This is a genomic window from Vibrio sp. 10N.286.55.E10 (assembly GCF_002872555.1).
Lineage (GTDB): Bacteria > Pseudomonadota > Gammaproteobacteria > Enterobacterales > Vibrionaceae > Vibrio > Vibrio crassostreae.
This window is the reverse complement of record NZ_MCSD01000004.1, coordinates 1-115,343: the sequence shown is the minus strand read 5'-3', so window position 1 is coordinate 115,343 and position 115,343 is coordinate 1. Positions and strand designations below refer to the sequence as shown.

The 115,343-nt window shown below is 43.7% G+C and carries 106 protein-coding genes, 1 tRNA gene and 1 rRNA gene (1 of these 108 running past the window's edge); 60 read left to right on the top strand and 48 right to left on the bottom strand.

What is annotated here, in order from left to right:
• Together BCV39_RS04120 and BCV39_RS04115 are read right to left on the bottom strand one after the other, a co-directional pair.
• A protein-coding gene (locus tag BCV39_RS04120) for a hypothetical protein (RefSeq protein ID WP_102431458.1) crosses the window boundary here: on the bottom strand, positions 1 to 139 show its 5' end (the start). Its footprint begins 470 nt before the window's first position; the window shows 139 of its 609 coding nt (coding positions 1–139); the start codon lies at positions 137 to 139; its stop codon lies beyond the left edge, outside the window.
• A gap of 55 nt (positions 140 to 194) precedes the next feature.
• Positions 195 to 1,112 (bottom strand): SURF1 family protein, encoded by a 918-nt coding sequence (locus tag BCV39_RS04115; RefSeq protein ID WP_102431457.1) that lies wholly within the window; start codon positions 1,110 to 1,112, stop codon positions 195 to 197.
• Between BCV39_RS04115 and BCV39_RS04110 the strand changes: the two genes are divergently transcribed.
• Positions 1,006 to 1,236 carry a DUF2909 family protein gene (locus BCV39_RS04110; protein ID WP_048659084.1) on the top strand — a complete coding sequence of 77 codons (231 nt, stop codon included), beginning with the start codon at positions 1,006 to 1,008 and terminating at the stop codon, positions 1,234 to 1,236. The two genes, BCV39_RS04115 and BCV39_RS04110, sit on opposite strands and share 107 nt — an antisense overlap.
• A 73-nt stretch (positions 1,237 to 1,309) precedes the next feature.
• Here the strand turns inward: BCV39_RS04110 and BCV39_RS04105 are convergent, their stop codons facing one another.
• Genes BCV39_RS04105 through coxB form a run of 4 tightly spaced genes read right to left on the bottom strand, consistent with a single transcriptional unit; the run spans position 1,310 to position 5,719 of the window.
• On the bottom strand, positions 1,310 to 2,194 hold the full coding sequence (locus BCV39_RS04105; RefSeq protein ID WP_102321408.1) for a cytochrome c oxidase subunit 3: 885 nt from the start codon (positions 2,192 to 2,194) through the stop codon (positions 1,310 to 1,312).
• A gap of 29 nt (positions 2,195 to 2,223) precedes the next feature.
• On the bottom strand, positions 2,224 to 2,832 hold the full coding sequence (locus BCV39_RS04100) for a cytochrome c oxidase assembly protein (protein WP_102321409.1): 609 nt from the start codon (positions 2,830 to 2,832) through the stop codon (positions 2,224 to 2,226).
• A gap of 11 nt (positions 2,833 to 2,843) precedes the next feature.
• Positions 2,844 to 4,505 (bottom strand): cytochrome c oxidase subunit I, encoded by a 1,662-nt coding sequence (gene ctaD, locus BCV39_RS04095; RefSeq protein ID WP_102431456.1) that lies wholly within the window; start codon positions 4,503 to 4,505, stop codon positions 2,844 to 2,846.
• Complete coding sequence (gene coxB, locus BCV39_RS04090) at positions 4,502 to 5,719, bottom strand: cytochrome c oxidase subunit II (protein ID WP_048659079.1); 1,218 nt, start codon at positions 5,717 to 5,719, stop codon at positions 4,502 to 4,504. The genes ctaD and coxB overlap by 4 nt, the downstream gene beginning before the upstream one ends.
• Positions 5,720 to 6,204: 485 nt before the next feature.
• Here coxB and BCV39_RS04085 point away from each other — a divergent pair, with 485 nt between their 5' ends.
• Entirely contained in the window at positions 6,205 to 7,911 is a 1,707-nt protein-coding gene (locus BCV39_RS04085; RefSeq protein ID WP_102431455.1) for a phospho-sugar mutase, read from the top strand.
• A 103-nt stretch (positions 7,912 to 8,014) separates the two neighbouring features.
• Here BCV39_RS04085 and BCV39_RS04080 read toward each other — a convergent pair whose 3' ends face one another.
• The 4 genes from BCV39_RS04080 to yegD form a co-directional block, all read right to left on the bottom strand.
• Positions 8,015 to 8,647 carry a LysE family translocator gene (locus tag BCV39_RS04080; RefSeq protein WP_102431454.1) on the bottom strand — a complete coding sequence of 211 codons (633 nt, stop codon included), beginning with the start codon at positions 8,645 to 8,647 and terminating at the stop codon, positions 8,015 to 8,017.
• Between the two features lie 150 nt (positions 8,648 to 8,797).
• A complete protein-coding gene (locus BCV39_RS04075) occupies positions 8,798 to 9,430 on the bottom strand; it encodes a fumarylacetoacetate hydrolase family protein (protein ID WP_102431453.1) in 633 nt (210 codons plus the stop codon).
• 345 nt (positions 9,431 to 9,775) lie between these two features.
• Entirely contained in the window at positions 9,776 to 10,834 is a 1,059-nt protein-coding gene (locus tag BCV39_RS04070) for a porin (RefSeq protein WP_102431452.1), read from the bottom strand.
• A 491-nt stretch (positions 10,835 to 11,325) separates the two neighbouring features.
• Positions 11,326 to 12,678 (bottom strand): molecular chaperone, encoded by a 1,353-nt coding sequence (gene yegD / locus BCV39_RS04065; protein ID WP_102432688.1) that lies wholly within the window; start codon positions 12,676 to 12,678, stop codon positions 11,326 to 11,328.
• Positions 12,679 to 12,836: 158 nt separating this feature from the next.
• Here yegD and BCV39_RS04060 point away from each other — a divergent pair, with 158 nt between their 5' ends.
• Positions 12,837 to 13,145 (top strand): DUF1289 domain-containing protein, encoded by a 309-nt coding sequence (locus BCV39_RS04060; RefSeq protein ID WP_080967369.1) that lies wholly within the window; start codon positions 12,837 to 12,839, stop codon positions 13,143 to 13,145.
• Between the two features lie 118 nt (positions 13,146 to 13,263).
• Here the strand turns inward: BCV39_RS04060 and BCV39_RS04055 are convergent, their stop codons facing one another.
• Entirely contained in the window at positions 13,264 to 13,614 is a 351-nt protein-coding gene (locus tag BCV39_RS04055) for a HopJ type III effector protein (RefSeq protein ID WP_048663329.1), read from the bottom strand.
• Positions 13,615 to 13,808: 194 nt separating this feature from the next.
• On the opposite strand from BCV39_RS04055, the gene BCV39_RS04050 reads away from it, so the two are divergent.
• Complete coding sequence (locus BCV39_RS04050; RefSeq protein WP_055319388.1) at positions 13,809 to 14,468, top strand: PilZ domain-containing protein; 660 nt, start codon at positions 13,809 to 13,811, stop codon at positions 14,466 to 14,468.
• Positions 14,469 to 14,564: 96 nt separating this feature from the next.
• Here the strand turns inward: BCV39_RS04050 and luxQ are convergent, their stop codons facing one another.
• The 5 genes from luxQ to BCV39_RS04025 all read right to left on the bottom strand — a co-directional run bounded on the left by luxQ (position 14,565) and on the right by BCV39_RS04025 (position 19,770).
• Entirely contained in the window at positions 14,565 to 17,132 is a 2,568-nt protein-coding gene (gene luxQ, locus BCV39_RS04045) for a quorum-sensing autoinducer 2 sensor kinase/phosphatase LuxQ (RefSeq protein WP_102432687.1), read from the bottom strand.
• Complete coding sequence (locus tag BCV39_RS04040) at positions 17,132 to 18,226, bottom strand: autoinducer 2-binding periplasmic protein LuxP (RefSeq protein ID WP_102432686.1); 1,095 nt, start codon at positions 18,224 to 18,226, stop codon at positions 17,132 to 17,134. The genes luxQ and BCV39_RS04040 overlap by 1 nt, the downstream gene beginning before the upstream one ends.
• Before the next feature lie 308 nt (positions 18,227 to 18,534).
• Positions 18,535 to 18,849: a GIY-YIG nuclease family protein gene (locus tag BCV39_RS04035; RefSeq protein ID WP_048659068.1), complete on the bottom strand. Its 315-nt coding sequence runs from the start codon at positions 18,847 to 18,849 to the stop codon at positions 18,535 to 18,537.
• A complete protein-coding gene (locus BCV39_RS04030; protein ID WP_019823422.1) occupies positions 18,850 to 19,506 on the bottom strand; it encodes a YceH family protein in 657 nt (218 codons plus the stop codon).
• Positions 19,507 to 19,569: 63 nt separating this feature from the next.
• Entirely contained in the window at positions 19,570 to 19,770 is a 201-nt protein-coding gene (locus BCV39_RS04025; RefSeq protein ID WP_048659067.1) for a hypothetical protein, read from the bottom strand.
• A gap of 195 nt (positions 19,771 to 19,965) precedes the next feature.
• On the opposite strand from BCV39_RS04025, the gene BCV39_RS04020 reads away from it, so the two are divergent.
• The 3 genes from BCV39_RS04020 to BCV39_RS04010 all read left to right on the top strand — a co-directional run bounded on the left by BCV39_RS04020 (position 19,966) and on the right by BCV39_RS04010 (position 21,499).
• Positions 19,966 to 20,280 carry a DUF496 family protein gene (locus tag BCV39_RS04020; RefSeq protein WP_004730049.1) on the top strand — a complete coding sequence of 105 codons (315 nt, stop codon included), beginning with the start codon at positions 19,966 to 19,968 and terminating at the stop codon, positions 20,278 to 20,280.
• A gap of 189 nt (positions 20,281 to 20,469) precedes the next feature.
• Entirely contained in the window at positions 20,470 to 21,096 is a 627-nt protein-coding gene (locus BCV39_RS04015) for a D-Ala-D-Ala carboxypeptidase family metallohydrolase (protein ID WP_102432685.1), read from the top strand.
• Positions 21,097 to 21,262: 166 nt separating this feature from the next.
• Positions 21,263 to 21,499, top strand: a complete 237-nt coding sequence (locus BCV39_RS04010) for a hypothetical protein (RefSeq protein ID WP_048659065.1) — start codon at positions 21,263 to 21,265, stop codon at positions 21,497 to 21,499.
• Here BCV39_RS04010 and BCV39_RS04005 read toward each other — a convergent pair.
• Positions 21,496 to 24,087 carry an ATP-binding protein gene (locus BCV39_RS04005; protein ID WP_102432684.1) on the bottom strand — a complete coding sequence of 864 codons (2,592 nt, stop codon included), beginning with the start codon at positions 24,085 to 24,087 and terminating at the stop codon, positions 21,496 to 21,498. The genes BCV39_RS04010 and BCV39_RS04005 overlap by 4 nt on opposite strands.
• Before the next feature lie 924 nt (positions 24,088 to 25,011).
• On the opposite strand from BCV39_RS04005, the gene BCV39_RS04000 reads away from it, so the two are divergent.
• Entirely contained in the window at positions 25,012 to 26,448 is a 1,437-nt protein-coding gene (locus tag BCV39_RS04000; RefSeq protein WP_048608907.1) for a glyceraldehyde-3-phosphate dehydrogenase, read from the top strand.
• Positions 26,449 to 26,687: 239 nt separating this feature from the next.
• On the opposite strand, the gene BCV39_RS03995 is transcribed toward BCV39_RS04000, so the two are convergent.
• Both BCV39_RS03995 and hcp read right to left on the bottom strand, forming a co-directional pair.
• Complete coding sequence (locus BCV39_RS03995) at positions 26,688 to 27,743, bottom strand: hybrid-cluster NAD(P)-dependent oxidoreductase (protein WP_102432683.1); 1,056 nt, start codon at positions 27,741 to 27,743, stop codon at positions 26,688 to 26,690.
• A 120-nt stretch (positions 27,744 to 27,863) separates the two neighbouring features.
• Positions 27,864 to 29,525, bottom strand: a complete 1,662-nt coding sequence (hcp, locus tag BCV39_RS03990; protein WP_102432682.1) for a hydroxylamine reductase — start codon at positions 29,523 to 29,525, stop codon at positions 27,864 to 27,866.
• A 273-nt stretch (positions 29,526 to 29,798) separates the two neighbouring features.
• Here hcp and BCV39_RS03985 point away from each other — a divergent pair, with 273 nt between their 5' ends.
• Together BCV39_RS03985 and BCV39_RS03980 are read left to right on the top strand one after the other, a co-directional pair.
• Positions 29,799 to 30,029, top strand: coding sequence for a hypothetical protein (locus tag BCV39_RS03985; RefSeq protein WP_048659061.1), 231 nt, complete (start codon positions 29,799 to 29,801; stop codon positions 30,027 to 30,029).
• Between the two features lie 53 nt (positions 30,030 to 30,082).
• Positions 30,083 to 31,246 carry an alpha/beta fold hydrolase gene (locus BCV39_RS03980; RefSeq protein WP_102432681.1) on the top strand — a complete coding sequence of 388 codons (1,164 nt, stop codon included), beginning with the start codon at positions 30,083 to 30,085 and terminating at the stop codon, positions 31,244 to 31,246.
• Positions 31,247 to 31,361: 115 nt separating this feature from the next.
• Here the strand turns inward: BCV39_RS03980 and BCV39_RS03975 are convergent, their stop codons facing one another.
• From BCV39_RS03975 to BCV39_RS03965, 3 genes are all read right to left on the bottom strand, one after another.
• Positions 31,362 to 31,976, bottom strand: coding sequence for a LysE family translocator (locus BCV39_RS03975; protein WP_102432680.1), 615 nt, complete (start codon positions 31,974 to 31,976; stop codon positions 31,362 to 31,364).
• A 127-nt stretch (positions 31,977 to 32,103) separates the two neighbouring features.
• Positions 32,104 to 33,024, bottom strand: coding sequence for a LysR family transcriptional regulator (locus BCV39_RS03970; protein WP_102432679.1), 921 nt, complete (start codon positions 33,022 to 33,024; stop codon positions 32,104 to 32,106).
• Positions 33,018 to 33,479, bottom strand: coding sequence for an Lrp/AsnC family transcriptional regulator (locus tag BCV39_RS03965; RefSeq protein WP_065675842.1), 462 nt, complete (start codon positions 33,477 to 33,479; stop codon positions 33,018 to 33,020). The genes BCV39_RS03970 and BCV39_RS03965 overlap by 7 nt, the downstream gene beginning before the upstream one ends.
• Positions 33,480 to 33,735: 256 nt before the next feature.
• Between BCV39_RS03965 and yjeH the strand changes: the two genes are divergently transcribed.
• Positions 33,736 to 35,001, top strand: coding sequence for an L-methionine/branched-chain amino acid transporter (gene yjeH, locus BCV39_RS03960; protein ID WP_102432678.1), 1,266 nt, complete (start codon positions 33,736 to 33,738; stop codon positions 34,999 to 35,001).
• Positions 35,002 to 35,047: 46 nt separating this feature from the next.
• Here the strand turns inward: yjeH and BCV39_RS03955 are convergent, their stop codons facing one another.
• Positions 35,048 to 36,505 (bottom strand): PLP-dependent aminotransferase family protein, encoded by a 1,458-nt coding sequence (locus BCV39_RS03955; RefSeq protein ID WP_102432677.1) that lies wholly within the window; start codon positions 36,503 to 36,505, stop codon positions 35,048 to 35,050.
• Positions 36,506 to 36,595: 90 nt separating this feature from the next.
• On the opposite strand from BCV39_RS03955, the gene BCV39_RS03950 reads away from it, so the two are divergent.
• Entirely contained in the window at positions 36,596 to 37,255 is a 660-nt protein-coding gene (locus BCV39_RS03950) for a pyridoxamine 5'-phosphate oxidase family protein (RefSeq protein WP_048659053.1), read from the top strand.
• A gap of 80 nt (positions 37,256 to 37,335) precedes the next feature.
• Positions 37,336 to 38,262, top strand: coding sequence for an urea transporter (locus tag BCV39_RS03945; protein WP_102432676.1), 927 nt, complete (start codon positions 37,336 to 37,338; stop codon positions 38,260 to 38,262).
• 9 nt (positions 38,263 to 38,271) lie between these two features.
• On the opposite strand, the gene BCV39_RS03940 is transcribed toward BCV39_RS03945, so the two are convergent.
• On the bottom strand, positions 38,272 to 39,279 hold the full coding sequence (locus tag BCV39_RS03940; RefSeq protein WP_048659051.1) for an AraC family transcriptional regulator: 1,008 nt from the start codon (positions 39,277 to 39,279) through the stop codon (positions 38,272 to 38,274).
• 132 nt (positions 39,280 to 39,411) lie between these two features.
• Between BCV39_RS03940 and BCV39_RS03935 the strand changes: the two genes are divergently transcribed.
• From BCV39_RS03935 to BCV39_RS03905, 6 genes are all read left to right on the top strand, one after another.
• Positions 39,412 to 39,762 (top strand): hypothetical protein, encoded by a 351-nt coding sequence (locus tag BCV39_RS03935; RefSeq protein WP_048659050.1) that lies wholly within the window; start codon positions 39,412 to 39,414, stop codon positions 39,760 to 39,762.
• A complete protein-coding gene (locus BCV39_RS03930) occupies positions 39,756 to 40,979 on the top strand; it encodes a biotin/lipoyl-binding protein (protein WP_102432675.1) in 1,224 nt (407 codons plus the stop codon). The genes BCV39_RS03935 and BCV39_RS03930 overlap by 7 nt, the downstream gene beginning before the upstream one ends.
• Before the next feature lie 793 nt (positions 40,980 to 41,772).
• A complete protein-coding gene (gene codB, locus BCV39_RS03920) occupies positions 41,773 to 43,011 on the top strand; it encodes a cytosine permease (protein WP_102432673.1) in 1,239 nt (412 codons plus the stop codon).
• 9 nt (positions 43,012 to 43,020) lie between these two features.
• Positions 43,021 to 44,298 carry a cytosine deaminase gene (locus tag BCV39_RS03915; RefSeq protein WP_102432672.1) on the top strand — a complete coding sequence of 426 codons (1,278 nt, stop codon included), beginning with the start codon at positions 43,021 to 43,023 and terminating at the stop codon, positions 44,296 to 44,298.
• 361 nt (positions 44,299 to 44,659) lie between these two features.
• Complete coding sequence (locus tag BCV39_RS03910; protein WP_004730009.1) at positions 44,660 to 44,872, top strand: cold-shock protein; 213 nt, start codon at positions 44,660 to 44,662, stop codon at positions 44,870 to 44,872.
• Positions 44,873 to 45,327: 455 nt separating this feature from the next.
• Complete coding sequence (locus BCV39_RS03905) at positions 45,328 to 46,344, top strand: GGDEF domain-containing protein (protein WP_102432671.1); 1,017 nt, start codon at positions 45,328 to 45,330, stop codon at positions 46,342 to 46,344.
• 127 nt (positions 46,345 to 46,471) lie between these two features.
• Here the strand turns inward: BCV39_RS03905 and BCV39_RS03900 are convergent, their stop codons facing one another.
• The gene (locus BCV39_RS03900) at positions 46,472 to 47,068 is read right to left on the bottom strand and encodes a malate synthase (RefSeq protein ID WP_048608941.1); all 597 of its coding nucleotides are present in this window, start codon (positions 47,066 to 47,068) and stop codon (positions 46,472 to 46,474) included.
• A gap of 169 nt (positions 47,069 to 47,237) precedes the next feature.
• On the opposite strand from BCV39_RS03900, the gene BCV39_RS03895 reads away from it, so the two are divergent.
• Positions 47,238 to 48,767: a DUF3612 domain-containing protein gene (locus BCV39_RS03895; RefSeq protein ID WP_080967367.1), complete on the top strand. Its 1,530-nt coding sequence runs from the start codon at positions 47,238 to 47,240 to the stop codon at positions 48,765 to 48,767.
• 544 nt (positions 48,768 to 49,311) lie between these two features.
• Here the strand turns inward: BCV39_RS03895 and BCV39_RS03890 are convergent.
• Both BCV39_RS03890 and BCV39_RS03885 read right to left on the bottom strand, forming a co-directional pair.
• Positions 49,312 to 50,952: a DEAD/DEAH box helicase gene (locus tag BCV39_RS03890; protein ID WP_048659043.1), complete on the bottom strand. Its 1,641-nt coding sequence runs from the start codon at positions 50,950 to 50,952 to the stop codon at positions 49,312 to 49,314.
• Between the two features lie 163 nt (positions 50,953 to 51,115).
• Positions 51,116 to 52,471, bottom strand: a complete 1,356-nt coding sequence (locus BCV39_RS03885) for a diguanylate cyclase (protein ID WP_102432670.1) — start codon at positions 52,469 to 52,471, stop codon at positions 51,116 to 51,118.
• Between the two features lie 283 nt (positions 52,472 to 52,754).
• Here BCV39_RS03885 and BCV39_RS03880 point away from each other — a divergent pair, with 283 nt between their 5' ends.
• Entirely contained in the window at positions 52,755 to 53,921 is a 1,167-nt protein-coding gene (locus BCV39_RS03880; RefSeq protein WP_102432669.1) for a DUF3541 domain-containing protein, read from the top strand.
• 113 nt (positions 53,922 to 54,034) lie between these two features.
• Here BCV39_RS03880 and BCV39_RS03875 read toward each other — a convergent pair whose 3' ends face one another.
• The 4 genes from BCV39_RS03875 to BCV39_RS03860 form a co-directional block, all read right to left on the bottom strand.
• Positions 54,035 to 54,646 carry a class I SAM-dependent methyltransferase gene (locus BCV39_RS03875; protein WP_102432668.1) on the bottom strand — a complete coding sequence of 204 codons (612 nt, stop codon included), beginning with the start codon at positions 54,644 to 54,646 and terminating at the stop codon, positions 54,035 to 54,037.
• A gap of 45 nt (positions 54,647 to 54,691) precedes the next feature.
• A complete protein-coding gene (locus BCV39_RS03870; protein WP_102432667.1) occupies positions 54,692 to 54,961 on the bottom strand; it encodes a hypothetical protein in 270 nt (89 codons plus the stop codon).
• A gap of 296 nt (positions 54,962 to 55,257) precedes the next feature.
• Positions 55,258 to 56,466, bottom strand: coding sequence for a NupC/NupG family nucleoside CNT transporter (locus BCV39_RS03865; RefSeq protein WP_102432666.1), 1,209 nt, complete (start codon positions 56,464 to 56,466; stop codon positions 55,258 to 55,260).
• Between the two features lie 445 nt (positions 56,467 to 56,911).
• Positions 56,912 to 57,532, bottom strand: a complete 621-nt coding sequence (locus tag BCV39_RS03860; protein WP_102432665.1) for a hypothetical protein — start codon at positions 57,530 to 57,532, stop codon at positions 56,912 to 56,914.
• Between the two features lie 423 nt (positions 57,533 to 57,955).
• Here BCV39_RS03860 and BCV39_RS03855 point away from each other — a divergent pair, with 423 nt between their 5' ends.
• The 4 genes from BCV39_RS03855 to BCV39_RS03840 all read left to right on the top strand — a co-directional run bounded on the left by BCV39_RS03855 (position 57,956) and on the right by BCV39_RS03840 (position 60,699).
• Positions 57,956 to 58,432, top strand: coding sequence for a hypothetical protein (locus BCV39_RS03855; protein WP_102432689.1), 477 nt, complete (start codon positions 57,956 to 57,958; stop codon positions 58,430 to 58,432).
• A 284-nt stretch (positions 58,433 to 58,716) separates the two neighbouring features.
• Positions 58,717 to 58,986, top strand: a complete 270-nt coding sequence (locus BCV39_RS03850; RefSeq protein WP_081229957.1) for a PTS sugar transporter subunit IIB — start codon at positions 58,717 to 58,719, stop codon at positions 58,984 to 58,986.
• A gap of 10 nt (positions 58,987 to 58,996) precedes the next feature.
• The gene (locus BCV39_RS03845) at positions 58,997 to 60,253 is read left to right on the top strand and encodes a PTS ascorbate transporter subunit IIC (RefSeq protein WP_048663301.1); all 1,257 of its coding nucleotides are present in this window, start codon (positions 58,997 to 58,999) and stop codon (positions 60,251 to 60,253) included.
• Positions 60,250 to 60,699, top strand: a complete 450-nt coding sequence (locus tag BCV39_RS03840) for a PTS sugar transporter subunit IIA (protein WP_029405610.1) — start codon at positions 60,250 to 60,252, stop codon at positions 60,697 to 60,699. The genes BCV39_RS03845 and BCV39_RS03840 overlap by 4 nt, the downstream gene beginning before the upstream one ends.
• Before the next feature lie 146 nt (positions 60,700 to 60,845).
• Here BCV39_RS03840 and BCV39_RS03835 read toward each other — a convergent pair whose 3' ends face one another.
• Positions 60,846 to 62,111, bottom strand: a complete 1,266-nt coding sequence (locus BCV39_RS03835; protein ID WP_102432664.1) for an HD domain-containing phosphohydrolase — start codon at positions 62,109 to 62,111, stop codon at positions 60,846 to 60,848.
• Between the two features lie 225 nt (positions 62,112 to 62,336).
• Here BCV39_RS03835 and BCV39_RS03830 point away from each other — a divergent pair, with 225 nt between their 5' ends.
• Positions 62,337 to 62,867, top strand: coding sequence for a GNAT family protein (locus tag BCV39_RS03830; protein ID WP_102432663.1), 531 nt, complete (start codon positions 62,337 to 62,339; stop codon positions 62,865 to 62,867).
• A 134-nt stretch (positions 62,868 to 63,001) separates the two neighbouring features.
• Here BCV39_RS03830 and BCV39_RS03825 read toward each other — a convergent pair whose 3' ends face one another.
• On the bottom strand, positions 63,002 to 64,351 hold the full coding sequence (locus BCV39_RS03825; RefSeq protein WP_102432662.1) for a HAMP domain-containing sensor histidine kinase: 1,350 nt from the start codon (positions 64,349 to 64,351) through the stop codon (positions 63,002 to 63,004).
• A complete protein-coding gene (locus BCV39_RS03820; RefSeq protein WP_102432661.1) occupies positions 64,344 to 65,033 on the bottom strand; it encodes a response regulator transcription factor in 690 nt (229 codons plus the stop codon). The genes BCV39_RS03825 and BCV39_RS03820 overlap by 8 nt, the downstream gene beginning before the upstream one ends.
• Before the next feature lie 547 nt (positions 65,034 to 65,580).
• On the opposite strand from BCV39_RS03820, the gene BCV39_RS03815 reads away from it, so the two are divergent.
• The 10 genes from BCV39_RS03815 (at position 65,581) to BCV39_RS03770 (ending at position 76,155) form a co-directional block, all read left to right on the top strand.
• Entirely contained in the window at positions 65,581 to 66,138 is a 558-nt protein-coding gene (locus tag BCV39_RS03815) for a hypothetical protein (protein ID WP_102432660.1), read from the top strand.
• A gap of 41 nt (positions 66,139 to 66,179) precedes the next feature.
• Complete coding sequence (locus BCV39_RS03810) at positions 66,180 to 68,174, top strand: EAL domain-containing protein (RefSeq protein ID WP_102432659.1); 1,995 nt, start codon at positions 66,180 to 66,182, stop codon at positions 68,172 to 68,174.
• A gap of 261 nt (positions 68,175 to 68,435) precedes the next feature.
• The gene (locus BCV39_RS03805) at positions 68,436 to 68,915 is read left to right on the top strand and encodes a type II secretion system protein (protein ID WP_102432658.1); all 480 of its coding nucleotides are present in this window, start codon (positions 68,436 to 68,438) and stop codon (positions 68,913 to 68,915) included.
• Positions 68,916 to 69,750: 835 nt separating this feature from the next.
• Positions 69,751 to 71,496 carry an EAL domain-containing protein gene (locus BCV39_RS03800; protein WP_102460917.1) on the top strand — a complete coding sequence of 582 codons (1,746 nt, stop codon included), beginning with the start codon at positions 69,751 to 69,753 and terminating at the stop codon, positions 71,494 to 71,496.
• A gap of 227 nt (positions 71,497 to 71,723) precedes the next feature.
• The gene (locus BCV39_RS03795; RefSeq protein WP_048661561.1) at positions 71,724 to 72,095 is read left to right on the top strand and encodes a GntR family transcriptional regulator; all 372 of its coding nucleotides are present in this window, start codon (positions 71,724 to 71,726) and stop codon (positions 72,093 to 72,095) included.
• A complete protein-coding gene (locus BCV39_RS03790; protein ID WP_048661560.1) occupies positions 72,092 to 72,946 on the top strand; it encodes an ABC transporter ATP-binding protein in 855 nt (284 codons plus the stop codon). The genes BCV39_RS03795 and BCV39_RS03790 overlap by 4 nt, the downstream gene beginning before the upstream one ends.
• A complete protein-coding gene (locus tag BCV39_RS03785; RefSeq protein WP_102431349.1) occupies positions 72,946 to 73,803 on the top strand; it encodes a hypothetical protein in 858 nt (285 codons plus the stop codon). Before BCV39_RS03790 ends, BCV39_RS03785 begins: the two co-directional genes overlap by 1 nt.
• 913 nt (positions 73,804 to 74,716) lie before the next feature.
• On the top strand, positions 74,717 to 75,004 hold the full coding sequence (locus BCV39_RS03780) for an antibiotic biosynthesis monooxygenase (protein ID WP_102431348.1): 288 nt from the start codon (positions 74,717 to 74,719) through the stop codon (positions 75,002 to 75,004).
• Positions 75,004 to 75,558 (top strand): nucleotidyltransferase family protein, encoded by a 555-nt coding sequence (locus BCV39_RS03775; RefSeq protein WP_102431347.1) that lies wholly within the window; start codon positions 75,004 to 75,006, stop codon positions 75,556 to 75,558. Before BCV39_RS03780 ends, BCV39_RS03775 begins: the two co-directional genes overlap by 1 nt.
• A gap of 171 nt (positions 75,559 to 75,729) precedes the next feature.
• Positions 75,730 to 76,155 (top strand): bifunctional diaminohydroxyphosphoribosylaminopyrimidine deaminase/5-amino-6-(5-phosphoribosylamino)uracil reductase RibD, encoded by a 426-nt coding sequence (locus BCV39_RS03770; protein ID WP_102431346.1) that lies wholly within the window; start codon positions 75,730 to 75,732, stop codon positions 76,153 to 76,155.
• A gap of 17 nt (positions 76,156 to 76,172) precedes the next feature.
• Here BCV39_RS03770 and BCV39_RS03765 read toward each other — a convergent pair whose 3' ends face one another.
• Entirely contained in the window at positions 76,173 to 76,625 is a 453-nt protein-coding gene (locus tag BCV39_RS03765) for an NUDIX domain-containing protein (RefSeq protein WP_102431345.1), read from the bottom strand.
• Between the two features lie 291 nt (positions 76,626 to 76,916).
• On the opposite strand from BCV39_RS03765, the gene BCV39_RS03760 reads away from it, so the two are divergent.
• From BCV39_RS03760 to BCV39_RS03750, 3 genes are all read left to right on the top strand, one after another.
• Positions 76,917 to 78,629, top strand: coding sequence for an RluA family pseudouridine synthase (locus BCV39_RS03760; protein WP_102431344.1), 1,713 nt, complete (start codon positions 76,917 to 76,919; stop codon positions 78,627 to 78,629).
• A gap of 156 nt (positions 78,630 to 78,785) precedes the next feature.
• A complete protein-coding gene (locus tag BCV39_RS03755) occupies positions 78,786 to 79,166 on the top strand; it encodes a hypothetical protein (protein ID WP_102431343.1) in 381 nt (126 codons plus the stop codon).
• A gap of 123 nt (positions 79,167 to 79,289) precedes the next feature.
• Positions 79,290 to 80,303, top strand: a complete 1,014-nt coding sequence (locus tag BCV39_RS03750) for an alpha/beta hydrolase (RefSeq protein ID WP_102431342.1) — start codon at positions 79,290 to 79,292, stop codon at positions 80,301 to 80,303.
• 19 nt (positions 80,304 to 80,322) lie between these two features.
• On the opposite strand, the gene BCV39_RS03745 is transcribed toward BCV39_RS03750, so the two are convergent.
• Both BCV39_RS03745 and BCV39_RS03740 read right to left on the bottom strand, forming a co-directional pair.
• The gene (locus BCV39_RS03745; RefSeq protein ID WP_102431341.1) at positions 80,323 to 81,393 is read right to left on the bottom strand and encodes an AraC family transcriptional regulator; all 1,071 of its coding nucleotides are present in this window, start codon (positions 81,391 to 81,393) and stop codon (positions 80,323 to 80,325) included.
• Positions 81,394 to 81,499: 106 nt separating this feature from the next.
• On the bottom strand, positions 81,500 to 82,432 hold the full coding sequence (locus BCV39_RS03740; RefSeq protein WP_102431351.1) for a helix-turn-helix domain-containing protein: 933 nt from the start codon (positions 82,430 to 82,432) through the stop codon (positions 81,500 to 81,502).
• A 90-nt stretch (positions 82,433 to 82,522) separates the two neighbouring features.
• Between BCV39_RS03740 and BCV39_RS03735 the strand changes: the two genes are divergently transcribed.
• Complete coding sequence (locus tag BCV39_RS03735) at positions 82,523 to 83,083, top strand: cysteine hydrolase family protein (protein ID WP_048663280.1); 561 nt, start codon at positions 82,523 to 82,525, stop codon at positions 83,081 to 83,083.
• A gap of 130 nt (positions 83,084 to 83,213) precedes the next feature.
• Here BCV39_RS03735 and BCV39_RS03730 read toward each other — a convergent pair whose 3' ends face one another.
• From BCV39_RS03730 to BCV39_RS03720, 3 genes are all read right to left on the bottom strand, one after another.
• A complete protein-coding gene (locus BCV39_RS03730) occupies positions 83,214 to 84,572 on the bottom strand; it encodes a Na+/H+ antiporter NhaC family protein (protein WP_102431340.1) in 1,359 nt (452 codons plus the stop codon).
• A 236-nt stretch (positions 84,573 to 84,808) separates the two neighbouring features.
• On the bottom strand, positions 84,809 to 85,591 hold the full coding sequence (locus tag BCV39_RS03725; RefSeq protein WP_102431339.1) for a hydratase: 783 nt from the start codon (positions 85,589 to 85,591) through the stop codon (positions 84,809 to 84,811).
• A 205-nt stretch (positions 85,592 to 85,796) separates the two neighbouring features.
• Positions 85,797 to 86,102: a DUF3861 domain-containing protein gene (locus BCV39_RS03720; RefSeq protein WP_048661639.1), complete on the bottom strand. Its 306-nt coding sequence runs from the start codon at positions 86,100 to 86,102 to the stop codon at positions 85,797 to 85,799.
• Positions 86,103 to 86,205: 103 nt separating this feature from the next.
• Here BCV39_RS03720 and BCV39_RS03715 point away from each other — a divergent pair, with 103 nt between their 5' ends.
• Positions 86,206 to 86,631, top strand: a complete 426-nt coding sequence (locus BCV39_RS03715; protein ID WP_048661636.1) for a MarR family winged helix-turn-helix transcriptional regulator — start codon at positions 86,206 to 86,208, stop codon at positions 86,629 to 86,631.
• Between the two features lie 130 nt (positions 86,632 to 86,761).
• Here the strand turns inward: BCV39_RS03715 and BCV39_RS03710 are convergent, their stop codons facing one another.
• Positions 86,762 to 88,546, bottom strand: coding sequence for an SgrR family transcriptional regulator (locus tag BCV39_RS03710; RefSeq protein ID WP_102431338.1), 1,785 nt, complete (start codon positions 88,544 to 88,546; stop codon positions 86,762 to 86,764).
• 603 nt (positions 88,547 to 89,149) lie between these two features.
• Here BCV39_RS03710 and rimK point away from each other — a divergent pair.
• Together rimK and BCV39_RS03700 are read left to right on the top strand one after the other, a co-directional pair.
• Positions 89,150 to 90,055: a 30S ribosomal protein S6--L-glutamate ligase gene (gene rimK / locus BCV39_RS03705; protein ID WP_019824669.1), complete on the top strand. Its 906-nt coding sequence runs from the start codon at positions 89,150 to 89,152 to the stop codon at positions 90,053 to 90,055.
• A gap of 32 nt (positions 90,056 to 90,087) precedes the next feature.
• Positions 90,088 to 90,516, top strand: coding sequence for a RimK/LysX family protein (locus BCV39_RS03700; RefSeq protein WP_048661634.1), 429 nt, complete (start codon positions 90,088 to 90,090; stop codon positions 90,514 to 90,516).
• Between the two features lie 129 nt (positions 90,517 to 90,645).
• Here BCV39_RS03700 and BCV39_RS03695 read toward each other — a convergent pair whose 3' ends face one another.
• Positions 90,646 to 91,434, bottom strand: coding sequence for an MBL fold metallo-hydrolase (locus BCV39_RS03695; protein ID WP_102431337.1), 789 nt, complete (start codon positions 91,432 to 91,434; stop codon positions 90,646 to 90,648).
• Between the two features lie 386 nt (positions 91,435 to 91,820).
• Between BCV39_RS03695 and BCV39_RS03690 the strand changes: the two genes are divergently transcribed.
• The 7 genes from BCV39_RS03690 to BCV39_RS03660 all read left to right on the top strand — a co-directional run bounded on the left by BCV39_RS03690 (position 91,821) and on the right by BCV39_RS03660 (position 99,004).
• The gene (locus BCV39_RS03690; protein WP_048669551.1) at positions 91,821 to 92,423 is read left to right on the top strand and encodes a 2OG-Fe(II) oxygenase; all 603 of its coding nucleotides are present in this window, start codon (positions 91,821 to 91,823) and stop codon (positions 92,421 to 92,423) included.
• A 305-nt stretch (positions 92,424 to 92,728) separates the two neighbouring features.
• On the top strand, positions 92,729 to 94,021 hold the full coding sequence (locus BCV39_RS03685; RefSeq protein ID WP_048669552.1) for an extracellular solute-binding protein: 1,293 nt from the start codon (positions 92,729 to 92,731) through the stop codon (positions 94,019 to 94,021).
• 258 nt (positions 94,022 to 94,279) lie between these two features.
• A complete protein-coding gene (locus BCV39_RS03680) occupies positions 94,280 to 95,161 on the top strand; it encodes an ABC transporter permease subunit (RefSeq protein ID WP_102431336.1) in 882 nt (293 codons plus the stop codon).
• A 38-nt stretch (positions 95,162 to 95,199) separates the two neighbouring features.
• Positions 95,200 to 96,042, top strand: coding sequence for a sn-glycerol-3-phosphate ABC transporter permease UgpE (ugpE, locus tag BCV39_RS03675; protein ID WP_102431335.1), 843 nt, complete (start codon positions 95,200 to 95,202; stop codon positions 96,040 to 96,042).
• Positions 96,032 to 97,330 carry a sn-glycerol-3-phosphate ABC transporter ATP-binding protein UgpC gene (gene ugpC / locus BCV39_RS03670; protein WP_102431334.1) on the top strand — a complete coding sequence of 433 codons (1,299 nt, stop codon included), beginning with the start codon at positions 96,032 to 96,034 and terminating at the stop codon, positions 97,328 to 97,330. Before ugpE ends, ugpC begins: the two co-directional genes overlap by 11 nt.
• Positions 97,331 to 97,386: 56 nt before the next feature.
• Positions 97,387 to 98,106 carry a glycerophosphodiester phosphodiesterase family protein gene (locus tag BCV39_RS03665; RefSeq protein WP_102431333.1) on the top strand — a complete coding sequence of 240 codons (720 nt, stop codon included), beginning with the start codon at positions 97,387 to 97,389 and terminating at the stop codon, positions 98,104 to 98,106.
• Positions 98,107 to 98,266: 160 nt separating this feature from the next.
• Positions 98,267 to 99,004, top strand: a complete 738-nt coding sequence (locus BCV39_RS03660; RefSeq protein ID WP_102431332.1) for a sulfite exporter TauE/SafE family protein — start codon at positions 98,267 to 98,269, stop codon at positions 99,002 to 99,004.
• Positions 99,005 to 99,096: 92 nt separating this feature from the next.
• Here the strand turns inward: BCV39_RS03660 and BCV39_RS03655 are convergent, their stop codons facing one another.
• On the bottom strand, positions 99,097 to 99,852 hold the full coding sequence (locus BCV39_RS03655) for a L,D-transpeptidase family protein (RefSeq protein ID WP_057623890.1): 756 nt from the start codon (positions 99,850 to 99,852) through the stop codon (positions 99,097 to 99,099).
• Positions 99,853 to 99,854: 2 nt separating this feature from the next.
• On the bottom strand, positions 99,855 to 100,337 hold the full coding sequence (locus tag BCV39_RS03650) for a GNAT family N-acetyltransferase (RefSeq protein WP_048661625.1): 483 nt from the start codon (positions 100,335 to 100,337) through the stop codon (positions 99,855 to 99,857).
• A 219-nt stretch (positions 100,338 to 100,556) separates the two neighbouring features.
• On the opposite strand from BCV39_RS03650, the gene BCV39_RS03645 reads away from it, so the two are divergent.
• From BCV39_RS03645 to grxB, 3 genes are all read left to right on the top strand, one after another.
• Positions 100,557 to 101,537, top strand: a complete 981-nt coding sequence (locus BCV39_RS03645; protein WP_102431331.1) for a Gfo/Idh/MocA family oxidoreductase — start codon at positions 100,557 to 100,559, stop codon at positions 101,535 to 101,537.
• A 164-nt stretch (positions 101,538 to 101,701) separates the two neighbouring features.
• Positions 101,702 to 101,860, top strand: a complete 159-nt coding sequence (locus BCV39_RS03640; protein ID WP_004733064.1) for a hypothetical protein — start codon at positions 101,702 to 101,704, stop codon at positions 101,858 to 101,860.
• A gap of 313 nt (positions 101,861 to 102,173) precedes the next feature.
• Positions 102,174 to 102,806 (top strand): glutaredoxin 2, encoded by a 633-nt coding sequence (gene grxB / locus BCV39_RS03630; protein ID WP_102431330.1) that lies wholly within the window; start codon positions 102,174 to 102,176, stop codon positions 102,804 to 102,806.
• 142 nt (positions 102,807 to 102,948) lie between these two features.
• On the opposite strand, the gene BCV39_RS03625 is transcribed toward grxB, so the two are convergent.
• Complete coding sequence (locus BCV39_RS03625; protein ID WP_102431329.1) at positions 102,949 to 103,782, bottom strand: pyruvate, water dikinase regulatory protein; 834 nt, start codon at positions 103,780 to 103,782, stop codon at positions 102,949 to 102,951.
• Between the two features lie 178 nt (positions 103,783 to 103,960).
• On the opposite strand from BCV39_RS03625, the gene ppsA reads away from it, so the two are divergent.
• From ppsA to BCV39_RS03595, 6 genes are all read left to right on the top strand, one after another.
• On the top strand, positions 103,961 to 106,333 hold the full coding sequence (gene ppsA, locus BCV39_RS03620; RefSeq protein WP_102431328.1) for a phosphoenolpyruvate synthase: 2,373 nt from the start codon (positions 103,961 to 103,963) through the stop codon (positions 106,331 to 106,333).
• 197 nt (positions 106,334 to 106,530) lie between these two features.
• On the top strand, positions 106,531 to 107,865 hold the full coding sequence (locus BCV39_RS03615) for an MATE family efflux transporter (RefSeq protein ID WP_102431327.1): 1,335 nt from the start codon (positions 106,531 to 106,533) through the stop codon (positions 107,863 to 107,865).
• Positions 107,866 to 108,268: 403 nt separating this feature from the next.
• The gene (locus BCV39_RS03610; RefSeq protein WP_170960781.1) at positions 108,269 to 108,934 is read left to right on the top strand and encodes a PAS domain-containing protein; all 666 of its coding nucleotides are present in this window, start codon (positions 108,269 to 108,271) and stop codon (positions 108,932 to 108,934) included.
• A 24-nt stretch (positions 108,935 to 108,958) separates the two neighbouring features.
• On the top strand, positions 108,959 to 109,342 hold the full coding sequence (locus BCV39_RS03605) for a RidA family protein (RefSeq protein WP_017111552.1): 384 nt from the start codon (positions 108,959 to 108,961) through the stop codon (positions 109,340 to 109,342).
• A gap of 37 nt (positions 109,343 to 109,379) precedes the next feature.
• Complete coding sequence (locus tag BCV39_RS03600; protein WP_017102501.1) at positions 109,380 to 110,786, top strand: cation:dicarboxylase symporter family transporter; 1,407 nt, start codon at positions 109,380 to 109,382, stop codon at positions 110,784 to 110,786.
• A gap of 77 nt (positions 110,787 to 110,863) precedes the next feature.
• Complete coding sequence (locus tag BCV39_RS03595) at positions 110,864 to 112,186, top strand: CoA-disulfide reductase (protein WP_102431326.1); 1,323 nt, start codon at positions 110,864 to 110,866, stop codon at positions 112,184 to 112,186.
• 72 nt (positions 112,187 to 112,258) lie between these two features.
• On the opposite strand, the gene BCV39_RS03590 is transcribed toward BCV39_RS03595, so the two are convergent.
• Entirely contained in the window at positions 112,259 to 113,113 is an 855-nt protein-coding gene (locus BCV39_RS03590; RefSeq protein ID WP_102460916.1) for a glycerophosphodiester phosphodiesterase family protein, read from the bottom strand.
• Between BCV39_RS03590 and BCV39_RS03585 the strand changes: the two genes are divergently transcribed.
• Positions 113,013 to 114,596: a sulfatase-like hydrolase/transferase gene (locus tag BCV39_RS03585; protein ID WP_241910222.1), complete on the top strand. Its 1,584-nt coding sequence runs from the start codon at positions 113,013 to 113,015 to the stop codon at positions 114,594 to 114,596. The two genes, BCV39_RS03590 and BCV39_RS03585, sit on opposite strands and share 101 nt — an antisense overlap.
• Before the next feature lie 294 nt (positions 114,597 to 114,890).
• Here BCV39_RS03585 and BCV39_RS03580 read toward each other — a convergent pair.
• Together BCV39_RS03580 and rrf are read right to left on the bottom strand one after the other, a co-directional pair.
• Positions 114,891 to 114,981 (bottom strand) — tRNA-Ser (locus tag BCV39_RS03580).
• A gap of 104 nt (positions 114,982 to 115,085) precedes the next feature.
• Positions 115,086 to 115,201, bottom strand: a 5S ribosomal RNA gene (rrf, locus tag BCV39_RS03575).
• Between the last annotated feature and the right edge of the window lie 142 nt (positions 115,202 to 115,343).

The window sequence follows — 115,343 nt, the reverse complement described above, 5'->3', positions numbered from 1 at the left end:
TTTTAGCGATAATGGCAGGTAAGGCGAAGATCAGAATCAGTCCGATTAATACAAGACGACCACGAGATCGACGCTGTTTAAACGCAGCGAGATTGGCCTCGGTACTTTCCTTGTTCATTTGTACTTGAGATTTATTCATCTTTCTTCCTTGTGGCAGACACTGCCTTTAAAGTCACTATTTCAATTTCAAGTGCCTACTTCTGATTCATATGGCTATTTTTCTTCAAATATCGGAACCCAATCAACAACATCAAAAACAAAAGTACCGCAGCCATTACAAACCATTGAAACGAGTAACCAAAGTGCTTCTCAGACTTCATCGCCGTAGGTCGCCACAACATCTCATAAGGCCATGAATCTAAGCTCTGAGGTTGAAAGATAAACGGCAGCACGTCTTGCCCGGTGTACTCTGATAACGCTGCTATGTTTAAGTTTTGGATTCTATTCGGTGTCGTATTTTCCAAACCCAACTCATGACTTAAAGGATTAACTGAACGTGTATACAAGCGCCCTGACATGTTGGTTGGTAAAGTGACATGTCCAACTTGTGGAAGCTCTCTTCTGTCATTACTTGCTGCAACGAACCCAAGATCGATCAACAGTTGTTTGCTTCCATCTTGTGTTGGAACCTCGCCCAACATGTAAATTACATACCCTACCGTTCCTTGGTTTATCTGGTTGTCTAACAAAACGACCAAACCACTTGGCGTTTCCAGTTCGACATCAACCTTTAAACCATTTAAAAACGGCTGTTCAGATGAATCTTGCGCTTGTGTGCGCGAGTCCTTCCATTCAGAGATAACAATGTCTAAAGATTGCGGCGATTGCTTCGCTCTCTCTATTAATTGTTGCTCATAACGTAATTTCTCGTTACCTCGCTCTAGTTGCCATAAACCCAACTTGATTAAAGCGCCGACTGAAACCACAGTTAAAACAACCGCTATCCAAAAACCTTTACTGCGGAACTTGTGTTCATCATCAATCAATCGGTTTGGAGTTATCACTATGGCGTCATCTACCTTTGTGTTGTTATTTAAAATTGTATTGGTCGCTTTGCTGTTTTTTATCGCTTTCAATTTGATGAAAGGTCTAATCCAAATCGCCTCAGGCAAACAAAATGGCAAAAGACTGAGTCACTTCTTAGGTCGTCGTGTGGTGCTGTCTGCCATCGTTGTGCTATTGCTGTTACTTGCCCTAGCCTCAGGCACCATTACTCCAAATCCAAGGCCTTACTAAGGCTTTCAAGTTGATTAACGTTTTCAAACATATTTATTCTTCCAAGCATGGCTTAAAGCAGCTCAATATGTCGTTAAAGAACATAGACGAACACAAACAACCCTAACCAAACCACATCAACAAAGTGCCAATACCAACTGCCGGCTTGGAAAGCAAAGTGGTCTTTTGGCGTAAAGTGGTCTTTCGCAACCCTTGCCAGTAATACAATCAAAAAGATCGTCCCTAAGCAGACATGCAAACCATGGAAACCAGTCAATAAGAAGAAAGTGTTGCCGTAGATGCCTGATTGAAGGGTCAGCCCCATCTCTTGATAGGCATGGACGTACTCTTCGACTTGGAAAAACAGGAAGAAACCGGCCAGAACAATGGTTATCTCCAACCAGACGATCAAAGCCATACGCTTATTTTGTTCAAGACTGATATGTGCCATATGCAGCGTCACAGAGGAAAGCAGCAGAATTATGGTGTTTTTTAGAGGGATACCTTGCCAAGGCATAGCTTGTGTCGTTACGCCATCAGGTGTCGTGGTCAGTGGCCACATAGATTGGAACATCGGCCACAAGACTTCATGGGTCATTTCATTGTTGCCCGAACCACCAATCCAAGGAACAGAAATCATACGAGCATAGAAAAGCGCACCAAAGAAAGCGCCGAAGAACATGATTTCAGAAAAGATGAACCAGCTCATGCCTTGCCTAAAGGAGCGAGATATCTGCTCGGAATAAACACCACTCAATGATTCCGTAATTACGTTGCTAAACCAACCCGCAAGCATATACAGAAGAACAGCAAATCCGACTAACAACACCGCTTTGCCGAACACGCCACCAGCAGCATCAGTCCCCATGTTTTGCACGGTTAACCCTGCTCCAACAGCAACAAGAAACAGCGCAACGGCACCGACTAATGGCCAGTGGCTTTGATGTGGAACGAAATAAACTTCCTTTTTAGAACTCATCGCTCAACTCCTTTTGTTGATTCTGGTTCCTAGTTACTCGCGATTACATTAGGCTCGGGACTGCTTGATTCCCCGACCACCTCACTCGTGATATTAAACAGCGTATAAGAGAGCGTCAGCGTGTGTATCGAGTCTGGAATGTCTGGCTCTATGTAAAATATCAAACCCATTTCAGCGCTCTTGAACCCGTCAAGTGGCTGCTGATTAAAGCAAAAGCATTCCATCTTGTTGAAGTAGGTCGCTCCCATTCCTGGAGAAACCGATGGTACGGCTTGGCCAACCAATGAGGCTCCAGATAGGTTTTTGGCAATGTAGTTAGTTTGAACCACCTCACCAGGGTGAACCTCTAGCACACGCTCTTCAGGAACAAACTGCCAGGGCATATCAGGTTTGATGTGCGACATAAACTCCACACGAACAGTACGAGAGTAGTCCGGTTGCATCCCCTGAGGTTGAACAGCAGAAACAGTATTAGTTTTACCGTTGATTCCCAACGCCTCACACATCACATCGTAAAGCGGAACCAAAGCGAAACCGAAGCCAAACATCGCCACGACACTCAATACCAAGTAGCCCGTCAGCTTCTTGGTAGATCGCTTAGGTTGTTTTTTATCTATCTCGCTTTGCTTATCATTCATTGTGCATCCCTCTAATCGATTTTAGGTGGATGAGTAAAGGTGTGATGAGGTGCTGGGCTTGGTACTGTCCACTCAAGTCCTTCAGCTCTATCCCAAGGCTTGCTTGATGCAGGCTCACCGCCTTTTACGCACTTGATGACTAACCATAAGAAAATCAATTGAGACAAACCAAAAGCAAAGCCACCAATCGACACTACTTGGTTAACGTCAGCGAACTGAATAGCGTAGTCTGGAATACGACGTGGCATCCCCGCCAAGCCTAAGAAATGCATCGGGAAGAAAAGGACATTCACTGAGACTACTGACGTCCAGAAATGCCACAGGCTGAGTTTGTGATCGTACATATGCCCGGTCCACTTAGGTAACCAATAATAGGCTGCGGCCATTATCGAGAACACCGCACCGGTAACCAGAACATAGTGGAAGTGAGCCACTACAAAATAGGTGTCATGGTATTGGAAATCAGCAGGAACAATAGCGAGCATCAATCCTGACAAGCCGCCTATCGTGAATAGAACAATAAAGGCGATGGTGAACAGCATTGGTGTTTCGAAGGTCAACGCGCCTCGCCACATGGTTGCTACCCAGTTAAAGACTTTCACTCCCGTCGGAACCGCAATCAACATGGTGCAATACATGAAGAACAGTTCAGCAAAAACCGGCATCCCCGTAGTGAACATATGATGTGCCCACACTAAGAAAGACAAGATCGCGATACTACAGGTCGCATACACCATTGAATGATAACCAAACAAACGCTTACCACTAAAGGCTGGGATGATGGCAGAGACAATACCAAACGACGGTAAGATCATGATGTACACTTCGGGATGCCCAAAGAACCAAAATATGTGTTGGAACATAACGGGGTCACCACCACCAGCCGCATCAAAGAAGCTTGTCCCAAAGTACTTATCAGTTAGCACCATGGTCACGGCTCCGGCGAGAACAGGCATCACAGCTATCAGTAAGAAAGCAGTAATTAACCAAGTCCATACGAACATTGGCAATTTAAACCAAGTTATACCCGGTGCTCGCATGTTCACGATGGTCACAATGACGTTGATCGCCCCCATGATCGAACTGATCCCCATAATATGAACAGAGAAGACAAACAGCGCCGTGCTATCAGGGCCGTAAGTCGTTGACAGCGGCGCGTAGAATGTCCAACCAAAACTCGGGCCACCTCCCTCTGTAAACAGAGAGCCAATTAAGATTAAGAAGGCAAAAGGCAGAATCCAGAAACTGAGGTTGTTCATTCTAGGCAACGCCATATCTGGCGCCCCGATCATCATAGGGATCATCCAGTTAGCGAGTCCCGTGAATGCAGGCATTACCGCACCAAACACCATGATCAAGCCGTGCACTGTGGTCATTTGGTTGAAGAAGTCTGGTTCAACAAGCTGCAAGCCAGGTTGAAATAGCTCAGCGCGGATCACCATTGCCATCGCGCCGCCAGTTAAGAACATCGCAAAGCTGAACCACAGGTATAATGTGCCTATGTCTTTATGATTGGTTGAATACAGCCAACGTGCCCACCCTTTTGGAGCGGCGTGAGAATCGTGATCATCCAGAGACAAGTCATTGCTGTCCAATGTGCCTTCCACAGAATGGCTCAAGGCCTGATCTTCTGCAGGCGCCGATTTCACCGGCTTATTGATTGGTGAACTCATAGCTGCTCCTTAGCATCACTTTGTGCTTCATCCGTTGAGCCTTGTTCGTCAGGTGCTTGGGCTCCGCCTTCTTGTTTAACCTTGTAAGCGTTAATATCTGAAGCCTGAACAATATCGCCCGTGTCATTACCCCATGCATTTCTTTGATAAGTGACTACCGCTGCGATCTCTTTCTCGGTTAACTGGTTATCGAAGGCTTGCATTGCCGAGCCTCCACGACCATAAACAATGGTGTCGATATGCACATCGACATCTCCTAGAGCAACTGGGCTACCTTTAATAGCTGGGAATGCACCAGGAATACCCTCACCGTTCGCTTGGTGGCAGACCGCGCATCGAGTTTTGTAAACCTCTTCACCGATGGTGTTCAGCTCTTCCAAAGAAAGTGACGCGTCTAATGCATCTTGAGCCGCCTGTTGTGCGGCTATCGCCAATTCTTTCTGTTCCGCCAGCCATGCATCAAACTCGTCTTCTTCCATGGCATGCACCACTATCGGCATAAAGCCATGTGCTCGGCCACACAGTTCAGCACACTGGCCACGATATACACCGGGTTCATCTATTTTTGTCCACGCTTCGTTAATGAACCCCGGGATAGTGTCTTTCTTAACGGCAAAGGCAGGAACCCACCACGAGTGAATCACATCGTCAGAGGTCATCAAGAAGCGAACTTTTCTATCAATAGGAAGAACTAATGGCTTATCAACCTCTAGCAGGTAATGAGCCCCTTTCACTTCAATGCCTTCGATTTCTTTGTCACTGGTCGCTAGAAGGCTGAAAAATTCGACGTCTTCACCAAAATAGCTGTAATGCCATTTCCATTGTGATCCAGTGATTTTAACGGTCAGATCTGATTGAGAGGTGTCTTCCATAGCAATCAAGGTTTTGGTCGCGGGTATCGCCATAGCAATAAGAATAATAATTGGAATGATGGTCCAGAGGATTTCAACTTTGGTGCTTTCGTGAAAGTGAGCCGCCACCGCTCCCTTCGACTTTCGGTGTCTCAAAATCGAATAGAACATCACCCCAAAAACAACGAAGGCAATTGCGCAGCAGATGTAGAAGATAAGCATATGAAGTTCATAAACCTCACTGCTGATCTCAGTCACGCCTCTTGTCATGTTGTATTCACTACTTGCATGCACTAAAGGCGACACTAAAACCACAACAAAACTCTTCAAAAGCCACGCTAGCCTAACCAGTAATCTTTTCAAAAGATCTCTCCTTATCCTTCCTAATTGGATACTTGCGACCTAAATGTCGTTACGAGCTATGTTTCATTACGAACTACATGTCATTACGAGCCAGGCAACATTCATTGTTATCCCGACTACACATGAAAAGGCTGAATCTCAATCTACAACTCACATGGAGACAGCTTTAAGGCACTATCAACCTCATATATCCCCATGAGCCAATACGGCTCAGAAACGTGAGAGGTTTTCATGAAAGATTCAAAAACGGCGAATTTGTTAAATTTTGTTATATTTATGTAAAAGGCTAGTTAGTGATATCCAATAGTTCAAGGTAAGTTTACTTACTAAACAGTCAATTATTTGAAGTAACTAAGCTACATGCCCTCTTGACGTTGGAATTTATTTTATATCGAGTTTTACGATTGCTTTCATAGAAATGATAATCAATATCACTTAAGTTAAATCAACAGTAAGTCATACAGACATTAAAAGGTTTAGTGATTATGCAAGATGCAATGAATTGGTTAGCGAGAGACCCAGACCCAAGAACTCGTGAAGAGCTTCAACACCTCATCGATGAAGGAATGCATGACGAACTTGAAGACCGCTTTACTCAACGATTAGAGTTCGGAACAGCAGGTCTTCGAGGCAAAGTTGGATGTGGTCCAAATAGAATGAATCGCTTAGTGATACAAGAAACCGCGACAGGGCTTGGTCACTATTTAATAGAGCACGTTGCAAATGCCAAGATTCGTGGTGTGGTTGTGGGCTATGACGGCCGTTTAGATTCAAAGCAGTTCGCTGTTGATACTGCTTCCGTACTCACGGCTTTAGGCATTAAGGTTTACTTAACCTCGAATGTCGCTGCAACCCCTATCGTTGCTTTTGGTATTGAGCATTTCAACGCCGCAGCGGCTGTTGTGGTGACGGCCAGCCATAACCCGCCAGAATACAATGGCTTCAAAGTATACTGGGAGAATGGCGCGCAAATCATTCCTCCGCATGATGCTGGCATTGCCGCTGAAATCGATATCGCATCAACCAAGCCTATCCCTTTGATGAGCCTTAATGATGCTGAAACACAAGGTAAGTTGGTATGGTTAACTGAAGGTTATTATCAGACCTACCGAGCTGCGATCAATCAGAGCCCATACGTGAGTAAAGATATTGAATCGGCGAACACCACCATCACCTACACTGCAATGCATGGTGTGGGCGCGCAAATGGCTGAGGATCTTCTTCATGATTCTGGTTTCCATAAGGTGTTCAGCGTCGCCGAGCAAAGAGAGCCCGATGGTAACTTCCCGACCGTGAACTTCCCGAATCCGGAAGAAAAAGGCGCGATGGATCTGGTGGTTAACTTAGCAAAAAGTGTCGATGCCGACATTGCTTGTGCCAATGACCCAGATGCAGACCGATTCGCCGTTGCAGTCAGAACTGAAGATACTTCCTATAAAATGCTCACGGGTGACCAAGTGGGGGTGTTGTTCGCGCACTACTTGTTGTCAAAGCCGCACACCAAAAACCAATTAGTTGGTAATAGCATCGTCTCATCCACCCTGCTAGAGAAAGTGGCTAAATCCCATGGTGCGACTTATTTCCAAACGCTGACAGGCTTTAAATGGTTGGCGAATATTGGCATGCAATTAGAAGATGATCAGAACGAGTTCTTGTTCGCCTATGAAGAAGCGTTAGGCTACACAATTGGCACTCAGGTACGAGACAAAGATGGGCTGTCTGCTATCGTCGTGTTTGCTCAATTGGTTGAAGAGTTGAAATCTCAAGGTCGAACGGTTTGGGATCTTCTCGCTAAAATTTCATTTGAACATGGTGTTCATACCAACGCGCAGCGAAGCCTTGCTCTTGACCCAGATTCACCATCGATTGGTTCTAAACTCAGAGCAGCACAACCTAAAGCAATAAACGATGTTGCTATCTCTGTGATTGAAGATCTTCAGTCTTCTTTACGCTTCGTCATTGGTGGCAATACTGAAGCGATTAACCTGCCTTCAAGTGATGTTCTCATCTATCACCTAGAAGATGGCACACGCATTATCGTCCGACCTTCAGGCACAGAACCAAAAGTTAAGGTTTATTATGAGACGGTAACAAAGTTCGAAGGGACAGAAACATACGAAGACACTCGCCTACGTGGTGAAGAGTACATGGACAAACTCATCGAGCAACACCAGCAAGAACTGAATTCTTAACGATTGGTATGTTCAACATATAACGATTAAAAACAAAATGGACGCTCGAAGCGTCCATTTTGTCTCAGCGGCTAACCGCAAAAAGATGTCTGGTTTGATTCGTCTACGAAGTAAAGAAAGAAGACAACATCCAGATAGCCAATACGATGAAGACTCCGCCCATCACTTTCTGTTGATAGGTGCGGAACTTAGCATTTTCTACCAGTGACTTACCGATAGTACCTACCAATGCCACCAGCAAGAAATTGAACGTTAAACCTAAGACATTCAGTAGCAGACCAAGCACTAACATTTGCTCGCCCGAAGTCGCTTCAATATTCGTCGATACAAACTGAGGCAAGAACATCACAAAGAATACCAAGGCTTTAGGGTTAAGCAGATTACTGATTAGCGCTCTTTGATAATAAGCTTTCGCAGCAAAATTATCCGTTAACTCAGGCGCATTACCCTGTTCTGTTCGCAGGCAGTCCCATCCCATCTTCAACAGGTACGCGCCACCTAACAAATGTAGAGCTTTCAACGCAATAGGACTCATCGCAATCAATGCTGAAACACCCATTGCTGCCAATACTGTCAGGATAATTCCGGAAGTCGCGTTACCCAAACTTGCAAACACACCAACCTTGCGGCCATAGCTCATACTTGAGCTCGCGATGAGTAACATATCAGGACCAGGCAAAAGGAGAAGTGCGACAACGGCAGTCAGGTAAACAGGTAGAATGGCTAAGTCGATCATGGGTTTCAGTATTGATAAAAACGGAGGCGGATTTTATATCAATTACTAACACCCTTCCAGATGCAATTAGTTGTAAGATGGTAAATCGTACGAATTAAAAACCAACTTAAACCATTCAAACCAACTTATTAACTAAACATAGAGTATTAATTAACTCGCTACCCACTCGATCTCAATCAATGTCGTATCGCCACACTTTAGGCGACCAAGGAAGATATCGCCTTTGTGTACAGCACCAACACCTTTTGGAGTACCCGTCATCACAACATCACCGTCTAGCAAGGTGGTATAAGAAGACAGCTCTTCTAGGATAGTTTGTGGGGAGTAAAGCATCTGCTCAACATGTCCTTTCTGAACGCGAACACAGTTGATGAACAGCTCTAGATTCAAGTCCGTGAGCTCCAAGCCAGTAGTAGGAACAAAGCGACTGAGAACAGCAGAACCATCAAACGCTTTAGCACGCTCCCAAGGCAAGCCTTTCGCCTTTAAGCTACTTTGTAGCTCGCGCTTGGTAAGATCTAGTCCTAAGCCCACAGCTGAATATTGGCCATTTTCGACGATGAAACAGATTTCGGCTTCGTAGTGCAGTGCTTCTTGATGAAAAGAAGACAGAGATGACGTAACACTGGTACTCGGTTTATTGAAAACCACCATAGCATCAGGGATTGCATTGTTAAGTTCTTCAATGTGATCGACATAGTTACGCCCAACACACAGCACCTTGGTTGGTGTTGCGGTTCGTTTCGAATTCATCAATTGTTCCTGATCTACAACGCTGCTCATAGTTTGTCCCTGAACTATTTTTGGAACGCAGAGTTTACCGCATCATAAAGAGAGAATCTTCGACAAGATGGTTACCAATATCTAAATTCTGATCTTTAGCTCAATTAAATGATTTAAATACTTTTATCCGAAGATCGCGACATATAAGAACTGATAACAAGAGCCATAGCTACGTAGATAAAATGAATGGCTCGGTAACATGAAGGAAAAGCTCAAACAGGTGCGTATAGAACGAAAGAAGCCCTCTCAAACCCAAAAGGCTTGAGAGGGCTTAGCATGGTGTCTAGGACAGTATCCTAAAAGGTAAACTTAAGGAGTAAACACTATGCTAAATAAGTCTGCGACTTATAGGTAGTAACGAGCACCAAGTAGCCACTGGTCGTCAGCATCTTTCTTGTAAAGGCCTGAACCTTGAAGATCAAACTGGTAACCTGCAAAACCTACGAACTGAGATGTGAAGTTGTATTCAGCTTGTAGAGCAGTCGTGCTGTATACAGTTTCGCTGTTCTTGTCGTCTTCTACCGCTTCGTAGTTAACGCTTAGGTTAAGGCTGTTAGATAGAGCGTAAGAAGCTAGTAATTCAATTGCTACAGACTCTTCTAGTACACCAGTGAAGCTACCTACAGTCGCAGAGTTCATGTAGTTGTTCATTGCGTATACACCTGCAAGGTATAGACCTTCCGCGCCGTATGAACCGTAAGTTGCACTTAATACGTGAGAATCAGCAGTTTTTGAGCCAACAAAACCTGCGTAATCAACGTCACCTGTGTTGTAAGCGTAGTTTGCAGTGAAGTCAGCAATAGCGTAGTTCAAAGCGATCTGACCACGGTTTCCGTAATCGTTGCCATTGTCTTTATCTGCCTTACGGCCTTGCCATGCAACAGCTGCACTTAGAGAGCCTGCGTTTCCGAAGTCTAGTGCATTAGCGTAGCTCACCATCTCTTCACCACGGCCAGTACCTAGATTACCGTGATCATCGTAAATAAAGTCGTTTGCGAAAGCGATTGGCATATCAGCAACGCCAGCAACGTTGTAGTAAGGTGCCCATTGAGTACCTACTGCTGCACGACCTAGGTCATCATGAGTTAGACCAACGTAACCTAAACGAGTTGTAAATGCTTCATCACCGCCGTCAAGCATGTTTAGCGCCCATTCACCTTTAGCATCAGCAGTAAAGCCGTTACCTAGTTCATGAGTAGCGTTGAAGTTAATACGTGGAGAAACAGACTCTACACCGATATCATCTTCGTTGATACGGTCACCACTGTTTACGTCACCAACTGCAACTGAAACGTGGCCGCCAACTGAGAATGTTGTGGCGTCTTCGTTGTAAAGTTCTACTGCAACTGCCTGTGTACCAAATACTGCACCAGAAATTGCTAGCGCTAAAAGTTTCTTATTCATTGTCATATCCATTTGTAACTGGGTGAGTTTTTCACTAACAACCTCGTGCTTACGGAGAAGTTGTTACCTGCATTTAACAAGTAGGAAAACACTAATATACGAATGACAAAAAAGTTGCATTAAAATATATAAAATAAAACAAATCACACTATAAAAAACAAAAAATCAATATTAAACAATAAGATAGAACACAAACCTGTCGTGACCTTTTTTATATTTTGAGACTGATAGCTCATCAATTTTTGATTTTTCAATCGCAAAAGTAGCATTAAAATTCAAAGCAACATATTACTCATTAGACCATTGAGTGACATATCTTTAACCTTGAAACATTTTGTAACACATAGAACTCAGCTGAAATATTTTGCTTTGTGAAACAATTCCCAATTTGAGCTAGGAAAAATCACTCAATTGAAAGTTCACTAGAAAAAATACAAAAAAAGGGCAACCAATCAGCGACCGGTTGCCCTTAATAACACATCATTAAACTCTTATTTGAAGCAAACTTCAGCCCAGCGAGCTAAACCTGCAGTTACCGAACCGAAATAGTTGCCACTCACAATAGGTACGTTAGGCACAGCTTGTTGTACAGCTTCACGAAGTATCGGTGAACGAGCTGAACCACCCGTCATGTAGATTACGTCTGGCTTTTTCTGGCCTTGTTGAATCGCTTCTTTAACCAACTCAATCATCTTAGACTTTGGTGCTTCAATCGCTTCAACCATCTGTTCGATTGAGATGTCCACCTCGACCAATTCAGAGGCGACATTAATCGCAGCTCGATACTGAGCGCACTCTGCCAACGCAATCTTAGCTTCTTCCGCTCGGCGCACAATACTGTAGCCTAACGTGTCGTGATAAACCTTCATCAAGCGATCCAACTTTTGTGGCTCTGCCGCTTCTTTACGAAGTAGCTTCAAAGCCGCAAGGTTTTCTCGAGAATAGAAATTCTTCTGAGCTTCGACGTTATTGATTGCGATCGGGTTCCAGAACTGAGTCAACGGCATATCGATACCTGAAGTCCCTTTACTGCCAATACCAAAAGGTGACATCAATTGTTTGAAAGCAAGATAGATATCGAGGTCATTGCCCCCTACCCTTTGTCCACTGTGTGCGAGCAAACTCTGGGTACGATCCGCTTTACCAGACCAAGTTGGTCCCATTTCTAACAATGAACAGTCGGTCGTACCACCACCAATATCGACCACCAATACCGTTTGGTTTTCAGTTAATGTGCTTTCGTAATCAAGACCTGCGGCTACTGGCTCAAATTGAAAGGCGATATCAAGGAAGCCAGCACGCTTAGCAGCGCGAGACAGTATATCTTCAGCTTGTCTGTTCGCCTCTTCTCCACCTCGACCATGAAAGTTAATTGGTCGGCCGATGACGGCTTGTTTGATCTGCTCTTGAGTCGTAAGCTCAGCTTGGTGTTTAATATTTGCCATCATGGCGCACACTAAATCTTCGAAAAAGCTCACCTGAACATCATGCAGTCCACTCGCACCAAGGAAAGACTTAGGGGACTTAACATAATAAACGTCACGAGGGTCTTCTAAATAGAGATCCAACGCAGCCTGACCAAATGCCATATCTTCCGGTACTAGGTCGATACTCTCTTCTCGGTTCAATGCAATCGCACGTCGTAACACTTGCTCACCAACCGCATCACTTGGCTTAATGTTTAAATGGCGAAATAGATGCTCAGAAACACTCTCGCGAGTAGGAGCAAACACAGTTGAGGGAATATAGTGGTTGTCACCTTCTAGTGGTAACAGGCTAGGTTCTCCATTAACCATCGCCGCGACAGAACAGTTCGCTGTTCCATAATCAAATCCAATAAACATAATATCCCCCACGCAACAAAAGGGGCGAGATGCTACATGAAAAGCCTTGAAATTACGAGGTCATTTACTTCTTTCGCTTGGTCATTTTTATTTTTCTGACTCTTAATAGCCAAACAAATATGCTACATTTCAGCCCAAATGAATCACAGGTTAGATAAATGAAAACACCTTGCCGAGCGGCTTGTAAAAATAATGGCGGAATGTGTAGCGGCTGCTTTCGCACAATGGATGAAATTATAGGTTGGAAAGGCTTATCTGAAAGCGAAAGGGATTCTGTTATGGATAACGTCAGTGGCGCGAGTTCAACTCACCAATGTCCCCAATGTAATGAACCCGCTCAATGCGATATCAGCGCTGGTAAAGACACGTGTTGGTGTTTTGAATTAGAGAGGCGCGATACAAGCGGTATTCCAAAGGCTGGAGTTTGTATGTGCCGTAAGTGCTTGTCTGCCCTGCCTGTTCAGTAGTTTATAACCTATTCAGCAAGTTACGAGCAGGTTCAACATATACAAAAAAGCGAGAGATTGCTTTCTCGCTTCAAAATACTGAGATTAAATTTCGACCTAATCGTTACCTGGTTAGTGTCTACTTCGCTTTTTCAAGAAGCGCAGGCTGAGAAAACTGGATACCATTCCAGCCATAAACCATGAAGTTGCGAATATTTTGATGGTCGGTATTCTCTGGAAAACCTAACACGTCGTTACGATAAAATTGACCAAAACAAGCCAATGTTTGCTCTGCTGATAGGCCTTGCTCTAAACCAAAAGCAAAAATCTTACACGAACCGTTATTCTGACCGGCTGCATTCACAACATCACCGTTGCGAAATTCACACTCTGAAAAGTCATAGCGTGCTTCTATCACTTGCATCGTATCTTCAAATTGCACGCTTTCCGGGGTTTCCGCTAACGTGCTTAATAAGGTTTCCAGTTCCATTTACTATTTCTCCATCAAGTAAGTAATGTACAGCAGTGTATCTTTTTTTTCGACAAGAGTAAGCCGTTGTTTACTTAGGATAGCTAGTCATTTTTTTGTTGTACACGGCTAATTACCTTAATGAAACTAATGACATAGTTTTATCAGGACGTTATATTATTTTATCAGATGGTTAACATTGTTCAGTAACGAATATGCATAAAGATAAAAACTTAGAACTGTTCAGATACCTAAAACCAGGTACAAAAACAGCAGGTGTATTGGAATTTGGCCCAGACGATTCAATCCAGATCAGTACGCTCTATATCGGACACAAACAAGATCAGTACCTTATCCTTGAACTGTCACAAAAAGCGACCGAAGCACTAACACTCAGAAAGCTCATCAATGTCGATATTATAGTTCGCGCCATTACCGATACTGAGCTTGGTCACATCGTCGCATTTAAGACCAATGTATTGGCTCATATCACCTCACCCGCGCATCTTATCTTCCTGCGCCCACCTTCAAGCTTTGCCACTAAACCAATCAGAGAACACGAAAGATACAAGGTACGCCTCAACTGTGAAGTGACCTTTGACACCTTGTCATTGGATGCAACTCTGGTTGATTTTTCAGTGTCAGGTTGCGGGATCTATCTTACTCAGCAATCAGATATCGACGTAGGCTGGAAAATAAAGGTCAACTCTCTCTTGAATGAACACTTAGATAGCGACTTGGTTTACAAAGTAGTGAGTAAGAAAAGACAGGGACAGGGTTGGCTATTCGGCATCCAATTCCCCGAGCACTTAGATATGAGTGACGAGCTAAAAACGCTGCTTTTAGAGCAAGCTTTTGTAGCAGGCTCTATTTAGGCTTTAAATTTCCGCTTCGAAACACTACCTCTTTAAAGCGCGACTTCAGTAAACCGCAGCTTGAGCAAACCAGTGTTTCAGCATGCAACTGTTTAGCTAAGCCTCATTCCAATATGAGTTTTTGAAGTGCACAAAGGCCTGATGTAGTGATTGTTCTTTAATGGGTTTTACAATCACGTAATTCGCCCCAGCGGCCATAAAACTGTCTCTTGTTGACTCTTGAGCATCTGCGGTACATGCATAAATTGGGGCTGACACACCCATCTCATCTCTTAGTTGCTGAGTGGTTTCAACACCACCGAGATTAGGAAGTTGGTTATCCATCAAGATCAGGTCATAACTTATCATCTTAGCCATCTCTATTGCTTCTAAGCCATCTTTTGCCCAAGTCACGACCATGCCATATTTTTTACAAAAAGCCTGCGCAATAAACGCGTTGGTGTGATTGTCTTCCACCAACAACACATCCAAAGGTCGACTAAACAATGCCTGCGGTTCAACTTCTGCTTGTTGTTTGGCCTCAGCCAATAGCGGTTTGGCGAGCACGATCACAGGGATTTCTATAATGAACTCCGAGCCTTGATCTATCTCGCTGCGAACTTGAATGTCCCCTTCCAACATATCGACCAAACTTTTTACAATCGTTAAGCCTAACCCTGTCCCACCATACTCACGTGTCGTAGTCTCTTCTGCTTGAACAAAGGGTTCAAACACAGCATCAATCTTACTTTCATCAATACCAATACCGGTATCTTTCACTCGAACGATTAAACTGGCGTGCTCTGAGTTAAAGATACTTTCAAGTTCAAAGCTAACAGAAATACCGCCTTGATGAGTAAATTTTAGAGCGTTACTCACGAGATTAAACATAATCTGATTAAGGCGCACTTGGTCGGTGTTGATTTCAATATCATCAGCCAAGTGGTTCACAATAGTGAACGCGACCGATTTATCCTCGCAAAGCGGGTGATAGATACTTTCTAAGGTATTAACTAACTCCCCTAAGCGGAAATCTTTCTTTTGAATATTGAACTGCCCTTGCTCAATCTTTGAAAAATCCAAGATATCGTTAAGTACCGCTAGTAAATGTTCCGCACTATTACACAGTACATCCACCTGATCGCAGTTGTCTTCACTGTGCATAGAGCGTTTCAGCAACTGCGACACACCAAGAATACCATTAAGTGGGGTGCGAATTTCATGACTCATCTTAGCTAAGAAGTCTGCACGTACATTGGCAAGATGCTCTGCTTCTTCTCTTGCTCGATCAGCTTGTCGTTCAGCTTCGATGAGCTTAGTAATATCTTGCCCTTGCACCACCACCCCCGTGATGCCGTGTTCCACGCGAATAGCAGACATGTTCCAACGAAACACCTTTTCACCAATGGGTACATTAATACCCGTCAGTTTAGAACCCTGAACCACCATTTGAATATTAGGCAGCATACGATGCTCAAACTCTTGAGCTATTGGACCATAGTTGTCATCGGCGTCAAACAGAGCCATTCGAGCGGCGGGGTTCATCTGAATCAAATCGCCTTTTTCAGACCAAACTAAGATAGGCGAATGAGCAAAGTTAAAGAGATCTTGGAATTTTTGATTCTGTTCAGATAAGCGCTCAAAGGTGTCTTCAAGAGTACAACCAATATGATGAAATTCGAAAATGTTAGAGCCATCGAACTTGTTGTACTCTTCGCTAGCACTTGCCGAACGAGTAAAGTCCATTAGCTTATCAAGCTCGGCTGAGACTCTCTTTTGAATCCAAGTTCGAGCAAAAAAAGACATCAATATGATCACCACAATCACCACGATGATCGCACGCTGATAATTCTCTTCTAACGCAATGAAATTATTATTTTTTTGAACAGCTCGAATGATTAAAGGAGTTTCAACAGCATTGATCTTAATGGTTGCGATGGTGACAAAATGACGAGGCAACTGCTCGTATATGTGATAATTGAGTATGTCTGTAATGGTATAGCTTTCATCACCACTGAATGTCGATGTAACAGGTGTTCCGTGCGCTTCAATCACGATATTTTCGCTATTACTGCCCTGTTGGATTGACTCAGCCAAAGAGAAGTTGTTATCAAGCACAATGGCGATATAGAGCTGACCAAGGACTTCCCCAGTAGCGTTATCAACAATAGGGGTACGGCGAGCCAACAAGTGACGCTTACCTATATTTGTCCTCAGTTTAATAAAATGCCAATTACTGCTGAACGAAACCTCATCAGAAATATGCTTTAAGCTGGACTCATCTAAACCATAAAATTGACTGTTACCATCTTCCCAAGCCAAACCATCATGGGTAGCCACAAAGCGTAAATCTGGCGCATGATCAGGTTCACGTTGGTCAACACCAAAGAAAAAGTAGCTCAGCATCTCTTCATCGCTCGTATCAAAATACTCTCTGAGAGTGTCACTGTGTGAACTACTGTCTTGGTGGATTTGCAGCACCGACAAACGATAATCAAACATGTTTTGGATCAGGCTTGAGGTTTGCTGAACCGTTCGATTCGTCTCTTGCTTTACGATGTTACTGCTGGTTTCATAATTATGAATAAGCACGCCAAGTGCCATCACGCCTATCACTAAAATAACGATACGCGTAATGAGTTTAGCTAAAGTGTTCCTTGGTGTACTGGCGTAGCTTTTCTTCATTATTGACCTGAGTACCTAAATGCTCGCTGTTTAAGTTCTGAAATACGTTCTGGGGAATCTTCCTTGGTCACAATTTCAAATTCACCAGAATAAACGGTAGGCACTTCCAAACCGGCTAGATCCCATTTGATCGCCTCTGCCATCGCAATGCCCGTATCGTCGTTCATACGCATGACAGTTACATCTAGGTCGCCCCTTGCAATGGCTTCAAGTTCAGCAGAACCACCTCCCCAACCATTCACTAAAATGTCTCGGCCAGATTCGCGAATAGCTTCCGCTGCACCTAGGGCAACGTCCGTTGAGCATGCATAGATAAAGTCTAGATCCTTATCGTTCTCTATGCTGATTTTAGCCGCTTGGTAGCCACTGTCTTTGTTTGATTTGGTGTAAAACGAAGACTTAAGGGTAAAGTTAGTATCAGTATTCACTTCATGGATAAAAGTATCTCCACGCGCATCACTGATATAGCCTTGTGAGTAATACAAAACAGAATACTTACTGTCTGGTGGGCTTACTTGTTTAAAATAGTCCGCCAGTTTTAAGCTGCCTGTCGCATGGTCAAAGCCCACATACATAAATGGCTGTCTATCCGCCCAAGCTCGCACTGGCGTCGTAATATTTTGCAGAATCAACTTAGTATCTGTGGAGGTCAACACGTGCTCAATAAACTTGCGGTGGCGCGTGGTATCTAGCGTGAAAATCAAATAGTCCGTTTTGTTTTCAATCGCTTCTTGCAATGAAATGCTCTGCTGTGCGAGATCAGCATTAATACGGGTAAATACTTGATTTATTTGGTAGCGAATCTTCAGCCTATCGAGACGCTTCTCAAAAGCTTGAATATTACGAACCCAGTAATCCGAGATCTGTTGACCCGGATACACCACAGAAATCGTAATTGGCTCGTCTTGAATTCTTCTCAGTGGCACAGGGTGATTTTGTACAGCCTCGACCATTTTATCGGTCAATGCTTTTTGTTCTGGAAAATTGGAAAGATAATCTTGGTATTCCCAATATCCATTGAGGACATGAGTACCATGGGAGAGAGCGGACGCAGAAAATACGGCAAGTCCAAACAACATAAGTAAACGTTTCATATTTTTCTCGTTTTATATGAGCTACTTTGGCTCATTTTTTAACCTAGCATGACACCATCTCTTTGTATGGCTAATGGATATTATGTAGGACAACGATGATAAATGATAGCGTCTAACACTAATTAGAACGACATTCTAAATGAGCAATATGTTAATTTTGAATAGAGATTAAGAGCAACGAGTTGAATCATGATTTTAGACCATTAACAGCAAGAACAATTAACCTTTAAATTCATGCATTTAAATATAATTATTGTAGGCTTTTACATTATTAACATTTTATCAGTAATAAATATTTTGGCTATGAATTATGAGACTTCGATATATTGAATTTTGTCTTGTTGCCACTCAATAATCAGTTTGAGTGATACCAGTTTTTCTTTGCGGGATTTGGGCAATTGCTTGATCGCGTATTCGGTTTTCAACGCCTCACTTTTTGAGCCAACATCAAAACTCCAAACCAGCTTAAGTGGGCCTTTACCTTTTAAAGCTTTGGCGCCTTTACCGGTTTGATGTTGTTCAAATCGACGTTCAAGATTGTTCGTCACGCCACAATAAAGGGCATTGTGACGATTGCGGATCAAGTACACGACCCAATCCGCATTTTTATCAGCGCCTGACATTTAAAGCAGCGATTCAACCAGAGCCTTAAGCTCTGCCACTTCTGCTCGTAGGCTTGCTACTTCAGACTCAAGCTCTTCAAACTTTTCACTCGTCGCAGAGGGTGCAGCCGCGCTTACTGATGCCGTCGCAAACGCTTCAACATCCACTTCACCGCTCAATAAGTGCTGGTAGCGTGATTCACGTTTACCCGCTTCGCGTGGTAGCTTGACCACTAGCGCACCAGCTTCTCTTGCAGCAAGCTTATCTAATGTTGCTTCGACTTCTTTCACATCACTAAAGTTTGCAAGGCGCCCTGTTCGAGTACGGAGTTCACCGGGCGTTTGTGCGCCGCGAAGCAGCATGCAACAGATGATTGCACGCTCTTGCTCTGTAAATTGCAGATCACCGAACTCAGTGTTACAGAAACGGTGCTGATACTTATTAACACGGCTGTTGAAGCTACTTTCATCGCTCACCATACGACGTCCGATCAAACCATCAACCGCATCTAAAACGTCTGACTCAGAAAGAGAGAGAACAGGTTCACGGTTACTCTTTTGATTACATGCCGTGGTTAAGCTGTTCAGTGTCAGTGGGTAATGATCGGGAGTAGTGACTTCTTTCTCGATCAAGCAACCGATAATTCTCGCTTCAATTGGGGAAAGTACTGTGTTCATCGTTTTTCCTTTTTATTATTTTGATAATTCCATCTCAACACTTAACAATGCAGCCAATACTGGCTAGTGCTCAGACAAAATCGGTACTCGTTTCTTTCTGCCTTGTTCATCAATCATTATGATCTTAGAACGGTTTAGCTCTATTTCCACGACTTCCAAATAAGTACGCTCTTGCACATACGCATCACGAAGCTTGTTCTGCTCTGCCGAAGATTCAGTAACATCGTCACCCAAATCTTCTGTTTCCAATTGTTGTTGATTCATTTCACATATCGTATCAATGCAGTATCTACATAGGATACTAACTTGATCGGTAAGATAAAAACAATCGCACATCGGCGAGAGTGACGAATAATTAAACAACCTTACTTTTGCTTTGATCTAAAGACTGTTACATCATCAATTGATGTGCTTTAATCAGAACCAGACAACGTATTTGACGAATAGGAAAAGGAATCTATGAGCAGCGTATTTGAAATTGTTAACCAAGCACGACGTAAGAACAAACTTAAGCGTGAACTTCTAGACAACGAAAAGAAAGTTCGTGACAACCGCAAGCGTGTTGACCTTCTTGATAACCTACTTGATTACATCAAGCCAGAGATGACTCACGACGAGATCCTAGGCATTATCAAGAATATGAAAGCTGACTACGAAGACCGTGTTGATGACCACATCATCAAGAGCGCAGAGATTTCTAAAGCTCGCCGTGACATCAGCCGCCGCATTCGTGAACTAACAGAAGAAGACAAGCAAACGCAAGGTAAGAAGTAATCTAACCTCGCTGATTAACTTGTAATAATGTTAGTAACCCACTCTTTATAGTGGGTTTTTTTGTACATAAATTCCAGTGTCTATACTTAAGCGTACCTAAGTAACCGTATGAAACTGAATAACTATAGAAAACAGAGCAACCGTAGGAAGACAAAATAACTAGGTAAAACTCAGCAATGGAGAGACCTTATGTACGCAAGTATTCTGATTACCTTAGCCTTATCAACCGCACAACCCTACCCAGAAGAGTTTGAAGGACTGTATACCGAAGAGACAGAAATCACCTATGACGACCTCGTCGTAGACGTCCATGGCTACAAAGTCCCGACTCGTTCAGCGTTTAGAGGTTGGATGCTCTTAAACCACGCCCAAGATCAAGTCAAAGCGATCGGTCAACAGCTCAAAGACAACGGCATCACTCAGAGTATGCCTCTGCATTTGATCTTGCTGCAAGGGACCGACTGGGCAATGAGCAATACAACCCTATTTACCCTTCCCAGTAAGAAGCATGTACCAAACATGATCAATACCCTTAAGTACATACAACAATACATTGAGCCTGAAATTGGCGTTGTTATCCCAGTGTCCGGAGAACGAACCAATATCTACAATCAACAAGCTGGCGGTGCATTAAGAAGCAAACACCTAGAATTCTGTGCCTTGGATTTGGTCCCAGCTAATGACATTACTCGCGAACAACTACACGTAAAACTCAAAAAGATTCATGCTGAGTTTGGGCAGAAAAATAACGTTGGTCTAGGTTTATATTCCGGTGTTCGATTCCACATCGATACTTGTGGATTTAGACAATGGTAAAGAAACACGATCAAGTCATTAAGACCTATAAAAAACACATGTCATTTAGACTTAAAAAATAAGAGAGATTGCATAAGATTTTGATTTTAAATGCAAATAAAAAATGGAACGCTAATTGCTATTAATAACAAGTATCACGATTATTAATAGCAATTAGGAATTCAATATGAAGACGATGACTCAACGCTTTCAAACTCTGCTTTCTGTTTCAAACTTCAGTCTAGCGATCACAACCTTGCTTATGCTTCTCAGTATTATCGTTGCTTATCCAATGGCCAATCACTTCTCACTGCCGATTCAAATCGTCGCCCACATCAGCACTATCTTAGTCGCAGCCTTGTTGAAAATCAGTTACGTCGGTCGCTGTCTTGCACAATACAACCTTGGCTTAGAAGTCCGCTAGACGATATCAAGACTACTGAAAAGATCGTACAACTGGTGAGACTTATAAGGTTTCGGCAAATAGGCGTTCATGCCCGCTTCAAAACAATCTTTGATGTCTTCTTCCAGGACACTAGCGGTTAAAGCAATAATGGGTAATGGCGCAGCTTGTTGAGTGGTTTCCCACTGTCGAATCGCACGAGTCGCCGTTATACCATCCATAACAGGCATCATGCAGTCCATTAAGACGGCATCAAACTGAGCACCTTGAGTGATGACGTCCACCGCTTCTTGGCCATTACTGGCAATCAAATACTCATAACCCGCTTGCTCAAGGAAGAAACTCGCTATTTTTTGATTCATCAGATTATCTTCAACTATCAGAATACGTCGATTCAGAGAACGAACCTCTTCATCTTTTGGTTCAACCGCTGATGCTTGATCTTCACCGACATCAAGCGATTGTAAGCTGTTTAAGAATCGTCGACCCAAAAATGGCAATGTATGAGTTGAATGAACCGTTTCTGTGATTAGATTGTTTTTAAATAGATGATGCTGACACACGATAACGCGGGCTAAAGGGTATACCTCCTTTAGCGCAGCAAGGTCTTTCTCCATCGAGTGATGCAACGTATGACAATAAAGTATGAAGTCGCTTTCTTTTAGGCTCTCATCAAGATCCAAAATGGATGACACGACATTAGGTCGAACGTTTAAGCGTTCGCATTCTTTGACCAGTTGATCGAGGTAATTGAAGGAATTCGAGATGATCGTCGCACGGCTTAGGTTATTGAAGGTTTGAACGTGAACTTCGACAGTGTCTACATACAAACAAAATGTGAATGTAGATCCCTCCCCTTTCACTGAACGTGCGGTAATGTAGCCCCCCATCAAATCAACAAGCTGTCGACAAATCGCAAGCCCTAGCCCCGTACCACCAAATTGGCGGGTAATGCTGCCATCTTCTTGAGTGAAAGGTTCAAATATGGATTCTAACTTCTCTGGTTCAATCCCAATCCCGGTATCAGACACGCTGCATTCCAGCTTACCCCTGCCCATAGACATAGGGGTATAAGCAATGTCCGTGGTAATTGTGCCCTTGGACGTAAACTTAATGGCATTCGAAAGCAGATTGGTCAGCACCTGTCTCACGCGGTACTCATCGAAAAACAGTTGTTGCGGCGTTTGATAGTCGATATTGATGTCGAGCTCGATATCCTTACTTATCGCTTTCGACAGAATCACACTTACAGAGTCATAGACCGCCTCTCGTAAATCAGCATTGTGTGGTGACAACATCAAGTTACCCGACTCGATTTTAGATAGGTCGAGGATGTCATTAAGTAGGACTAGCAAAGAGTGAGAAGACGATTCAATATCCCCTAATACTTCTTGCTGATTTGCGCTAAGTTGGCTTTGAGATAAGATCTCAGCCATGCCAATAATACCGTTAAGTGGCGTGCGTATTTCATGTGACATATTGGCTAAAAATGCGCTTTTGGCTTTATTGGCCGAAATCGCGTCTTCTTTTGCTGTTATCAACTCTTTATTGTGAAAGTAGTTACGCTCCATCACTCGATTTAGAGTTTCAGTGAACTCGGTGAGTTCATCGTTCCCTTGAATCTGAATCACCTTGGGTTCACCGTAGCTATCTGCGCATTCAGATACCCCTCTTAGGATAATCGATAAGTTTCGATTTAAGCGAAGAGACGTTGCTACACCGAGCCACAACAACACACCTGAAATGGCAAGAATAAGCAAGGTCATGATCAGGGTTTGCTTTTTTTGTAGCGCTATATTGTTGGTCAGATCAAACTGTAATTGCTTGGTATAAGCACCCACTGCCTTTGAAATCGCCAACTTCTTTCGTTCTAAACCTTCCACATGTTCATATATTTCAGGTGAAGAGAAGTCACCTTTGAGGATTCGATCGGTAAATCGGTTTTGAAATTCATCTTTAGAAAACGTACTTAGTAGCTTTCTAATTTCAGACGAGCGACTACCTGATCGGAAAAACATATCTAATAATTGCTGCTGCCTTTCTAAAGCACCAACATAACTCAATAAATATTGATCAATCAGCTCCGGAGAGCGATACAAACGGTAACTCAGCCACGCTTCTCGCTGAGTCCAGAACACGTAATGAGTAAGATTGATAAACATCGCGTTAGCTTGACTGACTTTTTCATCCACAATGTTAATACGATATTCAGATAGCTCCATTAACACGCCTTTTAACAAGTCGAAGGCACGCTCTGTCAATTGCGTGTTGTTATCAGTAACCTGTGATGCGTCCCTGTTAATACTGGAGGTTACACGGGCGAGTTTCTCTAATACACTCTTAAGCTCAACCAGCTGTGGTTCAACAGTCCAATTACTGTCGAACTGTTGAAGCTGTTTCTCGTATTGAGCTAGCCTAGTCAAATCAGTTTTCAGTTTTAAAAGCAGCAGACCTTTCTCTGAAGAGTCATTAGACAGAACCAACCATCGATAAGCATCACTTGAAATCGTATTAAAAGATTGAAGCGCTTCAACCTTAATACGGGTTGTTTCAAGGTGATTCATCTTCTTTTCGTTCTTAAGCACTTCATTCACTGTAAACCCAAACATAATGAGTACAGAAACCGTAGAAAGAAAAATAAGACGCCATCTAATTGATATATTTATCATTTTTATAACTACTCCCTTCCCGAAAGTAATTTACCTAGCCCAGATTAAGGATAGGACATTAACAGGGGGTTATTGATCAAATTGGATATGAACAAACGTTACTCTGAGCCCAGAACGAAAAATTAGAACCAACTGATATCCAGAACGGAGCTTTAAAGCGAAGGAGCATACTTGGAATAAGTGAGCTTTACGCGCGGGAGATTTCTACAAATGAGCTCTAAACGAGAAAGGTTTAAGCAAGCACGATGTAAACAAAAGACACTTTCTCCAGTTGTTATCACCCACATAACAAGTGAACATCCACTTACTACGACTCAACTAAACTGTGAATGATGACTTGCCATAACAAATAATTAGATGATTCAGGTAAAATTGTGACATCCAATCGTTTGCGTGATGGACTTTTTGCACTCGAACTCCGCTTATTCAAAAGTCGAACAAGAAAGGACGTTGATTACCTTATTTGTCGTTTACTCTTTACGTGTAACCTGAGTCAATGATCACATATTTAATGATCACCATGACCTTTATTACATACTACATTTTGATTTGAGTATTTTTTGACGAAAAATAAGTGCTACAGATTGTTAAAGTCAATAGTCTTTATCGACGTTGAAATCTTGATTTTTGGCTAATATAAAGTCAATTTACAGACATTTTGTCTACATTTATTTTTCCTAGCAGAATAACCCGTCGTACCTTACAATCCTGCCACATAAAAATTACAAGTTACACACAAGACATATCAAGCACATTTAAGTGGCAATATAGACCACAGCCTGATGCCTCAAATCCCCTATGCTGATTGGCTTCCCTACAACCGCCATGACTGCAGAAACTTAACGTGAAAGGTCCCGAGTAAAGATGAGTCCCGAAAAGCACCTCCTAGATTGGCAAACTAGTCAAACCATTGCTGAATCCATCGCTCCAACTTTAGGTCAGTTATACCGCCAAAAAGGCGTAGAAGTTATCCTCTTCGGTAAGACCCTAGTTAACGCGACAACTATCGACATCATCAAAGCTCACCGCATCGCAAAACGTTACACTGGCTCACCGCTAACCGCAGAACAAACTCAACCAATTATCCAGCATCTACTATCAATGCGCTTGTCTCCATGCCGCGTTGATGTTGGTCGTCTAGCAGCTCAGTACTGGGAAAACCACGAAGACCTTAGCGCGATGGATGATTTCCTTCAAACAGCTCTAATGGGTTCGCTTGAAGGCGACGCGATGACGAAACCTCGTGACGTCGTGTTGTACGGCTTCGGTCGTATCGGTCGTTTGTTAACTCGTATTCTTGTAGAGAAAAGCGGCCCAGGTTACCCACTTCGTTTACGCGCAATCGTTGTACGTGGCGGCAAAGATGGCGACCTAGAAAAACGTGCTAGCTTACTCCGTCGTGACTCTGTTCACGGCCAGTTCAACGGCAGCATTGTTGTAGACCAAGAACGTAAAGCAATCATCGTAAACGGCAACTTCATCCAAGTTATCTACGCAAACAAACCAGAAGAAGTGGATTACACGGCTTACGGTATTGAAAACGCACTTGTGGTTGATAACACAGGTGTATGGCGTGACGCGGAAGGCCTAAGCCAACACGTAGCATGTAACGGTGCGAAGAAGGTTCTACTAACTGCGCCAGGTAAAGGCGACATCAAGAATGTTGTATTTGGTGTGAATGAAAATGTTATTCAACCAGAAGACACCATCATCTCTGCAGCAAGTTGTACCACCAACGCAATCACGCCAGTATTGAAAGCAGTTCACGACAAGTTTGGCGTACTGTCTGGTCACATCGAAACGGTTCACTCATTTACCAATGACCAAAACCTAATCGATAACTTCCATTCAGGTGATCGTCGTGGCCGTGCTGCGTCATTGAACATGGTACTGACATCGACTGGTGCTGCTAAAGCGGTATCAAAAGCAATGCCAGAAATGGAAGGCAAGCTAACAGGTAATGCGATTCGCGTACCTACGCCAAACGTATCAATGGCAGTAGCAAACCTAAACCTTGAGAAAGGCACAAACAAAGAAGAGTTGAACGAGTACCTACGTGAAATGGCGCTGTCTTCTGCTTTGTCTGCACAAATCGATTACACAGACTCAACTGAGATTGTATCTACAGACTTGGTTGGCTCTCGTCACCCAGGTGTGGTTGACGGTGTGGCGACTATCGCACAAGACAACCGTGCCGTGCTGTACATTTGGTACGATAACGAGTTTGGCTACAGCTGCCAAGTTGTTCACTGTATGGAACAGATGATGGGTGTTCGCTACAAGACATACCCTGAAGTTTAATCAACTTCGCTCTTGTAGATACGTCCATCGCAACAAGCTCCACAACATAATAACTATATCTGCGAAGTCTGTATGGGCTTCGCAACCCCTTTTGTTTTACTCCCCCGTATAAACAAGAGGGTTGCCACTTAGATCTGCTCTCTCTAACTGATCTAGGTGGCCTTTTTACATCTAGCGCCCTAACTTTTATCGCTATGACAAGACCTTGTCTTCATCACTCTTACACTGCTTCACGTCTGTTATAGCTCAACCTCAACATCTGACTGAATGGAGCTTGAACATGCAAGCACGTACCCCTGCTCAATCTGTTCTGGCGTCAATGTCTCTTGGCTGCTTGATTCCACTGACCCTTTGGTCACTTTGCATTTACACGAGCCACAAATCCCGCTGCGACAAGCGATGATAATTGGAACGCCTGCTTTTTCTAATGAATCCGCCAATGGTGTACCAGTTTCCGCTTCAACTTCAGCTCCGAACGCTGGCACAAATACCTTAACAGCACTATTCGTATCGTCAGCAACTTCGGCTTTTGACGCTTCTGATTGAGCATTCTGAGTAGCAGGAGTGAAGCTTTCTTGATAGAAGTTATCCATGTTGAACTCAAGTTCTTTCAGATAACTTTCAATGTCTTGCATGAAGCCTACAGGCCCACACAGGTAAACCGTTCTATCTAAGATATCTGGGCTCAGTTTCACTAACCAGTTTTTATCTAAACGACCTTGAGGAGCCGTTGTTCCTTCGTTGTCTTTTAGCAGCAGTTTTAAGTTGAAATTCGCATGTAATTCATCGAGCTGATGAAGTTCTTGAAAGTAGATAGTCTCAAGCTTGTTGCGTGCCATGTGGACAAAATCAATCTCGATGTCACTGTCTTGAGATAGCCAATACTTGACCATCGCCATTACTGGTGTGATACCACAGCCTGCACTCACTAGCGTTACTTTCTTTGTCGCCGTTGGCATACAATCAATACAGTTAAACGCGCCTGCCGGCTTCAACACAGAAACCTCATCACCTTCATCAAGCTCATCAACAATAAAGTTCGAAACCAAACCACCTTCCACACGCTTGACCGTCAACTTCAGACAGTTATCTTCCGGGCAAGAAGCCACTGAATAAGCACGGTAATCCGTTTTCGTCGGCATATCTAAACCCAGAGTAATAAATTGCCCTGGCTTAAAATTAAAATGTAAGTCTTGTGGAATGCTGCCAAGCTCAAAGCTGACCGTATCTGGCGTCTCATGCCATTTCTTTAAACACACTAAATTGATTGAATCGCTATCCGACCATGCATACATAGTTCGCGTACCTTGCTAATGACTAGATGATTAAATGACTAAGGATTTAAATCGAAAAAGCCCCGCCGTTGTCTGTTTTTGAAAAACGTCACAACAACGGGGCTTAGGAGTTGGCTTAGATTAAGCCGCTAAGATTGTTTTAAGATCTTGCTCTGGCGTTGAGATAGAACGCATATCGAACTCGTCTTGAATAATCTTTAGTAGGTTTTCTGTTAGGAACGCTGGCGCTGTTGGGCCTGTGTAGATGCCTTTCACACCAAGAGCAAACAGAGTAAGCAGGATAACGATCGCTTTTTGCTCGAACCAAGACAGAACAAGTGTTAGAGGCAGTTCGTTGATGCCGCAGTCAAACTCTTTAGACAGTGCTAAAGCAAGCTGAATAGCAGAGTAAGCATCGTTACATTGACCAACATCTAACAGACGTGGGATGCCGTTAATATCGCCAAATTGGTTCTTATTAAAACGGAATTTACCACATGCCAAGGTCAGGATTACTGAATCTTCTGGTGCTTGAGCTGTGAAATCTGTGTAGTAACTACGCTCAGATTTGTCGCCGTCACAACCACCGACTAAGAAGAAGTGCTTAATGTTGCCTTCTTTCACTTGCTCAACAACCGCAGGCGCTGCTTCCATCAATGCGTTACGACCAAAGCCAACAGTGATCATTTGCTCGATCTCGTCATGCTTGAAGCCTTCTTGTGCAAGAGCACAATCGATCACAGCGCTGAAATCGTCACCTTCAAGGTGAGCAACACCCGGCCAGCCAACGATGCTACGCGTAAATAGACGGTCAGCGTATGAGCCTACATCAGGGTTAAGCAAACAGTTAGATGTCATTACGATCGCACCAGGGAAGTTCGCAAATTCTTTTTGCTGGTTCTGCCAAGCGCTGCCGTAGTTACCCGCAAGGTGTGGGTACTTGTTCAGTTCAGGGTAACCGTGTGCAGGTAGCATCTCACCGTTGGTGTAAACGTTAATGCCCCTACCTTCTGTTTGTTGAAGGATCTTTTCTAGATCATGCAGGTCGTGACCGGAAACAAGGATACAGTGACCTTTCTTCGTCTTCACATTCACGGTTGTTGGTTGAGGGTGACCAAATGTATCTGTCTCGCCCTTATCCAGCATTTCCATTACTTTGTAGTTCATCAAGCCAATCTGCATAGACGTATCTAACAGTTGTTTTAGATCTGACGGGTCTGTACCTAGGAACGCCATGATTTCGTGGTATTCAGCAAAAATAGCATTGTCAGTTTGACCAAGAACACGTGCGTGCTCCATGTACGCTGCCGCACCTTTTAAGCCGTATAGGCAAAGAAGGCGAAGACCAATCACATCTTCGTGTTGAGAGTCGTGACCGCGGTTTACCGCCGCTTGAGGGGCAAGCGCCAATAACTCTGAAGAATCTGTTGGAAGATCGAATTGAGCAGCAGCAGAAAGCGCAGGGATCTCAAAACCGGTCAACGTAGCTGCCGCTCGAACTTGTTGTTCTAAACGCTGCTTAAACTCGTGAGATTGCTGAGCAAATTCGATGATGCGAGCAGGATCGAAGTTAACGTTCGTTAATGTTGCGAAAAATGCTTTTGGTGCCCATTCATCAATTTCAGTATCAATAACATCACAAGCACGGCCTAAATTAGCCCAGAAAGAAACACCTTGAAGAGAATGCACCAACACGTCTTGAAGGTCGGATACTTCCGAAGTTTTACCACACATACCTTGTGCGAAAGAACAGCCTTTTACGGTTGGGGTTTGAATTGTTTGTTCACATTGAATACAGAACATATAGGGGCTCCAGTAATTTTTATTAGCTGTAAGTGCTTTGCTTACAGTGACTTATTCCAACCCCTATAGAGCATCAACCGTGCCAACTTTTAACTCATTGATTTTATTAAACTTAGCTGTATTCCATGTTTTTAGTGCGTGATTATGACTACATATAAACTCCCCAAGAGCACACATCCGTGTCATAGTGACTCTCCGAGATTAATTAACGGCGTTCATGTTTCGTTCAGAATAGAAGCGATAAAGTAACAACATAGAAAAAGAGGAATGAATATGAAAAATATATTAGTTACGATTGTTGCATTATTTACTGGCCTTTTGGCACTATTCACAAGCTTGATCCTTGCTATTCCTTTGGCTATTGCAGCTTTAATCACTGGCAAGCGCATTCAGAATCAAATGAAGAAACAAGGTTTCGCAGCTCATATGAACACTCGTCAGTCATCAACCCATGATGCCGGAGTTATTGAAGGTGAGTACGAAGACCTTTCAAGCAGAAAATAATCTAAACTTCAGTTTCAGACATAGTGAAAGCACAACAGAGACAAGATTACATAATGCAAAGAAAGCCCCTCCTAGCACTGCTGGCCTTAACGACTTTAAGTCTCGTTGGTTGCTCCAACGAGACATCAATACCCGCTTACGAAACTTCTCCAGATTTGCCTAGCTATCAGCAAGACAGCTTTGATGCCTACGTCAATGACACCCAAGATTGGTTATTGAAAAACCGTGTGTTCATGACGGAAGACAAACAACTCGAGATCCAACTCAATTCGCCAACCGAGTATCAACCAACCTCGCCAAACGGCAAGGCAGTGTTACTGGTTCATGGATTAGGTGACTCACCCTACTCATTTAAAGACATCGCTACCCATTTGGTTGAGCAAGGTTACTTAGTGAGAACCGTGTTACTGCCGGGTCACGGTAGTCGCGTGGGTGACTTAATGCAGCCGAGCCTAGAAGATTGGCAAGGTGTGGTAGCTCATCATACGAAGTTACTTGAGCAAGAGTATGATTCTGTTTGGCTAGGCGGCTATTCAACCGGCGCGAATCTCGTGACTTCACAGGCGATGCATGATCCAAAGATCTCTGGGTTACTGCTGTTCTCTCCTGCGTTTCAACCGAGCTCGTCAGCCGTTCAATATGCAGAGCTAGCGAGCTACTTTGTTACTTGGGCCGATCAAGATCCTGAAGATAATGTGCTGCGTTACAACTCACTGCCAATGAACGGTGCTTCAGTTTACTACGAGACATCAGAAGTCGTTCGCAATGACTTGGAAGATAAGCACTTTGATAAGCCGGTGTTTATTATGATGAGTGAAGGCGACAGCGTGATTGACACCAACTACGTTCAGCAAGCATTTACTGAATCGATGCCGAATCCAAACAATGTGTTGGTTTGGCAAGGAGAAACGACACTCGAGGATCCTCGCGCTGTTCAGTACAGCATGAAAATTCCAGATCAGCGTATCTCGAACGGCTCTCACATGGGCTTACTGTTCTCACCAAGCAACCCTTACTACGGAATCAATGGTAGCGAGAAGATCTGCTCTAATGGTCAGGCTGAAGGCTTTGAAGAACAATGTAATGCAACCAGTGAAGTTTGGTACTCAGCATGGGGCTATCGCGAAGAAGGGAAGAACCATGCGCGTTTGACCTACAACCCCTACTTCTCAGATTCTATGGCGAAGTTAGATGCCGTGCTGAATTCTGAAGGCTAACAAGCTCAAACCTGTCGAAGCCAATCCATAGAAATCAAAAAGGCTCACTAGATAACGTCTAGTGAGCCTTTTTTAATGAGTATCGTTTCTCGTAACTTACTCTTATCGCTTACTGCTATATCGTCCACACCACACGAACAGCAAGCAGGATCAACACCAAACCTGATAGTCGGTCAATCAGCTGCGCCTTTGAGCGAATACGTTCAACAATCAACGGGCTAGACAGCACCAAGGTGATAAAAGTGTACCAAAGGCCGTCGACAATCAACGGCGTTGAGACAATGATCACTTGATTGCTCAGTTCATTACCTAATGCAACAAATTGGCTGAACAGAGCGATGAAGAACAGCGCAATCTTTGGGCTTAAGATAGAGATCAAGAAAGCCTCGCGAGCAGACTGCATGTAACTCATCTTTTCCCCCGCTTCCAATTTCGCGGCAACACCACCTTTCGAACGCAACGCATTCACGCCGAGATAAAGCAGATACGCAGCACCCGCTAAACTAATACCTTTGAACAACATGGGTGATTGCTCAAGCACAACGGCTAAACCAACAATGGTTGCGAACGCATAAATACCGATACCAGCAGCATGCGACCAAGCTGCGATAAGTCCGTTCATGCGGCCACCAGCCAAGCTGTGCTTAGCGATCATCGCCAAACTCGGGCCCGGAGACATTGCACCCAACAAGCAAATCGCTAATAAAGAAAACCAAATTGTTACTGTCATCATTCCATTCCTAGTAAAATAAAGCGTTCCAGCTGAACACTCTACGCTTAATACTCAATACTTGGCACTTACCATAATCCGCAGAACGTATCATTTGAAATCAAAGGTTATCATTACACTTATGATTTCAAATCATACTGATATTGTAACTCGACTTTTTCATGGCTTGGAATGCCTTTTCTCTCGCCCATTTGTGGGCAGAGTCGTTGTCATATTTAGGGTGCCACATTAACCAATAGGTATGCATTTCCGTATCAAACGGCAAAGAAAAGTAGGTAGTATCGAGGTGTCGACCTAGGTTATAGGCGATATGTTCCGGCACAATCATCAGGTAATCGTCTTGCATCAATACAGTGCCAGCCGATGAAAAGAACGGAACCTGCAAAGCCACTCTTCGCTTCAGGCCTTGCTTCTTCAATGCTATGTCCGCGTAGCTGTCTTTATCTCCGCCCCCCGTCACCTTGATGTGAGAGTAGTTAACAATGTCTTCTGCACTCAAAACCACTTGTTGAGCTAATGGGTGAGACTTGCGCATCAAACACACCGACTTGTCTTCACCAAGTTTGATGCTTGAAACATGCTCTGGCTTTGTGGGAAACATACTAGAAGCTAAGTGGATCCCCGACTCGTTCAGTGCTTCAAGGTAGTTTGGCTGCCACAGGCGATAAGCCAAATTGATATTCGGCGCTTCAGCGGACACCTCTGCAACAATCACAGGAAGAATATACTGAGCCACATAATCACTCGAAGACAACACCAACTCACCTTGCCAGTCTCGTGGCTCAAAGGGTTTATCGTCTAACAGGTGATCAAACTCTCCAAGCAAGTCATCGAGCTTATCTTTAAGCTGAAGAGCACGATTAGTAGGAACCAGTTTGTTACCATCACGAACCAACAAAGGATCGCCACACAAATCTCTTAGCTGGCTAAGTTGGCGGCTAACCGCTGACTGTGTAATATGCAAGCGTTGAGCTGCGCGGCTTACATGACACTCTTCTAGAAGTACATGCAGCGAACGCAGTAGGTTTAAGTTGATATTGCCTAACATGGATGTACCGTCGGATTCAGTTTGTTAAAAAACTCGGTAAGCACAGTATGAGTCATTAGGTGACGCAGATCTGGATAGCTTTGCAGTTGGTCGCGAACTTGATTTAAACGCTCCATGCTTTCCACTTCAACGTACAGCATCATGTCCGTCTCACCGCTGATCGAGTGACACCACTGCACACCATCAATACTCTGGATTCGTTGCGCGTAGGACTCACAACTATGGTCGCTGCTCGACATGTCGAACTTCAACAAAATATAAGCACACACATTCTTCGTTTGATTGGGTTCTGTCACTTGAGCGCAGTAGCCCGTAATCACTTTATCGCTTTCCAGTTTCTTGATTCTGGCGTTCACAGCTGAGCGCGAGAGACTGACATCTCGTGCGATATCACTCACTGAGCATCGAGCGTTGGTTTTGAGAATATCCAAAATCTGGCGATCAAATTTATCCATGCTTCTGATTCTTTCCACTTATTGTTCTATTTATAACGCCTAATTTGACACAACTTTCCTACTTATAACAGCCATTATGACAGCCGACACTTTCACGCTTAATCGGATTAATACCGTTAAAATGACGGTGTCTTACGACGTTTCGCTAGCTGTATTATTGATGGCGACAATGTATGCTCTCATTCATAGCATCACCCAAACATCAGAAGACAGGCAAAAGAAGGCCGATATAATAAGCCAATAGCTAGGAGAGCGAATGACACAACTCAAACAAGAGATCACGCTGATCTCAGGAATAGGACAACTCTCTACGACCTTGCTAGGCACTGGATTATTTATGATTCCCGCTATCGCTGCAGGTATCGCAGGTCAGTTGTCGCTACTGGCATGGTTAATCTTGTTTATCGCCATTTGCCCGATCGCCCTCACCTTTGCTGCCTTAGGAAAACACTACCCGAATGCAGGTGGTACAGCTTACTTTGTACGTCAGGCGTTTAGCGAGCGATTAGAAACAAGCGTGGCGTGGTTGTTTGTGAGTGTTATTCCTGTCGGTATTCCAGCGGCCATTGCACTGGCAGGAGGTTTTGCTCAACAGTTATTACCCTCACCTCTCGACACACCACTTGGGGCTCAATCCTTTACCGTCGCTCTGCTGATTGCCGTCAATTTGATGGGCAGTAAGTCTTCAGGCCGCTTGCAAACGGTGATTGCCTTATCGATTTTTGCCTTGGTTAGCGCTTTTGTTTGGAAAGCCGACATCACGGTAACCGATGTGGCTCTCCCTACCATCTCGTCCGATTCTATGTGGTCCATCGGCGCTGCTTTAGCCGTCATGTTTTGGTGCTTTGTCGGAATAGAAGCTTTTGCTCACATGGGAGAGGAGTTCAAAAATCCACAACGTGACTTCCCAATCGCCATCATTGCAGGCTGTTTTGTTGCGGGGTTAGTGTACTGGGCTTGTTCAGTGGTGATTCTTAAACTGGGGGCTTACGGTTCACCTGAATTCGATGCCGCATCCATCCCTTGGGTAACAGAACAATTGTTTGGTAATGGCTTCAAAACCGTCATCAGTGTACTTGGCTTCTTTGCTTGTTTTGCCAGCCTAAACCTTTATACCCAAAGCTTGTCTCGCATGATCTGGGCTCAAGCTCGCCAACACACTCCTACAAGTAGAATGGCTCAACTGAACAGCCGTGGCGTACCACTTTACCCAACATTAGCAATTGGATTTATCGCGCTTATCTCGTGTGTGATTGGTGAACTGTCTAATTTGGACCTTGAATTCTTTCTTAAACTCGCCAATGGTATTTTTGTTTTGGTTTATTTGCTCGCTATGTTAGCGGCTTGCCGATTACTGACAGGTGCATCTAGATACACAGCCATGCTCTCATTGGTCATATGTACCTTAGTGTTTATCTGTTTAAGTTGGTCGATGCTCTATGCCGTGACTATTTTTGTGACATTGTCACTCCCTTGGCGAAAATGGTTGGGTAAGCCCACTGTTTCTATCGACAAGTTGTAACTCGATTAGTGATGAATCAGAAAATTGTAAACAAGCCCTACCAATATTACTGATAAAAAAGCCGAGCGATCTGTTTGATCTTCGGCTTTATCTCAGCCAAACGTATATTTCCAAAACCCAGCACCGCCCCACTCCAATCACGAGCATCACTCGAACCGTATTCATAAAAATCAAACGGACGAATGATGATATTTTCAAGCTCTGCTCTGCGGCTCCACTCATGTTCAGATATTCCGTTGTACCACTTCACCGTTACATGTAGTCCTGCCGCCTGACTGATCACTTCAAGATCACCGTTAAACTCACTTTTAATCGCTTCTATCATCGCTTCATGTTTGAGTTTGTAGGAACGACGCATCTTTCTGATATGACGCAATAAATCACCTTCTCGAACAAAATCCGACAAAGCTTCTTGTGTATGAGACGCCGTGTCTCCAGTGAGTGCATCTTTAATCTCAAGACACTTCGCCACCAGACTTTCTGGCACCACTAAGTAGCCTAAGCGGAGTCCGTTGAACATGACTTTACTCAGCGAACCAACATAAATGATTCGGTCATCAAACCCGAGTTTACCCGCTAAGCCTTGCATACTGGTGTAAGGGCGATGTGCAAACTGAAACTCACTGTCGTAGTCATCTTCAATGATCCATGACTGATGTTTGTTGGCCCAATCGATGAGCTTGAGGCGTTGCTCAGTATTTAAAGTCGTGCCCATTGGGTATTGGTTACTCGGCGTGACATACAGAGCCTTAGCATTACTGAACAACACTTTTTCAATATCTAATCCAACCTTTTCACGGACACTTACGCCATCTAACTCTAACCTCAACAGATCGATAATTTTATGCACTTGTCGATAACCGGGCTCTTCCACCAGGATTTTGTCGCCCATCGCCAACGTCGCCATCAAACCAATTGAGATAGCTTGCTGAGCACCTGCGGTTATGATGATTCTGTCAGCACTACAATGAACTGAACGGCTGCTTGCAAGATACCCGGTCAACGCTTCCCTCAAGGCCAAGCTTCCCTGAACCTCTTGATTGCCCGCAATGTTCTGACGTGCAGAGTGGCGTTGCAACAGCCTCTGCCACTTAGCATAAGGGAACGCATCTAAGTCAGGGACTCCTGGGGCAAAGCTGCGGTTAATGTCGTTAGGTGTCGCTATATTTGCACTCGGCTTACTTATTACGTGCCTAACCTGTACATCCTGAACACTGTTTGGCTGAGACAAACTGAGAAAATGCTCCGGCTGTTCAACCGACACGTAAAAACCCGAGCCTTGCTTACTCTCGATATAGCCTTCAGTGACCAGTTGTTCGTACGCGTAAATCACTGTATTTCGACTCACCGATAACTCGACGGCCAACTTACGTGTTGAAGGTAACTTACTGCCCTTGCTCCATAAATCTTGAACGATCTTCTCTCTTATCGCGTGGAACAAGGCGGTTTGACGCGTGTCGTGTTGTTCGTCTAACTGTAGATCACCGACATCGATAGGCTGCATAACTGGATCCAAATAGTGTTTAAAAGTGGCTCTATTTAATAGACCAGTTAATCGCTACATTAATCAAAAGGCAATGATTAAGGAGCGATTATGTTATCTAACACGAAAAGAACCACGATTAAAAAAGGGGCTCACAAAGCCGTATTTGAACAAGAGAAACTGCACCAAATCATTGATGAGAGCTTAATCGCACACATTGCATTGCAAGGCGAACAAGGCCCAATGGTTATCCCGATGCTCGCGTGGCGAGTGGATGACATGGTCTACATTCATGGGGCTAAAAACAGTCGCTTACTGAAAGGGCTAAAGAAAGGAGAACCAACCTGCTTAACGTTCACTCTGTTCGATGGTTGGGTATTGGCTCGTTCGGCATTTCATCACAGTGCGCACTATCGTTCTGCAGTGGTACTGGGGTCTTTTTCAGTTATTGATGACAACCAAGAAAAGGATCGCTTGCTGAATATCTTTATTGAGCAAATCGCACCGGGAAGAACCGATGAAGTCAGGCTAAGTAATGATAAAGAGCTCACCGCAACCGAGCTATTGGCGATTCCTTTAACAGAAGCCTCCGTAAAAATTGGTAAACATGGCGTGAATGATGATAAGACTGATATGGATATCCCAGTCTGGGCTGGCGTATTACCTTATCGAACGGTAGTAGGGCCACTAGAAACAGTGCCAGAGCAAGAAGGTATTATTGAAACACCTGATTACCAACAAGCCTATGGTGAACGTTGGTATCAGAATTAACACACGAAGATGGTCAACCAAGAATAATTGTATACAATCTGGCGTATCAAAAATTTAGCATAATGAAATTCTGTCGCCAGATGATGAACACGAATAAGGACACTCTTCCACTTCAAGGCTTGCTCAATGGTATTGGGCAAGTCTATTTCACACCATCTGCTGTAACATCCCTTTTGTTATTGCTAGCTATCTCTATTGAATCAATTCCACTGGCTTGTTTAACTATACTCGGTGTCAGCTGCAGCTACATATTAGCTCGCTATACCCATAACAGCATTAACACCAACAACAAACCAACTCATGATCTTAACAGTGGTATGTATGCGTTAAATGGCGCACTGATCGGTTTGTTCATTGGTAACTTCTTTGGGGTCACCCCAATACTAGCGGCTGTGACAGTCTTCGGTGCCCTACTCACCGTACCAATCGCTAAAATAGTGTTTAGCTTTAAAAAGTACCGCGGTTACACCAGCGCCTTTGTTATCACCTCTTGGGGAATTTATGTTGTCCAATCAACCTTCGAGCTTTCTGCATTTTCAACATCAAGCATTGCGTTGATGCCACTCATTGATATCGGTACAGATGTGAAAAACTACTTACCAACGTTTGTGGTGACCATGCTAAAAGGGATCAGCCAAGTCAGTTTTATCAATAATGAGTTTTCCGGATTGGTTATCTTGGTCGCAATCGCACTGAACAGCTTCATGCACGCTGTTTGGATACTGCTTGCGGTGTTTATTAGTACCCTATTTAGCTCTTTGGTTGGTGCTGACAACGAACTGATCAAGCAAGGTCTTTATGGCTACAACGCCATTCTTGCAACTCTAGCACTTGTGCTCTATCCACGAATTCCTTGGCCGCTAATCCTATTAGGCATGCTGTTGAGTTGCCTTATTACCCTAGGCTTTCACACCTTGGCACTGCTGCCATTAACAGCGCCTTTCATTTTGAGTACTTGGGCTGTGGTTTACTTATCAGGCTTGTTACAGAAACGAAGTCTAGCCTAAAAACATAAACTATAGATCCGTCCAAAACCTCTCGACATATTGCTTTGGCGTTAAACCTCGATGTTTCTTAAACATTCGATTGAAGCTGGCAGTATTGGTATAGCCTAAGCGTTTAGCGACATCTTCAATGGGCAATTTATAACTCAACAATTCCACCGCAACATTACTCAATGCATAACCCATTATGGTAGAAAAATTGACACCCCGTTTGTGTAAACGTCGCTGAAACTGCTGCTCAGATAACCCCAGAAGGCTAGAAACTTTATGCAGAGTCGGCAAACCGAAATGGCGGCTGTAGTTGATCATCTCATAAGTCACCTTATGTTCATCACCGGCATCTGGCATATTGAGGTAGTTGTCTAGGTCGTGAAAATTCATCGCCAGCCCCATTTTACCTACACTTGGCGATTGATTAATAGACAACCTCAACTCACTCCGTATCCAAACCTCTGTACGAGGTTGCCCCCATTGAATCGTACAACCGAAATACTCATGGTAGAGATCAACGTTATCTCGATGGCCGGCAATTGATACCGCCATGGGTTTAAAACCATCCCCTAAATAACGGCGCAAAATCTTCATAATGAAAATGGCCACTCTTATCGAGTCATGTACTTTGCCCGTTTCCGTGTAAGCGGGATTGTCGTAGCACCATTTAATCATGGTTCCGACTTGAGCACCGTATAAGAAAGCACCCGACTGTAAACAATGCAGTCCGATGTTGACTCTGCGGATCGTCGACGCAAGATCGTGACCAGAAAAAAACCAATTGGTTAACGGGCCTAATCTTTCAATATCTACACGATCAGCCAATTTCAATATGATATCCGGATCATTAGTTTGCTCTTCAAGTAGACCATACCATTTGTCCACTTCACTAACGGGAATAAGGTTCATCGGGTTATTAAACACCGATTTAGGAATACCTAATTGCTCGGTATTCACGGCCTTATTGGTCATTGCGTATTGGTAAATACCCAAAATACCCAATGCTCTTAAGAAGTTACAGTTGTTCATTAGCCCCCTACCTAGAAGTCACTATTACAGATCAAATCATATTGACACCATTATTAAAGTAATTGGTAAATTTTCAACCTCTAAATCTGATATCAATCACACTCGGCGCTCAATTTAACCTAGGGTTTATCAATGAGTTTACTTAGTGTCCCATTTGTCGGAACAGGTGCAGATACTGCACTACACGTCGTGGCTGGCGTAGTGTTGGTCGCAACCATCGCGGCAGCATGTTACGGGTTCTGGCGTGTTCATGAATTACCAATCAATAAAGCTCACAGTAAAGATCATCATCAGCTGGGTTTGATTACCGCATTAACATGGATTGGTTTCGTATGGCACTGGGTATGGGTACTCGCTGTAATCTTGGCATTTGTTGATATGGAAAAAGCCATCATCAACCTAAGAGATACATGGAAATCTCCGGCAGCACCGAAGGAACAGGCAACGACCGACAAGCAAGATGAGGAGAGCCAAGTATGTTAGAAGGCTTAGCAATTTGGGCACTGTTCATTTATTTACTCAGACTTATTGGTATGCCTTGGAACAAAGGCACCAAAGCATTCGCGTACCTAGGTGGTACATCTTGGCTATTGTTTGTGTGGGTCGGCCTACTCAACTTTACTCCGATGGATTTATCGGGCGGTTCGGTTGTTCAGTCTCCGCACATTCAATTGCGTCCAGACTCAACCAATGTGTCGGGTAAAACAACGAAAGTCCATATCCATCCCAACCAAGATGTGACAGAAGGACAACTGATCTATGAGATTGACGACACCAAATATGTGATTGCAAGAGACAAAGCAAGTGTTCAACTTGAGTCAGCAAAGGTCGCTTTAGACACGGCTCGCCAAGAAGTGAGCATTGCTAAAGTTAGCTATCGCTCAGCGCTAGAAGACATCAAAGCTTCAATTGCACAAATTGAGTCAGCGAAAACAGATTTAGTACTGCAATCAAAAACGCTTGATCGTTACCAGAAGCAAAACAGTGTCGTACAACACACAATCACTGAAACTGACATCGACCAACAAACGGCAAAGGTAGATTTGGCGACTCACAATGTGACTACGTTAGAATCTCAACTGAGCAAGAAAGAAGTCGATGCAGAAAACGCGAAACTCGACATTCACAAAGCCGAAACTAACGTTAGCAAACAACAAACAGAAGTGGATTCAGCGAAAGCAACCTTGGCTCAAGCACAATGGGATCTTAACAGCACCAAAGTCACGGCACCGACTGACGGCTTTGTAACGAACTTTATTCTTCGTGAAGGTCAGCGCGTTTCAATGATGCCTCGTATTCAAATGTACACCGAAGAGAAGTACGTGCTAATGCGAGTTAACCACCAAGCGATTCGTAATATTAAGGTCGGCCAACCAGCAGAATTTGCGACGGCGGTTTACCCTGGCAAGATATTCTCGGCAACCGTAGAAGGTATTGTTGAGGCGACGGGTGAAGCACAGGCGAGCTTGCTCGGTATCGATGAACAGGTGCGTGTCACCACAGGTCGGAACCTTCAGAACAAGCACCACTTTGTACGTTTAAAGATCGATGAAACAGAAGGCTACGATATTCCTGTTGGTTCTGTCGGGTTAGCGTGGGTAAGTGGTGAGAAACCGATTAGCTTCATGGCGTTCCTAGATGTAATACGCGGGATCATCATTAGAATGAAGTCTCAGCTGTACTTCTTCTACTCTATCTAATATGCCTGATAAGCAAAACAAGACAAAGCCCGTGCGATCTCAAATCGCACGGGCTTTTTTGGTTGCTTGCTTGCACAAAATTCCATATTTTTAGGCATAGGAAGAGTCCATAGAAGGCAAAGAACTCAGAGACACGCTGTGCTCGCCTTTCTTCTTATCTCATCTCATCTCATCTCATCTCATCTCATCGCGACACTAGATCATCAACACCTAGATCACCCAACACTATCATTAAATTGCAAATCGCAATTGCATAATGCGACAGGATAATTCTAAAACGCGAATAAAACACCCAAATACGCACCAAATTGCTATTAAACAGCCTATATTCGAGGTTTTAAAAGTTGGCACGCTACCTGCAATGTATAAATCGACCCTTCTTAAGCCGAGGGTCACCTAGCCAACTGACGTTGTTAGTGAACCTTATTCTTGTTCACAAAATATATAAGCCAATTGCGGTTATTGCGATTGGCTATTTTTTTGCCTGCCGTTTGACTAACCGCCCACCTCTCGATACAGACACCCATTCAATCGCATAACAATCAACATTCATAGCCAACTATCGATAGCAGATACCCAACACGCTATGGAAAACGTTTTCTATTTATTTTCATGAAATAAATGGAGAAAATAACCCTATGTTTTACAAGGCATTTAAGATGATAACTGATTCTCAAGCGCCTTTATTGACAAAATTAGCATTGACTATGTGATTTATATCACCATAATGCGCACGTTTGCCTGCAATACGGCGACCGTTAATTTTAATTTTGATCATTTGCGGAGGTAAAAAATGGCTGCTGATAATAACTACAGTCTAGGGCCGGTTCCTACATCGGCTAGGAAAGGAGTCGCTTCACTCACCATGGTAATGCTTGGACTCACTTTCTTCTCTGCAAGTATGTGGACAGGTGGTTCACTCGGGACAGGCCTCTCATTCAATGATTTCTTCCTCGCCGTTCTCATCGGTAACCTAATTCTTGGTATTTACACTTCTTTTCTTGGCTACATCGGCTCATCTACTGGCCTCTCCACTCACCTCCTAGCTCGTTTCTCTTTCGGTACAAAAGGCTCATGGCTTCCTTCTGCTCTACTTGGTGGTACACAAGTAGGTTGGTTTGGCGTCGGCGTAGCAATGTTCGCAATTCCGGTACAGAAAGCCACAGGCATTGATACCAACACTTTGATTATTGTGTCAGGTCTTTTGATGACGGGTACGGTGTACTTCGGTATTAAAGCGCTAATGGTGCTTTCAGCGATTGCTGTTCCAGCGATTGCTATTCTAGGTGGTTACTCAGTGTTGACTGCGGTAGACAGCGTTGGCGGACTAGAACAGCTACAACTGATTGAGCCAGAAACTCCAATGGACTTTTCAATGGCCTTAGCAATGGTTGTAGGTTCATTTGTTAGTGCGGGTACGCTAACGGCCGATTTTGTTCGCTTTGGTAAAAAGCCAGCAAGCGCAGTATTGATTACTATGGTTGCATTCTTCATCGGTAACTCGCTGATGTTTATCTTCGGCGCAGCCGGCGCAGCAGCAACAGGCCAATCAGACATTTCAGATGTGATGATTGCACAAGGACTACTGCTTCCAGCGATCATCGTGCTTGGCTTGAACATCTGGACAACCAATGAAAACGCACTTTATGCATCTGGCCTTGGTTTATCTAACATTACTGGTCGCTCAAGTACTACAATGTCTATCATTAACGGCATCATCGGTACGATTTTCGCGCTTTGGTTGTACAACCACTTCGTAGGTTGGTTAACCTTCCTATCGTTGGCGATTCCACCAATTGGTGGCGTAATCATCGCTGACTTCTTCGCAAACCGTAAACGTTACAAAGATTTTGCAAATGCAGAGTTCCAAACCGTTAATTGGGCTGGCATTATCGCGGTAGCAACAGGCGTAGCCGCTGGTCACTTCCTTCCTGGCGTTGTTCCTTTGAACGCAGTGTTAGGTGGTGCAATCAGTTACCTCGTGCTTAATCCTCTATTGAACAAAAAAGCTCTGAAATCTCAGGCCGCTTAAGGACACACTATGACAACCTTATTAATCAAGAACGCGAAACTTCAAGACCAAGAGGGCTTGAAACAGATTCTGATTGAAAATGGTCAATTTTCTCGCATTCTCGATAATGACGCACAAATCAATCATCAAGGTGACATCCTTGATGCTGAAGGTGGCATTGCCGTTTCTCCTTTCTGTGAACCGCATATCCACCTAGATACGACTCAAACAGCTGGAGAACCTAACTGGAACATCTCTGGCACTTTGTTTGAAGGTATTGAGCGTTGGGCTGAGCGTAAAGAACTGCTATCAATTGAAGACGTAAAATCGCGTGCGAAGCAAACACTGAAATGGCAGATCGCTAACGGTGTTCAACACGTGCGTACTCACGTGGATGTATCTGATCCAACGTTAGTTGCGTTAAGAGCGATGGTTGAAGTTCGTGAAGAGATGAAAGAGTGGGTCGACATTCAGATCGTCGCATTCCCTCAAGAAGGCATTCTTTCATACCCGAACGGCAAAAAGTTGCTTGAAGAAGCAGTGAAGATCGGCGCTGACGTTATCGGTGCTATCCCACACTTTGAGTTCACCCGTGAATACGGTGTTGAATCTCTGCATTACGTGTTCGAACTTGCACGCAAGTACGACTGCCTAATCGACGTTCACTGTGATGAAATCGACGACGAACAGTCTCGCTTTGTTGAAACACTGGCAGCCCTTGCTCATAAATTTGAGATGGGTGAAAAGGTAACAGCAAGCCACACGACTGCGATGGGTTCTTACAACGGTGCTTACGCTTCTCGCTTGTTCCGTCTATTGAAGATGTCTGGTATCAACTTCGTAGCAAACCCGTTAGTGAACATTCACTTACAAGGCCGTTTTGACGATTACCCGAAACGTCGTGGCGTGACTCGTGTGAAAGAGATGCTAGCAGCAAACATCAACGTTTGTTTTGGCCACGATGATGTGTTTGACCCGTGGTACCCACTGGGTACAGCGAACATGCTTCAAGTTCTGCACATGGGACTGCACGTAACACAGGTTATGGGCTACGACCAAATCAACAACTCGCTTGATCTGATCAGCAAAAACTCTGCTCGCACATTGAACATCCAAGACAACTTCGGTATCGAAGAAGGTAAGCCAGGTAGCCTACTGATTCTTCCTGCTGACAATGGCTTTGATGCAGTGCGTCGCCAAGTACCCGTGCAGTATTCAGTGCGCCACGGTAAGGTGATTGCAGAGACTCAGCCAGCGAAAACAAAAATTAACTTAGATCAGACTGAAGATATCAACTTCAAGCGTTAATATCGTCTATACTAATCATGAAAAGGAAGCTTAGGCTTCCTTTTCATTTTGTCACAGCGTGTAATTTTATAAAACTATCAGCTGTTCTAGGTGATTTTTGTTAACAAGCACAACATGACAAAAAAACTCGCTGATTTCTCAATCAATGAGTGTACAACCGGAAAGACTGTGTTAACATGCACTCGCTCTGTTAGCCGGAGTTATTTAAGTTAGATGAATAGTAAAAAATGACATGTAAAATCGTTACCCGTTTTTGTAAGTAGTTTTTCCTTATTTCTTAGCAATATTAAATAATTCAATTATCAGCGCATTGCAGTAATGCAATCAACAATTTAGAAAATTTATGAATAAGGGACAAATTATGTCTAACACAAATACTGGCACTGTAAAATGGTTTAACGAAGAGAAAGGTTTCGGTTTCATTTCTCAAGACAACGGCGGTGCTGACGTATTCGTACACTTCCGTGCAATCGCTTCTGAAGGCTTCAAAACTCTGAAAGAAGGCCAAAAGGTTTCTTTCGAAGTTGAAAACGGTCAAAAAGGCCTACAAGCAGCAAACGTTGTTGCTCAATAATTAGCTTTTAGCTAAAAAGAATTTTAAAGCGCTGATTTTTATCGGCGCTTTTTTGTATCTGCTTATAAATATTTCCACCTCCCTTCTGTATACAAAGCTTCACTCGTTTTACTCTTATCAGCGCAAGTCCTCTAAATCAAAGTTCTCCCAATTCAAGCTATGCCGTCAATTTACTTCGCTACATAAAAAACCACTTTAAGGTCACTGAGTCCACCTTTTGCCAAAAGCTTTGATACAAAATTCAGCCTATGTTCTACGGTGAATAACTAAAAATATGATTAAAGAACAATCTATTAGATTCAATTTATGATTGCGCAATCGATATTCATAATAAAAACGAGTTATTTATCCAATCCTCATCCATTAATCATATAATTTTTAAAGCAAAGACCTGCGAAATCCGCTAACCTTGTCGACAAGTGGCTTGAGTTAGTTTGGTATCTGCAGTAACAATAATGAAAAAAGACGAATTCCAGAAATCCACCGCTAATCTAAAAAAAGCGGTACCTCTTATGATGAAGAACAGGGTGTCCACCACACCTGCAAATTACGCACTTTGGTACACCTATGTCGATAATGCTATCCCGCAGCTAACTAAAGACATGGATGGTGTTTTAGAACACTACGGCATTTGCCCTCCAGCTGTTGGTGAACAGCTTTACAACAATTATGTTGCGAGTAAATCCGAAACCAATATCAACGACCTTCGCGCTAATTTGGAGTTGTTAGTTTCTGAAGTTTCTAACTCGATGAACGACACACTGACCGACACCTCTGCTTTTTCAGAAATGATAGATAAAAGCTTCGAAGATTTAGCTCGTGTTGATAATGAAAGTTTATCGATCGACGAAGTCATGTCTTTGGTTCGTCAGCTAGTTTCTGAGTCTCGTCATATTCGTCACTCTACTCAGTTTCTAAACTCTCAGCTGAACTCTGCTACATCAGAAATTACCAAGCTTAAAACCCAGTTGGTGGAAGTTCAGAAAGATGCGCTCTTTGACAGCACAACGACACTCTATAACCGTCGCTCTTTTGACCGTGATATAGAAACCTTGTGTGAAGCGAAACAATCTCTATGTTTGATCCTTCTTGATATCGATCACTTTAAAAACTTCAACGACACCTATGGCCACTTGTTTGGCGATATGGTTCTTAAAGGGATTGCTCGCAAGCTGAAGCTAAGTTGTCGAGAAGGTATTTCTGCCTATCGATTTGGCGGTGAAGAGTTCGCACTCATTGTACCTAATAAGTCTTTACGTATTGCTCGCCAACTCGCGGATACTAATAGACGCTCTCTAGAGAAGCTGTCGATTAAAGACCGTCGCAGTGGTGAACAAGTCGGTAGTATCACCGCATCGTTTGGTGTCGGTGAACTTGAACCCGGAGAGTCAGCGCAATCGCTGATCGAAAGAGCCGATAAGCTGCTTTACGAAGCAAAATCACTGGGGCGTAACCGAGTAATGCCTTTGTAAGACACACCATCACTGCTCGTATCGACATATTAGTCGGCTCGTATTGAAACTAGAAAGCCCCAAAGACATTATCTTCGGGGCTTTTTCTTTAGCTGTATAAATTGATTTAGCTACCTAGGGTTCACCGTTAGATCTGGAAGCAGTAATTCAGGCAGTAATCTTCACCACTCTTTGCTCTGAACTCTTTATCTTCGCTGCATGCCTTTGGTTTGCCCTTTGCATCACCTTGAATCAAACTGATCCAGTGGCGCATCGCTGCAATGGTCTCTTCTCGCATTGTGGTTGTTGCTTCCATTGGTGATTGGCCAAACGTGGTGCATGACTCCAACTGAATATCATCGATTTCTACCAGTTCAATACAACCTGTCCCTTTATGGCAACCAAACATCACCTCTAGGTGGCTTCCACTACCATCTCTGAACAAGATAGAGTCTGGGTCATTCTTCTCACCCATGTACGCTACAAACTGTTTAGGATGCTTTAGACCGCTGTGCTGACCATCTTTAAAGTAAGCCATGATATGACGGTAATCTACTACATAGCTGGTTACGTCTTGATGTGAGCCATTCTCTAGTGGGAATAGTCGATCAAGCAGCTGCTTTGCTTTCACTTGCTTTTCAGTTTGCTGGTTTGCACTGATTGTCTCCACGGCAAAGACAGCTTCAGCGATAAATGGCTTTGATTGTTTTTGGATTTCTGTTTTATCGAATGTAAGCATATTCATAGTCTTTCCCTCTTGACCAGTCCGGTGATAACCACCGATTTCTACAGCAAAAATGTGTCCTAGAGCAATTATTCCAAACTAACGTTTAATTTATTTGTCATTTTGTGAATTGCTTAGTTTGTAGATTAGCGCTTTTTTACATACAATTTCACAACAAAAATTTTACAATGTGAATTTTACAAATATGGCCTTGTCAAAAAGTTTAGTTCGTCAGTCACACTTCCTAGGTACTAAAATACGTAACCTAAGAAAACGTAACCATTTAACGATGGAAGATCTGTCTGCGCGTTGTATTAGAATCAACCCAGAATACGCACCTTCCGTTTCTTACCTTTCAATGATTGAACGCGGAAAGCGGGTTCCAAGCATCGATATGCTGGAAGTGATTGCGCAGGTCTTTCAGAAGAACCCAACCTGGTTCCTCGACGATGAATCTGAACAACAAGCCATTGCCCCTGATAAAGGGAATCGTGGTGGGATAAGTGGCATGGCACTCGAGCCTAGCTTTCTTTTCTCCAACGACATCCTGCAAATTGCGATTCCTGAGATGCTGTCACAAACGGGGATTTCAGGCCGTCAGTTTGCACACCTCTTGATTAGGGCACACCAAGAGAGCAACCAGAACCACTTCCCTGACCTTGAACGCGCTGCAGAGGAAGTTGGCCTAAAACGTCTCAACCTCAGCGTAGAAGACCTTATAGACATCGCTAGAACCCTTGGAATCAACATCCGTTGGGTAACGCGAACGCCGCAAGACGTAGTTGATGAGCTCGGTATTAATGCCAAGCAACTGGTTACATCATTCTTTGAGCCTCCGGGTACAATCTTCTTAAACGAGATTCTTAAAGAATACCCAACTCGCCTGAAATACGACCTCTCGGTTTATATTGGCCATTGCATTTTGCATAGCAAAGAAGGATTAAAGAGTGTGTTGTCGGTCGGTAACAACAATACATGGGATGACAATCAAGTCTCAGGCTCTTCCCAGCTCAACTCTCAAGACATTCTTCAAGCATGGCGTGACTTTGAATCCAGCTTCTTTGCTGGCGCTCTGTTATGCCCGAAAGTCCCGTTCAGACAGCTGCTCGACCGTACTGGTTACGAAATCGACGTTCACCAAAGAGCAGGGGTTTCCCCCTCTGTTGCGATGCGTCGAATGACGGTAGTATCGCCCTACCCTCACTGGCACTATTTTGATGCTTATGGGCCGGGGAAACTCAAGGCGGTGTACCGCGGGAACGGGATTCCATTGCCTTGGGGAAATATGAGAACAGTCGCTGACCCATGTCAACATTGGGCTGTGTTCCGTCGATTATCTGAACCCCGAGCGGGTAGCTCTGCTCAAATCTCCATTTTAAATGTGGGTGATGAGCCAAGAATCTACTGTTGTGAATCCATCAATATGACGGATCCTGCGGGTAACAATCGCGTTTTGTGTGCTGGTATAGATCTCAATCCAGCGATTGATGCTCAAGGTGGTAATTCGAGAGAAATAGCAGAGCAACTTAAGGCGTCATGCGTCAACAATGGCGGCTCTGTAGCAATACCGCGTAACATCAAGAAAGATCTCACGACAATAGCCAAGATTCTAAATATAAATTGGATTGAACGTGGGATAGAGACAGAGGCGAGGCTTATCTGCTCCAGAGGTGGAGAATGCCCACGCCAACCAAGCTGTTATTCTAAGTGTGGTGGGTAAAAAGTAATAACAAAAATAGAACCTAAAATTCAGGCAAAAAAAAACCAATCACAAAAGGGTGATTGGTCATATATTTTGTGTGAACAATAAAGGTTCACTAACAACGTCAGTTGGCTAGGTGACCCTCGGCTTAAGAAGGGTCACCGTTACTAATGCAGCATGCGTGCCAACTTTTAAAATACGTATTTACTACGCATCTGGACACGTATTAGCCTTAAATTCTTGTTTGTTTTGCAAACTGGAATTGCAAATTGCAAGAATCCACAAAAATGCTAGTGATTATGTTGTTATTAATAAATTATTAAAGATTCATTACCCTTCCCAAAATTGCCGTATTTCCCATAGGTTCAATCACTTTAAACAGCGATTAACCTCTCCTAGGTTATTCAACATAAACGGTTACTAAACATAAACAACGCCCATAAAAAAACGCGAACATTGAAATTCAATATTCGCGCTTATTTGAGTTAGATAGTCACTAATTAACGAGAACTCTCCTAAAAAGCATTCTCGTCATTGGACCTCTATAGTCTATCTAGAGACTCTATTTCTGAGGAGCTGGCTTAGAGCGGCTTCTCGATGGTGAAGGTTTGTTGCCCGCCGGCTTATTTGACGACTTGCTTGGACCATAGCTACCGCCGTAGCCGGACTTCTTAGGCTTGCCTGCAGGTTTACCCGCGTTGTTTGACTTACCAGTACCGTTAGATTTACCCGCACCGCTTGGTTTGCTCAGCGTGTTCTGAGAACCCGCGTTATTTGCAGCAGGTTTATTGCCCGCATTGCCGCGTTTAAAGTTACTGCCATTGTTTCTTACTGATTTATCTTCACCAGTCGCGGTTGAATTGTTTTCAGTTGGCTTCTTTCCAGACGTTGGCTTACGCTTTGGCGCAGACCCTGTACCCGGTACGTGACGCTTATTCTTACCTGCTGGCTTGTGACCACGAGCGTTGTCACCAGAACGTTGACCGTCTGCGTGTTCACGTGGTTGTTTCGCTTTCTTCGGCTTCTTAGGCTTGATTGGACGTGTATCCAAACGAGACTCAGGCAGCTTGTTTACTGGCGAGAAGCCTTCAAGCTCACGACGCTCTAGCACTTGTTGAATAAGACGTTCAATACCGAACAGCTCACCCACTTCATCAGCACAAACCAATGAAATCGCTTTGCCTACTTCACCAGCACGGCCAGTACGACCAATACGGTGTACATAGTCTTCTGATACATGTGGAAGATCGAAGTTAACCACTTGAGGCAGTTGTGGGATATCGATACCACGTGCTGCGATGTCTGTCGCTACAAGTACTCGAACCTTACCCGTTTTGAAATTCTCTAGGGCTTTGGTACGTGCGCCTTGGCTCTTATTACCGTGAATAGGCGCCGCTGTGATGTCTTGCTCTTCAAGGAAACGAGCAAGCTTATTTGCACCGTGTTTTGTTTTACTGAACACCAGCACTTGTCGCCAATCATTATCTTTGATCAGCTTCGCTAGCATTGCGCTCTTTTTCTTTTTATCTACTGGGTAGATGCTTTGCTCAACGGTTTTAGCCGTAGAGTTTGCAGGACTTACCGAGATCTCTACTGGGTTATTCACCAAGCCTTTTGCCAAGCTACGGATATCGTCAGAGAAGGTTGCAGAGAACAATAGGTTCTGACGCTTCTTAGGTAAGAAAGCCAAGATCTTACGGATGTCACGGATGAAACCCATGTCTAGCATGCGGTCCGCTTCATCTAACACTAGGATTTCTAGTTGGTCAAAACGCACGGCATTTTGGTTATATAGGTCAAGTAGACGACCCGGCGTCGCCACCAACACATCACTACCTTTACGCAGTTTTTGCATCTGAGGGTTAATCTTCACACCACCAAACACAACCGTAGAAGTAAGTGGTAAGTTAATACCGTACTTCACTACGCTGCCATTTACTTGCGCAGCAAGCTCACGAGTTGGCGTTAACACGAGCGCACGAACTTGGTTCTGACGTACGCGAGAGCCTTTTGATAACATTTCAAGAATAGGTAGCGTGAAGCCTGCAGTTTTACCTGTACCTGTTTGAGCAGCGGCCATAACATCTTTGCCCGTTAGGACAGCTGGTACGGCTTTCTCTTGTATTGGTGATGGCTTATCGTAACCTTGTGCTTCAATAGCTTTAAGGATAGGTTCAGAAAGGCCAAGGGAGGTAAAACTCATAGATTATTTTCTCAGTTGAATAACATTTAGTATGAGCAACGCGTTAAAAAGTGCGTTGCTTCAGCTTTTGCTCGCTAAATACATTGATATGGAGCAAAGCGCGGTATTCTGAGGCTTTTCCCCACATTCAGCAACTAAATTCTAATCGCAGCTCAAATTCAACCTAGATAACTTGTCGCTTCTGTTCGTACATTTTTTCATCCGCCGCTTTCAAGAGCGCATCGACATCATTGTAGTTGTTATTATGAATAACCCAACCAACACTAATTCGAAGATAAATAGAGTGCGCCTCGTAAACAACTGGTGCCGCGCATATCGTCTTTCGTAGTTTAGTGACGATCGAAGATACGTGTTGATCATCGATTATGCGTGGCAATAAAACTAAGAACTCATCACCGCCTATCCTTGCGACGATATCTGAAACTCGTAGTTCACTCCTAATTCGGTTTGCACACTCGATCAATACCTGATCGCCAGCTGCATGACCATAAGTGTCATTGATCGCTTTAAACCCATCGAGGTCGATATTTACAACGGCAAACGTTCTCGCTCGCTGTTTTTGAGTAGTTTTAAAGGCCTGCTTGAGGCTATACATAAAGTATCGACGATTCGGTAACATCGTTAGCTCATCATGCATTGAGCGGCTATCTGCAATGCGGTACAGACGATAGATAGTAAAGAAGGCAAACGCCAGCACTAACATTATTGAGTAGCCCACCAGCCTTACCGCTTGGATTCGGTACCAAGGCTCATCCATCAATACATGTTCGTTTCCGGAGAGAGCAAGATACCAACCACCGTATGGGAAGCTTACCTGTTCGGTGGCAAACGCATTATCGAACACATTCTGAGTGCCATAAAAGATAGCGCCATCTTTACCTGAACTGTTTGCGCCGCGAATCGCGAGTTGGTACTTGTTCTCGATCTTCCCGATTCCGACATCTTCAAACAGTTCATCTAAGCCAATAGCAGCACTGGATACACCCCAGTAATCTTGATTGAAAGGCGGGTCTCGAAAGATCGGGGTGCGCGTAATGAGGGCTTGCCCACCTTGAAACAATTCAAAAGGACCAGCAATAAAGGTGTTGCCAAGGTTACGGGCTATCTCAACGGACTCCCATTGGTCTGGATAATCACGATAATTAATACCGAGAATCTGCTCATTGCCTTCCATAGGGTAAACGAAGTTTAGAATGTCGTCTTTGGCGAGCCCAATAAGTCGAATATGGAAACCATCTTTAATAATATTTTCAGCAATCTTATCCCAATTTTTTACCTCACCATCAGGATTGATGGTCACTAAGGTAGAGAAATTATTGAGGATATACATATCTGACACGATCGCGGCTTCGATCCGAGAACGAATGATGGATAATCGTTTTTTTCCCTCAGAATACGATTCATTCTTAAGAAAAGTTAATTGCTTGGCGTGAAAGAACTCAATCGCGCTTACTATCGCAAGGAAAAAAAGAAAAGATACTACTTTGGCAGACCACTGCTTGCTAGAACCACTTGGCATTTACGAACCTCTAACACTATTGTTCTATATACTGCCTTATAACGGCTCATTTCTGGCTTATAGGTCCAGTATGCCGCTAAGTCATTAAAAATCCATACTAACGTCGACTATGTATCAAATATTGTGCCATTCATCACTTCAGGCTTGTGAGCTAAACTCATTGTTTAATCAAAAAGGGTTAGTGAACCTTATAAAGCTTACATTGTATTGACTCAAGGCTTACATTAAAGGATTCATCAATGTTATTTTACATAGACTAACAATCAGCTTGGTACCTCACAACATGAAGCTAAAAACTCTCACACTGTGCACATTGCTATCTGCCTCAGTTGCGGTTGCCGTTCACGCACAAGATACGCTCAACATACAAGAGAATAAGCAAGCAACAAGCGTACCGAATGGTCAATCCCAAGCCGATTCGCTCAATTCTCAAGAACAATCTTTCAAGCAATCTGCTGACCTCATTCGCACCACCTACGAAAACCAGCTTTACACTCTGCCAGCATTCAAAGAAGGCCACTACGGGCTGCGCATGTATCGCCAGACATTAGATGATAAGTATTCGGCTGCAGTGTGGAGTGACATGGCGCGAGTGGCAAGCAAGCTCAGCACCCTGTCGAATGACGTTCAAACCATGGAACAAATCGTACTCTACTCAGAAAAGCGCGTTGCATCTTATGTTGGCGATAACGATGAGCGCAGTGTTCGACGCTACAACATCACCAAGCACATGCCTGAATACCTGTACCTTGGCGTTGACCTTCTTGGCTCTATGGCGCGCGCCAATGAGTACGGTTTAGAGCACAAAAACGATGCCAAGCTGCGTGAAATCATTCGTCGCTATGACTTCTCACGATACGTGACCAATCAAGACATGGTGAAAGCATGGGCGGCTCAATTAGCGAATCAGGTTTACTGGCTGCGCCAGCTGGGTGAACAGGATGTCGTTGATGAGTTCGTCGCTACCTTCAAGAAAGCATATCCAGACGACAAAGACAAAAAGCTTTCGAGCCAGCAATTTGGCAACAAGATCTATGGTATGACACACGTGATCTTTGGCGATTCCGAATACTATCAGCATCGAGTAAGCGAACAAGATCATCAATGGATCTACGATTACTTCAGAGAAAATATCGATACGATTCTGCTTCGAGCGAAAGAGGATGTGATTGCCGAGGTTGGATTAACCTTCTTATTGGCAGGTTTAGAAGATGATCCAGTAGTAGAGAAAACTCGACTCGCGATTCAAGCCTCAATCGATGAGAAACAGGGCATGATCCCTTCAATTACTGGCGATTTTGACCTGGAGTATGGTGAGCACCGCAACGTGTTAGCCATCATGCTACTCGATTGGCAGCAAGTAAATGAAGCGCCGACTTATGAAGGCAACCCTAAGGTGTTTACTAACGTCCCTTACGGACTCGTTAAAAACCAAACGCTGAAGAACTAGCAACATACCTAGCCGAGGTTGGTCTTAGAACCCAAAAAGCCGCATACCTTTCGAGGCCTGCGGCTTTTTTAATTCTTACCATACCATCATTTCGCTCTGGCTTAAGTTTGAGTTCAGAGGCAGACTTTGTTCATCACTATAGTAAAATCCCCTTCTGCGTAACCTTCTATTAAAGAGACATCCTCACAAAGTGATTTACAGAAGCGATATACGCCCTGAGGGTGATAACTCATCAAGGTATTACGTGAAGGATATTGGCTTGAGTTGAGAAGATTAAAAATCACCGTCTGATTCGCCAATTCATACATGCGAGTAATCATGTTTGTCAGGTAGTCGGAATCACGAGAGGTATAATTCAGTGAACCACTAGCGATAACAATGTCGTGGGCCTCAAGGTTCATTTTGCTCATATCACCAGACAAAAACCGACAACGATCTTCTGTGTAGTTTTGCTTCGCCTTCTTTAGAAAGCCTGCGTGTTGGTCAACACCGGTGTAAGATTGAATGCGGTAGATGCAGTCGAGCAATTCAAACAACTCGCCATAACCACAGCCCAAATCTAAAACGCTCTTCTTATCAAAGTCAGCCGCACGAGCGATCACTTCAAAGCGACACAATTGGCTCTCTTCGCTAGTCCAACCTAAAGCTTTAGCCTTGTCGCCATTCGAGCGGTTAGTCTGTTTCCGATGATAGCGATACACCTTCCAACGATCGAGCCAGTGCATTCAAATCTGCCCCACTTCAATGAACATCAGCACACCTTAATGAGATTAAGCTTTAGAACTTGAAGAAAAGAGTCCACCGATTTTATAACCAATCGCATAACAAACCACGGCAATAGTCACAAACACCAATGCTGAGAAGAAGTATGCCACCGATGCCGCTACGCCTGTGCCCCACACGACGCTGAACACCAAACCGAGATAAGCCTCTTGCGGCCACTGAGAAATAGGAAACTGAGTACCACCAGCAATAAGATAAACCATCGCAAACAAGCCGATAAAGGCGGTGATAAGACCAATGAGAACGCGCATGTTCATGGGAAGACCTTTGAATAATTGGACTTGGTTGCTTTTGTTCTGGTCAAAACCGAATGTTCTCAGCTGAAACCGAACGTTATTAATCGCAACCTAATGATATTCAAGTATATCGGATAAAACAGGCTTGCTCTATTACTCTTCCGAGTGAGCGTAAAACGATATAGAAGTAATAAGATAAGTCGTTAAGTCCGAATGAACTTAACGAGCAGGCATAAAAAACGGACACCCTTCTTACATAAACTTCGTAAGTAAGGTGCCCGCTTTTAGTGAATCTAGCTGTTTTTGCTAAACCTAGCTTAAAGAAGGATGAAGATACCCGCTAAACATGCACTCATTAGGTTTGCTAGCGTACCAGCAGCTACCGCTTTCAAACCTAGGTTAGCAACTTCAGCGCGACGCTCTGGCGCCATGACACCGATTGAACCTAACTGAATCGCGATAGAACCAATGTTAGCAAAGCCACACAGAGCAAAAGTCACGATTACTTGGCTGTGTTCAGATAGCAGAGCTTTGTTCTCAACGAAGTCAATGAAAGCAACAAATTCGTTCATAACGATCTTCTGACCGATGTAAGAACCCGCCATCAACACTTCATCACTTGGGATACCGATTAGCCATGCAAGAGGCGAGAACAGGTAACCGAAGATAGCTTGCAGTGTAATACCCGCAAAACCGAACGTTTCACCTAGGCTTTCTAGGCCAGTGTTGACCATCGCAATCACACTCACGAAGGCAATCAACATAGTACCAACCGCTACCGCAACCTTCATACCGTTCATCGCGCCACTTGCCAATGCATCAATCACGTTGCTTTGGTCAGCTTTATCGAGCTCGATGTGGTCGTAGTCACTCGGTGTGCTGCGCTCAGGAACAATGATCTTCGCCATTAACAGGCTACCCGGAGCCGCCATAAAGCTTGCTGCGATAAGGTATTTAAGCTCAACGCCAAGGCCCGCATAACCACCAAGTACACTACCCGCTACCGACGCCATACCGCCTGCCATTACAGCAAACAGTTCCGAACGAGTCATAGACTTTAAAAAAGGACGAATAAGAAGAGGAGACTCACCCTGAGAAAGGAAGATATTACCTGTAGCAACTAGAGATTCAGCTTTACTTGTACCCAGTAGTTTTTGCACCGCTCCGCCCAAGATTTGAATCACTTTTTGCATGACGCCTAAGTAATAAAGCGCAGAAATCAAAGCACTGAAGAAGATAATGATTGGAAGTACGCGAACCGCGAAAATGAAGCCTTCAGTAGCAAGGTCACCGAAAAGGAAAGCAATACCAGCGTCTGCAAAACCAAGCAGGCTAGAAACACCATTACTTAGGCTTGTTAGCGCCAATTGTCCCCATGGGAAATACAATACCAAGGCCGCAAAGCCGATTTGAAGTAATAGAGCACGAGAGACCGTTTTCCAGTTAATCGAAGAACGACTTTCAGATAGCAGGTACGCGCAAGCAATCAGTGCAAGAACACCGACAAAACCAAATAGAATATTCATAATGTGTCCTAGTAATCCTTAAAGAGTGAACATGAGCCAAGCAAATGACATCAAAGGAACAGGACAAAGAACCGCAAGCAAAACGCTACGCGATGAAGGAGCTAACAGGGTTAGCGAATGTAACAACGAGTTGTTCATGTAAAAAATCACCTTATACAAGCAGTGGAACGTAGCTGGTCCGGTCCGTGGGGTCATTCACATATCCATGTGACGGCTTGTATTGGCTAAGCACCGGCTTAAAACCGGAAAAGAAGTATAAACAGTTAAGTGAGACTTTCATCACATTTTTTAACGCAAACGATCGCGCGGTTATAAAACACACAAAATCGAACTATTTACCGTGATAATTCACTTTAGCAGCAAGAAATAAGAGAAATAAAAACGCGATTAAAACAAAAAGCCACACGATGTGGCTTTTTCAAAATATGTTAGAAAGTAGGAATGGCTAGTTTAGTAGAGCACTTTTCACTTCAGCATCTCGGAATATCTCTTCAAAGCGCTGTTTGTAGATCAGTTGCATCTCATTGATGATTGCACCGCCATCAGGCACATCATTCTCCCCTTGGAAGTTTTTACTGAGTAGCTTCTTGCCAGCTTCATCATAAATAATCACGTTAACGTTGTACCAAGAGTTGTCCGTAAATGCGTGGAAGTCATACTTCCATTCATTCAAAACGAACATCATCGATTTGTTATCGAACGCTTTCATCTGCTCAGCAACCTTGGTGATATCCTCCTCAGGTGTTGTCTCAATGGACTCGACCGCTACTTGCTGTTTCTTCAAGCCAGCTACCAATCTATCAGTCAAAAATTGAGACATTGGCTGCTGTGTCGCCGTGTTGTAGGTATAAGGAATACCTAACGAACTGCGAATAATTCCCTCAAATTTTGGCTCTTTATCATGATCGAGAACGTATGGTCTCTTATCGATTACAGCGACGGTCAACGCTTTTTCCTGTGGAACTTCATTGAGTTGAGGCGCACTTTGTTCTGCTGTTAATACCGTTGCACAACCAGAAAGCCCTAACGATACTGCAGCGAGCAGTAAACTGACGAGTTTTTTCATAGATTTACCTATCTTATTGTTTTGAATAGGCTGTTCTAACAAAAATCGACTTAATGAGTAAACATTCATCAAATCAATATTTTACATAATTGTTATTTATATAAATTCGCTCACACATCGGGTTAAATTTATTGAGTCATCAGCCAATAAAATTTTTAAGTAACAGAGTCTTGTAAATGAAAATTATGAAATGAACAGAACATGTTCAACCTATGTAGGGCACTGAGTAACCTCTCGGTTAATTCTGTGTGATTCTTACTACTTTTCTGTGCTCTGCCTCATTTCCCGAGACTTCAAGATTCATCTTAAGTTTAGATGCGTATATACTTTGTGTGATCTCACCAAATAATTATCTATAAAATACCAATAGAGCTGATTAGATATAACAGCCATCGAGACTAAGAGAGGAAACACGTGAAGAAAATGGAAGCTCCGCACGACATGAACAATGGAGCTAGATTCAAAACAAATAGACACGGCTATGTGACAGTAGTTGAATATTATAATACCTATACTGTTATTGTCGCGTTTGAAAATACCGGAAATATCCGCGCTATCAGCGCGGCGAAATTACGTACAGGTCAACTTACCGATCGCTCTGTTGCGCCTGAGTCAATTATGATTGGTGAAAAGGTTGAATCGGTTAAACACGGGATATTAACCATTACTCAAGTTGAATCTGAAAATATTGTGGTACTGACCAATGCCAATAACGAAGAAATTAGAATGTTATTGCCTGCCGTACAGAAAATGAAAGATAAAACTGAAGAAGTCGACAGTGAAAATGTTGCCTCCCCAAGACCAACCTCTCTTAGCCAACTGACTAAAAGAAATAAAAAGACCAAAGACGTTAATAGCATGCTTAAGAAAATGCTTACTGACTACGGTCGATACGATTAATTCTCTGTTTTCTACAATAAAGCCTCTATAGATTTATATTCTGATATAAAAATTAATTAAGCCCGCCTTTCTCAATAAAATACGTTGCATATTCGAGTGAAAAGTTAAATTTGATCAAAGTCTCACTCTGGATCTTTACTACAAATTAACGAGACCTCCATCACAATCTCATTTTAGCTTTGTGATGGAGATCTTATTGAAATCTGAATATTTCCATTACTATGCTCTCACACAATAAGAGAACGAAGTTTCTCAACCCCTAAAATCCAATTGAGACAAATATTATGAAAAAGATTCTTGTAGTTTGCGGTAACGGCCTTGGTACTTCTCTAATGATGGAAATGGCAGTAAAAGAAGTCGCTAAAAAAATCGGTTTCGAAGCAGAAGTTGATCACGAAGATCTATCATCTTCAGCATCAAGCAATGCGGATATTTGGGTTGCAGCAACAGACGTTGCAAACCAACTAAAAGACGCTGGTAAAGAGAACATCATCAGCCTTAAAAATATTTTTGACAAAGCATCAATTGAAGAACAACTAAAAACTTTCATGTAAGGTCAAAATTATGCAAAACTTTTTCGAGTTCATGCTCGGCTTATTAAAAGAGCCAGCGATCATGGTAGGTTTAATTGCTTTCATTGGCCTAGTTGCTCAGAAAGCAGATATTTCCACTATTCTTAAAGGCACCATTAAAACCGTAATGGGTTTCCTAATTTTAGGTTTTGGTGCAGGTGCTCTTGTTGGCGCTCTAAATAACTTCTCAGTGGTATTTACTGAAGCATTCGGCGTAAGTGGTGTTATTCCAAATAACGAAGCAATTGTTGCACTAGCACAAGAAGCATTCGGTTATGAAATGGCTCTAATTATGTTCTTCGCATTCGTTGTGAATATTTTATTGGCTCGTATTACTCCTCTAAAATATATTTTCTTAACGGGTCACCACACAATGTTCATGTCTATGCTAGTAGCGGTAATCCTGTCTACAGCTAACATCGAAGGCACTGCTCTAGTTGCAATCGGCTCGATCATTGTGGGTTCACTGATGGTTATCATGCCTGCACTTGCTCAGAAATACACAGAGAAAGTGATGGGTACCGATCAACTGGCGATGGGCCACTTCTCAACATTCTCATACTTAGTTTCTGGTTACATTGGTAGCAAATTCGGTGACACATCTAAATCGACAGAAGACATCAACGTACCAAAGAGCCTGATGTTCCTGCGTGATACACCTGTAGCAGTAGCAACAACAATGGCAATCTTCTTCATGTTTGCTTCTATTGTTGCTGGTGGTGACTTTGTTGAAACAGTATCAGGCGGTCAAAACTGGGTAGTATTCACCTTCATGCAGTCTCTTGTGTTTGCAGGTGGTGTTTACATCGTACTGCAAGGCGTGAAGATGCTGATTGCTGAAATCGTTCCTGCATTTAAAGGTATCTCTGATAAGCTAGTACCGGGTGCGAAACCTGCTCTAGACTGTCCAATGGTATTCCCTGTAGCACCAAACGCGGTACTTATCGGCTTCCTTTGTTCTTTCGCTGCTGGCCTACTAGCAATGGCAGTTCAAGGCGCTCTTGGCTGGACAATCATAGTCGCGGGCGTTGTTCCTCACTTCTTCGTAGGTGGTGCAGCGGGCGTTTACGGTAACGCAACTGGCGGTCTACGTGGTGCAATTCTTGGTTCATTCACACAAGGTCTATGTATCTCTTTCCTACCAATGCTACTTCTTCCAGTTCTAGGTGGCCTTGGTCTTGAAGCAACAACATTTGCTGACTTCGACTTCGGTGTAGTTGGCCTGATTCTAGGGTGGATTGTTTCATGAGCTTATTCGATTTAATTGGTAACCAAGGCGTTATCATCAACTCTGAAGAGAACCTAACAGTTGATGCAGCGATTGATGTGACATGTTCAACACTGCTAGCAAACAACAAAATTGAAGCAAGCTATGTTGAGGCTATCAAGCAAAAGCACAAGGACATCGGCGCGTACTATGTTCTAGCACCAAAAATTGCGATGCCTCATGCTCGTCCTGAAGATGGTGTGAACGAAGCATCACTGCAAGTGACAGTATTCAAGAAGGGTGTTGATTTAGAGTCGGAAGACAACGGTGACGTTTATCTTTCAATTACTCTGGCGGCAATGGACTCAGACAGCCACATCCACACGATTATGGCGCTATCAGAGTTGTTCCAAAATGATGATGACATTGATGCCATTATCGCAGCGGAAACTGAGCAAGCGATCATCGAGATCTTAAAGCGCTACTAATCTCGCTCTAACGATCCTGATATTGATCTGATAAGCCCCCCATTAAAAAAGCGATAGCCTCGGCTATCGCTTTTCTGTTTTTGGTATTAAGTCATTTTTCATCGAGCGTGATTTAGGAAGTCACGCATCTAAAAGACTCACTGGCGCTAAAACGCGTACATTCTTTTATCTGTCGATAATTCAAAACAGTATTGCGCATGTTTTTTAAGACACTCAAACACTTCTCTATCCAGCTTAAAGTTATCAACGTGGTCCGTCAAAATAGCCATCGTCTGTTCTAGCGTCATGCCTGCGCGATAAGGGCGAGATTGAGTTAATGCCTGGAACACATCCACCACAGCAACAATTCTACTCGGTTGATCCAACTCTTCAGCCGTTTTGCCCATAGGGTAGCCCGAACCATCTAACCTTTCATGGTGATTAGATGCCCACTGACAAACCTGAGGTGAACTGAACAACTCCTGCAATGCAAATCGAGTATCCGTAGCATGGCGCTTAATACAGCAATACTCTTCTTCAGTAAGTAAATCCGGCTTATGCAGAATATCGTTAGGGGTTTGCAGTTTACCGATATCATGAACCAAACCTGCTAAATAGAGTTTGCGCTGAGTGGTGTAGGAATAACCCAGTTGTTTGGCGAGGTATTCTGAAAGCTGCCCAACTTTCAAAGAGTGCTTAAAGGTAAACGAGCTCTTGGTATCCACAACATTGGCAATAAATTCGGCAAAGGCCACCGTCTCGTCCAGCGACATTTGTTGAGAGAAGAATGGCACAGGTTCAAAGTTATCCCTCATGTTTTCAATGTAAGGGATCTCCATCGAGAACCAAAAATCATCCAAATCAACCAACTCACACATGTGTTGCACAAGGTTGGTTTCGAACATCTCATCCGCTTGTTCTGTTAAACATTCAATGATGCTCGCTTTGCCATCGGGTGTGAGATTTCCATAACGATCTGAAGAGGTAATGCCATACAAGTAGTCAACCCTATCGGCAAGCATCACGATAGCAGCTAGCTCTTTTTCTAACTCACTGATATGAATAGTCTTTAAGTCAGTCCAAGGGGTATGATGATAAAGCACCGGCTTAGCGAATATAGAAAGAACCGGGCACTCTTTTAGAATTTGGTACCCCTTTTGACAATGGTGGTAACTCGAGTCAGGAATGAACCCTGAAACCAAACTACGCTGCTCGTCAATTTGCGATACTCCGCAGTCGTGAATTAACCCCAATGAGAACGCAAGTTGTGCTTGCTCTTCTTCCCACCCCACACTCAGAGCACACCGATACGCGATGTAACCCACCCTCTGTCCATGATTTTTGCTTTCGAAACCGACGTTATCAAGCGCCTTAGCAATACCGAATAGAGCCTTCCTTAGGTCTACGGTCACGTCCTGGCAATGTTGATTCATTATTTAAGCCTAGCATTTTTATAGTTTTTATATATTTAGGCTGCCAATACTAATGCATAGCTAATGATTATATACACAAATATTGTAAGGTTTAATGAGTTTCGTGATAGATCTAACGTATCACGAAAACTCCGTGCTACAAGTGGTTGCATATTAAAAATCATGCGACATTATATCCTGCCGACTAAGATCCAGTAAATCAGCAGCCCTAAGAAAAGGAAAGACATGTTTAAAACAGTTATTGATGACGAACTATCCATCGCATTGGTTGAAGAGAGCTTCGCTTCTCACTACGCGGAAATCTCACAAAGCCAGAATGAGTACCTGAGCCAATGGCTCGTGTGGCCGCCACATTGTAAAACCGAGCAAGACTTTAGGATCTTCATCCAACGCTCGCTGCACGATTATGCAGAGGGCCAAAGCATGACCTGTGCGATTGTATATAAAGATAATATCGTCGGTAACTGTAGCTTCAACACCATTGACCACAATAAGCAGAAAGTCACGATAGGCTATTGGCTGTCTGAAACGTATCAAGGAAAGGGGATTGTTACCCGCGTGGTCGCAAAGCTGATTGATATTGCTTTCAATGAGTTAGATATGGAAAAGGTCGAGATATCAGCCGCAACGGGCAACCAAAGCAGTCGCAAGGTTTGTGAACGCTTACATTTCACCTTAGAAGGCATCATCACGCGCAATGAGAACTTAAATGGTCGCATCGTTGACCATGCTATTTACGGCCTTCACCGTTGTTAGCATTACGTCCCAAGCGCTCACCTCTTGGTAAATGAGCATACTAAAAAGCCACGGTATTCGACCGTGGCTTTGTTGTCTCCGAAACTAGACCTAGAACCGAGACCTAGAGCTTAGGGAACTCTCAAAGCGCCCAGTTATAAGGTCTTAGGAATCACAATACTGAACTTTGCTCCACCATGGCTACTGTCATCAATTTTGATGTCCCAAGAGAGCTTTTTAGCGGCCGATAGAGCAATCGCAAGACCCAACCCCAATCCTCCCGTTGCCGATGTACGACTTGAATCTAAACGAGAAAAAGGAAGAAACACTTCATCGCGTCGCTCTGCTGGGATTCCAGAACCATTATCTTCAATCACCACCAGCCAGTTTTCTGAGTTCTCATCCAGTGTCATCCACACTTTGTCTTGTGTGTAGTTGCCTGCGTTCTTAAGAATGTTATCAAACACCAAGCGCGCCATCGAGCAGTCACATTTTATCGTGCTTTCTTGCTGAACTTTAGAATCGAAGGTCACGTTATCCAACTGAGAATAGCGAATCCTATCTAGACAATACTCAAGCAGGCTAGCTCTCACTTTTACCAGTTCAAAGAAGGAGTTATCCATAACGTTCAGTTTCGACAGCATGATAATTTCGGATGTAAGGTCGTTGATATCCTCAATGTAAGTATCAATGTCATCGAAAAGAACTTGATGATTATCTGGTGCTCCCCTTCTTAGGATATCGGTTGCCAATTGAATACGACTCAACGGCGTACGCACTTCATGTGGGATAGCTTGAGCGAAGATATGACTTTGTTTTACTTTGCTTTCAATCTCTTCAGCCATGAAGTTAAAGCTGCTCGCCAAATCAGACACAGGGTGAATTTCGTCCAATTCAGAGCGAGTACTGAGCTTTCCTTTACCAAACTGTTTCTGCTTCTCGACTAACTGCTCTATTCTTTCTTGAAAACGCCTCACAGGTAAGTAAACACTTGCTCCAATCGCCACAATCACAGCCAGTAACAGCCCTAACAAAAAGTGACGTTCTGAATCCTCATACCATTCAATGTCTGGCGAGAAGAAATCTCCTACCTCACTGAATGCAAAGCTAAATCGAGAATTAGGCAACTGAAAAACGGCTGAATAGAGATTGTTGTCACTCAGATAAATCGGCACGCCATTCAATGTGGTGTATAACTCACATCGTTGGCAAGGCGCTTCGCCCGACCAATTTTCCAACAGGCGTAAATTGAAGATATAAAATTGTTGGTAGCCTATTCTATCGAGTTCTTTATAGAGTGAGTTTTCTTGATTGTGTTGGCGAGTGTACTGCTCAGCAAAGTAGATACCGTCGTTGAGGAAGGTTTCAATCTCGGTTCTTCGCATGTGCCCTTCACCAAGGTTCCAAAACAAAAATATCGTTGCCGACATTCCCGTCACAATCCCAAGGTACAAACGAGCAAACATTGAAACCGAGCGAAGTTTCGCAGTAATGAACTTACGCAACCAGCATGTACCCCTTGTTGCGAACCGTGCGGATCAGCTGTTTGTCTTTCGCATGAATGCGCAGCTTGCGGCGTAAACCAGAAACGCGCATGTCAATCGAACGATCGTTAAACGCGTAATCGATCCCTCGAAATAGCTGACAGCACTGATCTCGCGTCACTACCTGACAGATATTATTCACAAGGAGGTTTAAGATTTCAAACTCAGCAGAGGTAAGCTTGAGGTTTTGTCCATACAAGGTGGCACTTTGAGCCGCACTGTTGATGACAATATCGCACTGCTTCTCAGCCGCAGTTTCTGGCGCTTTTGCAGCAGGCGCAGCTCTACGCAATAACGCTTCAATTCGGGCTAATAAAGCATGGCCACGAATCGGCTTGGCAACATAATCATCCGCACCAAACTTGAATAAGCTGACCTCACTCATTTCATCGGCAGAAGCTGTTAGCACTAAGATCATGCCATTGTAAAACTCACGAGCCTGACGGCAGATCTGTGCGCCGCTCATGCCTGGGAGCATCAAGTCCAACAGCACTAAATCAGGTTCAATACTTCGGATCGCTTCAAGTGCCAAATTCCCTTCATGAACAACGCTAACACTGTAGCCTTCAGCTTCGAGGTAAAGCGTAGTTAAACGAGCAATCTCTTGGTCATCTTCAACAATGAGCACTTTGGTTTTTGACATTCCTATCACCAGTATTTATTAAAAGCGAGGGCAGTATATATACTGGTCATATATCATCAATATTGTTATTAGAGCCTTAACTTTACCGTACGCAAAACATAGTAATCACTTTTGTACATGCACGTTTACAAAATACGGAATTTAGCAACCACTGAGCCTTTCTTTACAAAGGCTGTAGCATAAAGGCTATAGCAGATGAGGGAAGAGTTGACGTGTTTTATGCGCTTATCGCTCACTTACATTTGCTTTATTTTCTTACGCGCACTTACATTTAAGGCGTTTACAAATTCCGATCAAATCAACTATCCGCACACTCAGCTCATATCAGTGAATAACACTATAAAATAACAACGAATCAGTCTAATAAACCTATAGCTCGAGTCTTAAATCAAAAGAAATCGATTACTTATTTAATAAGCCAGTGTTTTCCATTATTGAGCACGCGACAGATCCTGTTAAGCGATAAGTTCCTAACGTAATATTCACTCAACTAATGAATTAACTCATTATTAGACAATTACCACTTGGACACTGGGCCCTCTTTAAGATGAATAAATCGCTTTCACTGTTACTTACAACCACTGCTTTAGTTTCAACACCGCTTATTGCTGACACCAATAAACATGACACAGTGAACAAGATTCAAGAACAAGTCAGTGCTTGGATAGACATTCAGGTGACACCACAAAACAGCATTATTCAGAAGATGGTTTTTAACTGTGAATTCTACAGCGCAACGCCTTCAATCAAGTCGCCAGAAGGCAACGAGAGCAGCAGTGGTTCATACCTATTTTACTCGCACAACGGTGTATTGGGTACGGTGACAGAACCTTACACAACCCAACCATTGCCAGAGTTAACCATGTGCCTTAAGGAAAACTTCGTGGTCACTAACCAAGATGAAGCTCAGCTGTTGTTCGAAGCCATCGAAACCGTCTATCCAAATTATTCGATATTCGATAAGGACTTCCCTAAAGAGATCACAAAGCAACCAAATGGATGGCAGTTGATTGATGGTGAGATATTTGATGACAAAAAAGGCTATGTCATAGAGACCACGCCGCTAGGTAAAGTGACGAAAATCATCCGCTCACTGAACCTGTAAAAGTTGAAATTAAAAATAAAGACAAACAGCCTACTGACGGCATGAGTTCAGTGGGCTTCGTTCAACCCAAATATCCGTGTGCCGAGTTCAATATGATGACAAGTTATCAGCCTTTCGAGTATCTCCAGTGTCCTATTTGGATATATGACATTGATAATAAGAGAATAACTTGGGCAAACAGCAGTGCCCTACCTCTCTGGGAGTCTGAATCTCTGTTTGAGCTGACGTCACGTGATTTCAGCGTCGAGATGTCTAAGGCAATAGAAGCAACGCTCGAAGAATACCAAAGGCAATTTCTACGCAACGAAAGCATCAAGACATGGTGGAACTTCACTCCCAACTACATTTCGAAGCGTGCATTGTGTCTGTTTTCTGGGATCCCACTACCAGACGGCCGAACCGGCATGTTGGTACAAGTCGTCGCGGAAGAAGGTAGTCTAAAGCACGATCTCGCTTGCTCGGATGGTTCAAACCTCTCTCTTCTATTTGATAGATCGGGAGCGGTAGTGAGTGCTAACTCTGCATTTTCCCAGAACTATGGCATGCCGTTTTCCACCCTCTCCGACTTTGTTTCAAGTGAAGAAATTGCAGCCCACTGGTTGTTCTCGGCACGTAAAGGGCGAGAAATTTTAGAAGAAGTCAGCTGCCATATTGGTGATAAGGCCCACCACTTTGATGTGCAAGGAAAATGGCTATTTGATAAGAGTGAACTGCTGTTAAATCTGACTTGTACCACCAAACAGAAAGAGAAGCTGATCAAGGCCAGATACAATGCAGAGCACGACTGTTTAACCGAACTATACAATCGCCGTGGAATCACTAACCTCTTAGAAACCAGTATTGCCTATCGCTCTCCCTTTGAGCTAATCTTCGTTGATCTTGATGGCTTCAAACTGGTCAATGACACCTACGGACACAGTGTGGGTGACCAACTACTCAAACAAGTAGGTGAACGTCTCAAGCAGCTCGTTGACGAAACCTGCATGATTGGTCGATTCGGTGGTGACGAATTCATAGTGATCGCCCACACCTGCCGAAATCAAAACATCCCGCTGCTTTGCACCCGAATTATTGATGCCTTGAACCGAAGCTTCCACATAACCGGCATTGGCACTCTCTCTATCGGTTGTAGCATTGGTACTGCACATTTCCCTGATAACGCCATGGATCAGGAGTCATTGCTTAAACAAGCGGGGATGGCGATGCACATTGCTAAAGCCAATGGTCGAAACCGATTCCAAACCTTCACTCCAGACTTGGCACAAACGCTTCACCGAAAAGTAGAAATTCGCCATCGATTGACTCAAGCCCTAGAAAACGAAGACCTCAATCTGCATTATCAACCGATCATGAATACCAACAGTAACAAGGTTAAGGGCTTTGAAGCGCTACTTCGATGGTCAGACAAAGAGCTAGGTAACATTGGCCCTGATGAATTCATCACCTTGGCGGAAGATACTGGGCAGATAGTGCCACTCGGAAAGTGGGTTCTCAATTCAGCACTTAAACAGCTATCAATATGGCATCGGGAGTTTGATGGCGAGCTAATGATGAGCATCAACATCTCGAGTATTCAGATGCACGCAACCTTTGCCGAGCAGCTATTAGCAATGCTGAACTTCTACAATATCCAACCTCAAAACATCGCACTTGAGATCACTGAGTCTTCGATGATTTTCAAACACGGTGAAGTAAGACAAGCATTAAGCGACATCTCCAAATTAGGCGTTGAACTCCACCTTGATGATTTTGGCACTGGCTACTCTTCCCTCTCTATGCTGCACGACTTACCGATTAGCACCGTAAAGCTTGATAAAAGCTTTGTTCACGGCTCACACAAAGGAAGCAAAGCGATTGTCCAAGCGACCCACGCAATTTGCGACAAGTTGGGGCTCAAAGTGGTGGCTGAAGGCGTCGAGACCGAAACACAAAAAGACTTTTTAATCGACTGTGGATACCAATACCTTCAAGGGTATTTGTTTAGCAAACCAATCCCGTCAAACGAAGTCGAAAGCCAATTTTTATTCGTTCGATAAGTCGGTTAATAAAGTTACCTTTATCAACAAGTTAGAACTTTGAATGATTAATAAACAAGGTAACAGCACCAATGTGAACGCTTACGTATGCTTACATAGCGTTCAACAGTAAGGAATGAAGATTAAACTGTTGTTTATATAGAGAATTCCTTATAAATCAACCCAATAAAACACCAAACCATTATACCTACTAACTGTAATGACTTTGGTATTTAGATTACTCTCATTCCGTCCCTTTAGCAGAGCAAATCATCGGTAAACATGAACAGACAAAACGGCTTCACTCTCTTAGAACTGATCATCTCTGTATTAATCTTAGCGATCGTTTCGGCTACAGCTATGGTCAAGTTCTTAGACGTTCAAGGTAATGCTCGCGCGAGCAAAATACACGATGTGGCTGGCAACCTTCGCACGGGTATCGACATGATTTATGCGAAGTCTGCGATTGCTGGTGTGGAGGGAGAATGTGACTACATTGAAAAAACCGAGATTGAGACCTACTACGTCTGCCACGGCTATCCAATCGCCTATGTTGACTCACTAAGAAGACTGCTCAATATCGACGCAACAGAGCTTCATGTAATCAACAAAGAAGTAGACTCTGGCAGCAATGCAGAAAGAGTTGCCGCTATCTCTTTTGATACGGAGAGTTACACCTATTCACCTGTCGGCGATTTTTGCCAGGTACTCTATCAACCGGAAAAAGAACCGCAAATCGTCGTTCTTGACGGTGCATGTTAAATACTCAACGATTGCACGCTTTCTATAGTTAACACAAATCCACCACAGCAGATCTTTGAATATCATGTGGTTACGCTAACATTTGCTCAAAAATAATACTAATTGATCTAACTTGTTGCTGCTTACACTTTTAGGCAGTGCTCATGGTATAACACCAACCTCATTCATATCTTATTTTCATCACTAGCCGATGAATATTTACATGCACACATATTTGATACATATGTCAATAATAATCCCATTAAAATCCTTTAATCAACACCTTATGATAAACGTCACCCTTTCCCTATTTTAAATATCCCATCTTAAATTTTCACTATTTAAAATTCGTAATAGAATAAATTAAAATCAATTATTAAACAAATATAATTAATTCTATCATTGAATACTTTAATTAAATCACCAAAACAATAAGCCGTTTAAATTATATTAATATCACATAAACTGACATAATTTAATTTTATCCTGAAAAATTCTGATAAATCTGACACATCGATAAGCTGAATGAATACCACCAGAAGCTACATTGGAAACCTCTAAATCCAGTCGCTAAACCTGCCGCATAGAAGCTGTGAAATGGATAAATACCAAAACAAATGGATAAATCCCCTTTACCCCTTGTAAATCATTGGCTTTCATTTATAAATTCAACTTTTGGGTGAACATCTCCATAACCTTTCATTCAAGCCCAAATTCTGCGATTAGTATCAACATCTTAAGAGAAAATGGTGACATTTTGGTTATATTATTTAGATCGAACTCTTGTGTTGAATGACAATCCCACCATCACATATCCATCACGCCAATATAATAACTATCGCTTAGGAGTTGAGCTATGCACTGTTCTTTCAATATAAATAACAATAATGAGAGCTTGCAACTGATCTATAATAAAGAAAAAATATATATAAAAAGAGACAGTAATAAGATATCAGAGGAAACTCTTAATAGTAAAGAGAGTTTTGTTTTCAAATATCTTATTGAACACTCATCAATATCAAACCCTCAATCTGCACGAGATGTTGAAGAATCTTTTAAATTACACTTTGACGAAGAGTTTAGCTTATACGCGTTAAAAAACATTATTGCTTCTATAAGAAAGAAATATCGAAGCTTATGCAAAAAAGCGAAGGTTGATAATAATAGTGAACTTATCTCTAACCTTTATAAGGTAGGTTACTTTATCGACCTCGATAAAAGCTCAACCAACCGTATCGCACCAAAGTACGACATCAACCAATTCAAGCCCAGCCAGGTCGAGATGTTGAAACTGATGTTCAACACCTATCATCGAGAGCTGATCAAGGCTCTGATAACCGTGTTCACCATCTCTTCTTTTTTCCTGTTCGTTGTCTACTTTTTCCAAATCCTTTATACAACGAAGATTGCGAATGAATACAGTGAAAACACCAAACATATTGCAGCAGAGGTCATGGACTACGGTTGTGATAGCCAAGGTGCAGTGCACTCGCTAAGGCACTCGCTCAACCTTGATTCTGTCGTCATGGCAACACCTCATGGCTCATGCTATATCTCTAAAACACGTTCAAAAATGATAGAGCTCGATCAAGCAGACGACTTCTACGATAGTGCTGACTTTGCCTATTCACGCTTCATAAATACCGAACACGACATAGAGATGGTTGCTCGAATATCTAAACGCTCTATCGAAGCTCGATACAAGAACTCACTATTGCCTCTATTAGTCGATTCTATCTCCATCCAGAAGAATGGTTACTACATCTTAAATCTTGGCGAAGAGAGTAAAGTTATTTATCAAACATCCCTGCCAACTGGCGCAACCATCACCTTCTTCAGTGACGATATTGTTGCGTTGTGGATTGCGCTTTCTCTGATAACCGCCACGCTGCTTTATCGCTCTTATATTCTGGGCTTTGTGATCTATCTGTGTCGTTGGCAACACATCTCCTTTGAAGAAGAGCCCATCATCAACACTGAAGACAACAGCGTTTTATATTACGAATTGCTATCTCGTGTACGTAACGTCGGCGTTTTAAGCTTCATCAACACGATGAGACGCACCAACCTACTGACATTTCATACGATTTTACTTATCGAAACGGTCAGAAACGCCAAGTTGAACAACAGCCATGAGGTTTACGGTGTCAACGTCTGCCCAAGTGCTTTAGTTGGGAATAACTTTTCAAAACTTAAAGTGCATTTAGACGCGATGGAAGCGAATGAATTTGTGGTTGAGATAACTGAATACTCAAATATTGGTTACGGATGCGAGGTGATAGACAACATCAAAGCGATCAAAAAGCTGGGGATCACCATCGCATTGGATGACTTTGGTACGGGCAATAACAACATCGAAATCATCAATGTCATCTCTCCTACCTATCTAAAACTGGATCGCTGTTTTGTTAAGGATATCGAGTCAGGAGAGCACCATCAAGGCGTGTTGCTTAATATATCGGAGATTGGACGCCTATCAAATATCACAATGATTTATGAAGGTGTCGAGACGCGCAGGCAGCAATATATCCTGTGTCAGTTGGGCTACAACCTGCATCAAGGTTACCTATATAGCCGGCCTAATGAGTCAAAGGAACAATAGCCCCACCCTAATAAGAATCTTGATGAGCAACTATTCCCTATTCAAATAATAATCGCTCATACAGCTGCTTGAGAGCCCACAAGGATGTAGGCTTCAAGTACCCTCTCCGCCAAACATGCTTTATCCAACCATAAAAGTTAACATTCAGCTAATTTATAGAAAAAGCTTGTCTATCTTGGGAATTAGGTTAGTGTTATACACATGTATATCACCATGCAGTTTTAATTATGACCGAATGGAAAGACGACCAACCGATCTTTAGGCAGCTTGCTACGAAGATCAGTGACCAAATTCTTCAAGGTGTTTGGTTAGAGCAACAAGCATTGCCTTCGGTGCGTGCCGTTGCTGCTGATCTCAAGATCAACCACCTTACTGTCATGAAAAGCTACCAGTTACTGGTGGATGAAGGCTTGGTAGAGAAAAAACGCGGCCAAGGCATGTATGTGGCCGAAGGGGCACTTCAAAAATTGAAAGAGTCTGCACACCAATCATTCATCAATACACAGATCCCAGCCATCGCTGAGACGCTAAGCATCATTGATATGAGTGTCGAAGAACTTGTGAAACAGCTAGCACAACATATAAAGGACAAGTCATGAGTACTTTACTTTCCGTGAAAAACGTAACCAAAACCTATTCAAATCAAGTGGGTGTCGAGAACATCAGCTTTGAGTTAAAGCCGGGGCAAGTGCTTGGCCTTCTAGGCCACAATGGCGCGGGTAAATCAACTCTCATCAAGTCTCTGCTTGGCGGACACAGCTATCAAGGTGAGATTGAGGTTAACGGTTACCACCCTATCCACCAGCATGCAGAACTCATGCTGCACTTGTCGTACATCTCAGACGTTAACGTATTACCCGAGTGGATGACCGTTAAACAACTGCTTCGTTACACCCAAGGTGTCCACCCAAGCTTCAACAAGCAAAAAGCAGAACAGACATTAAGCAGCACCAACATCAAGCTATCTTCCACTATCAAACAGCTTTCTAAAGGAATGAAGGTACAACTTCACCTTGCGATCATCATCGCAACCGATACTCAAGTATTGATCTTAGATGAGCCAACGTTGGGTCTCGATTTGCTGTACCGCGATACTTTTTATCGCCACCTACTAGAGTGGTTCCACGACGGCGAACGCGCCATGATCATTGCAAGCCATGAGGTTTCAGAGATTGAACACTTATTAACGGATGTGCTGATTTTAAAGCAAGGCCATTGTGTGCTGCAAAAGAGCATGGAAGACATCGAGAACGACTATTTCATTATCGAACTTGCAAACAACCATTCAAGCGAGATCCAGAAGCTCAATCCGCTAACCTCACAGCCAGGGCTAGGAACTACTAAGTGGTTATTGGAAGGTCAATACAAAGCGCAGGTTGAGCCGATGGGCACTATCTACAATGTTGGCCTCGCAGATCTATTCCTTGCAACACAAACGGAGAAGGCATAATGCATCCAAGTTTTTATATGCTAGAAAAAGAACTCATCGAGCACAAAATTAATACTCGATTACCTCTATTTGTCGCGTTATGTGGTTTCTTGCTGTTCGTTAGTCTGTTTTTTAATGGCGCTGCGCAGCATGAGTTTTTCTTCGAAATGCAAGTGAACGGTGACGTGAGCGACATCCATAGAGAGTTCGCGCAAGATCTCAACTCGGTGATCTACTTTGGCGCGGGTCTGATTTCACTGATCCTGTCGACACTTTACATCCCTAAAACGCTGCGTAAAGAGCGCCAAGAAGGCAGTTCGATGTTTTGGAGAAGTATGCCAGTATCTAATGCAATGACTCACGGCGTGAAGTTAGGTTTCGGTTTAGTGGTTATTCCGGCTATCTGTGCGTTGCTCGTGCTGTTCGCCGATTTCCTATTCTGGATATTGAACATCTCAAGCGAACAACAATTGGCGCTACTGGTTGAACAGCAATCTCTATTTTATGTGCTGAGTAACTGGGTGGTGTTCTTTGGGCGAATGCTGTTAGTTGCACTGGTTTTATTACCACTGGCAACCGTTACCCTAGCGATTTCGCAGTTGGTAAACTCTCCATTACTTGTCATTTTCATCTCAAGCTATGCGATTAAGTTCCTCTCTGTCGCCGTGTTTGGGTTCTATGGCATCAATGACTTCCTATCTCTCATCGCATCACTGCCAATGAATGTGCTCATAGCAAGTAACCCATTAAGCGCGATTGCAGAAGCGCCTATTTTATCTTTAAGTATTTACGCACTGATTGGTGTTGGCGGTTATCTGCTGAGCCTAAAGCTAAATAGAACGGATGATGTGAGCTTGAAGACGCTGTTCCAACGCTAGAGTCAGACCCTAAGCACGAGCCTTTATCGGGCAGTCACATCAGATATCAAAATCTAAATCAAAGCTTCTGAGAAATCGGGAGCTTTTTTTGATCACGACTTTGCTAATACAGGGATGGGTAACAAGGACAAAGGGATTTAATTGGGAGTAACCGAGTGAAGAAACAAGAGAGTCTAAGAGGAGGTATTAATGAGCTGACATTAAATTGCATTGTTGTTAATGCCTGCCAGCTCTTTAGGGATGATTTCTTTAGTCGCCGACCAGATGAAGGTCCTCAAGAGTGCTAATGAAATCGGTTTGTTGCGTTTTACATTTGATTAAGCTTTTCAGCTTTTAAAGCTTTACGATTTAAAGCTTATTTCTTTGATGCTTCTTTTGACGTGTCTTTCCAGTATTGGATACGAACGCGATGAAGCTGTGCTCTTCTCATTTTTTTCATAAGGGATATTTCCTTTTCTTTAACTGCTCTTCATGAGCTATTTTTATTGCCAACCATTCGAATCTAACGGTGTTTGACGCCCAGATCAATGATACAAATCACAAAATATATAGAGTTTTGAGTACCATTTACATCAAAGTATGACCCAGATATCAACTATGGCTCAATTCAATCCTATGAGCCGCTGTTCAAAATTAAGGTTAGTTCTCTCAGATGACAAATTCATTTCAGTATCAATACAGTTCAATGATACTAATTTAATAGACCGGACCAACGCGAATTTAGTTCCAGTGTCTTATCTTTTATTAATCATATTGCCCTTAAAGTTACGATGTAACAAATCCCACATTCAATATGAACAAATAATCGCCACATCAGCCTATACGTCACAACATCAAAATGGGATTATGTTTGTAACGGATAGAGCTTTTGATAGAAAAAAGCCGTAGTGAATAAAATTAAATGGACGTAATTATGAGTAAAGTAATTCTGCAAGGGCATATTCTAGTGCCAGACAACGACCTAGAAGCCGTCACACAAGCCTTGGTTGCGCACAAAGAACTGACACTGGAAGAAGCTGGTTGTATCGTGTTTCGAGTCAGTCAAAGCACCCTTCAACCTAATCGCTTTGAAGTGTATGAAGAATTCACTAGCCAAGAAGCATTCGAAGCGCATCAACAGCGAGTAAAAGCCTCGAAATGGGGTGAAATCTCCCAGAACGTGACGCGTCATTACCAAGTCACCGATGTTCCGACATCATAATGATACATCCACTAGCCAACCACATCATCACATTGATCAAACAAGATCCCTTGCGAATGCAGGTTATAGACTGTGTATCTCAGTTGGATTTACCGCAGTGTTATGTCGCTGCGGGCTTTGTGAGAAACCTCGTTTGGGATCACCTACATGGTTATACCTCCCCGACCCCACTCAATGATATTGATGTGATCTACTTTGATCCCATTGATACTTCCTACGAATCGGATCTTAGATACGAGGCTCTGCTTAAACAACGGTTACCCGAACTGAATTGGCAAGTTCGCAATCAAGCCTGCATGCACACTAGAAATGGCGACAAACCTTACCAAAGCTCATTGGATGCGATGAGTTATTGGCCAGAGAAAGAAACCGCAGTCGCCATAAAACAGAGCCTCACTGGGGATATCGAGTGCATTTCGGCGTTTGGTTTAGAGAGCTTGTTTGGTTTAAAAGTCACCCCCAACCCAAAGCGTAGCCGAGATATCTTTGAGCAAAGAGTACAATCCAAGAACTGGCTGACCCAGTGGCCTAAGTTAACGATTAGTCACCGTTAACTAGCTTTCGAATTCAAGCGCTAAAACCATTGACTAAAAGTCCAATCAGATCGACCATGCCCCACTTGTTAGCTGACTAACTTAGTAGCTTAGTAAGTCAGTCACTAATCAACTCATCAACCACGCGTGGCAACTAACTGCTGCGCCTTCTCGTCATACAGAGTAACGACCATGAACCAACAATACATGCTGCGAGCGCTTGAAGTTTCGCGCCAAGCCTTACCTGATTGCCAACCAAACCCACCAGTAGGCTGCGTTTTGGTGAAGAACGATAAGGTGGTGTCTGTTGGGTACACTCAAAAAGTCGGCGGAAACCACGCCGAGGTTGAAGCACTGAATAGCTATGATGGAATAATGGAAGGGGTTACCGCTTACGTGACATTAGAGCCATGTTCATTTGTCGGCAGAACACCCGCTTGCGCCAATACATTGGTTAAAGCCGGTGTAAAACACGTAATAGTGGCGATGCTAGACCCAGATCCTCGTAATAATGGTCGTGGTGTTGCGATCCTTGAATCACACGGCGTGAAGGTGGATGTGGGGTTATGCCAAACACAAGTGAGCGCTTTTTTAACCCCTTACCTTGGTAAGTCCTAGACCTTAAACAGCCAGTATTAATTCAATTTTACTCGGTAAAGCGGATTGACTGGTTTGTCGACAAAATACGACCAGATATGATTGTAGACCGCATGTTGGTTAGGGAATGGCGCTAATGCTTTTGCCTCTTCTAGATTGCACCAACGGTACTCGGTATGCTCGTCATTCAGTTCAATCGCTTGGTTGGGCGGGCATAGCACTGCAAACACAGGGATTAGTTGAATCACATTCACGTGCGCCTCGTAAAACTGCTCTAGAAACTGCGCGTTATACAAAGCTTCTACTTCAATTTGGGTCTCTTCTTCAAACTCACGCACGATAGCCTGCCAGCCTGTTTCACCCGCTTCAATCGAACCTGCGACATGGCACCAAAACTCGCCCTTCACACGCTTCATTAGTAGCATTTTCATTTGTCCGTCGATCTCTGAAATAGCGACACCGGAGACAATGGAAGTATTGAGTGGAATCATAACGTTACCTTAGTTTTCATAAGAGGGCGGCAAGGCTAACACCCTTCGTTTGTTAAATTGTCTTCTATGATTAAAAACGAGAAGTTACTCATCAATTAATGGCGTTCAAGCCATAACTCATGAGTTCAGTGTTAACCGTCTCGCTTGGCTATCCAATAATAGAACCATTTCTTATTTGAGGCGCTTTTCGATAAAGAGTAGAATCGCCGCCTTGTACTGTGTTTAACGTCTCTAAACATACACAGTAGACTCACAACCATTTATCACCACGATATAAGTATTAATACGACTATGCACTCATCAAAACCAACGCACGACTCAGAAAACAGCCACACACCTGAGCATTGCTTCACTCGTTTTCAACAGCCGATCGAGTCATATTCGTTGCCTGAGCGTTTCACATTCCCGTTCTACTACGAACCACACCCACTGTGTGAAATCGCATCTCATCAGCTTCAACAGCATCTAGAAACACAAACCGACTGGCAACACGACTTCGGGCTGGATTCTGATGAAGGTCGCGGCAAAATGTTTGGTGTGTTGCTGGTTAAAAGCCCTGAAGGTGAGCTTGGTTACTTTTCTGCTTTCTCCGGAAAAATCGCAGACCAGAACCTATTGCCCCACTTTGTGCCACCAGTATTTGACATGCTAAGCAGCGACAGTTTTTTCCATCAAGATACTGCCGACATGATGGCTGTGAATGCAAAATTCAAAGCACTACAAGCTAACGCAGAATACCTTGAGTTGTGCGAGCAACTGGCGCAGAAAAAAACGCAAGCTGAGCAAGAAATTGAAGCTCAACGTCTATTGATTATTGAAGGCCGAAAAACGCGTAAAGAACAACGTGAACAAGGTAAAGAAAACCTTGATGAGCAAGCCTTCGAGCAATTGAACAATGAGTTAAACAAGGCCAGTGTTGCCGACAAGAACCAGCAGAAGTACCTAAAACTCAACTGGGAACAGACCCTGCAAGTATTGCAGGCTAAAGTTGATGTTTTCACAACTCAACTGGCTGAGCTAAAAGAGCAAAGAGCACACATTTCTCATCAGCTTCAACACAAGCTGTTTTCACAATACGCTTTCCAAAATGCGGAAGGAAACGTTGAAGACCTTAACCAGATCTTTGAAAACACGCCAAACAAGATACCACCAGCAGGCTCTGGCGAATGCGCTGCGCCTAAATTGCTGCAATACGCGTACTTAAATGGTTACACACCATTGGCATTGGCTGAATTTTGGTGGGGTCGTTCACCGAAATCTGAAATCCGAAAGCACAAGAAATACTACGCCTCTTGCCAAAGTAAGTGTGTACCGATTTTAGGCCATATGATGAAAGGTCTAGAAGTCGATCCAAACCCATTGCTAGAGAACCCTGCTGAAGGCAAAGAGCTGGATATTCTGTTCCAAGATGAGCACATCGTTGTAATACACAAGCCGGCAGGTTTTCTATCCGTGCCGGGTAAAACCATCAAAGATTCCGCCTACACACGCGTTCAAGAAATGCATCCCGACGTTGAAGGACCATTTGTTATTCACCGCTTAGACATGGCAACCTCGGGTATTCTAATTTTCGCTCTCACACGACGTGCGAACAAGAGCTTGCAGAAGCAGTTCATTACTCGTGAAGTCGAGAAGCGATACGTGGCAATGATTGAAGGCGTTCTAGCAGAAGATGAAGGCTATGTTCGACTGCCATTGCGTGGTGATTTGTATGACCGCCCTCGTCAGATTGTCTGCTTCGAACACGGCAAGCCTGCAGAAACCAAATGGGAAGTGATTGAGCGAAACGAGCAAACCACTAAGGTTTACCTGCACCCTAAAACAGGGCGTACACACCAGTTGCGTGTTCACTGTTCACATGAAGAAGGCCTTAACATGCCTATCGTCGGTGATGGCCTATATGGCAATAAAGCCGACCGATTGCACTTACACGCGGAAAGACTTGCGCTGCACCACCCGGTGACCAAAGAGTGGATGGAGTTTCAGTTCGACGCCGAATTCTAAAATATCTCATTAATAACGAGTCTTAATGAAAGGAGCCACAACGCTTGTGGCTCCTACCTCTTTTGGGTATATATCCGCGCTTATTGCACTACATCAAGATTCACTTTGTTGTGAAGAGTAGCATGCCCACCTTCTTCTCTCCTTGAGGCCTTTGATATGTCATCAGCTGCTTTGAACTTACAACCTAACAAACTGACTTCCCCATTAATTGCGACTCAAGCACCAAGCTTGAAGCCACTTACACCCAAAAAGCCAGACTTGAACTCGGCAATGCTTAACTTAATTGAAGAAGTTAAAAACGAGCTCCCACTTTACGAATCGGAGACGTTTATCTGTGGTCCAAAAGGTAACTGCTCTGGTTGCTCTAAGAAACTACTAGAGATGGTCGACAGTGAGTTAATGTACTGGGAACATAGTATTTCAATTGGCCAAGGGCCAAATTTCGAAGAACTGCGCCGCTTTGGCAAGCTATGCAGCAGCGTAAGACGTGGTTTAGAAAGAAACGGCCTAGTAGAAAAACGCCTTAGAGGCAGGTAACCAGGCTAGGCCGCTAGGTTCGGTACTCAAACACGATTTAGGGCGTCCTCGATCGTGTTTGAGGTCTCGTGATACTTAGCCTTAGCGCATATTAACTCCACTTACCCAATTGGAGTTAAAACCATGAAATACACACATTTACTGTTCACATCCCTACTTTTCCTTTGCAGTTCAGCCATCGCTTCCGGCGTCGGATTCACTCAAGTCACCGTAAATGACGATCCTAATCGCCCGCTAAATACTGCCATTTGGTATCCCACAAGAGATACATCAGGCGTAGCCTTAATTGGCGATAACCCCGTCTTCATCGGCACACAAGTCATCAAATATGCAAACATTCAACCTGGCACTTTTCCAGTAATACTGCTGTCGCACGGCTACCGAGGAAACTGGCGCAATCAAAACTGGCTGGCGACCAAACTAGCGAGTCAAGGTTATATCGTAGCGGCCACTGACCATCCGGGAACCACCTCTTTCGACCACTCCCCAAAGCAAGCAGCAAAATGGTGGGAAAGACCACGAGATGTATCACGTATTCTGGACTACTTGTTATCCGAAGCCCCGTGGAAGCAGTCTGCTAGCGCCGACAATGTTAGCGCAATCGGGCATTCATTAGGTGGTTGGACGGTGATGCAACTGGCGGGAGCGAAAATGGATAGACCAACCTTTGAGGCGAATTGTCTCAACTACCCTAACCCACGAACTTGTGGGCTTGCTAAAGAGCTAGGGCTAGACAAAGTCCAAGATGAAGAGCCTGACCCAAAAGACCTTTCAGATCCTCGGATTCAACGTGTCGTTAGCCTTGACCTGGGGCTTGCTCGCAGCTTTTCAGCCAATAGCTTAAAAGGCATCAATGTACCAGCCTTGATACTGGCGGCCGGGATAGATATAGGAGATCTCCCCCAGGCATCGGAGTCTGGCTATATTGCTGAGCACATGCCACTGAACTCAAGACGCTACAAAGTCTATGAGAAAGCCACCCATTTCAGCTTCATTCAAAGCTGTAAACCCGGTGCTATAGCCATGCTGAATGAAGAAGTGCCAGGAGATGGCATTATTTGTAAAGATGGCATTGGTACATCACGCGACCAGCTACATCAATTGATCTTAAATGACATCATTAGCTTTCTGAATTGATAAACGGAAGCAAACACACTCAATCTAACACTTGTGGCGAACTTCGATACTCACTCGGAGTTTGCCCAGTTATCCTTGAAAACTCGCGATTGAAATTGGACTTGGTCTGAAAGCCGGAACTAAAGAAGATGTCAGTTATCGCTTCATCACTTTGCATCAGGAGAGTCTTAGCGTGCTCAATCCGATAGGCGTTAATCACCTTCGAAATGTTCTCTTGGTGAGTTTGATTAACCGCAGACGATATCTTGCGAGCAGGAATGCCTAGCTTTCGTGCCAAGCGATTGAGAGACAGATCAGGATCTTTAAATAATTGATGATCCCTCATTAATGCATCGAACTTAGCCATGATCTGCGCGGTTTCTTCAGCTTGGTCGTCATCTAAGCTGCTCGCTAGTGTGGTCGATGTATCGACCTCTTCTGGAGAGCGTTGTGACATAGAAGGTAAAGCCTGCACTTGCTTGGTTTTTTCTTCGGCAGGCGTGCTAATACTGACCACCATCACAGCGGACACAATGGCTGGAATAAGAACAAGGTAGCTAATCGATAAGATCAGATTGGTGTGCTGCGCATTCAACTGCAAGATATCGTAAGAGAGCACACTGTCGACCAAAGCGGAGAATAGTAGCATTACACCTGCAACCCGTTCAGCAACCAACACTTTCGAGATATCGGTTAGCCGCACTTGTTCCGGCACTCGCAGCGACGACTTCAGCAGCAAGACACCATAACCGAGATAGAGCAAGATCAGCAATACATCAAGAGTTCCCGCCCAGAGATGCACATAAAAAAGTGAGCCAACTAAAACAGCAATCGGACCTAGCCAATGCAAATGTGTACTGGATTGGCTTCGATGAGCTCCCGAGAAACAGAGCCAAGCCGCCACAGGAACACAGGCACCGAGAATGGGTTGTAAGAAGCGAAACAACTCAATATCAAACGTCCATCGCAGGCCTACTACCGTAACCATTAACGCGCACAGAATGATAAACCAAAATGGCTTTTGACTGGTTTGTGGGTAACGGCATCGAAGCAGCACACCTGTCATCAATAACAACAGCGCTGCGACAAATGGTAAAGGAATGGCAAGCATCAATAGTCCGTTTGAGTTCGAGAAAATATCACTCCGCTTCAAGCACTTCATTAGCGAAGTAACTGAGCGAACCAGTGATAGATATTGAATATCAATCTATGGTAAATCATTCCTCAGAGAGAAATCTAGAACGAAATCTTGATGGTGTTAAGCCAACGATTTTCATGAAGACTTTTCGAAAGCTGTTTACGTCCTCATAGCCAACTAGGTAACTGATCTGCTCAACCGATTTATGGGAGCTTTCCAATAACTCACATGCACTTTGAACACGCACATGTTGGATATAATTGATCGGCGTGTAGCTGGTCGCTTTGGTAAATTGACGAATAAAGGTTCTTCGCGTCATAAACGCTTCTTCAGCCAATTGATCAAGAGACAACGAAAGGTGATGGTTCCTTTGAATAAAACGCTGCACCGATACAATCTTGTCATTGCCGTGAGCATAGTTTGGCACAAAGCTCTGATAGTAGCGTTGTTCTCTCAACCCCGTATCAAGCACGAGGTATTTACCTAGATTACGAGTATTGGTCGGCGTTGTGTATTTGGTTAGGATAAACAGAGCCAAATCCATCCACGACATCAAACCACCAGCGGTCATCACATCCGCATCATCAATCAAGATTTTGTCGATATCGACTGCGATCTGTGGGTAAAGCTCCGTAAACTTCTGCTGTGCTTGCCAGTGCGTGGTCACGGTTCGCCCTTCTAACAAACCTGTTTTTGCCAAAATGAACACGCCTGCGCAAGCTGAGCAAAGTATCGCTCCCCTTTGGTGAGCCTCAATCAGGTATTCAAGCAAGGTGTCATTCGGCTCTAGATAGTAACAACCATCTAAATTCGGTGGGAGTATGATGACATCGGCGTTTGATACGCTAACACTGTCATACGCTTGGATCTGAACGTTGAATTGAATCTTCTCAGTCGAAGGTTCAAGAGAATTTGCCATCTGCAGAAACTCTTTCACGCCAAACACAGCGCTCTGCAGAGAGCCTGGGTAATCGATAATTTCAACCTTTACTGATTTTGTCACTATTGCCATATAGTCTGTCATTTTTGACGTTCATTAAAAAAACACAGAGTAGTCATAATAGCCCCACACCACAAGACATTAACAACAAAGGTATGGATTATGAGCAATACTGCACTACTACTTATTGATTTCCAAAACGACTACTTCCCTTCATACGAAGGTGCGAAATGGGCACTCTCTGAAACAGAAAAATCGGCAGAAAAAGGCGCGCAATTACTCAAGACATTCCGCAATAAAAAACTGCCAATCGTTCATGTGCGCCATGAGTTTCCAACCAACGAAGCACCCTTCTTCTTACCAAATTCTGATGGTGCTCAAATCCATAACAGCGTGGCTCCTCTAGAAGGTGAACCTGTTATCGTAAAGCATCAAATAAATAGCTTTAGAGATACTAAACTGAACAAGGTACTAAAAGATCAAGGCATTAAGAAACTGATCATCGTTGGCGCAATGAGCCACATGTGTATTGATGCTGTGACTCGTGCAGCAACCGATTTTGGCTATGAATGCCACGTAGCACATGATGCTTGTACTACGTTAGATATGGAATTCAACGGTGTTGAGGTTCCAGCTGCGCATGTCCATGCAGCTTTCATGGCTGCGCTTGGCTTTGGTTACTGCAATGTCGCAACGGCCAGTGAGCTTGAAAGTCTTCTTTAACAAGGAAGCCTAGATTTTCTAGTCTGTTCATTACAAACACAAAAAAAGGCTCCTATTAAGGAGCCTTCTTATTAGAGCCTGTGATAGCTCAGTTTGGTCAATTATTACTAAGCTTGAGCCACTTGTATTACTAAGCTTGAGCCACTTGGCGTGCTGGGTGTTTGATAAACACAGCAACAACAGCCACGATAGCCAGTGCAAAACAGTAGTACGAGTTAGAAACAATCTCTAGCGGAGATAGGTTGAACACAGAACCTAATAGCAATACCTGAGCACCATAAGGCAACACACCTTGAATCACACAAGAGAAGATATCCAACAAACTTGCCGAACGACGCGGAGACACGTTGTTCTCTTCCGCCAGTTGGCGAGCCACACTACCAGATACAATAATCGCAACGGTGTTGTTTGCAGTACACATGTTAACCATTGATACCAAGCCAGCAATACCTAGCTCACTCGCACGGCCATTTGCTTGCTTAGAGTGTGAAGAACCAAACGCACGAATCAAACCGCTCACTAGGTTAGTCAGAAACGCTAATCCACCTTGGCGACGCATCAGCTCACTCAAACCACCAATCAGCATCGACAGTAAGAAGATCTCTTGCATGTTGCCAAAGCCTGCGTAGATGTCTTGAGCGTAATCCGTCAAGCCGTAGTTCTCAACAGAGCCTAAACTCACACCACCCGCCAGCAAGATACCGATCGTCAACACAACGAATACGTTCATGCCTGATACCGCAAGAATTAGGATAGTGATGTACGGCAGGACTTTCAGCCATTCAATTGGGCCTGTTTCAGGAACTTGAGTTGCCGTGCTGTTGAAAGCAAAGATAACAATCGCGATAAGTGCAGCAGGAAGTGCAATGCGGATGTTCTCTTTAAACTTGTCTCTCATCTCACAGCCTTGCGAGCGTGTCGCGGCAATCGTAGTATCAGAGATGATTGAAAGGTTGTCACCAAACATAGCGCCACTTAGCACCACACCAGCGGTTAGAGGAATGCTCATGCCAGCTGAGTCAGCAATGCCTAGTGCCACAGGGGCAACCGCAGCGATAGTACCCATAGATGTGCCCATTGCGGTCGCAATGAAAGCAGAAATAAGGAAGATACCCGGTAGGATCATGCTCGTCGGGATCGCCGACAAACCAAGGTTTACCGTTGCATCAACACCACCAGAAGCTTTAGCCACGGCCGCAAAAGCACCCGCCAGTAGGTAGATCATACACATTGCGATAATGTCTTTGTGGCCTACTCCACTTAAGAACTGTTCGATAGCACGGTTCAATTTATCTTTGCTTAACAACAACGCCAGCATCACTGCAGGCAAAGCCGCAATCGGAGCTGGGAGCTGATAGAAAGCAAAATCGACGCCTTGCAGTGACAAGTACGTACCTACGCCAATAAACAGCGCAAGGAACACGATCAGAGGGATAAGCGCAACTGCCGAAGGGGCAATTACCGCATTAGAATTTTTCGAATTGGACATGGAACGACAACGCTATAGAACAGGAAGGGGAGCAGACTAATGTCACACTTAGAGCTTGTCAACGTCTAGACGTCTAAACGCCCAATTTAATGCAAAGTAATAAGAACCTTATTGAGCATCACATAATAGAAAAGGCTATTTACTCACCAGTAAATAGCCCTTCGAGAATAAATTACCAATACGCAAAGCAGAGTTCTAGAGAGCTGCTTTCTTAATGAATAGAGCTTATAAATAGCTTAGCGCTTTTGTGTGAAAGTCACGTGGTACTCTCCGATACCATCATAAGCAACGGTTGTTAGCTCGTCGAAGTCAAGCTCAACCACACCACAGTAAGACCCTGTAATAATCGCCTCGCCCGCTTCAAAACTGATTCCACGCTTGGTCATCGTATCGATCAACCAGTAGACAGGGTTTTGAGCTAATGCGTTAGGGTGAGTGCCAGAAAATGCCTGAACTTTTCCAGCTTGGGTTATAGCCACTTCGACCTTAGCAGCAGTAAACGCTTTATCTTTCTCTATTTCAGGACCAAGAAACAGGCCTTGGTTTGCCAAGCAATCGGCTAAAACTTCGTAAAACTCCGCACCAATTCCATCGGCAAAGCGAGATTGAATTAACTCAAGTGCCATATGGCAAGAGCCAATTGCATCATTGATTTGTGCTTCACTGTAACCATTTAAGTTCGCAGGCAAAGGCTTAGTCAGTACAAAAGCGATTTCTGGTTCTACTCGGGCTACCTCTTTGCCTAGCACTGAGCTTGTGTCTGCGAACAATTCACAAACTTCACCTTGCTGTACGTTGTCAGTGAAAATAGGCGCTACGATAAATTTATTTTCTGCAAGAGGTAACAGACACTTCCAGCCCCCCACTCTATCTGCACGAATTTCAATCATTGATTCTTGAATGGCTAACGCATCATCTAAACTGGTTGGGCGATATTGTTCGATTAATCTTGGCGCTTTAGTTCCCGCGGTGCGACGGCTTAATAACTCTTTAGCCGCCTGCTCAAATACACTTGTCATAATATACCGTTTAAATTTAGAACGATTGGAAATAGGTTTAGGTAATTGCATCACTCATACGATGGTTTCACCGTAAAGTGTTCAAAGGCTTATTGTCACATGTACCGCAAGTAAACACATACCGCTAAGTCAATATATCAAAAGAAAAGCCAGCACCTGATGATCGGTTGACTGGCTTGTTGAATGTGTCATTGTTGAAGAAACGCTACTCGCCTTTTAACGTCTTCTTAAGATTTTGCATGAAATTTCTGAAGTGAGGCATGAAATCAATAAACAGAGGGTGTTTTCTATCTTGCATCATCAACGGTCCCAGTAAGCGAATACTTACACCTAGTCTCGTTGCGGATTGCTCATCTAGGCCACTGTCCTGCTTGATCTTCTCTACAATCGCGAACATGTTTTCTCTGTCTTCAATTTCAAACTGCATGGTTTGCAGTTCACGATCTTCCTTGATGTTCACTTCTTCGATAGTGATACGGTAGTGATTGTGTTTGCCTGTGATTGTTTGCATCGTCATTACTGTCTCCTAACTTGAATTTACGAACAATTAAGTTGACAATATCAACCATAAATACAATAGTTGACAGTGTCAACTATATTTCTAAGGATCGTTTATGTCTGATAACACATCGTTAGAGTCTATCTTTCGTTTAGTACACTCTTTGAAACGTCAAATGAGTGAACAGATTGAGAGCTTGGATTCTGAGATCGCACCCATGAACATTCGTGTCATGAAGATCATTACTAAGAAATCTCCATGTACGGCTATCGATATCGCGCACTACTTAAACCGCGATAAAGCGCAGGTCACGAGATTAGTTAATGCACTGATCAATCAAGAGCTTGTGAAGAAGTCTCCAAATCCAGAAGACAAGCGCAGCCAGTTATTGATTCTGACCAATAAGGGTCAAGAGGTCATGAGTAAAGTTTCGGATATAGATCGAGACATGCTGAAGAGAATGACCAAAGGCATGGCTGAAGATGAGTTAGAGCAATTCAGAAAAATTGCAAAAAAAATGGCGCAAAACTTAGAGAACTGATTTTCAAAATAAAACGAAAAAGCGCCATCGAATCAAATACTCGGTGGCGTTTTTTGTAGAATTTGGTTTTACCTACATATCAGTATGCCAAAATCGACTTTGAAAACGCTTTATCCTACTCGTTAAGAAATTAATCAGCAGACCATACATTCTTGAAGTCGGGCCATCCCCAGTTGGTGATGGCGACGTTTTTCAGAATCCCTTGGAAACGAACGGTCTGCAAGTGATGGAACATAGGCACTAACCAATAATCTGAGATCAGAGTAGACGCGATAGGTTCTAGCTCTGCCAAGTAATTAGGCAGTTCAACGGATGCTTTATGACTATCCAAGCGCTGTTTAAGCCAGTCGCTGTTCATCTCTCCTAAAGCAGAGTGCAAAACAGGATCGTTCATCATCCACGAAAATAGCGAAGACGGGGCATTATCATCGAGATTCAGGTTACACAGCACCAGATCCTCCTTTAACTCGCCACTCTGGGAGAGCAGCGCCAGTTCGCGAAAGCTGTAGGTATTGACCTCAACTTCCACGCCATATCGTTTGAGTATGTCGGATACGCAAATCGCACATCGGTACAACGCATAATAGTCATAAACCGCAATGCTCATTCTTTTCGGAAGTTGAGCCTCTTTCGAAGGCGTTCGATACAATTTCTGCCAACTTGGCAGTATGTTTTGAGCTAAAGAGACGCTAAACAAACCCTTGTTATGTTCCAACTGAGACAAAATCGCTTGTGGGTTGGTCAGTTCTGAAAGGTATTTGCGCTGCTCATTATTAAGCGGAGTTGCCGCTGAGTTCTGATTAAATAGGATAAACAGGCATCCATCCTCGACTCGGCTACGAAGGCCGTCTGTATCTGCAGAAACGAGTTCTACGTCACTTTTCCCTAACTGGTGAAAACAAGACGAATCTTCATAAGGCGATACGTGCATTTGGCTATCATCGAAACGAGCAGTGCCCGTCATTGATTCCTCAAACTGCCAAATGGTCACTTCATCGGTTAACGAGCGACAACCATAATAGTGCTCAAATGCGGCGAGTTTGATGCGTTCATTATTGGTTTCGACCACTTTGAATGGGCCAGTGCCTACTACCGTGTGAGGCACAGAGCTTAATGGTGACGGCTCACGGGTCACTTGCGCTGCGGGTTGAATTGAATACTTAACGCCAGCCAACAAGCCTGCGAAGCCGGTGTCAGCTTTAGTGAGTTGGAAGCTGATCCTTAACGGCTGCTCACTGTAAACCGAAGCAACATGAGCTAACTCTGTTTGATAGAAAGGTAAGGTTTGCAAGGCTGAAAACAGCGAGACTAACTGTTTAGCATCAACAGGTTGGCCATCGTGGAAGGTTAGTCCTGGGCGCAAATAGAAAGTCCAAACTAACTTCTCAGCATCATATTCCCAATGGTGCGCTAGCTCAGGCTTCAACTCGCCCTTACCATTACAAGTGACGAGGCAACTGAATACTTGTCTGATCAAAAATCGTTCGCTGCTGCGGTGAATATGGTGTGGAAACAGGTCTTCAAACTTACGTTTATAGGTTAATTGAACGTGCAGCAGCCCTTCGCGCATCGTCGCACCGGATGTTTCTTGGAGAAGAGAGCCAAACACTGCGCGGTCATTATCCAAAATAGAGAGCGCTTTTTCGTACTTGCCCTGCTCTATCAGCTTGCTGGCAACATGTTGAGTCAGTTGTTGATTGCTAAAGCGCAATGTCAGGTTAGAACGTTGATTCCTGCCGACTTTTGGCTCCCACACCACCCATTCAGCCTGATGCATCTTGCCGAGTAAGGTTCGTGCATGGCGCAAACTGGTAAACAGCTTGTCTGCCACCTCAGTCAAAGTCACCGAATGTGAGATGTTTGGCTCGAACGAATCCAGCCGAGTGTAGTAACGCATCATGTTTAGATCAGACAAATAATGAACCTTTTAGAAATAACCCTTCCTCATAAAGCCGATTATAAAACACATTTGTCTTTGAGTGACGATAAAAGTCAAAAACAGGAACACCCTATTAAAAACCCATCTGTTTATTACTTCCTATTAAACAACCATAATTAATGGGTCAGCAGGGAATGTTGAGTTCCCACCAAAGCCTAATACAAGAGAAGTAATCATCATGAGAAAATACTATCTTAATAAGTTAAAAAGCACCTGTAGCAAGCTCGAAAGAGAAGCACTACGAACACTTATAGAGCTATGTAACTGGCGTTATTAGTACACTTTTTAGCACCGAGTTAACGCGAGTTGAGCACAACCTAATATGCTCCTACCCCCAATATGAGTTAGGTCTCAACTCGCTTTTCCATTCCAAATCCCCTCTCAACCCAGCTGTACCAATCACTCACACATTCGATAAATTTCTGTTGTCGACTCGACAAATTTAATTCGTTTTCTTAGTTAAGCGAAAAGCCTTAAGGTTCGCCCCGAAGCAAGCAAGGAGCCTCAGAAAAAACTGAAAGCTCAGCTAACAACTAATTTATTTGCAGTTACCAATCAGGTATTAACTAAGGAAACGCCATGCGTATCGCAATTCTTTCTCGCAACGAAAATCTATACTCTACTTCTCGCTTAAAAGCGGCTGGAGAAGCACGTGGTCACCAGGTCGATGTTATCGACACGCTGCACTGTGATATAGATATCGCGAGTAACAATCCGAAGATTCGCTACATGGGTGAAGAGCTACCTCAATACGATGCTGTTATTCCACGTATTGGCGCTTCCATTACCTTTTACGGAACTGCGGTTGTTCGCCAATTCGAAATGATGGGCACTTTTTGTATCAATGAGTCAGTAGCAATCAGTCGTTCTCGCGACAAACTGCGCTCACTACAACTGTTGTCTCGCAAAGGTATTGGCTTACCAAAAACAGGTTTCGCTAGCCGCCCAGACAAGATTCAAGACTTGATCAAAAACGTAGGTGGCGCGCCACTAGTGATCAAGCTTCTTGAAGGTACTCAAGGTATCGGCGTGGTTCTGGCTGAAACAAATAAAGCAGCAGAAAGCGTTATCGAAGCATTCATGGGCCTAAAAGCGAACATCTTGGTTCAAGAGTTCATTGAAGAAGCAAATGGCGCAGACATCCGTTGTTTTGTTGTTGGCAACAAAGTAATTGCAGCGATGAAGCGTCAAGCTGGTGAGGGTGAATTCCGCTCTAACCTGCACCGTGGCGGTACAGCTCAACTGGTTAAACTAACCAAAGAAGAGCGCGCTACAGCAATCAATGCTGCGAAAATCATGGGTTTAAACCTATGTGGTGTTGATATTCTACAATCTAAGAATGGCCCTGTTGTAATGGAAGTGAACTCTTCTCCTGGCCTAGAAGGTATCGAGAAAGCGACAGGTAAAGATGTAGCAGACATGATTTTCGAATTCATCGAGAAAAATGCAAAACCAAACGCTAACCGTACTCGTGGCAAAGGCTGATTTAACACCGTTAACTCATGATTGGAAATGATATGAACAATAAAATGATCATAGGGAATACTGAAGCACTTTGCTTACCAGAGTTAGGGATAACTGGACTACATACACGTGTTGATACAGGGGCTAAAACCTCTTCTCTACACGTAGACAATCTACTATGTGTAAAAACAGACGGTGAGAACTTCGTGGAATTCGATCTTCATCCAGATGTGTACCACCTAGAAGAGACTGTGCGCTGCAAAGCGAAGCTGAAAACAAGTAAGAAAATCAAATCATCTAACGGTGAAGTTGAACACCGTTGTGTGATTGAAACCATGCTAAAAATGGGTGGTCAGGAATGGCCTATCGATATCACGCTAAGCAACCGTCAAGATATGACTTATATGATGTTGCTTGGTCGTCAAGGCATGAGTGACAAAGTGATTGTTGATCCAGCGGGTGAATTCCTGCTGACTCACTAATCCGAGTCATCGTAACCGCTCCACAGGTTATAGCTAAAGTTAGTCACAACGATATAAGGCCAGTCTCATGACTGGCCTTATTGCGTTCTATTCTTTAATTTCGAGTTGCCGATCTTACTTTGAGCTTATCTATTTCTTAGATTTACCATGAGATTGAAAACCAAATCGCCAAATCGATAACAACAATTTCTTGGTTTTAACTTTTGTCACTCGCCAATGTGTAACAGGCCTTCTTGGCGCACTCATTAACAGATGTTCAAAAGCTTTCTGACTGAAATCGACTTGGCCACCATGCGCCACCAGCAAGGTATCAAGCTGCATCTCATAGATACGAGATACTGACGCTCGGTACTTGTTAGGGTGAAATATAGGGAAAGGCGGAATCAGTTTCTTTTTCACTTCCACCATTAAGTCTGCCACATAGGCAACGCTGTGAGATGGACAATAAACCGAAAGATCTCGGTCAGTGTGCCCCGGCGTTTCTAGAACCAACCAGTCATCAAAACCCGGAATACTCTCACCATCCGACAGCTTGTAGTCCGGCTTTAACTTTCTCGAATACCATAGGTTTGCTTTAGGCTTCCCTAAGCGATTCGCCATCCATCGTGCCAGCGCCAGATCCGTCAAATGCATCAAGATACCATCAATACCGTGATACCAGTCTTTGTCTCGGTTTGCTGCCACCAAGTTACAGTTCGTTAGCTTTCTGAGCTTGTGCGCGGCCCCTGCGTGATCGGGATGCATGTGTGTAACCACAACCGTGTGTAGATCGGAAAAATCACGCAGAAGCTCGGTTTCGATAAAAGTTTTCAAATGGGGGATGTCGGCTCGACATGCGCCATCAAGTAACAGTAATTTGTCTGGATACTCCACCAAGTACATGTCTTGGATGTAACCTTTAATGGTATGCAGCTGCAAAACCGCTCCTTGTGATAAAACAACTGGTCAGACCTATACAATAGCAAATCCAACTTGAATTGTGATCATTTTGTTAAAATCCAAAATCTAAAACTAGAAAGAGAGCTCCAATCAAGATTTCTATTGATATCCACTAACTTACTCAAATCCAATGTTACTCAAATCCCATTCAACTCAGAACAATGAGTACACATTCCAAAGATAAGCATCAATTTAATCCGATATTTTCAGCATTATTGAATGCCTGCATTGCCGTAAACCTTGCTCTATAAGCCATACAACTCAAGTATTCAGCACCATTTATCGTGACGACAAAATACGCGATTTGTTGACCTAAGTTATTAGGACTATATATGCGCTTCTAATTTATTGTCTGAGTGCTATACATGAACCAATTAATCGATGCTCTTTCTACCCAAGGTTACTTTGTTTGGGATGACTTCTTAACGCATGAAGAAGTAGTGGCATTGAGGGATTGCATTCCAGAGAACTGGAAAAAGGCTAGGATTGGCCGTAACGATGAAGTAACGCGAGAGTCGACCATTCGTAGTGACAAGATTCAATGGGTGCGCCGCGACATGGGCGAGCCAGCTTCTCTGTTCCTAGACAAAATGGAGCAAATTCGTTTAGAAGCAAACCAAGCGTTCTTTTTGGGTCTGTTCGAGTACGAAGCGCACTTTGCTAAATACGAAAAAGGCGACTTTTACCAAAAGCACTTAGACTGCTTCAAAGGCAATGAAAACCGCCGCCTGACTACCGTGTTCTATATGAATGATGAGTGGACAGAAGAAGATGCTGGTGAACTTGTGGTTTACGATCTAAAAGACAACCACATAGCGACCATTCCACCAAAGTCAGGCCGCTTATTCGTGTTCCTGTCTGAACAGTTCCCACATGAGGTACTGCCGACAAACACAGAGCGATTCAGTATTGCAGGTTGGTTCCGCATTAACGGCGTGAAAGACAACCAACTCGATATCGCACACTAGAACTGAGCTGATTTTTACAAGCTCTAGCTTATTCAAAGCCTCTCCTTCGAGAGGCTTTTTTATTGAACAAATATTGAGCGAGCATTGAACAACAAACCTCTTAAAAACCGCACACAGTAAATATCAAAACTATCAATAACTTTTCTCTTAAATGAAATCGAAATGAATCTTTCATATCAGTGAAACGGTTTAGCCACGTAAGTGAAATACGTCCTGTTCAAGATAGCTTCAAACGACACCCCTACTATCTCGTTAAAACTCTAATCCAATACCTCGATATCGATTTCATCCAAAAGGAAACGAAGATGAATAAGCTAATTTTGGCAGGCGTTCTTTCCGCGACAACGGCAATGCCAGCGTTCGCAACGACTCAAGTCACTTGGTGGCACGCAATGGGCGGCCAGCTTGGAGAAACAGTAAACAAAATTGCGACCGACTTTAATGCGTCTCAAGATGATTACGAAATCACGCCAATCTACAAGGGCTCATATACAGAGACCTTAACCGCGGGTATCGCGGCATACCGAGCAGGTGAAGCCCCCAATATTCTACAAGTCTTCGATGCAGGCGCAGCAACCATCATGAACGCCAAAGGCGTCGCGAAACCGGTACAGGATATTCTGGTTGAGTCAGGCTACAACTTTAATTCAAACGACTACCTAGCTGGCGTTCGTAACTTCTATGCCGACAACCAAGGCAAGATGGTTGGTATGCCTTTCAACAGTTCGACGCCGGTTCTTTACTACAACAAAGATCTTCTCGCAGAAGTAGGAGCCGAAGCGCCTAAAACTTATGAAGAACTCGAAGTGGTTGCTAAGAAGCTAAAAGCAGAAGGTCACATCGCCTTTTCTCAATCTCTGACGCCGTGGATCATGTTCGAGAACTTTAAGTCTCGCCACAATCTGCCAGTCGCGGACCAAAACAACGGCTACGATGGCTTGTCCACTAAGATCATGTTCAACACCAAAGACATGATGATGCACGTCAGCAAAATGAAAGAGTGGTCAGATTTAGGCTACTACAAGTATTACGGCAGCGACTGGGATGCAAACCAAACACCTTTCGAGCGCCAAGAAGTGGCGATGTGGATGGGTTCTTCTGGTTCATTCGGTGGCTTACGTAACCGCGTACCTTTCGAGTTGGGCACCACCTACCTTCCCTACTGGAAATCAGTTAACCCAGATGCAGGCTTAACCTTCATTGGTGGTGCCGCTCTGTTTGCACTCAATGGCCACGATCAACAGCAAGACAAAGGTGTCGCCGCGTTCTTTGATTACCTGACCAAACCTGAAACTCAAGTTTACTGGCACAAAACTACTGGCTACGTTCCGGTAACGACAGCGGCTTATGACTTAGCGAAAGAGTCTGGCTACTACAAAGAGCAACCAGACGCAGAAGTGGGTGTTAAGCAGCTAAGCCTAAAATCGGGTGAGTGGACTAAGGGTTATCGTTTAGGTTACTACCCTCAGATTCGTGAAGTGATGCATCGTGAATTCGATAACATCTTCGCTGACCGTTCTAGCGTCGAGAACAGCCTAGACAAAGTCGAAGATGAAAGCAGCAAGCTATTAAAACGCTTCGCTCGCACCATGAACTAGATAGGTTGATGAGCTAGCTCTGTTAATGAAATAGAGCGGTTCAACAGCTTAAAACTTAGCGAACCAAAGCAGTTCATTGCTCCTCACTACTTGTCAGTCACCTTGAATCAATAGAGTGATGACGAGTCGTGAGGAGATTCTTCACTCACGCCATTTCTTGCTCCACAAACTACAATTCAACTGGAAGCACGCCTTGTTATAGCGCGAGTGGTTACGGTAACTAAGAGTGGTTCAAGCCACTCATTTTGGGATTACCCTGTGGAACGACGTCAGCAATTCTTTCACTCTCCGTTGCCTTACCTATTTTTGGCGCCTCAGATACTCATCATTGCGGTTTTCTTTATTTACCCAGCGGCAAAGGCTGTTTATCTCTCTTTTATGCTAGAAGACCCTTGGGGCACCTCATCTATATTCGTGTGGTTCGAAAACTATCAAATGCTATTCGAATCGAGCGAATATCTGAACTCAATTGGCTTCACCTTAATGTTCGCCATCGTAGTCTCTTTCTTATCGCTTGCCTTAGCTCTGCTGCTCGCAGTGAAAGCCGACAACATCATTCACGGACAAGGCGCTTACAAGGTCACTCTCACTTGGGTTTACGCCGTTGCTCCTGCGATCGCAGGCGTAATCGGTGCTTTCTTGTTTAACCCACACATTGGCGTGTTTACCGAAATATTTGCGGTTATAGGTTGGGACTTTAGTTTCCAGACCGACCCTGTGGATGCCACGTTTGCTCTTATTTTGGTTTCGGTGTGGAAACAGGTTTCGGTGAATTTCATCTACTTTCTGGCAGGGCTTCAGTCAATCTCTTACGCAGTAAAAGAAGCGGCGATGCTGGATTGTGTCAGCGACTCGAAACGTTTCTGGACGATTACCTTCCCGCTACTCGCACCAACTGGTTTTTTCCTGCTGGTCATCAACCTTACTTACTCGTTCTTTGAAACTTTTGGCGTCATAGACATCATGACCAACGGCGGCCCGGGTGGCGGCACTACTTCGTTAGTGTACAAGGTGTATCGAGATGGGTTTGTTGGCGCAGATTTAGGCGGCAGCTCTGCACAATCTGTTGTGTTGTTACTACTGGTACTCACTCTTACATTTATCCAGTTTCGCGTTGTAGAAAAGCGTGTTCATTACTAGCCCACTACAGCTAGGCTTTAACGCGACAGGAGTTATTTATGAAAAGTAATAAGATCTCTGACCACCTAATTTTAATTGCTGGGATGCTGTTCATGTTGGTCCCTATTTGGCTAATCTTCGCCAGCTCGACGCATAACCCAAACACCATTGTCAGCGATAGCTTGCAGTGGTTACCGGGCGATAACTTTACAGCCATTTATAGCGAAGCTTGGAACAAAAGCATGGGCTTCAGTGGTGAAGTCACCGCTAGCAAAATGATCGCCAATTCGATGATCATGGGACTAGGTTTTGCGATCGGTAAGATCATCATTTCGATGATGGCCGCGTTTGCTTTGGTCTACTTCAGGCTGCCTTACGCCACGGCTTGGTTTTGGCTGATCTTCGTAACCCTGCTGTTACCACTAGAGGTTCGTATTATCCCATCTTATGAAGTGGTTGCTGGGCTTGGGCTGCTTAATAGCTACACAGGTTTAATTCTACCTCTGATCGCGTCAGCCACCGCAACCTTCTTTTTTAGACAGTTCTTCAAAACCATCCCCGATGAATTATTAGAAGCAGCACAGTTGGATAACGCAGGTCCGTTTCGATTCTTTGTCGACATCTTACTGCCACTGTCTAAAACCATGATCGCCGCGATCTTCATCATCATGTTTGTGGTGGGTTGGAACCAATATCTGTGGCCAATCATGATGACCACGGACGAAGGCTACAACACCATCGTGATGGGCATCAAACAAGTACTCAACAACATCAATGAAACCAGTTTACCGCGCTACGACTATGTTTTTGCCATGGTAATTTTAGCTATGTTGCCACCCGTTTTAGTGGTGGTTGTATTTCAGCGTTGGTTTGTAAAAGGGCTAGTAGAAAGTGAAAAATAACAACGACACAACTCAAATGACCGATAACCGCATTCAATCACTCGATGAGTACAAGACGTCTCACCCAGCTTCTCCGCAAAAATCAGAGGACACCCCGATGCCAAAGTTAAAACAAACGTTAGGGCACACCCAAGCCACTCACGATCGTACGCACAAAGCACCTACCATGTTAGGCATCAAAAACTTGGTAAAGACTTATGAGAACGGTCATCGTGCAGTGAAAGATGTCTCACTTGATATCGAAAAGGGTGAATTTCTTGTGTTGGTTGGCCCATCGGGCTGCGGCAAGTCTTCTATCCTACGTTCAATTGCGGGGCTGGAAAGCATCTCTGGCGGCGAGATTCACTTGGGTGGGCGCCGTGTTGATAACGAAAAGCCAGCTCAACGAGATATCGCAATGGTCTTTCAAAATTACGCACTCTACCCTCACATGACAGTGTACAAAAACCTCGCTTATGGTTTAAAGAACCGAGGTGTAAGCCAACACGTGATTGAAGAGAAGATTGAGAAAGTCGCCAAGACACTGAGAATCGAAGAGTACCTAGACCGCAAGCCAGCCAAGCTTTCGGGTGGTCAGCGCCAGCGTGTTGCTATGGGACGAGCGATTGTACGCGACCCTCAACTGTTCCTGTTTGATGAGCCTTTGTCTAACCTAGATGCCTCATTGCGCGCTCACATGAGATTAGAAATCAAAAAGCTGCAACGCGAGCTAGGCGTAACCAGTGTTTACGTGACTCATGACCAAGTTGAGGCTATGACACTGGCAGATAGAATTGTGGTTCTCAACAAAGGCCAAATAGAACAAGTCGGCACACCAAGAGAGGTCTACCACCAGCCTGCCAGTACCTTTGTAGCAAGCTTCATTGGTAGCCCCGCGATGAACTTCTTAACTGCCACGCTCGATGATGGCTATCTTGAAATCGGCGATCAACAAATGTATCTACCCGAATATGCGCACGTTAAGGACGCGACTATCACTCTTGGCATTCGCCCTGAACATTCTGAGGTTTGTAGCGATTTAATCATGAACGCACTGCCGCTGGAATTACGTATCAGCGTGGTTGAGCCTTTAGGGCCTAATCAGTTAGTTCATGGCTTTGTGAACGAACAACCCTTTATTGCAGTCACACCCGAAACAACTTTGTGCCAAGCTGTCCCCCTCGGTCTAAGCATTGATAAATCGAACCTGCATATTTTTGACAGTCGTGGGAAGCGTATTCAACCAAATAACTTTACTTCACAAGAGTCACGCGAAGAGGTAACAAGCTTAACGACGGCTCTCGCTTAATCGAGTACACTGATATTTAATGCGTTTTTACGGTGCGTCTTTAAGAAGGATTAATTATGTCGTCTATCATCGTAGGTCATCGGGGTGTAGCAGGTACTCACCCAGAAAATACCAAGGCAAGCATTGAACAAGCCGCTAAACTCGGTTTGAAATGGATTGAAGTAGATATTCAGCCAACTCAGGATGATCAACTTGTGGTTTGTCACGACCACACCCTTGAGCGCTGCAGCGATGGCAAAGGTCGTGTCGACGAACACACCCTTGCAGAACTGCGTCAGCTTGATTTTGGCAGTTGGAAGTCTGAGCAGTTCGCTGGTGAAAGAATATTGACGCTGGAAGAATTGCTCGCGCTTGTTGAGCAGCATGATCTCAGCGTCAACTTAGAGATTAAAGTCGACAGTCGACATCAAGCCCCTCATGTCGTTGATTTGCTACATACAGAGTTGATTCGTTCAAATGTAGACACCGACAGAGTGCTGCTTTCAAGTTTCAGCCATCAAGTGGTTTCTGAAATGGCTCGTCACCTGCCGAGATACCGCGTTGGTGTAATTACAGAGCAACTGACTCAAGCCGACTTGATGTTGATTGACGAAGTTAAAGCGTTCAGCTGCCACATGAACTACGAACACGTGATTCAGAGCGATCTCGATACACTAGGTGAAGCAAAAATCCAAACATGGTGCTACACCGTAAACGATCCGTCTCACTTCAAATTCATCTCAAAAGTAGATGCCGTATTCACTGATTTCCCGAATCAATTTACCTCTATAAATTGACCAAGCGAATACTGTAAAAACAACCCCGAGAGGCTTTAAAACTAACTCTCGGGAAACCTCAAAATTAGGTAGCAAACACAAGTGAGTAGGAGTACATTCCGCTACTCACTTGGTTTCATTAGTTCGCTCTATTTAGACAGCTTCATTGGTTACTTAATTTATGGATCTCATTTTTAGTCCAACCTTCCCAATTTTGGGTGCAATCTTCATTTTCGCCGCTATTGTTCGTGGCTTCTCAGGTTTCGGTTTCACCTTAGTGGCATTGCCATTAAGTGCGTTATTCGCCCCTGTTATCGAACTGGTTCCCGTTTTCATGCTAATCGACCTATTGGGCAATATTCAATTGCTGCCTAAGGTTCGAAAACACGTCAACTGGCGCTGGGTTTCAAAGGTATTTATCCCTTGCCTAGCCTTTACGCCTGTCGGCTTACTTCTACTTAAATCCGTTAACCAAGACACGATCATCTTGATCATCAGTGTCTTCATTTTTGCGTCTGCACTTATGATCTACAGAGGTTTCCAGTACAAAAATGAACCTAGATTTGCTCCCTATATTCTAGGCAGCCTTGCAGGGGTAATGAACGGCGCAGCATCGATGTCAGGGCCTCCGATTGGCACGCACGCATTGGCAAGCCCAGTCGCACCACACATTGCTAGAGCTGGCCTGATCGCATTCTTTGTATTGGCGGATTCCACCGCGTTTGTTTCAGCATCGATCGCAGGATTGGTCGATCGAGATATGGTGTGGCTAACTCTCGCGCTCTTACCAAGCAGCATGTTTGGCGGTTATGTGGGTTCTAAACTATTCGAGAGATTTGGTGGAGCAAAGTTTAAGCCAGTCACCATTGCACTGCTCATCGTGATTGCGATATTCAGTGCAGGTCGAGTTTTACTGTAACTGGCTTTAGCGGTTGACTTTGGAAGTTGGTTTCGCGAATTAACTGCGCTAATTGATTCCGGAAAATGATTGAGAAAATTGGGTACCAATGACTACCATTCGATATGGATAGGGGTACCCATTTTTACAAGTTGGAGAAACTCATCCATATCTTGATTAGTTAATGCGATACAGCCATCCGTCCAATCAAAGCTTTGAATAAAGCTAGGTGAACGGTGCTCTCCGTTTTTGATGCCGTGGATTTTGATGTTCCCGCCAGGATCCACATCATTTTGCTCTGCCCATTGCATGTCCGAAGGTTGCGGGTAATTAATATGTACTGAGCGATAAAAGTCCGACTCTTTCATCACATAATCGAGTTGGTATTCCCCTTCAGGCGTTCGGTTGTCTCCCTCAAAGCGTTTATGCCCTTTCGGTTGTTTGCCTAGCGCAATACGAAATTCCTGAATCACCTCTTCACCCTTGAGCAGGTACATTCTGCGTTTAGACTTATCAACTTTGACCAAGGTGACCACTTGCAGCAACGAATCTGTATCAGAAGAGGAAGCTGGTAGAGTATAAAACTGTCGAGATGAGCTTTGAGGTGGACGTATAGATGAACCTTGAGACAACTGGGCAACTTGTTCGCCAGAATTACTGCTAAGGACATCATCCACAATAATCACATGTTTGGAGTTTGAATTAGATGAAGACGTTGAGACACGTTGAGAGTGAGCTGGTGCCGACTCGAATACAATCGTCTCGATCGCCGTCGCGTCAGAGACTATTTTCTCGACTACGACCTGCTCAGCATTCGCGTTCGGAACCACAAACAGTAAACACAGTAATAAAGACCAAAACAGACGCACCCTCAAATCTCCTCAAAACGCATGGACATGGTTCGTGACTGAGTTTCCATTCCTAACGACTCATAGAAACCCTTAGCTTGCTGATTAAACTCCATCACTTCTAACCTAAGCTCGATAGCACCACTCGCTTGCGCCCATTGATTGAATGACTTCATCAGCGCTCTGCCGACGCCTTGACTCTGAACCTGATCGTTCACCACAATCGTATTCACCCTTGCCACCTTATGCGACTGAATAAAGCTAACCCCTTTATTCTGCGTTACCTTCCCAGCTAAGAAGCCAACCACCTGTTGATCGTCAACCGCAACAAAGAAAGCGCCAACCGAATCAAGCATCAATCCCAACCAATATTCTTCACTATCACCTAAACCCTGTGAGGCTGGCGCAAACACCATAGGAGCACCAAGGTGGTGTTGACGGTTTATCTGTTCAGAGAGCTCCAAGATCGAGCTAATATCAGTTACCTTGGCGGTCCGGATTTGCATATCATCACCTTGTTTGAATTCAATAACACCTTAGCAAAAATGGCTTAATTGTGCACCGTTACACTGGTCAACTCAGACGCTCTGTGAAGGCGGGTTATTAATATTAGGCTCTAAGTTTAGGTAAATTGTTCCGCAAATCTCAGGCACATTGCCAGCCTTTGAGTGCTACTATCTCTGTAGAATCAATACACTAACGACGACTAACGACTGGATACCCATATGATTAAGTTTGCTGTAATTGGAACCAATTGGATTACACAAAAATTTGTTCAAGCTGCTCACGAATCTCAATCGATGCAACTTGCTGCGGTTTACTCTCGAAATCTAGACAGTGCGGTAAAGTTCGCCCAAGAATTTGACGTTGAAGCGACGTATGACTCACTCGACGCATTGGCAAATGACAAAACGGTTGAAGCCGTGTACATCGCTTCACCGAACTCACTTCATTGCGAGCAATCTATCTTCATGATGGAACACGGTAAGCACGTTATCTGTGAAAAGCCGGTTGCATCAAACATTGATGAAGCAACACGCATGTTCGAAGTGGCTGAGAAAAACGGCGTAGTGTTGTTCGAGGCGTATAAATCTCAATTCCTACCAAACTTTAAGCAAGTCCAACTCGGCCTAGAAAAGATTGGCAAGGTACATAAAGCGCACATCAATTACTGCCAGTATTCATCACGCTACCAAAAATACCTAAACGGCGAGAACCCAAACACCTTCAACCCAGCTTTTTCTAACGGATCGTTGGTTGATATTGGCTTTTACTGCGTAGCCGCAACAGTCGCGCTATTTGGTGAGCCGGAGAATGCACAAGCTTCTGCGAAGCTGCTTGAGTCAGGTGTCGATGCTCATGGCTGTGCGATCTTCCAGTATCCTGAGTTTGACGTAACGCTTGCTCACTCTAAAGTCAGCGACTCTTATGCTCCAAGTGAGATCCAAGGTGAATTAGGGGCGATCATCATCGATCACATTGCTGAATGCACCGACGTTAAGATCCGCTTCCGTGATGGCAAGGTAGAAAACCTTACTCAAGTACAAAGCGAGAACTCCATGAGTTACGAAGCACAAGCCTTTGCTAGCTGCATTGCTGGCGACCACACGACACAAGCGCAAGCCCAACAGCGTGCTTTAACCGTTGCCAAGTTAATTACAGAGATGCGTCAGCAAATTGGTGTCGTTTATCCAGCGGATAAATAACGTCACAGCGTAAGTTAACAAACTGATTTTTAAGACATACTGATTTATGCATAACTAAATTTAATCTTTACGACAAATAACTGGATTAGTTGATTGGGGTGCCATCTGTTTAAATCCGCGTTCGATATCTATCGTATTTATTTAATTTATTGAAGGTGTGTAAAGTGTTTTCAGTTGATGATCGCGTTGTAGCAACAAAAGGTGTTGAACTAGGTGAAATGGTAGTAACTGGCCTAAGTGCTGGTGGTGGCTACGTTCACGTTACAACGGTAGAAGGCGCAATGACGCTTACTTACCCAGCACAAGATCTTAAAAAAGCATAGTTTAACCACTCTGCCCTTTTAGTAGTCACTCTGCTAAAGATAACAAAATTGAGGCTTTGGCTGACTTCACTCTTCTGCATTAGAGTGAGCAGCCAGAGCCTTTTTTATGCCTGCAATTCCTTACCAGTCTTCCCATTAGTATACTCGTCGCAGTAAAACCGAATCCAACAGACAATAGAATCAATCAAAGAGTATTTACACTAAGTACTTATTGTCTGTTGATACACACCGTCTATTAGCGCTTAGTTTTAGCAAGACTTTCTGTTACATTAGCATTAACTTATATTTATAATAACCTGAACTGAGGGAAGCTATGAAGCTTTACATTTACGACCACTGCCCTTTCTGCGCAAGAGTCGCCTACATTGCTCAATCTCTAGGCTTGGACATCGAGCTTGTCTCTGTCGATTATGATGACGCCCAAACTCTTATCGATTTGATCGGTAAAAAGATGGTACCCGTCTTACAAAAAGACGACGGATCTATCATGGCAGAGAGCCTAGATATTATCGCGTACTTCATGGACCTAAAATCAAGCGACGAGCAGCGTGTACCATCAGAGCAAGCTGCTCATTTCCAAAGCCGTGCTTTCCCTCTTACTCAACAGATTGGACGCCCACGTTGGTGGAACCTCGACTTGGCTGAATATCGCTCTGCAGGAAGTAAAGAAGCTTGGCGTGCCAGTAAAGAGACCGAAGATTTTAACTTTGAAGAACTCTTAGAAAAGACGCCTCAGTTCGTTCAACTGATTAACCCATTACTGAAAGATGCCGAACTCTTACTGGATATAGAGCATGGTGAGTCATCACTACCTCTAATCGATCAAGCGGTGTATTTCTCGATGCTTCGTGGCTTTTGCGTAGAACCAAGCATCAGTTGGCCACCAGCACTTGAACGCTGGTTGGAAAAGAAAAGCGAAACGCTAAAGCTGTCTTTACTTCGCTAGAAAGCTATCTCTGATTAAGAAAACTAGCTCTGATTCACAAGCGACTACAACGAGCGCAAACAAAAAATCGAAGCTCTCTGGTGTAAAACTGCGAGCTTCGATTTTCTTTTATCTGGCCATTCTATTTCTCTAAGGCTTTGTCTTACAGCAGACGCCTTCTCAAACCGGTTCGCTCTAAGATTCGGGTCGAGATCTCTTCTACCGATAATGAAGACGTGTTGATATAAGGTATCGCTTCTCGGCGGAACATCGCTTCTACCGTTTGTAGCTCATACAAACACTGCGAATCACTCGCGTATTCACTGCCCGCTAAACGGTTCTCACGAATCTCAGTCAGCCTTTCTGCGTCAATCGTTAAACCAAACAACTTGTGTCGGTATATCTCAAACTCAGGCAGCAGCTTCAAACGCGCTAAATCGTCATGGATGAATGGATAGTTCGCTACGCGTAGACCAAACTGCATCGCCATATACAAGCTTGTTGGCGTCTTGCCACTTCGAGATACACCCAACAAGATGATGTCGGCTTCTTCCAGTCCTTTGAGCGTGATGCCATCATCGTGCGCGAGTGTGTATTCAATCGCAGCAATACGGTCGAAATACTTAACCGAATCTTTGTTCACACTGCGTGAGCGTTGCAGTTTAGGCACAGGTGCCATCTGAATATCATCCTGGACCTTCTGAACGATACTCTCTAACACGTCATAACAGTGCGCAGGCGCTTCAAGTAATTTGGCTTTGATATCAGGGATCACGATTGAAAAGAACACCAATGGTTCGACTCCGTTATCGCGATACGAAATTTCAATCTCTTTTAATAAATCAGAAAGTTTGTCCTCACTTTCCACAAACGGAAAGGTTTTTTCATTGGGTTTGAAGGGAAATTGACCTAGAACAACATGCCCTAAAGTCTCACATGTTATGGCCGTTCCATCAGAAACATAGAATACATCACGACTTTGAATATCAATTTGCATTTTTTATTTAATGTTTAAAATTATTTTGAGTAGGATGGGAACCATAATATATATAACGAAACCCTGCTGACTATTACGTCCCCCACAGCTTTAGAAAATAATTTACATTTTTTTAAACTGATACGTAATCGTTTGCCTTTAAATCCCTACAATGCTTGCTATGTTTCTGGAGAAATAAATGCAAAATAATACCCTATGGTTCAATGGCCTATCCATGGAAGATGTCGACAAAGTCGGCGGTAAGAACGCCTCACTGGGCGAGATGGTTTCTAACCTGTCCAATGCTGGTGTTTCTGTACCTAATGGTTTTGCTACCACTTCGTATGCGTTTAACGACTTTCTTGACTACAAAGGTCTTGATGAGCGCATCCACCAACTACTTGATGAACTTGATGTTGAAGACGTTGATGCACTGCGTAAGACAGGTGCAACGATTCGACAATGGGTTCTAGAAGCCCCCTTCCCAGAATCACTAGAGCAAGACATCCGTGATAACTACCGCGAGCTAATCGAAGACAACGAAGAATTGTCTGTAGCTGTGCGTTCATCTGCAACTGCAGAAGACCTTCCAGATGCTTCATTCGCAGGCCAGCAAGAGACCTTCCTTAACGTAAAAGGTATCGATGCAGTACTCGAAGCAACCAAGCACGTTTACGCGTCGCTGTTTAACGACCGCGCGATCTCTTACCGTGTACACCAAGGCTTTGACCACCGTGGCATTTCATTGTCTGCGGGTATTCAACGCATGGTTCGCTCAGACAAAGCCTCTTCAGGTGTAATGTTCACCCTTGATACAGAGTCTGGCTTCGACCAAGTGGTATTCATCACCTCTTCTTGGGGCTTGGGTGAAATGGTTGTACAGGGCGCTGTGAACCCAGATGAGTTCTACGTTCACAAGCCAATGCTAGAAGCGGGTCACTACCCAATCGTTAAGAAGACGTTTGGTTCTAAGCTGATCAAGATGATCTACTCAACCAATCAAGAGATCGGCAAGCAAGTTGATATCATCGACACGGACACTCAAGAGCGTAACGAGTTTTCTCTCAACGATGAAGAGATCAAAGAGCTAGCAAAACAAGCGATGATCATCGAGAAGCACTACCAACGTCCGATGGACATTGAGTGGGCGAAAGATGGCATCGATGGCAAGCTTTACATCGTTCAAGCTCGCCCAGAGACGGTATGTTCTCAAAGCGACCAAAACGTTATCGAGCGTTACGAGCTAAACAACAAGGCCGATGTGCTAGTTGAAGGCCGTGCTATCGGTCAACGCATCGGCTCTGGTCCAGTTCGTTTGGTTGACTCTCTAGACCAAATGTCACTAGTTCAAGAAGGCGATGTGCTGGTAACAGACATGACAGACCCAGATTGGGAACCTGTTATGAAGAAAGCGTCTGCGATTGTCACTAACCGTGGCGGCCGTACTTGTCACGCTGCAATCATCGCTCGTGAGCTTGGTATCCCAGCGATTGTTGGTTGTGGTACAGCAACAAGCAGCCTAAATGATGGCGATACCGTGACAGTGTCATGTTCTGAAGGTGAAACTGGCTACGTTTACCAAGGCGAACTTGACTTCGAGATCAAACGTTCTGAAGTTGATGAGCTACCAATGCTGCCAACCAAAGTAATGATGAACGTAGGTAACCCAGATCGTGCCTTCGATTTCGCGCAAATTCCAAACGAAGGTGTTGGCCTTGCTCGTCTAGAATTCATCATCAACAAGATGATCGGTATTCACCCAAAAGCCTTATTGAACTTCGATGCACAAACTGACGAGCTAAAAGCAGAAATCAGCGAACGTATTCGAGGCTACAAAGATCCTATCGATTTCTACGTAAGCAAGCTAACGGAAGGCATCGCGACTATCGCTTCTGCATTCTGGCCCAAGCGTGTGATCGTACGTATGTCTGACTTCAAGTCGAACGAATACAGCAACCTTGTAGGCGGCAAAACGTTTGAACCACATGAAGAGAACCCAATGTTGGGCTTCCGTGGCGCATCTCGTTATATCTCGCCAGTATTCGAAGACTGTTTCGAGCTAGAAACTCAAGCGATCAAGCGTGTTCGTAACGAGATGGGTCTTAAGAACGTTGAAATTATGATTCCATTCGTTCGCACTCCAAGCGAAGCGGCATCGGTTATCGACATTCTGGCTAAGTTTGACCTACGCCGTGGCGACCAAGGTCTGAAAGTTATCATGATGTGTGAACTACCATCGAATGCAATTTTGGCTGAAGAGTTCTTGAAGTACTTCGATGGCTTCTCTATTGGTTCGAACGACATGACACAGCTGACGCTTGGCCTAGACCGAGATTCAGGTGACGTGGCACACCTCTTCGACGAGCGTAACCCTGCAGTGAAAGCGATGCTGAAAATGGCGATCGATGCAGCAACCAAAGCAGGTAAATACGTGGGTATTTGTGGCCAAGGCCCATCTGACCATGACGACCTAGCGGAATGGTTAATGGAACAAGGCATTAGCTCTGTTTCGTTGAACCCTGACACGGTTATCGATACATGGTTGAAACTGGGTAACGTAGCAAATAAATAAGTAACGCTTCTCGTGATACCTAAACGACAAAAGCCAGTCACGACGACTGGCTTTTTATTCTCCGAAAGCGAACAAAAATAATCTACCTATCACAACAAACATTGGTATCGAGCTGACCTTACGTTATGCTTTACGCAATTCTTCATTGAGATAATTGTCACCACGACAAACCTACCTTCAAGACCAATAAGACAGATATGAATTCGACTACCGCAACTCCCTCTCCTTCTCTTGGCCGACAACTCTATACAATGACATGGCCAATGTTGTTTGGGGTACTTTCCCTAATGAGCTTCCAGCTTGTAGATAGCGCCTTTATAGGTCAGCTAGGCGTACTGCCGCTCGCGGTTCAAGGCTTCACACTGCCAATACAGATGATCATCATAGGTATTCAGGTTGGGTTAGGCATCGCAACCACAGCAGTCATTGCAAGAGCCATTGGTGCCAATGAATTACGTTACGCGAAACAACTGGGCGGGCTAGTGATTGCAATGGGTAGCGTGAGTGTTGCGCTTTTTTCCGTCATCATTTATCTGCTTCGTGGACCCATCTTACAACTACTCGATGCGCCACCGACGGTTTTACCGATCATTGATTCTTACTGGATCTATTGGCTAGTCAGCTCTTGGACAGGTGCGCTGCTCTATTTTTACTACAGTGTGTGTCGAGCTAATGGTAATACCATGCTGCCCGGTTCAATGATGATCGCAACCAGTATCATCAACTTGATATTGGATCCAATCTTCATCTTTACTCTCGACATGGGCATCAATGGTGCAGCTATCGCGACCATCTTAGCTTTTGGTGCGGGCATCTTTATCGTGGCTCCCAAAGTGACCAAGAAACATTGGATGACGTTCGATTGGCACGATCTTGATATCGGCAAGAGTGTTCGATCAATTGGCAACATCATGGGGCCAGCGATGATCAGCCAACTACTGCCGCCAGTCTCTTCTATGTTAGCGACTAAGCTACTTGCTGGTTATGGCACCGCAGCCGTCGCAGCTTGGGCGTTGGGTTCTCGTTTTGAATTCTTCTCTATTGTGGCTGTGCTAGCACTGACGATGTCGATGCCACCTATGATTGGCCGCATGTTAGGGGAAAAGAACCTTGGGAACATACGTAGTCTTGTGAAGATTGCCGTTACCTTCGTGTTAGGTTTCCAATTGGTGATCGCACTGGTGACCTGGTTGTTCTCTGGCGGGTTGGCGAATCTCATGACTAGTGACAACGAAGTCTCAACGATTTTAAACTACCACCTACTGATCGTGCCTATTAGCTTAGGGCCTTTGGGTACCTGTATGCTTATGGTTTCTATCTCGAACGCTTTGGGCAAGTCTTACACCGCCTTGACGATATCTTCATTGCGTCTGTTCGCTTTCTTCTTACCTTGCTTGTGGGTTGGTTCGCAGCTCGCTGGCATTGAAGGCCTATTCTGGGGAGCTATGGTAGGTAATATACTTGCAGGCACCTGTGCATGGTTTATGTACCAGCGAGCTCTTGGGCAAGTCAAGGATAAGCTGGCCAAATAGGCAATTCACGAACTCATCAGTCAGCCATTTCCAACTAAACAAGCAGCTAATTTTAAGGCTGCTTTTTTGTACCTGAAACTTCAGTATATCTTCCATCCATTTAATGAATTTCACATCCCTTTAATTTCGAGAGTTTTTATAACTTGCCCTAGATCATTAAAACCTTCAAAAACGCAACCTTTGGTTTTAAATATGTAAACCTTGATGGGGTTTAAGAAATTAAACCACATCGAAGATGGTTTAGTGATCCTGTTCAAATTTCACTCTTAATTTTGGTTAAATTTCCGCTATTTGTTGGCGTTTTATACGCTTTTATCGGTTTACAGAAGTTTACTGCATCTTGCCTAAATACCACCAAAGGAGTAGATTTCAGTCATTGAGTTCAAAAATGTAAACCGAAATCATGAATGTAAAACAAGTTCGATTCACCGATGAAGACAGAGAATGTTTAAGCAATTACTTCCGCTTGGCGGACACGATTGCCGACTTGATTGGTCCCTACTGTGAGGTAGTTATTCACTCATTTGAAAGCTTAGAAAACTCTGTCGTGAAGATCGTCAATGGTCATCATACTGGTCGTGAAATCGGTTCACCTATTACCGATTTAGGTTTACGTATGTGGAGCACATTCGAAAAAACTGGCGAAGTTTCACCGAAGAGCTATTTCACCAACGCCGCTGATGGTTCCCTACTAAAATCGACCACCTGTGTACTAGCTGGTCCACAACAAAAGCCGATCGGTATGCTGTGTATCAACATGAACTTATCTTTCCCATTCCCAGAAATCGTCAAAACGCTCATGCCACAGTGCAATGTCCCTCAAACCATTGTCAGCGAGACATTCAGCAACAATGCGAACGACGTCATTCAACAAGCATTGAGCTCAGCCATTAACGAGGTTGACCAAGATGAGTCGGTTTCTTCCAAAGGTCGCAACAAAGCCATCATTCGTTGTTTGTTTGATAACGGAGTATTTGAGCTAAAAGAGACGACAACACAAGTATCAGAGCAACTTGGGATCAGCCGACAGGCGGTTTACAAGTTTATCCGTGAATTTAAATCAGAATAAAACCAATAATTTAGGAGTTACATCGTGAAACAGATCATTGCCACTGAACAAGCACCTGCAGCTATCGGCCCTTACTCACAAGGTACGTCTTACGGCGACATGGTTTATACATCAGGTCAATTACCTCTCGTTCCAGAAACGATGCAGTTTGTTGAGGGCGGCATCAAAGAGCAAGCTCGTCAGTCTCTGGAAAACTTAAAAGCTGTATTAGAAGCAAGTAATGCGGGACTGGACACAGTGCTGAAGACAACCTGCTTCCTGTCTGACATGGAAAACTTCGTTGCCTTTAACGAAGTGTACACAGAAGTGTTTGGTACAGAGAACGCACCTGCTCGCTCTTGTGTTGAAGCAGCACGACTACCAAAAGACGCACTGGTTGAAGTTGAAGCCATCGCATACAAAAAATAACCGATTTAGGTATTAATGGGTATCATAGGAGATTCTCATGAGCGTTTCATTTATCGCATTAAGCGTACTGTTCTTTGGGTTCTACGCACTGCTGTCGAACTTCAAAAAGCAAAAGAAAAGTTTTAACTTCCGCGTACTGAGTGCGCTTGCTGCTGGCTTACTGTTCGGTGGGGCAATTCAACTTGTTTTCGGTGTCGGTAACGTTGCAACATCTGGCTTTGCTGAACTGATTTCAGTGTTCGGTAAAGGCTACATCAAACTTCTACAAATGATCGTTATCCCACTTGTATTCGTGGCGATGATCTCTTCGATCATGAACGTTGAAGGCGGTGGTGCGCTATCTCGTATCGCGCCAAAGATCATCGGTATTCTACTTTTCACTTGTGCAATCTCAGCAGCCGTTGGTATCGCAAGTATTTACCTATTTGGTATCGATGCGAACGCGCTAGTAAGCACTATCGGCACAAACAGTGCGATTGAAGCTCGCGGTGATTCACTGGTAGCAACACAAGATGCAATGGCAAGCAGTGGTCTGTCTGGTATGGCTCTGTCTATCATTCCAACCAACATCTTTGACATGCTAACGGGTTCTCAACGTACTTCAACATTATCAACTGTATTGTTCGGTATGTTCCTTGGTTACTGTATCCTTCAAGTGAAGAACCGTAAACCAGAGAAAGTGCAAAACTTCGTTGATTTCATCAACTCTGCAAAAGAAGTGGTTCTTTCAATGGTTCGTGAAATCCTGAAGCTAACGCCTTACGGTGTATTCGCTCTGATGACCACGTTCATGATGACCAACGACCTGTTCGCACTCGCTGAAATGGGCCGCTTCCTTCTAGCGAGCTACGTAGCAATCGGCGTAATGTTCGGCATCCACTTCGTGATGGTATCTATGTTCGGCCTTTCTCCAGCGAAGTTCATGAAGAAAATCTGGCCTGTATTAGTATTTGGCTTCGGTTCTCGTTCGAGCATGGCGGCTATCCCACTAAACGTTGAAACACAAACTCAACGCCTAGGTGTAGACGAAGAAACAGCAAACATGTCAGCGACTTTCGGTACCAGTATCGGTCAAAACGGCTGTGCGGGCATCTACCCAGCAATGCTCGCTATCATGGCGGCACAAGTAATGGGCATGCCTGTAGACTTAAGCTTCATTCTACAACTGATTGCTGTTATCGCGATTGCTTCATTCGGTATCGCGGGTGTTGGTGGCGGTGCAACGTTCGCTGCAGTAGCAGTACTGACCATCATGGGTCTAGACATCACAGTAGTAGCGATTCTCGTGTCTATCGAAGCGCTAATTGACATGGCTCGTACTGCGCTAAACATCTCTGGCTCTATGTTGTCTGGTGTTCTAACAGCGAAGAAGAATGGCTCACTGGATACTGAACAATACGACGCTGACGTTACAGCGACAGTATCAAAAGAAGCAGCAGTATAATTCTCAAACTTAATTAAGAGCACTCCACTTGAGTGCTCTTCTGTTTTTCCTGAGTTCAGGTTATTTAGGTAGTAAATATGAAAGTTGTTGTTATAGGCGGTAGCGCCGCTGGTATGAGTTTCGCAGCAAAATACAAACGTAATCAACCATCAGACGAAGTCATCGTATTAGATAAGCGCAGTTACATCTCTTTTGGAGCCTGTGGTCTACCCTACTTTGCAGGCGGCATGTTTGATGACACAGAACGAATGATCTCTCGTACGCCAGAACAAGCCATCAAATCTGGTTTAGATGTACGCGTAGAAACAGAAATGGTGTCGTTCGACCGCACTGAAAAACAAATTACGGTACGTCACCAAAACGTAGAGACCACTAGCGATTACGATATGTTGGTGATTGCGACAGGCGCACGTCCGATCGTTCCATCATTCGGTGAATTCAATCCAGAACACGTATACACACTCACAAGCATGGAAGATGGTTTAGCAGTCAAAGAAGCGCTTAAAGACGATAGTAAACAACGTGTGTGTGTCATTGGCGCAGGATTTATCGGGCTGGAAGTCTTCGATGCGGCACATGGCTTAGATAAGCACGTGACGATCATCGAACGTGAACAGCACATCATGAGCCGTCAGTTCAGTCCAGAAATCATTGAAGTAGTCGAAGGGGCCATTCGGGAGTCAGGTGCAGATCTTAAAACAGGTTGCAGCGTGTCAGCTATTCGTGATGCTGATCAAGGTGGTTACATCGTTGAAACCGATAACGGCAATGTCGAAGCTGATATCGTTATCCTGTCACTCGGTTTCAAACCAAATACTGAAGCATACGAACTACCAAAAGCTGCAAACGGCGCTCTGTTGGTGAATGAATATGGTGCCACTGAAGATGCTTACATCCATGCTGTCGGCGACTGTGCCGTTGTCCATCATATGGCACTAGGCAAACCTGTTTATGTTCCTCTAGCAACCACAGCCAACAAGCAAGCGCGCATGATGGCCGACAAGCTAGCAGGCAAAGATATTTATATGTCGGGCTTCTTGGGGTCATCTTGTTTAAAAGTGCTCGATTACGAACTGGCGTGTACCGGCATATCTGAACTTCTGGCGAAAGAACATAGCTTAGATGTGAAAGTATCAACGATTTCAGACAAGAACCAAACCGATTACTACCCAGGCCAAGAAGACATCAAGGTCAAACTGGTTTATCACCCGGATACTAAGGTTCTTCTAGGTGGTGAGATCGTAGGTAAGAAAGGAGCAGTTGGTCGCATCAATGCATTAGCAGTTGCTATCACCGCGAAGATGACCACCCAACAGCTTGGTTACATGGACTTCTGCTATGCGCCACCATTTGCGCGTACTTGGGATGCCCTGAACGTGGCTGGTAACGTCGCGAAGTAAACGAAATGACATAGAAGTCCCAATAAACAAAAAGCAGAGCGATTACGCTCTGCTTTTGGATGGACGAAAACCTTAACGTTCATCTGATGGAAGAACAAAGTCGACATATAACGCAAAATTTCCGATTCCAGAAGCTTTAATACCACCCAAGTCTAAATCATTTGTCGAATAAATCATGGCAGAAACCCCCATGTTGCTTAGTTCTATCGCCTTCTGATACTCGCTCCCAAGCGAGCCAAGATTATCACCCCGATACGTCACAGCCTTAATTTTATTTAAATCAATCCACTCAAGAATCAATGGTGTATTTAGATCTATATTTAATGCGACATTATTAAAACCTAACTCTATTGCTTCATTATATTTATCTGTGCTGAATACTTCGATAATAGATTTATCTTTATCTATTATATACTTTGAAAGCAAGGCAAGATTTTTTATTTTATCCGTAACTAATACCACATCATTTTTATCTAGAATATCAATAGCTGTCGATATATTTAATGTTTTATATTGATCATAAATTATCTTTGATTCAAACTCTTTAGAACTAATAGACCCAGTATTATTAGAATTTGTCATTTCGTGAAAAGTCTTCCAATCATGAACAGCAACAATCCTTCCATCCGATGAGATAAGTAGATCTAACTCTATCATCTTGAATCCATGTTCAATTGATTGCTCCATCGCTTCTAACGAGTTTGTATATTTTAATCCGTTGATTCCCCCACCGGCATGTGCGATCAAACCACCAGAATTACCGATAATTTTAGGGATGTTATTATGTTCATTTGGGTATGCCTTTACATTGCCTCTCCATACATCAATGACTACACTCATCGAAGGGCCGATAACAAAAGCTACCCAAAAACATATGAGAACTAGACAAAATATTGATATTAAGACTCTGATTCCTTTGAGTATCATGACATTTTACCTGTTGAGAACTGGGGTTGATGATAATGTTTGGTTTACCCTATCAATATTGAGTTTAAACATATTATTTATAGCAACTATAATAGCATTTGTCGGTAATAGATTTGTATTTCTTCTTCTAACGGTAATAATGACTTTTGATTTCTACTTAAGATTAAACTCTCTAAGCTTAGACTTAGGTGTCTTAGGTTCGGTTTTAGAGTCTAATCGAGGTGAGGCACTTGAACATATACAAAGCATTAGCGTCATAACATATGTAAAAATTATTATATTTTCCATTCTACTTTTTTTATCATTTCACATTACCTTAGGAAAGGTTGGTAAGTCATTTTCATTAATTATGTTGATATTATTTTCCAGCATATTAGTCACAAAATTTTATAGCTTACATGATAATAAAAAGACGACATACATCAATGAAGAATACTTAAAAACAATCCATCATGAAGTGTGGTTTAGTTTTTTAGAGTTAATTACAGTTATTAAACCTATTTCTTTATATTATGAGCTGTCTCTTCTCGAAGGGGGAAAATCCGTAATCTCTTCAAAATGGGAGAATGTTCATACAAACAAAGTATTAAAAGATATTTACATCGTAAATATTGGTGAATCTGTGATCAAAAATCACTACCCATCGTATAACGAAAAAAATGGAAATATAAAAGGAGCATCCATATTTAATGGTGTTATTTCCCCATCCGTTGTTACATATTTCTCAGTCCCTCGAATATTATCAAAGAGCCTAGATGTAAACAGGCATGATAAAAACTTAAATGTGATAGATCTTGCTAATGATGCTGGAATGAAAACTTATTGGATATCAAATCAAGCAAAGATCGGGCAATACGAGACACAGGTATCCGCAATCGCTAGTAGAGCACATTACCAATTTTATAAGAATACGTCTTATGATAAAGCTGAACCCGATAACATTCTCCTACCAGAAGTGATCAAAGCAATTCGTGAAGAGACTAAAAGGCCAAAAGTGATTTTCATCCACACTATGGGGTCTCATTATGATTTTTGTAAGAGGTTTGATGAAGAAATTTCACTAAAACCCTCAGATAACAAGTACCTCATATGCTATTCAAAATCAGTGGCTTATGGCGTAGCTTTTATAGAAAGGCTTAGAGACTTACTCACGATCCATGATAAAACATATAAAATCATTTATTTTTCTGACCATGGCCTAACGTCTGTAAACGTTCCACCGTATCTAATTCACGGTACTGGCTCACATTTTACAAGGCAGGCAGTAGAAGTACCTTTCATAGCAATGAGTAATGACCCACAAGAAACGAAAATACATTCGGTCAAATACAATCTGAGAGACTTTTCAGACACATTTGCGCAATGGGTAGGAATATCTTCAGAACAGACAGAGCAACATAAAAGTATCTTCAATACCAAGTACATAGGAAAGGAGTACGACTCAGTGCTAACAAGTGAGTTTAAGATAAGAAAAATCGACTAAGCGAGTAGCTCTGTTACTAAAAAATCATGAATCATCAAAGGTTACGTAGTAAATATCGGCTTCCTAACATTAATCTGACTCTTATTTCGCTCTGTGTAAGCTGATATCAGTTAAATGTCACTTATATAAGACATTCATTGACCTTGTTGGCAACCAACCTAATAAGATGATTTAGGAGCTCTTATAGTATCGGTGAGTGAATAACTGAAAGTTCACTATTTGACTGGATATATAAAGGTTTGAAACGTTAAAACGAAAAAAAGCCCGCTGATTTCTCAGCGGGCTTTTCAATGGTGGTGGAGGGATAGGGATTTGAACCCTAGAACCGCTATTAACGGTTGCCGGTTTTCAAGACCGGTGCTTTCGACCACTCAGCCATCCCTCCAACAAATTTTCGTCAACAGATTTGTGCACTGTTGAGGTTGTTACTTGCTATGCAAATAACGAAGCTTTTTGTCTTCACTTTTAAAAAGTGAAAATAAATTTGGAGCCTGGCGATGTCCTACTCTCACATGGGGAAGCCCCACACTACCATCGGCGCTATTGTGTTTCACTTCTGAGTTCGGCATGGAATCAGGTGGGTCCACAATGCTATGGTCGCCAAGCAAATTTTGCTTTTACTTTCAGTTTTTTAAAAACTGAAGGCAAAATAATCTGGAAAACTGATTTAAAAGTCTCTTCAAACTCATTCAAGCGTTTGGTATTTCTTTGAGTCCACAAAACCCCTTGGGTGTTGTATGGTTAAGC

Coding starts and splice junctions, on each gene's coding strand:
- BCV39_RS04110 (WP_048659084.1), top strand. CDS start 1,006: ATGGCGTCATCTACCTTTGTGTTGTTATTTAAAATTGTATTGGTCGCT.
- BCV39_RS04105 (WP_102321408.1), bottom strand. CDS start 2,194: ATGAGTTCTAAAAAGGAAGTTTATTTCGTTCCACATCAAAGCCACTGG.
- BCV39_RS04100 (WP_102321409.1), bottom strand. CDS start 2,832: ATGAATGATAAGCAAAGCGAGATAGATAAAAAACAACCTAAGCGATCT.
- ctaD (WP_102431456.1), bottom strand. CDS start 4,505: ATGAGTTCACCAATCAATAAGCCGGTGAAATCGGCGCCTGCAGAAGAT.
- BCV39_RS04085 (WP_102431455.1), top strand. CDS start 6,205: ATGCAAGATGCAATGAATTGGTTAGCGAGAGACCCAGACCCAAGAACT.
- BCV39_RS04080 (WP_102431454.1), bottom strand. CDS start 8,647: ATGATCGACTTAGCCATTCTACCTGTTTACCTGACTGCCGTTGTCGCA.
- BCV39_RS04075 (WP_102431453.1), bottom strand. CDS start 9,430: ATGAGCAGCGTTGTAGATCAGGAACAATTGATGAATTCGAAACGAACC.
- BCV39_RS04070 (WP_102431452.1), bottom strand. CDS start 10,834: ATGAATAAGAAACTTTTAGCGCTAGCAATTTCTGGTGCAGTATTTGGT.
- yegD (WP_102432688.1), bottom strand. CDS start 12,678: ATGTTTATTGGATTTGATTATGGAACAGCGAACTGTTCTGTCGCGGCG.
- BCV39_RS04060 (WP_080967369.1), top strand. CDS start 12,837: ATGAAAACACCTTGCCGAGCGGCTTGTAAAAATAATGGCGGAATGTGT.
- BCV39_RS04055 (WP_048663329.1), bottom strand. CDS start 13,614: ATGGAACTGGAAACCTTATTAAGCACGTTAGCGGAAACCCCGGAAAGC.
- BCV39_RS04050 (WP_055319388.1), top strand. CDS start 13,809: ATGCATAAAGATAAAAACTTAGAACTGTTCAGATACCTAAAACCAGGT.
- luxQ (WP_102432687.1), bottom strand. CDS start 17,132: ATGAAGAAAAGCTACGCCAGTACACCAAGGAACACTTTAGCTAAACTC.
- BCV39_RS04040 (WP_102432686.1), bottom strand. CDS start 18,226: ATGAAACGTTTACTTATGTTGTTTGGACTTGCCGTATTTTCTGCGTCC.
- BCV39_RS04035 (WP_048659068.1), bottom strand. CDS start 18,849: ATGTCAGGCGCTGATAAAAATGCGGATTGGGTCGTGTACTTGATCCGC.
- BCV39_RS04030 (WP_019823422.1), bottom strand. CDS start 19,506: ATGAACACAGTACTTTCCCCAATTGAAGCGAGAATTATCGGTTGCTTG.
- BCV39_RS04025 (WP_048659067.1), bottom strand. CDS start 19,770: ATGAATCAACAACAATTGGAAACAGAAGATTTGGGTGACGATGTTACT.
- BCV39_RS04020 (WP_004730049.1), top strand. CDS start 19,966: ATGAGCAGCGTATTTGAAATTGTTAACCAAGCACGACGTAAGAACAAA.
- BCV39_RS04015 (WP_102432685.1), top strand. CDS start 20,470: ATGTACGCAAGTATTCTGATTACCTTAGCCTTATCAACCGCACAACCC.
- BCV39_RS04010 (WP_048659065.1), top strand. CDS start 21,263: ATGAAGACGATGACTCAACGCTTTCAAACTCTGCTTTCTGTTTCAAAC.
- BCV39_RS04005 (WP_102432684.1), bottom strand. CDS start 24,087: ATGTTTGGGTTTACAGTGAATGAAGTGCTTAAGAACGAAAAGAAGATG.
- BCV39_RS04000 (WP_048608907.1), top strand. CDS start 25,012: ATGAGTCCCGAAAAGCACCTCCTAGATTGGCAAACTAGTCAAACCATT.
- BCV39_RS03995 (WP_102432683.1), bottom strand. CDS start 27,743: ATGTATGCATGGTCGGATAGCGATTCAATCAATTTAGTGTGTTTAAAG.
- hcp (WP_102432682.1), bottom strand. CDS start 29,525: ATGTTCTGTATTCAATGTGAACAAACAATTCAAACCCCAACCGTAAAA.
- BCV39_RS03985 (WP_048659061.1), top strand. CDS start 29,799: ATGAAAAATATATTAGTTACGATTGTTGCATTATTTACTGGCCTTTTG.
- BCV39_RS03980 (WP_102432681.1), top strand. CDS start 30,083: ATGCAAAGAAAGCCCCTCCTAGCACTGCTGGCCTTAACGACTTTAAGT.
- BCV39_RS03975 (WP_102432680.1), bottom strand. CDS start 31,976: ATGACAGTAACAATTTGGTTTTCTTTATTAGCGATTTGCTTGTTGGGT.
- BCV39_RS03970 (WP_102432679.1), bottom strand. CDS start 33,024: ATGTTAGGCAATATCAACTTAAACCTACTGCGTTCGCTGCATGTACTT.
- BCV39_RS03965 (WP_065675842.1), bottom strand. CDS start 33,479: ATGGATAAATTTGATCGCCAGATTTTGGATATTCTCAAAACCAACGCT.
- yjeH (WP_102432678.1), top strand. CDS start 33,736: ATGACACAACTCAAACAAGAGATCACGCTGATCTCAGGAATAGGACAA.
- BCV39_RS03955 (WP_102432677.1), bottom strand. CDS start 36,505: ATGCAGCCTATCGATGTCGGTGATCTACAGTTAGACGAACAACACGAC.
- BCV39_RS03950 (WP_048659053.1), top strand. CDS start 36,596: ATGTTATCTAACACGAAAAGAACCACGATTAAAAAAGGGGCTCACAAA.
- BCV39_RS03945 (WP_102432676.1), top strand. CDS start 37,336: ATGATGAACACGAATAAGGACACTCTTCCACTTCAAGGCTTGCTCAAT.
- BCV39_RS03940 (WP_048659051.1), bottom strand. CDS start 39,279: ATGAACAACTGTAACTTCTTAAGAGCATTGGGTATTTTGGGTATTTAC.
- BCV39_RS03935 (WP_048659050.1), top strand. CDS start 39,412: ATGAGTTTACTTAGTGTCCCATTTGTCGGAACAGGTGCAGATACTGCA.
- BCV39_RS03930 (WP_102432675.1), top strand. CDS start 39,756: ATGTTAGAAGGCTTAGCAATTTGGGCACTGTTCATTTATTTACTCAGA.
- codB (WP_102432673.1), top strand. CDS start 41,773: ATGGCTGCTGATAATAACTACAGTCTAGGGCCGGTTCCTACATCGGCT.
- BCV39_RS03915 (WP_102432672.1), top strand. CDS start 43,021: ATGACAACCTTATTAATCAAGAACGCGAAACTTCAAGACCAAGAGGGC.
- BCV39_RS03910 (WP_004730009.1), top strand. CDS start 44,660: ATGTCTAACACAAATACTGGCACTGTAAAATGGTTTAACGAAGAGAAA.
- BCV39_RS03905 (WP_102432671.1), top strand. CDS start 45,328: ATGAAAAAAGACGAATTCCAGAAATCCACCGCTAATCTAAAAAAAGCG.
- BCV39_RS03900 (WP_048608941.1), bottom strand. CDS start 47,068: ATGAATATGCTTACATTCGATAAAACAGAAATCCAAAAACAATCAAAG.
- BCV39_RS03890 (WP_048659043.1), bottom strand. CDS start 50,952: ATGAGTTTTACCTCCCTTGGCCTTTCTGAACCTATCCTTAAAGCTATT.
- BCV39_RS03885 (WP_102432670.1), bottom strand. CDS start 52,471: ATGCCAAGTGGTTCTAGCAAGCAGTGGTCTGCCAAAGTAGTATCTTTT.
- BCV39_RS03880 (WP_102432669.1), top strand. CDS start 52,755: ATGAAGCTAAAAACTCTCACACTGTGCACATTGCTATCTGCCTCAGTT.
- BCV39_RS03875 (WP_102432668.1), bottom strand. CDS start 54,646: ATGCACTGGCTCGATCGTTGGAAGGTGTATCGCTATCATCGGAAACAG.
- BCV39_RS03870 (WP_102432667.1), bottom strand. CDS start 54,961: ATGAACATGCGCGTTCTCATTGGTCTTATCACCGCCTTTATCGGCTTG.
- BCV39_RS03865 (WP_102432666.1), bottom strand. CDS start 56,466: ATGAATATTCTATTTGGTTTTGTCGGTGTTCTTGCACTGATTGCTTGC.
- BCV39_RS03860 (WP_102432665.1), bottom strand. CDS start 57,532: ATGAAAAAACTCGTCAGTTTACTGCTCGCTGCAGTATCGTTAGGGCTT.
- BCV39_RS03855 (WP_102432689.1), top strand. CDS start 57,956: ATGGAAGCTCCGCACGACATGAACAATGGAGCTAGATTCAAAACAAAT.
- BCV39_RS03850 (WP_081229957.1), top strand. CDS start 58,717: ATGAAAAAGATTCTTGTAGTTTGCGGTAACGGCCTTGGTACTTCTCTA.
- BCV39_RS03845 (WP_048663301.1), top strand. CDS start 58,997: ATGCAAAACTTTTTCGAGTTCATGCTCGGCTTATTAAAAGAGCCAGCG.
- BCV39_RS03840 (WP_029405610.1), top strand. CDS start 60,250: ATGAGCTTATTCGATTTAATTGGTAACCAAGGCGTTATCATCAACTCT.
- BCV39_RS03835 (WP_102432664.1), bottom strand. CDS start 62,111: ATGAATCAACATTGCCAGGACGTGACCGTAGACCTAAGGAAGGCTCTA.
- BCV39_RS03830 (WP_102432663.1), top strand. CDS start 62,337: ATGTTTAAAACAGTTATTGATGACGAACTATCCATCGCATTGGTTGAA.
- BCV39_RS03820 (WP_102432661.1), bottom strand. CDS start 65,033: ATGTCAAAAACCAAAGTGCTCATTGTTGAAGATGACCAAGAGATTGCT.
- BCV39_RS03815 (WP_102432660.1), top strand. CDS start 65,581: ATGAATAAATCGCTTTCACTGTTACTTACAACCACTGCTTTAGTTTCA.
- BCV39_RS03810 (WP_102432659.1), top strand. CDS start 66,180: ATGAGTTCAGTGGGCTTCGTTCAACCCAAATATCCGTGTGCCGAGTTC.
- BCV39_RS03805 (WP_102432658.1), top strand. CDS start 68,436: ATGAACAGACAAAACGGCTTCACTCTCTTAGAACTGATCATCTCTGTA.
- BCV39_RS03800 (WP_102460917.1), top strand. CDS start 69,751: ATGCACTGTTCTTTCAATATAAATAACAATAATGAGAGCTTGCAACTG.
- BCV39_RS03795 (WP_048661561.1), top strand. CDS start 71,724: ATGACCGAATGGAAAGACGACCAACCGATCTTTAGGCAGCTTGCTACG.
- BCV39_RS03790 (WP_048661560.1), top strand. CDS start 72,092: ATGAGTACTTTACTTTCCGTGAAAAACGTAACCAAAACCTATTCAAAT.
- BCV39_RS03785 (WP_102431349.1), top strand. CDS start 72,946: ATGCATCCAAGTTTTTATATGCTAGAAAAAGAACTCATCGAGCACAAA.
- BCV39_RS03780 (WP_102431348.1), top strand. CDS start 74,717: ATGAGTAAAGTAATTCTGCAAGGGCATATTCTAGTGCCAGACAACGAC.
- BCV39_RS03775 (WP_102431347.1), top strand. CDS start 75,004: ATGATACATCCACTAGCCAACCACATCATCACATTGATCAAACAAGAT.
- BCV39_RS03770 (WP_102431346.1), top strand. CDS start 75,730: ATGAACCAACAATACATGCTGCGAGCGCTTGAAGTTTCGCGCCAAGCC.
- BCV39_RS03765 (WP_102431345.1), bottom strand. CDS start 76,625: ATGATTCCACTCAATACTTCCATTGTCTCCGGTGTCGCTATTTCAGAG.
- BCV39_RS03760 (WP_102431344.1), top strand. CDS start 76,917: ATGCACTCATCAAAACCAACGCACGACTCAGAAAACAGCCACACACCT.
- BCV39_RS03755 (WP_102431343.1), top strand. CDS start 78,786: ATGTCATCAGCTGCTTTGAACTTACAACCTAACAAACTGACTTCCCCA.
- BCV39_RS03750 (WP_102431342.1), top strand. CDS start 79,290: ATGAAATACACACATTTACTGTTCACATCCCTACTTTTCCTTTGCAGT.
- BCV39_RS03745 (WP_102431341.1), bottom strand. CDS start 81,393: ATGCTTGCCATTCCTTTACCATTTGTCGCAGCGCTGTTGTTATTGATG.
- BCV39_RS03740 (WP_102431351.1), bottom strand. CDS start 82,432: ATGGCAATAGTGACAAAATCAGTAAAGGTTGAAATTATCGATTACCCA.
- BCV39_RS03735 (WP_048663280.1), top strand. CDS start 82,523: ATGAGCAATACTGCACTACTACTTATTGATTTCCAAAACGACTACTTC.
- BCV39_RS03730 (WP_102431340.1), bottom strand. CDS start 84,572: ATGTCCAATTCGAAAAATTCTAATGCGGTAATTGCCCCTTCGGCAGTT.
- BCV39_RS03725 (WP_102431339.1), bottom strand. CDS start 85,591: ATGACAAGTGTATTTGAGCAGGCGGCTAAAGAGTTATTAAGCCGTCGC.
- BCV39_RS03720 (WP_048661639.1), bottom strand. CDS start 86,102: ATGCAAACAATCACAGGCAAACACAATCACTACCGTATCACTATCGAA.
- BCV39_RS03715 (WP_048661636.1), top strand. CDS start 86,206: ATGTCTGATAACACATCGTTAGAGTCTATCTTTCGTTTAGTACACTCT.
- rimK (WP_019824669.1), top strand. CDS start 89,150: ATGCGTATCGCAATTCTTTCTCGCAACGAAAATCTATACTCTACTTCT.
- BCV39_RS03700 (WP_048661634.1), top strand. CDS start 90,088: ATGAACAATAAAATGATCATAGGGAATACTGAAGCACTTTGCTTACCA.
- BCV39_RS03690 (WP_048669551.1), top strand. CDS start 91,821: ATGAACCAATTAATCGATGCTCTTTCTACCCAAGGTTACTTTGTTTGG.
- BCV39_RS03685 (WP_048669552.1), top strand. CDS start 92,729: ATGAATAAGCTAATTTTGGCAGGCGTTCTTTCCGCGACAACGGCAATG.
- ugpE (WP_102431335.1), top strand. CDS start 95,200: ATGAAAAGTAATAAGATCTCTGACCACCTAATTTTAATTGCTGGGATG.
- BCV39_RS03665 (WP_102431333.1), top strand. CDS start 97,387: ATGTCGTCTATCATCGTAGGTCATCGGGGTGTAGCAGGTACTCACCCA.
- BCV39_RS03660 (WP_102431332.1), top strand. CDS start 98,267: ATGGATCTCATTTTTAGTCCAACCTTCCCAATTTTGGGTGCAATCTTC.
- BCV39_RS03650 (WP_048661625.1), bottom strand. CDS start 100,337: ATGCAAATCCGGACCGCCAAGGTAACTGATATTAGCTCGATCTTGGAG.
- BCV39_RS03645 (WP_102431331.1), top strand. CDS start 100,557: ATGATTAAGTTTGCTGTAATTGGAACCAATTGGATTACACAAAAATTT.
- grxB (WP_102431330.1), top strand. CDS start 102,174: ATGAAGCTTTACATTTACGACCACTGCCCTTTCTGCGCAAGAGTCGCC.
- BCV39_RS03625 (WP_102431329.1), bottom strand. CDS start 103,782: ATGCAAATTGATATTCAAAGTCGTGATGTATTCTATGTTTCTGATGGA.
- ppsA (WP_102431328.1), top strand. CDS start 103,961: ATGCAAAATAATACCCTATGGTTCAATGGCCTATCCATGGAAGATGTC.
- BCV39_RS03615 (WP_102431327.1), top strand. CDS start 106,531: ATGAATTCGACTACCGCAACTCCCTCTCCTTCTCTTGGCCGACAACTC.
- BCV39_RS03610 (WP_170960781.1), top strand. CDS start 108,269: ATGAATGTAAAACAAGTTCGATTCACCGATGAAGACAGAGAATGTTTA.
- BCV39_RS03600 (WP_017102501.1), top strand. CDS start 109,380: ATGAGCGTTTCATTTATCGCATTAAGCGTACTGTTCTTTGGGTTCTAC.
- BCV39_RS03595 (WP_102431326.1), top strand. CDS start 110,864: ATGAAAGTTGTTGTTATAGGCGGTAGCGCCGCTGGTATGAGTTTCGCA.
- BCV39_RS03585 (WP_241910222.1), top strand. CDS start 113,013: ATGACTACACTCATCGAAGGGCCGATAACAAAAGCTACCCAAAAACAT.
- BCV39_RS03590 (WP_102460916.1), bottom strand. CDS start 113,113: ATGATACTCAAAGGAATCAGAGTCTTAATATCAATATTTTGTCTAGTT.